The following is a 115,343-nucleotide window of genomic DNA, read 5'->3' as shown; positions in this document are numbered from 1 at the left end:
CCTTACTCAAAGCCTATACCCGTGGTGTGAATCAGGGCATAAATAATTTAAGCTCACCTCCCTTTGAATATCTATTACTTCAACAGGCTCCTGTTTCTTGGCAAGAAGAAGACACCATATTAACTGTATTAAGTATGTACATGGACTTGCAATATGCGGCAGGTGACCGTGAAAGAACGTTAGGAAATATAAAAAAAACCTTAGGTGAAGATGTCTTTAAATTTCTTAATCCTAAAGGCAGCATCTGGGATGCTGCCATTGATGGTAGTCAGTATCCATCAAGTAAAATGCCAACACGTGCATGGCCTTCAGCCTCATCGGAACAAGATGCTTTAGCTGCTAATGCGGTGCTAAATTTAGTAACAGATACACCTGAGCAAAAATATCAAGGTGAGGAGTTCCCTGGTTCAAACAACTGGGCGGTATCGGGGAAAATAAGTAAAACAGGAAGTGCCATTGTCGCTAACGATATGCATTTAGGAATACGCGTACCAAACACTTGGTTTCGGGCAACCTTTGAATATCAAAGCGATAACAATAAAGCCATCAAAGTAACAGGACTGACCCTCCCGGGAACACCTAATATCATTGCTGGCAGTAACGGTAATATTGCATGGGGGTTTACTAATAGTTACGGCGATTGGAGCGATATAATTATTTTAGATACCAATGTAGATAAGAGCCAATACTTGACACCTGCTGGCTATCAAGACTTTACTGAGCATAAACATGTTATTGCGGTAAAAGGTCAAGACGCACAGGAAATCATAGTCAAAGAAACAATTTGGGGGCCCGTTATAGGAGTGAACAACAGCCAACAGTTATTAGCTTATCGCTGGGTTGCACATGATGTAGAAGCCGTAAATCTGCACCAAACTCAACTCGAATTAGCCACTAGCGTTGACGAGGCATTTAACATTGCTAACCAAGCAGGTATTCCGGCACAAAATCTAGTTGTCGGAGATAAAGCGGGAAATATTGGCTGGACAATCATGGGGCCTATTCCAAAAAAATCCTCCTCGTTTGGCGAAACACCTACACATTGGGGTGACGGTATCAATCATTGGCAAGGATATTTAAAAGCGGATCTGTATCCTAAAGTTAAAAATCCGCAAAATAACCGTTTATGGACCGCAAATGCTCGTGTGGTTGGCGGTAAAATGTTAGAAAAATTAGGCAACGGCGGTTATGCACTTGGTGCAAGGGCACAACAAATCAGAGAAGGATTACTTGCAAAAGAGGTGTTTTCGGAACAAAACTTACTTGATATTGCGCTGGACGACCGCGCCATTTTTTTAAAACGCTGGCAGAAATTTTTAATTGATAAAGTACTAACACCCGACGCTATTATCAGTCATCCGCGTTGGCAAGCAGTGAAAGAAACCCTTAATACTGATAATTTATGTGCATGCACAGACTCAGTCGCTTATCGCCTTGTTAATAATTTTCGCTTGAATGTGCGTAATGATGTTTTTAGTCTACTCAACGAAAACTTAACTCACTTAGATAATGGCTACTCTTTTCACACCATTCGCCACCAAGTAGAAACACCGCTTTGGCAAATGATTAATGAACAACCAAGCAACTTTTTATGGTTGCCCGAAGATAACTGGCAAAAAGTTTTTGAGCGAGCACTCTCTACCACCTTAACGGATATGACCCAAGACCAACCATTAGCTAAAGCGACTTGGGGGCAACAGAACACCAGTAAAATACAACACCCACTTAGTAACGCTATACCCTTTATTGGTCGTTGGTTAGATATGCTGCCAATACCTCTTGCTGGCGATAGCTATATGCCTCGTGTACAAGGAAAGTCTTTTGGTGCCTCTCAACGTATGGTGGTTTCACCGGGTCATGAGGCATCAGGAATATTACATATGCCAACCAGCCAGTCTGGCCACCCGTGGAGCCCTTATTATGGTTTAGGTCATGATGATTGGGTACAAGGAAAGCCCTCACCTTTCTTACCGGGTGAGACAAAATACACACTGACATTACTGAGCTATTAAGTTAAATTTTCAACACTAAAATTACTATCTACAATATAAAAAGAGGAAAAGTATGACGATTCTTATCTGGTGTTTATTTACAGCCACTCTATTGCCTTATTTAGCTAAAGCCCCTGTTGCAATTGCTATGAGTAAACTCGATGGCTATGACAATAACCATCCGCGTGCGCAACAAGCAAAACTAACTGGCTTTGGGGCCCGAGCACTCGCGGCTCACCAAAATGCATTTGAATCACTGATTATTTTTGTCCCAGCGGTTTTGCTCGCAATAACCACGAATACAATAACCGACAGTGTAACTTTCTTAGCAATTACCCACGTTATCGCTCGAGTGGCTTACAACTTATTATATTTATTCAATATTGGACTACTGCGTTCAATTGTCTGGGGAGTAGCAACCGTGTCTTCTTTTACCATTATTTGGCAATGTTTTCCACAAAGCTAAAAATCTATTTCTATTATAGATTTTTTTAATACAAGCCTTTAGCAATAAAGGCTTGAACAATTTCTTCGCCCTCGCTACAGTAATGCTATATATCCTAGCTAATAGCTTGTTTTAGTCGCCTTCATTACTTTCCTTTACTAAAACATCAGGATTCTTTCTTTTTAACCATTTTCGAAAATAATATATAGGGTGGAAGTACTGTGAGTGAAGATTTAGATCTGAATAAAATTCGTGAGAAAATAACCAAACTTGACCAGCAATTATTAGAGTTATTTGCTCAACGCCGTTCTCTCACTCTCAGTGTTGCAAAAAGTAAAGCGCATCAGATACGCCCCGTTCGCGATCAACAACGTGAGCAAGAATTATTAATACGTTTAATTAACCAAGGTAAAGTGCTCGGTTTAGATGCTCATTACGTTACCAGCGTTTATCAAACAATTATTGAAGATTCAGTCTTAAATCAGCAAGCCTATTTACAAACATTGGCCAACCCCAATATCCAAGTGCCTACGGTTAGCGTCGCTTTTCTAGGTAATAAGGGCTCTTATAGCTATTTAGCTAGTCATCGATATTTCTCACGCCGTGCAGCAAAAATCAATGAATACGGCTGCCAAAGTTTCAAAGAAATTATGCAACAAGTCGAATCTGGTCATGTAGATTACGGTATGCTGCCCATTGAAAATACCAGTTCAGGTAGTATTAACGAAGTTTATGATGCCCTGCAACACACTAACTTGTCAATTGTTGGCGAGATAACTCAGCCGATTGAGCATTGCTTATTAACAGCAGTAAATACCCAACTCAGCAAAATAAAAACGATTTACGCGCACGGACAACCTTTTACTCAGTGTAGTAATTTTCTCGACAAACAAAAAAATATTCGCATCGAATATTGTGACAGTACCGCTGATGCTATGGCTCAAGCGTATGAGTTGCAAGACCCTACAGTCGCCGTTATTGGCAGTGAAGAAGGTGGTCATCTCTATAAGCTTCATGCTTTAGAAAAGTCGATTGCTAACCAAGCAGAAAATCATAGTCGTTTTATTTTAGTCGCTCGTAAACCTATTGATGTCGCTGAACAAATCCCTGCTAAAACAGCATTGATTTTAGCAACAGGACAAAAAGCAGGTGCCTTAGTTGACTGTCTTATTATTTTAAAAGCAAAAGGTATTAACATGTGTAAACTTGAATCTAGACCTATTCAAGGGCGACCATGGGAAGAAATGTTTTATATTGATGTTGAAGCCAATTTGAAGAGTGCTGTACTACAAGAAGCAATTAATGAAATAACCTCAATTACTAATTTCATTAAAATATTAGGCTGTTATCCTATTGAGCATATTAGTCCGACTAGTGTGCCAAGTAGCGCGATAAACACTTAGCCGTTGTCGCTTAATTTTTAAGTTAATGGCTTTGATAAAGTCTCTACGCCAGCAAAATTGACCTTACTCGACCTCGTGAAAAATACAGGTCGGTAAGGTTTTATTTTTAGTTTTAAGCGCTAATCAACAACGCTTTAAGAGCTGCACGATAACATCGAACAACCCGCCTTATTTCTCGCCCATTCAGGACGTTTCTCACTGTAATGATGATATTCAACTTGTTCATCATAAGGGTTTTCCAGAACCTTTTGTAATTCATGTAATTTACTAAAATCACCTTGCTCTGCAAGCTCAATCGCTTGTTGTGCTAAATAATTACGCAATACATATTTAGGGTTCACCTTATTCATCGCCGCTTTTCTTTGTGCTGCTGTTTTTTCGTCGTGCTGAATTCGATTAGCGTAGCTTTCTAGCCAAGAAGAAAAACGTGCTTGATGCTGTGGCGTTAACTGCTCGTCTAGATAGAAGCAATCGGCAAAATGATTGACGTTATTTGCTTTAACTTTTTCGTCGTAACTAAAATCAGCCAGTAAACGATAAAAAATAGTCATGTCTGTTTCTATATCACCCAACAAGGTTTCGAGTGCTAAAAACAATGTTGTGTCCGCTTTATGGTTTTTATCTTCAGCCGTAATACCCAGTTTATTGGACATCATTTCATGCCACTGTTGTTGATACGTTTTACTGTAATTATTTAATATCACTTCTAGTGGTTTAGATTCTTCTATCAATGGATAGATAGCGTTTGCTAATTGAAATAAGTTCCATTGTGAAATTTCACCCTGTTTGCCGAAGCTGTAACGCTTACCTTGAGCATCTGTGGTATTTGGTGTCCAAGACAAATCAAAATTATCAATCCAACCATAAGGACCATAATCAATTGTTTCACCAATTAATGACATATTGTCGGTATTCATTACGCCATGAACAAAACCAACCCGCATCCAATGCACCATCAATCGACAAGTGCGTTGGGCAATTTCATCAAACCAAGCTAAATAACCTTGTACCGAGTCACTTTCGTGGTCATTTAATAAATGCGGAAAATCTCGTTTAATCGAATAATCAACGAGCTGCTTTAACAAAGCTTTATCTTTACGGTAAGCCGGTAGCTCAATACTTCCAAAACGCATAAATGACGAAGACACTCGACAGACAACAGCGCCTAATTCAGCTTTCGCATTACCGTTATAAAACATATCTCGAACGACACTATCACCCGTTAACGATAAACTCAGTGCTCGGGTGGTAGGAATACCTAAATGAAACATCGCTTCTGAACATAAGAACTCTCGTACCGATGAACGTAATACCGCTAAGCCATCAGCTGTTCGTGAAAACGGAGTGGGTCCTGCGCCTTTTAGCTGGAGAACTTTATGGCCATCTAAAGGGGTGTTTACTTCAGCTAAGTTAATAGCGCGGCCATCACCTAATTGTCCAGCCCAATGGCCAAACTGGTGTCCACCATAACACATCGCATAAGGGGCGAATTCTTTGGGCACGACATTCCCCGTGAACAACTGTAAAAATTCATCACTTTTAAGCTGCTCTTCGCTTAACCCTAATATTGAGGCAACATCACGACTAGTCGTAACCAACTGTGGATTTGACGTTCTTTTAGGTGATACCCAAGAAAAAGCAGCGGCATGAACCTGGTGCGGAAAAATAGACTCTTCTAAATCTTCAGGTAACTGTGAAGAAAAGCTATTCTCAATATTGAAATCTAAGTAAGACAAAATAAGCGACTAATTGAAAAATAGAATTGAAAGGGAATTATTGACTGTCAGTTTCTATATTGCAATATTCATTTCAAACAAAAAGCTGATTTGGCTATACCCTTGTCAGCTTTTGCTTAATTAGTTATATATTCACTTATAAATATCATTAAAAAATAATATCTACTCAAGTAGAAGCTAGTACTAACTATTTCAAAGCTATCGTCAGTTCAGCTTTAAACGTGCTATGGCAAGATTGACAAGCCAGTATTAATTATTGATATTCAGCGACAATAACAACCATATTTTTTTCTTTGGCCGCTTGCTTAATTTTGATAGCGCCACCATGAACAACTTCGTCAAAACCTTTAAATGTAGCGACTTTTAATCCTAAGGCTTTCATCAATTTTTTCCGTTACGACATTGCTGGTTTTGGGTGATTAATAATCCCCTGTGCTGCACTTTCAACAAGGCTAAAGTCTTCTAAAATAATTCCTTGTGTGAACATCTTGGTGTCAGATAACAATGCCTGCATGACCTTTTTAAACGTTACGATACTACTTTTATCAATACCTTGTTGATAATGCTGTGCGTTCGATGAAACAGCAACAAAAAAAGCTATCACAACACTGGTAATAATGATTTTTTTTGTATTTTATACATAGTGACTCTTATTTTATCAGTGAGGTAAATGAATAAACTAAGGTTAATAAAGTGGTTAAGTTATGATGACATTAATCGTTTTAAGGTTAACCAAACAGGAAGCAATCATTAATAATCGCATAAGAATAGCCAATTTACGCCAAAAATATTAAAGCACTTTAGCTTAGTTCAGTTTAACGGTAAAATAGCAGCAAATTTTAGCGCCCTATTAGGCTTTATCTTGCAAACATTAGCCCAGCTCAATTCAGGTAAATATTCAGACATAACACATTTAACCCTCAGTGAGAATTTAACTGAATTTCCACAAAAAATTTTTTCATTAGCAAACTCTCTTGAAGTATTAGACTTAGCGAATAACAAATTAACGGCTTTGCCCTGTGAATTTTCTTCATTGAAGAAGTTAAAGATATTATTTTTAACTAATAATAACTTTAAAAGTATTCCTGAAGTTTTAGCGGCTTGCCCACAGCTAGAAATGATCAGTTTCAAAGGTAATCAATTAAGCCGAGTAGATGAAAACGTGCTGCCAACAGGAACACGTTGGTTGATATTAACCGATAATAAAATATCAGTACTACCCCATTCAATGGGCAAGCTAAGCCGTTTACAAAAATTAGCATTTGCTGGCAATCAATTACAGCAACTGCCCGATAGTATGCAGAACTGTAAAAATTTAGAATTAATACGTCTTTCGGCTAATCAATTAGTCACACTTCCCGATTGGCTCTTTCAACTACCTAAATTGGCGTGGCTAGCTTTTTCGGGTAATAAGTTAACGCGTAGTGTTCAACCAGTCATTGAACACATACCAAGTATTTCACCACAAGACTTTCAACTAAAACAAAAATTAGGTGAAGGCGCATCAGGGATAATTCATCAAGCAACATGGTTAACTAAACCTATAACCATTGATTCAGATGACGATATAGCGGTAAAGATTTTTAAAGGTGAAATAACCAGTGATGGTTACCCTATTGATGAACTAAATAATTACTTGCAAGCCGGTGAACATAAAAACTTAATCAAAGTCATTGCTAAAATCATGTCGAAAGAGCAACTTGCTTTAATCATGGAGTTAATTCCTCAGCGTTTTTATAACTTAGGTTTACCCCCTTCGTTAACAAGCTGTACTCGTGATACTTTTCCTACGTCTGCCACATTAACAACAAGTCAGATAATAAAAATAGTCCTTAGCATGGCTGACACTTTACGTCATTTACATGAAAATAAAGTCAGCCATGGTGATATCTATGCTCACAATACTATGGTCGATGAAAACGCAAATATGCTGTTTGGTGATTTTGGTGCCGCTTCTAACTTAAAGGTTTTGCCTGAAACACAACAAAAAGCAATGCAAGCGATAGAAGTAAGAGCTTTAGGCTGTTTATTAGATGATTTATTGCTTTTGTCTCTTCATCTAGAAAACACTGCGCAATACCAAGCGCTATTGATAATAAAATGCTGTTGTATGCAAGCCGATACATTTAAAAGACCCACCTTTATCGCTATCGTTGAGCAATTAAAAGTACATCTTTAACCTGGTTTTTTAATTCATATTATTAGGCATATAACCGGTGAGATCGAATAACTGGTTTTAGAAGCTCTCTTTTAAAACCAGTTATTATCTACAAACCGCTTTTTTTTAAACACCAGCGCTAAAACGATTCAAACACATTTGCTTGCCTAGCCCCTTTAACCTAAAATATCGACAAGTTACTTTTTCCTTCAAATAATAAGGTTTTTCATGGCACAACCATTACCAGATAAATTTATCATGTCGATGAACCGCGTATCAAAAGTGGTTCCACCTAAAAGAACAATACTTAAAGATATTAGTCTTTCATTTTTCCCTGGCGTTAAAATTGGTGTTTTAGGTTTAAACGGTTCAGGTAAATCAACGCTGCTTCGAATTATGGCAGGTGTTGATAAAGATTTTGAAGGTGAAGCAACGTCTTTAGCCGGTACAAAAATTGGTTACTTACCGCAAGAGCCTCAACTTGATGAAAGCCAAACAGTGCGTGAAGCTGTTGAAGAAGGGGTTGCTGAAGTTAAAAATGCTATGGCTCGTTTAGACCAAGTCTATAACGAATATGCAGAAGAAGGCGCTGATTTTGATGCCTTAGCCAAAGAACAAGGCGATTTAGAAGATATTATTAATGCGCAAGATGGTCATAATCTTGATAACGTTTTAGAGCGTGCGGCTGATGCTTTACGCTTACCTGAGTGGGATCAAAAAATTGCGGTACTAAGTGGTGGTGAACGCCGTCGTGTCGCGCTTTGCCGTTTATTGCTCGAAAAACCAGACATGTTATTACTTGATGAACCAACTAACCATTTAGATGCTGAATCTGTTGCTTGGTTAGAGCGATTCTTACACGATTACCCCGGCACTGTGGTAGCAATTACCCATGATAGATACTTCCTTGATAATGTAGCGGGTTGGATTCTAGAGCTTGATAGAGGGCATGGTATTCCTTATGAAGGTAACTATTCTTCATGGTTAGAACAAAAAGATGCACGTCTTGCACAAGAAAGTAAAGGTGAAAGTGCACTACAAAAAACCATCAAGCAAGAACTTGAATGGGTGCGTTCAAATCCGAAAGCTCGTCAATCAAAAAGTAAAGCCCGTATGGCGCGCTTTGAAGAGCTTAATAGTCAAGATCATCAAAAACGTAATGAAACCAACGAACTTTACATTCCACCTGGACCTCGTCTAGGGGATAAGGTTTTAGATGTTAATAACTTAACCAAATCTTTTGGTGACAGAGTACTTATTGATGACTTAAGTTTTAGTGTGCCCAAAGGTGCTATCGTTGGTATTATCGGACCAAACGGCGCAGGTAAATCAACGTTGTTTAAAATAATGTCGGGTGCTGAAAAACCAGACTCAGGTAATGTAGAGCTAGGTGATACAGTTAAACTTGCCAGTGTTGATCAGTTCCGTGATGACATGGACAATAGTAAAACTGTCTACCAAGAAATATCTCAAGGCCATGAGATATTACAAATTGGTAATTTTGAAATTCCAAGCCGTGCTTATGTTAGCCGTTTTAACTTTAAAGGTAACGATCAACAAAAGATCATCGGTGAGTTGTCTGGTGGTGAACGTAACCGAGTTCATTTAGCTAAGCTAGTACAAACCGGTGGTAACGTATTACTGCTTGATGAACCAACCAACGATCTTGATGTTGAAACCTTACGTGCGCTTGAAGAAGCGTTGTTAGAGTTCCCTGGTTGTGCCATGGTTATCTCACATGACCGTTGGTTCCTTGACCGCATTGCAACTCACATTTTAGATTACCGTGATGAAGGTAAGATTAACTTCTATGAAGGTAATTTTACTGACTATGAAGCTTGGTTAAAGAAAACACTGGGCCCTGCAGCGACTGAGCCTCACAGAATTAGATACAAAAAAATTGGCTAAGCTAAAACTAATAGATAATTTTTAAATTATCTATTAGTTATTAAATAGTTATCGGCACTTTATTTTTGTGGTTTTATAAAAATCCACACGAATAAAGTGCCTTTTTGCTAAAAGGGAGCTATGCTGAAGATACCCATTTATAATTTGAACTTAAGCAATGGAAAATAGACGTCAATTCACGCGAGTTTTGTTTTCAATCAATGCAATATTAGAGGTTGAACAGCAGAATTATCCAGTTACTATCCACGACATTTCACTTAATGGCGCTTTGGTTACTATGCCTAAAGCTGAAAAGTCATTAAAAGGTAAGTTAGGCTTATTACATTTTGACTTAGTTAATGGCGAATCAATCGTTGAAATGCATATTGCTGTCGTTCATGAAGAAAATGACAAGCTAGGTTTACAGTGCGAAGTAGGCTTGCAATGTAATGCTATCGATATTGACAGTGTGACCCATTTAAGACGGTTGGTTGAATTAAATTTAGGTGATGAAAGCCAGTTGCATAAAGAACTTTCGCAATTATCACGCCTTGCTTAATATGATGACATTCGCCTTGCTTTATAGAGGAACATTATGAATCACTTAGTTATTTCATTTATTACCATAGACCGTCCTGGTTTAGTCGAAACTTTATCCAAAGTCATTAAACAACACCAAGGTAACTGGCAAACCAGTAGTTTACATCATTTGTCGGGCTGTTTTGCTGGTGTACTCGAAATAGCGGTAGAGCAAGGTCAATGTGAAGCACTAACTCGTGCAATTACAACACTGGACGGTTTTAAAGTCATTATCGAAAAAACTACCCCTAGCCAAATAAGCGATGAGTCACCGGTAGTTTTAGAGCTAACAGCAAACGATCGAGAAGGTATTGTAGAAGAAATATCTGCGGTTATTCACCATCAAGGGGGTAACATGATAAAGCTTGTCAGCGAGCAAGATAATGCGCCACATACTGGCCAGCCACTATTTAAAGCGAAAATAACCTTAGCGGTTAATAAAGAACAAACACCAAGCTTAATAAATGCATTAGAAGATCTTGCTGACGATTTAATGATTGATATTTCTCGTTAATCTGTTGAATTGTAACTTAATCTACACGGTTTTATTAGCCCACTTATCAATACTTCTTTGAGCTTGATAATCCCGTGATATTTTATTCATAGACTTGCTTAACCCTGATGTTAAAAAGGATTTAGTAAACAAGATCATCCCTCTCTCCCCTTCAATAATACTCTCGTAAAATTACTGTTAACTCCTGGCTACTAAACTAAAATTCAGTATTAACTGAAAACAGCCTCAATCCTCTAATGATTTTCATCAACCTTTAGGTTTTTACGAGTGCCATAGAAAACAAAAAGGCCTGACATAAGCCAGGCCTTTTCAAAGTGGTACTGGTGCTTTTACTTAAAGCTTAATACCTAATTTTTTCAATTCTTTTTGAACAACTGAGTTCGGTAATGGAATATAACCATCTTTCTCAACAATCTTTTGACCTGACTTAGAAAGTACCATAGTTAAAAATTCAGCATCCATTGGCGCTAATGGCTTGTTTGGATGCTTATTTACATAAACGTATAGGAAACGAGATAATGGGTATTTTTTCGATATAGCATTCGCCATATTAGCTTCAACATAGTTGTCACCTTTTTTAGACAAAGGTAAAGCACGAACACCTGAAGTTGTATAACCGATACCAGAATATCCAATACCGTTTAGTGAAGAGGATACTGATTGAACGACTGAAGCTGAGCCTGGTTGTTCATTAACTGTGTTTTTAAAATCACCCTTACAAAGGGCTTTCTTTTTAAAGTAACCGTAAGTACCAGAAACTGAGTTACGACCATAAAGTTGAATGTCTTTTGCTTCCCAGTCACCTGTTAAACCTAAGTCGCCCCAACGGTCTGCATCTTTATCAGCACCACATTTGCGGTTATTTGAGAAAATAGCATCGACTTGTTCAATACGTAATCCTTTAATAGGATTATCTTTATGAACAAATACTGCTAATGCGTCAATAGCAACACGAACCGCCATTGGCTTATAGCCGTAACGTTTTTCGAATGCTTCTATTTCACGCGACTTCATCTTACGGCTCATAGGGCCTAAGTTTGAAGTGGCTTCTGTTAATGCTGGTGGCGCAGTAGATGAACCAGCGGCTTGAATTTGTATATTCACATTTGGGTAAGTGCGTTTAAACTCTTCAGCCCAGAATGTCATCATGTTTGCTAAGGTATCTGAACCCACTGAAGATAAGTTACCTGAAATACCACTGACTTTTTTATATTCAGGTAAATCTTTATCCATTGCTAATGATGAGAAACTCACCAAGCTTGCTAAACCTATAACGCCTAAAGCACGTTTAAAACCCATGTTATTCTCCACTGAGAGTGTTTTCCCCATTAAATTATTATTAATTTATTTGGGGCTAATTAATTTATGAACACTATATAAAGTTTATGTGACACTTATATTACAGGTATAGATATAAGCTATATTATCCTTAATATTTGCCTACATTAACAAATGGAAATTATTCGTTACACTATAATGACAACTTTATAACAAAAAAGTTTTCTGTAATTAATTGGCATTGCTAAAATAAAACTAAATCGTTAATTATTATCATTAAATCAAGAACAATGTTTTAACCTTTGTTCGAGATTATTAGGCAGATTACATTATTTATAAAAGGAATTATGATGAATTTAAAGAATAAATTACTGATCACATTTTTATCTATCGCATTATTACCGACGATGGCTGTTGGTTTAATTTCCAGCTACATATCAAGTTCTGCTCTCGAAAAACAAGTCTTTTCTCAATTAACTGCCGTACGTGAAATAAAAAAAACTCAAATTGAAGACTATTTTAATGAACGTAAAAGTGACATAAAGATACTGTCAGAAACTGTTGGAAATATGTTGAATTTCTCTTCTGCTAAATCACTTAAATCAAGCGCTAATAATAACCATAATTTTTTTGAAAGTTTTATTCATACTTATGGATATTATGACTTTTTTCTTATAGATAAAAAGGGTGATATTTTCTACACCGTAACTAAAGAAGCTGATTACCAAACAAATCTTTTAACCGGCGCCTATAATCAATCAGGTTTAGGAAAACTATATAAGAAAGTTAGTAATAACAAAAACTTTGCAATGTCTGATTTTAGCCGTTATGCACCTAGCAATAATGAACCCGCTGGCTTTATAGCTTTGCCTTATACCAATAGCAGTGGCGTAGAAATAGTTATTGCCTTACAACTTTCAATCGACAAGATTAATCATTTGATGCAGCAGCGTTCTGGAATGGGCGTAAGTGGTGAAAGTTACTTAGTAGGCAGTGATTTACTGATGCGTTCAGACTCATTCCTTGACCCTAAAGCACACTCAGTCAAAGCGTCTTTTGCTGGAAATGTAAAGCAAAACGGTGTTGATACAGAGGCTGTAAAGTTAGCTCTAAGTGGCGAAACAGGAAATAAAATTATAGATGATTATAACAGCAACCCTGTACTATCTTCATATACCCCTATTAATATTAATGGTATTAAGTGGGTGTTATTGGCTGAGATTGATGTGGCAGAAGCTTTTTTACCTGTTTATAAAATGTATAAGAATATATTCTACATTATAGTTTTATGTGTTTTATGCATTATTATCATTGCACTTTTAACAGCGAAGTCTATTTTAAAACCGCTCGGTGGAGAGCCTACTGAAATGCAAAAAATATCAGAAACTATTGCAGATGGCGATCTGATGATTTCTTTTATAGAGCATAGTAATCATTCCAGTGTTTATGCAGCTATGCAGCGTATGACGACTCACCTGCGTAATGTCATTAGCGAAATTATTCATGATAGTAATAACCTTACTCATGTAGCAATGGAAACTAGTGCACTAAGTTTACAGTCTTCGACCAGCTTACAAAATCAAAAATCGAATATTGCACAAATCGCCACAGCAGTTGAACAAATGTCTGTAAGTATCAATGAAGTTTCACATAATGCAGCAAATGTAGCTTACTCAGCACAAAAAGCCAGCTCATCATCTGGGCAAGCAAATACAAAAATTAGCCAAGCTATTGATGATTTAAATAATTTAGGTGTTGAAATATATCAAGCTAATAATATCATTCAAGATTTAGAAAAAGATTCTAATGATATTGGCTCGGTGCTAGAAGTTATCAGAGGAATTGCAGAACAAACTAATTTACTTGCACTTAATGCAGCTATTGAAGCAGCAAGAGCAGGAGAGCAAGGTCGTGGTTTTGCCGTGGTTGCAGATGAGGTTCGTACATTAGCCTCAAAAACACAAGAATCCACAAAGAACATTGAGCTAATGATAGAAAAACTCCAAAAAGCATCTACGGATGCCGTAAAAGCAATGGAGGTTAGCCAAGATGTTTGTCGACAAACAATTGAAAAGACACAAGATGTTGCTGACGTTATTGCTTCAATGAATGGCGAGATAGAGAGTATCACTCAAATGACAGACCTCATTGCTACCGCGGTAGAGGAACAGTCATGTGTCTCAAATGAAATTAGTAAAAATGTTACCGCAATTAGTGATGTCGCGAATGAAAACTCAACCAGTGCTGAGCAAGTATCAGCTTCTAGTAAAGATATCAGTAATATTGCTGCTGCACTCAACCAATTAACACTGCACTTTAAAGTCTCTTAATGCCAGTAAATAATGGCTTCTAAGGGAGCTTATCAATGAGAGAATAGAGAACTCTAAAACTTTATCCTCTCATTAAATAAGCATAAATAATAACCTTAGCTTTTATCTAGTACCTCGAAATAAATGATAAATTCACTGCCCTCTCCCCACTGACTTTCAATCGCTAATTCAGCGTTATGGTGGTGCAATACATGCTTAACAATTGATAAACCAAGGCCTGAACCTCCAGTATCACGAGAACGTGACTTGTCTACTCTAAAGAATCGTTCTGTGATCCGGTTAACGTGTTCAGGGCGAATACCAGGACCATTATCTTTAACAGAAAACTTAGCCTTATTACCACTTCGTTGCCATAAAATGTGTACAGAACCATGAGCAGGCGTATAAGCAATAGCATTAGATATTAAGTTAACACAAGCACTTTTCAATTCAGTATCTATGCCTTCAATCCATAAGTCTTCACTAAGATCAGCAGTAATTTTGTGTTGTTTATCTTGGTTGAGCCAAGTGGCATCATCGACCAATGTTTTAATTAGTTTAGGCATATCAACAAGTTGTTTATTTTCTTCATCGGCATGATTTTCTACACGTGATAAAACTAATAACTGTTCTACTAAGCGGTCCATACGTGATACTTGAGTTTCAATAGTGCTAAAAGCTTTTTGCCAATGAGGTTCGAGCGCATGTTCAGTGGTCAGTATCATTTCCACATAACCACGCACCACGGTAAGGGGTGTTTTGAGTTCATGAGAAACATTGGCAACAAAGTCACGCCGCATTTCTTCTAATCTTTTAATTTTACTGACGTCTCGGGCAAGAAAGAGTACTTGGTCACTGCCATAAGCCATTAAGCGCAGCTCTAACTGTAATTCGCTGTTAATAGGTGAAATAATATGACAGGGCTGTTCAAAATTACCGAGTTCTAGATATTTAGAGAATTCAGGAAAACGAATGAGGTTATCAATACGTTGACCAACATCACTCGGCCAACGAATACCTAAAATGCGCTGAGCTTTTTTATTGCCCCACAAAATAGTTAATTCATCAGATAAAACTAAGGCAGCATCAGGTAATGCTTCAGCACCATCCCTGAATTTTCTAATTCTTTCGTTTAGCTGTTTTTGTTTGTGGCGATGCTGTCTGATTTGTCGGTACAGGCCATCATATATTTTTCCCCAGATACCTTCAGATTGAGGAGGAGAGAGTGACTTACTGCGCCACAGCCACTTAATCAGTTTAAGTAAATGGTGATAATGCCAACATAAAATAACCAAGGTACTGATACAGAGTACGAGGAGAGTTTGGCCAATAAAAAAACCAAATAACGCGCTTACTGACAATATAGTCAGTAAACGCGTGATAATACTTTTTACGGATAAACGAAAATACATAGTGAGTCGTTTTTACCTATAAATAATAATAAAATGCATACTTATGTATTACGCACTCGTTTTAAGCTTTCCGGAGAATCGGTAGCCAGAGCCTCGAACGGTTTGAATAAAATTTTCATGCCCTTCGCCAGTAATCGCTTTGCGTAATCGTCTAATATGAACATCTACCGTTCGGTCTTCCACATAAACATTGGTTCCCCAAACATTATCAAGTAATTGTTCACGGCTATAAACACGCTCGGTATGAGTCATAAAAAAGTGTAATAAACGAAACTCCGTAGGTCCAAGTTCGAGTGAGCGGTCATTAATTGAAACACGGTGGGCGATGGGGTCAAGTTTCATACCATGAAATTCAATGGCTTCTTCGAGCGCCGTAGGAGAAACTCTGCGAATAACAGCTTTGATACGCGCTATAAGCTCTTTCGGCGAAAATGGCTTAGTAACATAGTCATCAACACCCGCATCAAAACCTTTAACCTTGTCGTCTTCATCGGCACGAGCAGTTAACATTATAATAGGAATAGCTCGCGTATATTCATTCTGTTTTAATGATTTAGCAAGCTTAACACCTGTGCCTCCTGGCAGCATCCAATCCAATAAAATCAAATCAGGATAAGGCTCAATAATCTTTGCTTTTGCCTGTTCGTAATCTTCAGCTTCAATAGCATTAAAACCATTTTGCTCTAATACAAAAGTAATCATTTCCCTGATCGGCGCTTCATCTTCAACAACCAATATTTGTCTATTCATGTAAACTTCCCGTTGTCTAACTACACTTTACTTATTGACCATTGTGATAACTTTTTATGACATTTATATTACACACAACAAGTTTAATTCATTTATCTTCATGCCAAAAGCTTAATTTATTAATCTTCATCTAAAGCACTAGTTATAAAAAAAGCGACCAAAAGTCGCTTTTTTTATCTTTACTATACGGTGATTAATTAAAACTTGTATTCTATGCCTGTCGCTAAGTAATCTTGGTCAGCTTCATTGTCGAGATCAAAACTCGTGTAAAAAGCAAAAAGTTTAGTACTTTTCGCTAATGCGTAATCCACGCCAACAGTCATACCTGAACGGTGATCGCCGCCATCATAATTAGCCGTTTGTACTTGTCCTTTAACTGTAATTTTATCAAAGCCATATTTTGCTGAAAACAAGAAACCTTCGACATCACTGCCATCAGAAACTTTTTCTTGTCTGTGAACAATAGCACCTAACGTGAAACCAGCAAGTTTACCCTGCACAGTTAAACGGGCCGCATCATAACCTTTTACTTCTGAGTCTACCGCGATAGCAGCATAAATCTTAGATTTTTTAAGCGCTTTATCACCATAAAAAAGGGCCATTGAGGTGCCATTTTGTCCATCAACCTCATCTTCTGCAATATAAGTAACACCCAGTTGAAAACCGTTAACCTTAGGTGATTTATAAGTAACCGTGTCGCTCATGCGGTTCTCACCTTTCCAGAGCTGTTTAATATCTGCGTTTAAATCACTGAATAAGTCAACCTTGCCTTGTGACTGTTTTAGTACGGTATCGTTAATACCTAACAATACTTCACCAAAATTACCTTTCAAGCCAATATATTGATTACGGTCAGTAATGCTATCACCCTTGTCACTATCACCATCAAGGTCAACTTGAAACTCGGCTTTAAAAATAACTTCAAGGCCATTACCTAAATCTTGTCCACCTTTAAAACCTATACGTGAAGCGTTACTTTTAACTTCAGAGTAAGTACCAGTGCCGTCATCTGATGACTGAACTGTAACATTGGCTTTACCATAGATATCAACATCACCAGCAAACGCTGATACAGAAAGAGTTAATAATAGTGCTGCTGCAAGATTGCTGTAAGAAAATTTCATATATATACCTTATTGGGTGACAGAGTCTTTTATATTAAGAACGATTTAAATTAACTAATTATATTCCACATATTCTGCCTAATTTATATGACAATTTTGTGACATTATGAATTATTTTTTAAAATTTTATGACAATTTGATAAATTTAGCTAAGAAAGACTTCGCATAAGTCACAGCAATTTAAAATAAAAAATTATTTCGTTTAAAAAGAGATAAAACACCTTACATTGAATAAAAATCATTCTTATAGCAGAAAATACTTTTAACCTACCGTAAAATGTCTAGAATTAAGCTAGGTATCACAATAAAGAAGATAAAATGAAGGTAACAAGCATTTCTCGAAAACTATTGACCCGAGTGCTCTCGGTTTATTTTGTTTTAACCTTTATTGTCACCTGCGTGCAAATTGGTGCTGAGTACATTAACACTAAGAGCCACATAAACAGTGAATTACTAACCTTAGAAAAAACATTTAGCAGCAGTTTAACTCGTGCTGTTTGGGAGCTAAATACACAGCAAGCTGTTGATATTGCGGTGGGATTAGTCGCTATTCCTATGATAAAAGGAATTGTGGTTACCGATGAATATGATCAAATCATTGCGCAATTAGGTGAGTTTTCCGAGGGTGAATTTTTTAATCAAGCAGATAAAGCCACCTTAAATAGTGAATCTACTGCCATTAGTTCTTTTTCTGAAGGATTATTCGGCCATTCATTTCAACTCATCTTTGAGTTTTCTGGTCGAACAACAAAAGTGGGGACCGTCGTTCTCTTATCAAGTAATGAAGTGATTTTCGATCGTATTGAAGTGGGTATATATTTTTTAATCGGTAATGCTATGGTAAAGACAGCCGCGTTAGTTTTTTTATTTTCCCTCGCCTTTTCTAGCTTATTAACAAATCCGCTTAATGAACTTACTGAACAAATCAACCATTTTGATATAGACGATCCCGAAGCTTCAAAGCTTCATACCATGAGTTATGAAAATAACGAGCTGAACATTTTACAAAGAGCCTACAACAATCTGCTCGATGAGCTGGTGCAATATCAAAATCGACTGAGTACCGCAAAGCAAGAAATATTAATGGCAAATCATAAACTTGACGATCAAAATTTAGTATTAGAACAAGAAGTCGCTAAAAAAACATCATCACTAAGTACCACCATGCTTGAGATGAATAAACAACAGCGTGAACTTATCGAGCAACAAAAACAGTTAAAAGCTGAAAATATTCGCCGCAGCCAAACAGAACAAACCTTAACAAAGACCAACCAAGAATTAAAAAACTCGATTCTAGAACTCAAAAAAGCGCAAGAACGTTTACTTGATGCAGAAAAAATGGCTATTTTAGGTAAATTATCCGCGGAAATATCCCATGAAATTAATACCCCCATTGGTGTCAGTATTACCTCAACCAGTTATTTATCAGATTTGTTAAATTCGTTAAAAAGTGATGTCTACGACCAAAAGCTAACCAAACGATCATTAGATGACTTCACTAAAAATGCTGACCAAAGTTTACATTTACTCTTTAACAATCTTAATCGCGCATCTGATTTGATCACCAGTTATAAACAAGTCGCTGTTGATCAAACCAGCAATAAAACACGCAAGATTAATGTTGCACAATACCTGCATGAAATCATTCAATCTTTGCAGCCAAAATTAAAGAAAACTAAACATACAATTAACGTAAACTGTGTTGATAATATTGATATTTATTGCCATGCGGGGGCAATATCACAAATATTTACTAACCTAATAATTAATTCAATTATCCATGGATTTGATGGTATAGAGAATGGCACGATTACCATAGGTGCAAAACTAAAAGGTGAACGTTTATATCTGCATTACCAAGATAATGGTGTTGGTGTTCCTCAAAATAAATTACCACAAATATTTGACCCTTTTTATACCACCAAAAGTGGTACTGGAGGCACAGGCTTAGGCACTCATATCATTAACGAATTAGTTACTGACACATTGAATGGCACAATAGTCGCACATTCTGAGGTTGGACAAGGTCTTAGCTATGATATTGAATTTAATGATATGCGTTAAAATATTCTCTATCACGATATCTTAACGGTAAGACTCTGCAAGTGAGTGCTAATAGCTGACATTTAAGTTACTATATTGCTCTTTTAAAATTTATCAGCCGGTGCACTTAGTGTTCCAGCGGCGCAGGAAACTTCTATGTGGTTCAAAAACCTATACTTTTTCACATTTACTCGCCCTTTTGCATTATCAGAAGATCAATTAGAAAAACACTTAGCTGAACATTTATTCACCCCTTGTGGATCAACAGAACAATCGCATTTTGGTTGGGTAAATGCTTTAGGTAAACATGGCCATTCAACGGTTCATGCCGCTAACGGCAACCTTTTGGTTTGCGCAAGAAAAGAAGAGAAAATTCTTCCTGCTCCCGTCGTAAAAGATATGATTGAAGCAAAAGTTGCTCAACTTGAAGTTGAGCAAGCACGCAGCGCAACTAAAAAAGAAAGAGAACAGTTTAAAGAAGACATTATTTTTGAACTACTACCTAGGGCGTTTTCTCGCGTTACCGATACCCATGCTTATATTAATGCTGAGCATAACCTTATTGTTGTAAACTCAGGTAGCCGCGGTAAAGCTGAAGATTTATTAGCCTTGTTGCGCAAAGTTATTGGTACTTTACCTGTAACAAGTGTTTCACCAGAAAAAGCGCCTGATGAATTGATGACTGACTGGTTAAACGAGAAAAGCATTGGCGACAACTTTACTTTAGGTATGGAAGCAGAGTTTCATGCCTTAGGCGATGATGGCGCAGTAGTACGCGTTAAAAATCAAGATCTTGATAGCGATGAAATTAAAACCCATTTAGACGCTGATAAATACGTAGTGAAATTAGCACTTGAATGGGATGAAGCGATGTCGTTTATTCTTTGTGACGATCTAGCGATTAAACGTTTAAAGTTTTTTGATGTCTTACAAGAACAAAATGACGATATCGATAGTGACGACGTTATAGCAAAACTTGATGCAGACTTTGCCTTAATGGCTGGAGAGATTAATCGTTTGATTAATGACTTACTGGCTGAATTCAATGTTAAAGCGACAGATTACTTAGAGAGCTAACACGCTTTAGCTTACTGATGTTTCTAAAGAAAAAAGCAGCTAATATAGCTGCTTTTTCATTGCTTCGCTTTATTACTTCAGTATTAATCGAGTTAATAATATCGGTAAAATAGGTAGACTACTTCAAACGAATAGAATTGATGATATCGGTTGTGGAAATACCTTCTTCAAAGTTAAGTACTTTAACTGTGCCACCATTGGCCATCACTTCTTTACCGCCAGCAATATCTTCAACTTTATAATCCCCCCCTTTAACTAATATATCAGGGAGAATGTTACTTATGATACGTTGAGGGGTGTCTTCTGAAAAACTGACTACCCAGTCAACAGCGCCTAAACCAGCTAAAACTGCCATTCGTCTGTCGGTAGGGTTAACCGGTCGTCCACTGCCTTTTAATCTTTTTACAGAAGCATCGTCATTAACAGCAACAATCAAACGAGTACCTAAAGTACCAGCATGGGCTAAATACGAAACATGACCCGCATGTAAAATATCAAAGCAGCCATTGGTCATAACAATATTCTCACCACGAGCTTTTGCTAATTTAACCGCTATTTTTAATTGCTCTTCGCTAACAACTCCAAAACCACTTTCTTGTCCTGTCGATATTTCAGCTAATAATTCGGTCTCGCTAACGGTTGATGTCCCCAATTTGCCAACAACAATACCGGCAGCAATATTGGCTAAAGCACTCGCTTGGGTATATTCAGCTTTCGCTGCAATAGCCAAAGCAAGGGTCGCGATAACCGTATCACCTGCGCCGGTTACATCATAAACCTCACGCGCTCGAGTCGGTAAATGGAATTCGTCATGATCTCGACGAAGCAAGGTCATTCCTTGTTCACTGCGCGTCACTAACATTGCTTCTAAATCAAGATGTACTAACAGTGCCTGACCTTTAGTGACAATATCATTTTCTGTTTTACATGCGCCAACCACAGCTTCAAATTCGGATAGGTTGGGAGTTAATAATGTTGCGCCACGATAGCGTTCAAAATCGGTACCTTTGGGATCAACTAACACAGCTTTCCCTTGCTTTTTAGCTATAGCAATTAAATTTTGAACGTCAGATAACGTACCTTTACTGTAATCAGACAACAAGAGTAAGTCATGATTAACCAATTGGGCAGCCACTTTTTCTTCAAGTACATTTTTATTTACTTCGCTAAGAGACTCTTCAAAATCTAAGCGGATCAACTGCTGATTTCGGCTCATTACACGTAATTTAGTGATAGTGGGAATATTAGCTTGTTGATCAAATTCACAATGAATATTTAATGCAGATAGCTTTTTTTTCAAATGCTGAGCAGCTTCATCATCACCAGTAATGCCAACAAGAGTGGCTCTTCCACCAATAGAAGCTATGTTTAATGCAACATTTGCCGCACCGCCGGGGCGATGTTCATCTTGATTAATTTTAACTACAGGAACGGGGGCTTCTGGAGATATACGATGTGTTGGACCGTACCAATATCGATCTAACATAATATCACCAACAACCAACACACTTGCTTGCTCAAAAGCGGGAATGTCTACTTTCATCCTATGCCTCTTAACTCTTTATGGATATACAGATATAATGGTTAATATTGTATCACATGAATTTCAATGAGTTGACATCATCCCGTGAGTAAAAATAAAGTTTTACAACCTGATTTTAAAATATCCTTCCTATTACCTAAGTATTGGTTAACTTGGTTTGGAGTAATTATTCTCTATACCATTTCATGGTTGCCTTATAAATTACAATTAATGCTCGGCAGGATGCTCGGGCGTTTACTGTATAAAATAGGCTCAAGTCGCAAAACGGTAGCGATGAAAAACTTGCAACTGTGTTTTCCAGAAATGTCGGCACAAGAACGTACCCATATTTTAAAGAAGAACTTTGAAAACACCGGCATTGCCTTATTTGAAACCGGCATGGGCTGGTGGTGGCCAGATTGGCGTGTTAGACGAAAAACAAAGGTTGTTGGCCTTGAGCACCTAGAAAAAGCCCATCGAGAAGGTAAAGGTGTTTTACTCTTAACTATGCACTACTTAAGTGTAGAAATTAACTGTCGTGGCATAGGTACTGGCCACCCTACAGTGGTTTTTTATCGCCCCCACAATAATCAACTGATGGAATTTTTTCAATTTAGAGGTCGTGGCCGCTCCAATAAATATATGTTGGGTAAACGCGACGTTAAGGGTTTAATGAAGGCACTACGTGATAAAGAAGTTTGTGTTTATTTGCCCGATCAAGATTATGGTCGAAACCGTAGTTTATTCGTGCCTTTTTTTGCTGTACCTGATGCTGCAACAACCACAGGTACATTAATTTTTGCTCGCCAGAAAAACGTACAAAATCACATACTCATACCGACCAGAAATGATGATGGCAGCGGATACACTTTAGAAATAAAGCCGATGATGGAGAATTTCCCTACCGATAATGATGAGGCTGATGTTATTCGCATCAACCAAGAGCTAGAGAAAGCGATTATGTTTAAACCTGAACAATATATGTGGTTACATCGACGTTTTAAAACAAGACCTAATAAAAATGCCCCTTCACTCTACAAATAAATCATCGTTGAAATCATCAGCGTTGTATAAATAACAACTTTTCAGTATGGTAGTATTTAATATAGGTACACCATACTGGAATTTTCCATATGGCCTCATAACTAAGAAAGCCTTATATGAACTTTTGGTTACGCAACATTATTTTTGGCTCAATTCTAATTGCTTTAGCTTTTTTATTATTTGAAAACCAAGAAGATCTATTTTCTTCTTTGTCGGATGATACACAGGCAAAAGCAGAATTTACGCCGATTAGACCAGCAGATAAAGCCGTTATGGCAACAAAGTCTTCGACTTCAAAAATAAAAAGTAATAATGCGGCAGCAGATGGTCTATCTCGCTTTTACGCAAACTTACATGGTGACGATGGCAGTTCAGGTCCAAAAATTCGCAATAATATAGTTTACTTACAAGAGCCAAAGGGTGACATTGTCAACCTACTAGAAGCTCGTCGTATGGTCACACGTCCCTTACGAAAAAATTGGCGTGGCACCAATGAAAACCACCCATTTCGCTTAGGTGAAACACTGTTTCAAAAACTTTCAGAATATGCAAATAGTGAGGGTTTAGAAGTTATTTGGTGGTTAAATAGAGATTTTTTGGTCAAAGATCCTTTTCGCATTAATAAAGAAATCATCAAAACAGCTTACCAAGTTGGTAAAGCGGTTGAAGGACATTTTCGCGAAGGTATTAAGGTCTATTTTTGTCATCAACAACGAGCCATAGTACTGATTGATTTAGATATACCCTACCTCGATGAAGAGTGTATTTTATTGCCGCAAAAGTCTCAAAGACGCTAAATAATAACGTCTTTGTAGTTATCAGGCATATCTATAAAGATTCTTCATACAATGACAAGCAAATAGCAGCAACGTTTTCAGCTATTGCCTCAAAGTCGACCTTAGTCAATAATTGCTGTTCATTTTTCAAGGTCGCGTGGTGACCGAAATCACGTAACGTGCAATAACTAGTCGTTAGCTGCTTTTGTTGCTCTGAGCTTATTACTCCGCAGCGTTGTAGCCCTTTAAGTAAATGTAAGTTATCGGAATATTTGCAAAGCTCTGGGTGCTTTGCACTTTCGCTAAGCACAAGAAATTGGACTAAAAATTCGATATCAACTAACCCACCTTCGCCTTGCTTTATGTCAGTGTCAGCCGATGTTGATTTATCTAAATGCGCACGCATTTTTGCACGCATTTTTAAGACATCGGCACTAACAATTGCTCGTTCACGGACGCAGGTCAGTATTTCTTGCCTAATAGCTGAAAACTTATTCGCTAATTCAAGGTTACCATATACAGTGCGAGCCCTGACTAACGCTTGATGTTCCCATGTCCATGCTTCTTCTCGCTGATACTGTGCAAAAGCATTAACATGGACGACCAACAAACCAGAGTTACCAGAAGGACGCAGTCGCATATCTAATTCATATAAAATACCACTGGCCATACGTGTATTAAAAATATGCATGATGCGCTGTGCTAGTTTCATGTAAAATTGCGAAGCGGGGATCTGCTTTAAACCGTTAGTAACCTCATTACTGTGACTATTATGAACAAAAACCAAATCTAAATCGGAACTATAACTTAATTCTATACCGCCCATTTTTCCATAGCCGATCGCAGAAAAGCCTTTGTGGTTTTCGCCAACTGTCGACGTGGGCACGCCAAAACGCTGAGCCATTTGTTGCCAAGCTAAATGAATAACTTCTTCGATAATAGCTTCGGCAAGAGCGGTTAAATGATCGCTAACTTTAGTTACGGGTAAAATCCCACAAATATCACCAGTCGCAATTCGCAATTGTTGGGCTTGCTTAAATTGCCTTAACATGTCCATTTGTGCCTCCTGATCATCCTCAGGTATCCGCAACATTGCTTGTCTTAAGTCAGCAGAATAACTACTCAGTTCTGGTGGATTGTGTAACAATTTAGGATCGATTAATTCATCTAATAATATCGGATACTTGGCAATATGCTCTGCGATCCAACTACTTTGATGGCACAGTTTAATTAAGTGCTTCAATGCACCTTCATTTTCAAATAATAATTCAATATAGGCGGTACGCGTTGATATCTTATTAAAAATAATTAAGACTCGTTCTAGCGTAAAGTGACCACTATGCTCTTGCTGTATGTGCCACATTAAAACGGGTACTAATTTATCAAGCACCCCGCGCCCTCGATTTCCGATACTGCGCTTTTCCATCTCAGCTCTAAATTCAGCGAGCAAACTCCATATTTTTTTAGCATCAACGAAGACACTGATCTGTTCGATCCAAGCAACACTCTCCTCATTTGACCATTTACTGTCCCACAATGCTGTCCAATGCTGATCTTTCGCTTGATGATTAGGACTCTCTTCGCCAATAAGTGCACAAAATTCCTGATGAACGCTATTCATTTTCAACGCTAAGAATTCAAGAAAATCTGGCCATATTTGACATTGTTTATGATGAAGTGCCCATAATAACCGTGTTTGATCCAAGGCATTATCTGGCAAGGTCTGAGTTTGTTGATCATTTAACGCTTGAATAATATTTTCTACTCGTCGTAAAAAACAATAAGCATCGGTCAGCACGGCTTCATTCTCAGCGGTGATAACTTCTTTCTCGACCAAAATAGGTAACACCGTTAATAAGCGGCGGTGTTGCAGTTCTTTTATCCGCCCACCACGAATAAGTTGAAACACTTGCACTATAAATTCAACTTCTCTAATACCACCTGCACCCAGTTTTATGTTGTTATTTAATTGTTTACGACGCACTTCTTGGGCGATCATCATTTTCATGCGGCGTAAGCTATCGATAACACTAAAATCGATATAGCGACGATAAACAAAAGGTCTGAGTATGGTTGAAAGCTGGTCATGATATTTACCTTGGCCAATAAGACGCGCTTTGAGCATCGCATAGCGCTCCCAGTCACGCCCTTGCTCTTGATAATAATCTTCCATGGCATTAAAGGTTAAAACAAGCGGACCACTTTCACCAAAAGGACGTAAACGCATATCAACGCGGTAAACAAAACCATCGGCCGTTTTTTGATGTAAGGCAGTAATTAATTTTTGTGCCAAACGAATAAAAAACTGCTGATTATCGAGACTACGCCTAGCACCTCGTGTTTCCCCCATTTCTGGGTAGGTAAAAATAAGGTCGATATCAGAAGAAAAATTTAATTCACGCCCACCTAGCTTGCCCATCCCATAAACTAACAGTTGTTGCACCTCACCATTTTTACTCTTGGGTATACCCCACTTTTCTTGGCAAAGTGATGTTAACCAGTTTAATGCAGCTAAAATAAGCTGATCAGCGAGTTCGGATAAACGCTCTAACGACAAGGTTAATTCAAGCTCAAATAACAAGTCAGCAACGGCAATATTAACCATCTCTTGTAAACGAAACTGCCGTAATATTTTATGTAATTGTTCTTCACTTTCACAAGGGGTAATCAGCTCGGTAAGCATTTGCTGATAATTGGGACAGTCAGTTTGGTAAACACGTTCGCTTGAAAATAAAGACACTACAATATCTGGGCACTGCAACGCACTGTTTAATATAAAGTCACTTGCCATTAATGCTTGATGAAAGTCAGCGAGTTGTTGCTCGGACAAATTGGCGGTTGCTTGCGGGTATTGATGATTAAACAATTGTGTGCTTTTTTGCTGTTGCAGGGAGAGTATATTTGGTAGCTGAGTTAATTTATTCATTTAATGACTCATTTGTTAACTATGCAAAAGATAAGGAAGAAGAATTTCAAATGAAATCACGAATTAATAGACATATTATGTCTATGATGCTATTAATAATGTGTTATATATTACATATACAGATAGTAAATTCGTACTCAAATAACCTGAGTATATTTTAACAATAGCATTTTTGAGGACACTATGGCAGGAATGCAACACATCAAATACGCTTTTTTAAGCTTGATTATTTTCTTAGTCGGTTGCTCTGATCCCTTCGAAGAAAAAATTAGACAACAAACGCCAATCACTGAGCTTCGTATTCAACAATTAGCTGACGCCTTAACTGATGGTCAGGTACGTAATGCCAGTTTAATTCATCAATATGCTGAAAAACTTAAACAGCAAAAACCTCATCTTACACAATTAATTAACGAATTTGACAAAGATGCGACGACTAAAGGTCCGATGTATTTGTCGCTACTTGACCGTTTAGGAACCATTAAAAATCAACCGAGTATGTTTGCCAGTAAAGAAGATATTTTCAATGAACTGGTCAACATTTATCTTGCCGCTGACCCCGTACTTTACTCTGACGCATTAAGCGATCCACTTAATGTGCTTGCTGACATGTCTGATGGGGTTTTGCCGCGTGTTAACTCGTTATCAAAAGCACAAAGTAAACAAGCCAATAATGCTCAGGACTTTGGTACCGGAGAACAGTTAATTGGCAACCCAAGTTATGGTAGTTGGACGCAAGGTAGCAATGGTATGTCTTTTTGGGCATGGTATGGCATGTATTCAATGATGGGTGATGTATTTGGCTCACGTCGAACTTCGTATAATGATTGGGGACGTTCAAGAAATTACAGTTATTATAACGATTACGGCCGAACTCGTTATAGTTCACCAAGCCAATTAAAAAAACAAAATGATTTAGATACCCGTACAAAAAAATCATTTCAAAGCCGCGGTCAAAAATATAACAGTACTTACAGTAAAAGTAGAACGGGGTCATCTAGCCTTTCTAAACAAAGTAGTACGGCACAAACCAGTGCAAAACGATTTAGTACCAATAGTTCATACGCAAAGAAGTCTAGCTACTCAAAAAGCTCCAGCTTTAGAAACAGCAAAAGCACCACATCTCGCAGCTTTAGACGCGGCAAATAACGAGTAGGATATAGGAATTAACATGAATACATTTTTTGAAATTACTGCCCTAAATCAAGATCTATTAATTTACTTAGTTATTGATATTTCTATTGCGATTGTTTTATTAGGTGCAATGCGTTTTATTTCGGGTTTATCGGCTAAAGTTAACTCTACGCAAGAGTTAGCCCAAAAAGATAACTTTGCTTTTGGTATCAGTGTCGCTGGGAGTGTTGCCGCCTTAGGTATTGTCCTTACTGGTGCAATCAGTGGGGAAAATGCGCCAAGCTACTGGATGGAATTTGTTGGCATGTTCGCTTATGGTACATTAGGCTTGATACTGATAAAAATTGGACGTGTTATCCATGATAAATTATCACTGCAACGCCTCAATAAAACACAAGAAATTCTAAATGAGAATTTAACCGTAGGTATTGTTGATGCTGCAGGTGCCATTGCGACCGCTATCATCATTCGAGCGGTTTTACTTTGGGTTCATGGTTTAAACGTTGATACCTTTATTGCCATCATTGCCGGCTTTATTATCTCTCAAGCTATTTTATTATTAGTTACCCGCTTAAAAGAGCGCCAATACGCAAAAAATAATCAAGGCGATTGCTTACAAGAAGCATTTACACGTGGACAAACCGCAATTGCTATACGTTATACTGGCCAATTAATTAGTACTGCTTTAGCTGTTACCGCTGCGAGTCATTTTCTTACCTACTCACCTGAAACTTTATTTTATAATTTAATCTCTTGGTTTGTATTTGCTGTTGTGGTGACTCTCTTAGTCGCAATATTAACAGCCATTGCCAAACGTATTGTACTGTGGGGAATTAACTTAGTTGAAGAAGTTGATCAACAACAAAATATAGGCGTTGCTTGTGTTGAAATGGCAACGAGTATTTCAATTGCTCTCATTTTAACCGCATTGATGGCATAACCTTCCCCTCTTTTACCAAAAAAGCTTTAAGGGCATAAGCGCTTAAAGCTTTTTTATCTTCAGGAAGAACAGTATTAGCCATTGACCTTATTTAATGGTGCTAGGTACTTTATAACTATGAATAAAAAACAATTATTTTGGAACGATACTCTGCTTATTTTAACCATGGCCGTTTTAGCTGGTTGTGGTTTAATCTATGAATACCTTTTATCCCATTATGCTGGTCGTGTCTTAGGCGCGATGGAAAGTACTATTTATGCCATGATAGGCTTGATGATTGTCGCCATGGGTCTAGGTGCTTTTGCCGCAAGAAAGATCACCTGTGCATTCAAAGGTTTTGTTTGGTTAGAGCTTACCATAGCGTTTTTAGGTTGCAGCTCAATTTTAATTATTGGTGGCTTAATAGCAATCACTCAAACGTTCCCGCAAGTATTAGCAGACACCTTTAATTTGCCACCCGACTCTATGCCCCAGGGTGGGTTTTTAAAACAACTATCGCAGCTTGCTTTTAATAGTCCCTATTTTTTTGGTTTCATCTTAGGTTTTTTCATTGGTATGGAAATTCCCCTTATCGCACGTATTAGAGAATCAATTCACCAAAAACATTTAAAAAATAACCTAGGCACTATTTACGGTGCCGATTATGTTGGGGCCGGTATCGGTGCTGCAATTTGGGTTATTTTTTTATTATCTATTGATATCAGTAAAGCCAGTGCGTTAACGGCTGCCTTAAACCTCATTGTCGGTGGTATTTTTATCTTTCATTTTTGGGATAAACTCTCCTGGCGAAAAACCTTAGTTTCACTTCATATTTTATTATTGATCGCCATTGGCGTTATTTATCAGTCAGGTAATAGCTGGTTAAATCAAATGAGTAACTTGCTCTACTTAGATAAAGTTGTTTATACCGATAAAACCCGCTATCAACAATTAAACTTTACCCAACGACATATGGGAGCAGAACAGCCAAGTGTGATTAACTTTTATCTTAATGGCCGTTTACAATTTTCGTCTGCTGATGAGTTTATTTATCACAGTTATTTAGTCAGTCCTGTTATGGCTGGTTCTGCTAGGCATGACAATATATTAATCATTGGCGGTGGTGATGGATTAGCATTGCGTGATGTCTTGCAGTGGTCACCCAAAAAAGTCACCTTAATTGATTTAGACGCCGAATTAATGCAAATATTTTTGGATCCTACCGAAAAGTTATCACCATCGTTGGCTACTCAACTTAATCAGCTAACGCAGAAAAGCTTACAAGACCCTAGGGTAAAGATTATTAATGAAGATGCCTTTTTAGCAATTGATACCTTGTTAAAACAACAACAAACCTTTGATAGCATCATTGTTGACCTACCTGATCCTAGCCACCCTGATTTAAATAAACTTTATTCTGTTAATTTTTATGCGCGCTTACATCAGTTACTCGCGGGTGATGGCTTAATTGGCATACAATCGGCAAGTCCATATCATGCAAAAGATGCTTTTATTGCGATTGGAAAAACAGTAAAAGCGGCTAAATTCGCTCACGTTCAGCAATATCACGATAATGTGCCAAGCTTTGGCGAATGGGGTTGGACGATAGCGTCAAAACGGGGTGCTAGCCCACTTAACCGTTTACAGTCTTTAGAAAAATTACCAATTGAACATCATTGGCTAACATTACCTATGGTGATTAATTCATTCGAATTTTCGAAAAGCTTTTATAAGAACCAAGCAGATGTTCCTATTAACTATTTAGGTAGCCATAATATTTATCAATTACACCAAAAAGCATGGCGTGATCAACAAGGTTTGAATAATGCTTATTTACAAGAATGACAAATAAATAGCAAATAATGCAAATCGGCTCTTGACATATTATGTCAAAGTGCTAAATTTACCTCAACGACATAATATGTCTGAGAGATATTCACTTTTAGATTTATTAACGAAAAATACAGACTAAGGAATCACATGAACATTCATAAAATTGCTGATCACTTAAATAGCTTAGCGGACAATTCTGAAACCGGGATGGTTTTTGATTGTCAGCCTATTTCAGGCGAAGTGGACGTTTTACAAATTACTGTTATCGACCGTGAAGAATTACCAATTTTTGTTTCTGTAACCGATGATCAAATACTATGTATCACCTATTTATGGGGTGTAGAAGAAGTAAAACCTGAATACCTACAAGACATGCACGTAAGCATGTTAGAAATGAATATTCCGATGCCTTTATCATCATTTTCAAAAATTGGTGATAAATACGTAATTTTTGGTGCCCTATCTATTAATTCATCTTTTCATGACATTGAACACGAATTAGGCGTTTTAAGTAATAACGCGATGGAAATTATAGATGATATGGGCGAGTACCTAATTTAATTAACCACCCTAAGGAAAAAACTATGAGTATTTTTAAAAAGATAATGACCGCAATTCGAGGTGGCGCTTCAGAAGTTGGAGAATCAATTGTTGATTCAAACGCTACCCGCATTTTTGAACAAGAGATTCGTGATTCAGAAAATCACTTAACTAAAGCTAAACGTGACCTTACTGGTGTTATGGCTCAACAAATGTCATCAAGCCGTGAAGTTGACCGTTTGAAGCGTGAAGTAACTGAACATGAAGGCTATGCAGTACAAGCCCTTGAAAAAGGTGATGAAACGTTAGCATTAGCTGTTGCTGAAAAAATTTCTCACTTGGAAAATGATCTAGCATCTCAACAACAAGCACTTGATAGTTTTTCAGGTAGTGCTAATCGTTTAAAAGAACTAGTGAAGAAAAGTGAGCGCCAAGTAGGTGAATATAAACGTCAACTTTCTATGGTTAAAACAACAGAAAGTGTTCAAAAAGCAACATCGGCAATCACAGATAACTTTTCATCAAGTAATTCTAAGCTGTTAAATGCTAAAGATTCTTTAGAACGTATTAAAGCTAAACAGCAGAAGTTTGATGATCAAATGAAAGCTGCAGAAGTGTTAGAATCTGAAAACTCAGATAATTCATTAGCTGCTCAACTTAAGCAAGCCGGTATTGGAGGCACAGATAATAGTGCAAATTCAGTATTAGACCGTTTAAAAGCTAAACAAAAGTAACACACATGCTCGTTAGCCATTATTGACTAACGAATACCGTTTTAACCGCCTAGCTGTTTTCCTCCCAACAACTAGGCGGATTTTTGGGATCTGAATATGAGTTTTCTAAAGCGACTATTTAAAAAGAAAGAAGACGAACGCCAAGTTAACTCAGCTGAAGAGTTAAAGATTAAAGATATTATTGTGCTGACCGACAGTTTCGCCTTACCTGAGTCCTTACGTAAACAACAGTTTCAAGTATCAGCCATTAACTGCTATGAATTTGAAAATAACACACAAACTGAATGGGTTTTACAAGGTGCGAACAACCTTGAGCTTTACTTAACCATCGAAAGTGATGATAAAACTTACCTTAAATTTGCCCTTAAAATTCAGCACCAAGATATCGAATCACTGTTCGATTTAGATGAGTTTGCCACAATATTTGATGAACCTGGCGAAGCCTTTCTAGAGAGAAAGTCAGATTCTTTATTAACGTCAGGCTGGAGCAGTCCACAATACCAGCAACAAGTTTTTGCAAAAGTAGGTTATTTTCACCGCAGAGATAATCGTAGTGAAAGTTTAAGCGCCTATGAAGGAAATGAAGCAGGCGAGCAATTTGAACTTTACAGCTTACTTGATGAAGAGCAATCGCGCGGTATTGATATTGAAGTATGGCAAGATGGTGATACCGACTTATTTATTACGTTATACCGTCCAACTTCTGATATTATCGACATTTTCCCGGGGAGCTAATTTGTGAGCAGAAAATTACCTGAAAAATGGCAATCTTCAATTCAAGCAGTCAAAGCGGTGCAAGTAGCTTTTGATATGGATGAAAAAATTCAATTAGCAATTCGTACTCAAGCATTACATGCCGGTCTGAGTCCATCAGACCAAATTCGTGATATTCTAGGCCTACCAACAAATAAAAGACCTAAACGACCTCGTTTAACCGTAAGTTTAGGACAAGATGATTACCAAATTTTAGCATTAAAATACGGTCTGTATCCTGAACAACAACTTGAAATAAAGCGTAAATTAATGGATGATTTAATTCTACATGTTACGCAAAGCAATAATAGTTAACTGCAAAAATGAAATTATAAACATTATGATAATGAGCCATAGACTTAAACATTACACTATCGATGAATTTGGTGTTAAGAATTATAAATCTCGATATATATTAATCTTAACAATATTGACACTCTATTTGATTATGGCTGGTGCAGCGAAACTGTTACTGCATTTCGAATTACCAGCACCAACGGCCAATATTAAAACATATAATGATGCTTTCTGGGCGCTACAAGTGAGCTCTAGTACCATAGGTTACGGTGATTACTATCCTGTAACTACAGGTGGCAGGGTCGTTGTTATGTGTATGTTCTATATTGGTGTTGGATTAATGAGCTTTATTGGCGCGCAGTTTATTAATCGTTTTTTTGGATTTTCTAACACAGACGTTAAAAATAGAGAGTTGCGCCGACAAAATAAAGAAATACTTGATCATAATAAGCAACTCGAAGTGAAAATTGATTTATTAGCCAATAAAATTGAAGAAGTTATTCAAAAATCAGCCAAGTAAATATTAATAAATAATGTGCTATAAATTTATTATATTATGCCATACTTATCTTTAAAATATAATAAAAGGGAAAACACTATGTTAATTAAAACTATTGCTCTAGCCGCACTTATCATGACAGCAACGGGCTGTGCTAACACTGACGCTTTAGAAGCAAGTGTAAGTAGCCTAAACCAAAAGGTTGATTCACTAACTAATAAAGTTAATGCCTTAACGGATGAAGTTGCCGATGTAAAAAGTCAGCAAACAATGAATACAAAAACAATAGAAGGTGTTAAAAAATCTGTTGCTAATGCTAATGAACGCATGGATAACATTGCTTCTAGCTACAAAAAATAACGGTTAGACCATAGGTCTATTAAATAAAGCACGAGATTGATTATATCAGCCTCGTGTTTTTTTATGCCTGTTATTTAGTATCAACAAACTATGACTATTGGAATGTAAGGATGTAAAAATGCCTTGGAAGTAGGATGTCTGAGAAAGACCATCCTAAACATAAAAAGCCCGTTACTTTTCAGTAGCTGGCTTTTAATTTTTGCTGATTAATCAACATATAGCGGTACTTAGCTAGCTACTTTTTCTTTTACCCAAAAGCTTGGGCAAGTTCAACTAATTTCAAAGCTAAATGGGGATCTATCCCTAGTTCTTTAATCAAGAAGCAGTATGAAGGGGCTTATTGAGTTTTTCTGCCATATAGGCAATGAAACGCGTTTTACCACAACCTGTTGGCACTTTAATTAATACGGGTAATTGATGGTGATAGGCATATTCAAATAAGGAGACTTCATTCTTTTGTTCTTGATAATATAAAGAATCGTCAGTTTTGGTCAAAGGTGAAGATTAACGGTGTTGATAAAAACTCAAAGGCGTAATTTAACTTAACGTGAAAATACGCCCTAAATTAGTTAGCTGCAAATTTGAATGGACCTAAGTCGATTCCAATCAATTGAGCATAAAAATAGCGATTAATTAGCCAAAAATTGCGCGCATTAAACCGATAGCTTGTTCAACACTTTTACCATTTTTAACCTGAATAATAATTGAGTCACGTTTGCCCTGTAAGTACGCAGGAAGATCTTCTGAGGTAAGCGCTTTGTCCACTAATATTTCAGCTGACTCTTTACTACGTTTTTTAGGCGTCGCCTTTGACTTCGACTTCGCTTTATTAAGCATTTTTTCACGTAACTTAATGTAGTTTGAATTTGGTGCTAAGTCAGCATCAGCAAATAAAAACAAATCAATTAATACCGCACGATTTTTCCAAAGGTTAAGTTCACGATTTTCTTTGTTGCCAGTAGCTTCATCTTGAGAGCTTTCTTCGCCCTCATTTGCAACACTGTTTGTTTCAACTATCTCTGGTTCTGCTTGATGCCACCATGCGAAAGTACGCATAGTACCAATCATGTCATGCCAGTAAGATGAAAAATCTGTATTTTTTAATTTAGCAATCGATAAGCCTTGGCAAAGAATATCAATTTTATTGTTATTTAATGCAATAAATTGATCCGGTCTGCGCATCGCTAACAGACGGGTAGCTACCGCTAAAGGTGCTTTTTCGCCTTGGGCTTTTGTTTGGGTATATTCTTTAAAAATTTGTTGGAAGTCATTCACAAAGCTTTGGTAGTTTGCATGACTTACTTCTCCAGTTAAAGGAATGTGCGCTAATGCCGTATCAAATTTTTCAGGTGACTGCTCAAGCAAGGTATGAAAAACTTTTGCACCTTTAGTGCCAGCAAACCATTCAACATCAAAATTATAAATGCTGTAGTCATGCTGAGTTGTGTGCTTACCAGAAAAAGCTAAACGGTCTTCAATAATTAAGTCTGCTAAAGGTTGTTGACGAATTTCGTCAAGATAATTCAATAAACGTAAGCGTTCATCTAAAGCATGAATCGTGCTTTGTTGTTCAATAAAACTGGCAAATATAGGCCAAGGGGCAATTCTAGCCATTTTAAACTGACTAAGCGTAAAGCCAGCTTCAAGAATATCTTGTAGCTTCTTAAGCGGTAAAAGTTGCTCATCTTCTAAAAGATCCTTATTAAGTTCTTCACGACATAGTCGGGCCAACTCGCCACACCAGCCCAGAAAATCATCTGGACGATGTGTCACTTTAACCGCCATTAAATTTAGGCTCAATGGCGTGACATATTTAAGGGCATTTTGATAAACCTGATTTTCAGCATCAGACAAGGGCATATTAACAGGTGAAGATAACAACTTTCTCATGAAACTATATAAACTCCGTATAAGGAATTATCACTAATAATACGGTTAAGCATAGATTAGAAATAATATAAAAAAAGCGTGAAAAATCCACGTTTTTATTGGGTATTGCAATTAAGTGTATCGATTATAGCAAATGAGGAGTGTTTTGTTGATTTAATCTGCGAAAAAAAACGCTAGCCAACTTTAATCTTTATGCATCTACACCACCCAACTTATAATTAGCATCGATAAAGCATAGCGTGTAGTTAAACTGAACGTTAAAAGTGACGTGTCATGATTAGTTTTCAACAACACTTTATTATAAGTTATTATTCTGTTAATTTAAGTACAAAGCTCTTCGTAGTTAAGTTACCCGTGGCAAGACGAGATAAATATACCCGAATGTTAAGGATGACAAATGCATCGCATAAAAATAATTTTACTTTTGATATTATCTTTTGTTTTTTCAGCCTGTTCAACTACATCTATAGATGGCTCAAAATCTGATATTAAACAACACATCAATATTCCTATTAATTACAATTTATTTGAACAAACAAAAATAGCGCCATTAAATGAGCAAGAGCTGTTTTACCTAACGCAAGACCAACAGAAAAAAGTAAAAATAGATTTTGAGAAAAAAGTAGCTAGGGCTATGAACCTCACCAAGCACTCTATCAGATACTTAACGAGAACATGGCCAATTTTACCTATTATGGTGAAACATATAATGCCACTACCGTAATGCGTCTTAATAAAGGTAACTGTATGAGTTTGGCCATTTTAACAACTGCTTATGCTAAGCTTTTGGGGTTGGATTTCTCATATCGTAATGTGTATACCTTACCGATTTTTTCTAAAAAAGAAGATGTTATTTTGTCATCTTCGCATGTACAAACAGTAATTTATGATCCCTCTTTTGTTGCTGATGATAACTTTTTCTATTTTTCTCCCTCCGGTATAACCATTGATTACTTACCAAATAAAAATAATCGTAGAGGAGGAACGTTTTCTTATAATGCCTTTGTAGCTATGTATTATAAGAATATAGCTGCTGACGCTTTAGCTGATAAAGATTTAGCGAAATCCTTTATGTATGCTAGTACCACCTATAAATATGACACTAAAAATATCGAAACAATTAATTTATTAGCCGTTATTCATCGTAGGGCTGGCGATGTAAAAACGGCAGAAGCAATCTACAAAATAGGTATAGATAGAGGAAAACCAAACATAGCACTATTAAGTAATTATATTATGCTACTTAAGTCTCAACAGCGAATGGAAGAAGTGAGTTTTCTGCAAAGTAAGATGGAAGAACTAGACGACCCTAGCCCCTATAAATCGTTAACTCAGGCTTATGTCGCAACACAAAACAATGATATTAAACAAGCAGAAAGACACTTTAAAAAAGCATTGAAGAAAGCGCCCTATTTAAACCAAGCCTATATGGGGCTATACCGTATTTATATAAAGCAACAAAAAATGGAGATGGCTCAAGCTATGTTAGTTAAAGCACTAGAGTGGACCTATGAGCTTGATGAAAAAAAGCTCTATAAGCAGAAACTCTATAATATTAACCAAAGCATTGCTGGAAATATCTAAACGGTAATATTGGTATATATCGAGTGTAGCTGATAATTTATCGTATCAACCTTTAGGAAGCGATATGACAGCTTCAACCCCGGCGACATTCTCTCTGTTTTTTAACGATAAAAGTCCATCATGGTTAAATAATATTTGTTTGCATAACGTTAAGCCAATACCACTGCCTTGTGGTTTTGTCGTATAAAAAGGAACAAATAAGTTATTTTTGTTAGCTATCCCGCTACCTGAATCACAGACGTGAATGTGAAAATATTTATCATCCTCATGACAAAACACTTAAATAATTTTGTCTGTGCTACGAATTCTCTGCATGGCTTCTTTGGCGTTTTTAAAGACATTGATAAAGACTTGCTCAAGCTGAGCTTTATCTGCGTAAATATTTACCTGTTCTAAATCAATAGAATTATCTGGAAATAGAATACGACAATCACTAAAGAGCGCAATACAATGGCTAATAAAGCCTTGCGGGGTCGTTAACTAAAGCACGAGCTACAGCGACTCGCTGTTGTTGACCACCAGAAAGCTGTGATGGGAAATGATCTTTTCGGTGGGACATTTCAACTTTTTCTAATACCTGCTGTACTTTGCCCTCTATTTCACTTTTTGATAAACCTTTTTGATACGTTAACGGTAGCATCACATTTTCAAAAACCGTCAAATCGGAAATTAAGTTAAATGACTGAAAGACAAAACCAATTTGTTCACTGCGAATTTTTGCTCGTTGATCTCTTGATAATGATGAAACATCAACACCATCTAGTTCATAAGTGCCATGGGTTGGAGAATCAAGTAAACCTAAAAGTGATAATAATGTAGATTTACCACAGCCAGACTGTCCACTTAATGAAATATACTCACCCTTTTTAATCGTTAAATTAACAGTATCAATAGCGCATGTTTCGATTTCTTCAGTCAAAAACCTTTTACTGATTTCTTTCAATTCGATTAATGTGCTCATTTTTATTTCCTTTAATTTGTCTGTTACTCTTATCTTCATAAATAATTATTATTAGTTAATCATCACTTCTTGATGCTCTTGCCAACTCGTTGTATCGGAAATAATAATTTCATCTCCAACGGCTAAACCAGAAAGTATTTGGATTTGGTTGACTGAACTCTGCCCTAACTTCACCTTTTTTTTTTGAGCAAATTTTTTATCATTAATCAATTTATATAAACCTGCATCACTATAACGAGGGGCAAATACCGGACGTTTAACATAGAGTGTATCCGCAATATCACTTACCTCAATTAAGCCATCTACCGTTAAATCAGGTCGGGCATCATTGGGTAATTCACTATTTAGCTGCACATCAATTTGAACCATGCCAGTATTTACTGCAGGGTCAATGCGAATAACTTTACCAAAAATTTTATTACTTCTCGTATCAACAATAACGGCTTGACCTAATGCAATATCACTCACTTTATTTTCTTGCACTTGAAGCTCAGCAAACAACGAACGTTGATCCGCAATCAAAGCGACACTACCACCGACTTGATCTTTAATACGCTGATAGTTATTTTCAACTAAGCCCGATCGTGCTTGTTGAGCAGTTTTAGAGGCAAGTAAACTCGCTTTCATTTTTTCAACTTTTTGCTTTTGTGATAGCCAGTATTGATTTTGTTGCTTAACGGTCAGTTGGCTATGCTGATAATCAAGCGCTAATACGGTGGCATTTTTTTGCGCGATTAATTGTGTTTCAGCATCAAGTTTTAACTTGCTGATTTGGTAACTATAGTCAGCTTCAACGACTGAATTTTCTAAGTCAAGCAATTGAGATTCAAGCGCAATATAAGCAGCATGATTTTCTGCTTTTTTTGCCTCGAATTCCCAACGGGCTTTTTCTAATTCACGGTGTAATTCAGGGTTAGAAAGTTGCATCAGCATCTGCCCTTTAATGACATGAGCGCCTGCTTTAACAAAGGCTTGTTCAACACGACCAGAAACTTGTGCTGAAACCCAACGAATATAGACAGGCTTTAAAACCCCTGTTGCGCGAACATTCACTTGAAAACGACCTTGTTCAACAACAGCGGTCACTAATTCATTTTGTTTAACAATAAAAGAAGCATCGCCCATCACACTTTTTAATTTATACGTTGCAAAAGCTAACATCAGTACAACGGGTACATACCAGTACTTACGCCACAAAGGTATTATTTTTTTTTCTCGTTGGATATCCATACTCGAATGACTTCATTTTAGTAAGTAATAATTAAGTAAGGTAATACAAGGGACATGCCAACTTCAAATAAGATGTAAGAAACTGTTATTTAACAATAAAAAAGTTAGAGTGATTGTTTTAGCATTTAACTGTGTCGAAAACGACACAAAGTAAAAATTAAGATGTGGCATTTATGGAACAAGCTAAAACGTGACACCATCAAAAAATAAATCCTACTGTGAATAGGTCTTCAATTTTTGGTATATTTACTCTTTTATATAGATTTTTAATATTAACTCAAGCTGTTATCATAGAGTAAATTTCAATTTATTAAGATAAGTAAAATAGATGTCAATAAAACCCTTAGCGCGCGTTACGGTAGAACCAAAATCAACAGCCACATCATGTGTTATTTGGCTACATGGACTTGGCGATTCAGGCGATGGCTTTGCGCCGATTGTTCCGGTATTAAATTTACCAAAAAATCATGGTATTCGTTTTATTTTTCCGCATGCTCCTGAGCAAGCGGTAACAATTAACCAAGGCTATGTGATGCGTTCTTGGTACGATATAAAAAGTATGGACTTGCATAATCGAGCTGATATGGCTGGCGTACTAGAATCGGAACAAGCCATTCATGCGCTTATTCAGCAGCAGATAGATTCAGGTATTGCTGCCAATAAAATAGTACTAGCAGGTTTTAGTCAAGGTGGCGTTATTAGCTTATTTACCGGTCTTAGGTACCCAAGAGCCTTAGCGGGCATTATGGCTTTGTCATGTTACCTACCAACCGCAGATAAATTGCCCGACAACTGTCACATCGCCAATAAGCAAACGCCTATTTTGCAAAACCATGGTGAGCAAGATGACGTAGTACCAATGAGCTCGGGAAAACTGGCCAATCAACTATTAATTGATGCTGGATATAATACAAAATGGCAATCTTATCGTATGCCTCACAGCGTATTACCGGAACAACTTAGCGATATTTCAGCTTGGTTAGTGAATACCCTATTAAAGTAATCAACCTTATTAAGCTATAAATTAACTCAATAAAAATAAAACCGGCATATTGTCGGTTTTATTCATTTAAACGACAAAAGAAAAATTATGTTAAAGACATTACTGAGCATAGACAGACTCAGTAATATCAACCTACTTAACACTTCCCTTTTCTTCGGCGCCATCTTTTCAATTGGCGCATATAAGCATCTTTATAGGACTTAACCAGAAAGTACTCACTCAATTATATAACTATAAATATCTTATCTAAGAGATAAAAAGAGTTATCCTTGAATACCTGCTTTTATTAATACCGCACTATTGGGGAAACCGTCGGCGATTAAATCATGTTGTAATTGATATAAACGAATAGCTTTACGACTTTTTGGTCCCCAAATACCATCAGGTTTTCCAACGTCAAAACCTAACATATTAAGCTTTTCCTGAAGGGCTTGTAGTTCAGCAGGCTTGTATAATACCTCCTTATCATGAGCACTGACCTTTAAGCCGCTAGCCCCTTGAATACGGTTAGCTAACAAGCCAACAGAAAGCGCATAATTCTCAGACAAATTCCACTTCATAATAACGTTAAAATTAGGGTAAACTAAAAATGCAGGTCCACCAGCGCCAGCAGGTAAGACTAATTCAGCATCTATTTTATAATCAGATAAAGCAGTACCATTAGCACGTGTTACGCCTAAAGCTTTAAAGGTTGCTAAGGGATAGAACTGATCAAACTCGACTTGTTGAAAAGCAAAGTTTTTTGGCAGCTGTACTTGACGACCCCAACGCTCTTTTTCTAACCAGCCAATGTTATTTAAGTAATTAGCCGCACTCGTTAACGCATCGGCTTCACTTTGCCAAACATCTACTTTACCGTCATCATCGCCGTCTAATGCATACTTTCTCAATGCTGAGGGCATAAACTGCATATGCCCCATGGCTCCAGCCCAAGAACCAGCGAGTTGCTTGGTGGTGACCGTTTTATTATCGATCAAATGAAACAGATCAAATAATTCAGCGGTAAAGTATTCACTCCGTCGCTCATCACAGGCCAATGTGGCTAAAGAGTTTAACACCGACATTTTTCCTTTGTTTCTACCAAAGTTAGTTTCTAAGCCCCAAAAAGACACCAAGTACTGTGCAGGAATGCCGTATTTTTTAGACAATTTATCAAACAGCTCTTTATGCTCCGCTAATTTCTTTCTACCGATTTGGATATGATAATTAGTTAAGCGTAATTTTAAATAATCAGCAAAGCTTTGACTAAATTCAGGTTGGTGTTGATCGAGTTCAATCACGCGTTTGATCGGCGCAAGCGCTGGAATAATGTCATTAACAATATAACCTGAATAACCAGCAGATTCGGCCTTAACCTGCAAATTATTGATACATTGTGTAAAATTGTTATCACCCGTAGCATTCACGACTAAGGGCAATGTTGTTAACGAAGCAAAAACTAACTGGGAGAAACGTTTAATAACGGATGACATAACAGAAAAACCTTATAAAAAATTGAATAAAACATCGAAAAATATAACCAAGTTCACATTAGCAAATACTAACTGTCGCACCCAAGGAAAAATTAACGTAAAATGCAAATCAAATGTAACAAATTCTCTTAACAATATCATTTAGGAACGTCATGAAAAAAACATTCAACATCACTCACCCAAAAATTAAAGTTGCTCGCTTATTTGAAGGTGTAAAACATGATGTGAAAAAATACATAAAAAGAGAAAGAAACAAAAAGCTGCCTGCTGGCGTTGATTTTTGGGATTTTGACTCTAAATACGGTATCACCGAAGCAGACGCAGAAGTTGTACATTTATCTGCACTCAATAAACATATCGACGAAGCTGAAAAGCTTGGCTTAACTTCATTCTATGTAGAGATCGTCGTAAAAGAAGGTTTCCGTTCAGTAAAACCGCTTGGTGATGACGAAGACTTCGACGAACTTGACGAAGAATAACTTCAAAGCCGATTTAATTAAATAATGAAAATACCTAAAAGACTACAACCCCTGGTTGACGATGGACTGGTTGACGAAGTAATCAGTCAATTAATGAGTGGCAAAGAAGCAACTGTATATATGGTACGTTGTGGCGATGATATTCGCTGCGCCAAAGTATATAAAGAAGCCAATAAACGCAGTTTCAAAAAAGCCGCTCAATACCAAGAAGGGCGAAAAAGCCGTAATAGCCGTCGCGCACGCGCGATGGAAAAAGGCTCAAAGTATGGCAGAAAACAACAAGAAGATGCTTGGCAGAATGCCGAAGTTGAAGCCCTTTATACGTTAGCTGCTGCTGGTGTTCGAGTGCCTCAGCCATTTGGTTGTTTTGAAAGTGTGTTGTTAATGGAACTGATCACCGACGGTGAAGGCGATGTTGCGCCGCGCTTAAATGACATAATATTGCCACGTGAACACGCCATTGAAGACCACCTTATCATGATGAATTATGTAAAGATCATGCTTTGCGAGGGTATCATTCATGGTGATTTATCAGAATTTAATGTCCTAGTTGACGAATATGGTCCTGTTATTATTGACTTACCACAGGCAGTAGATGCCTCAGCCAACAATAATGCCAAAAGCATGTTACTGCGCGATGTTGAAAATATTACTGATTATTATGCTCAATTTGCCCCAGAATTAGCAAAAAGTAAATATGCTCAAGAAATGTGGGCCTTATATGAAAAAGCAGAATTAACACCAGAAACCGAGTTAACAGGCCTATTTAAGGAAAACACAAAATCGGCTAATGTTGATACAATATTAGAAGAAATAAAAGCAGCATTTGCTGAAGAACAGGAACGATTAGAGCGTATTAGTGATGCAGATGAGTTAGATTAATCTATTCTTATCAGTTAGTCACAGTCGTTGTAAAAATACCAAGTACTTCATCATCCGTTAGAAATCGACTTTGACCTATAGGTAGATTTTCATCCAAGAACAAGTTTCCGATGGCTTGTCGATGCAAGCCTATAACGGGATTACGAAACCGACCAAACATCCGCTTAATTTGGTGATAACGCCCTTCAGTTAATTTAACTTCAGCAATATATTGATTAGTCTGTTGGGCAGCAGTATTACTCATAATTGTTAATTTTGCTGGCTTAGTAGTGATATTTTCAAATTCAAAATACATCCCTTGTGCAAAAGCTGACTGATAGTCATCTGTTAACGGGTTTTGTAAAGTGACTTGATAGCACTTTTCTACTTTATGCTCTGGGGACATAAGTCGTTCTGACCAACGACTGTCGTTGGTCAGTAACAGTAACCCGGAAGTATTTAAATCGAGTCGACCAACAATATGTAAGTTGTCTTTTTCTTCGTTACCACTGTTACTAAATAAGTTTTGCTCGACAAGTAGGTCTATGACTGTTTTGTGTTGTTTATCTATCGTTGCACTGACTACACCAATAGGTTTATTAAGCATTATATAGAGCGCACGATTATCTTGTAAAATGTGACCATCTAGAGTTATTTTTGAAAACTTATCAATTCGTTGGCCAATATCATCTGCAATAATAGTATCTACCGCTATACGCTTTTTCGCTAACATTAAGCGCACAGCTCTGCGACTAACGTTGCAATGTTGACTAATGAAACGGTCGAGACGAGCAGTACTTAATGACATAAATAGGCATTCATTTTATCTGGGGATTAAGAATTATTGGTATTTTAGCGGCTTTTGATTCGAAAGATAGCGCAAACCTGCAGATTAGGTTAACGAACCAGTTTAAGTATTGTTGTCTGCTTAACCGCTTCAACTTTAGCTTCAACTTTAGCTTCAAATTTAATCGGTTTAATATCAGCACGTTCAGCACTGAGTTTGTTATTCTTAAAGCGGTCGAAATGAGCTTGTTTAACTTTCATTTGCTGACAAAATTGATGAAAAGCTGCGTAATCTTTTCGATTAAATTTTTCATTCTCTCGTGTTAACAAACCATCTATGTAAGCGTTATCTCCATTTACTGTTAAATTAGCGATCGCCGTGTAGGGTTTACCATATTCATCAACACGTATAGCTCGTACCGTTTTTACTTCAAAAATCCAATCATCAACTTGCACAAATCGAGGCATTGACTTTATAGGGACACCGTCAGTAGGTTTATTGCTCATAATATTTTTCGACTGCGTATTAACTAATAAAAAAGTCCAACTGTTTATTGTTAACAGTTGGAAATTTGCGACTATAATCCTAGAGAGGCGCGGCTTATTTCTCAACCATTAATTGTTGACTTTTAGAGCCACAAGGTAGGTTTTTAGCTCGCTGGCACTGATTTCAGTGTCGGAATTTTTATCGATGTCTTTAAAATGCTTAACTAATTTTTCATCTTTGCTCGCAATAACTTCTGCTTCATTAAGCAAACCATTTTTATCTTCATCAAACTGAGTCAGTATGGCCGGTGTACTTTTTGCTACATTGTCTACCGACAACATTTTAGTTGCCACAGGTTTAATTCCTGCTTGTTCAGCAATAGGAATATCCAGGCTTGCAACTTTATCTCCTGCGTTGACAAAATACGAAGCTAAGGCACAAGTACCAACAAGTAGAGTCACTTTTGTTAAGCTAATAGAATTCATTTTAATTCCTTTATTTATAGAGTTCATCGGGTTATTTTAATGATTGTAATAATATCATCAACGATAATGCAGGAATCGAACCAAAAACATAAAGCACTGATTTAATTAAATTAATGATAAAGCCAAAATAACTAAGCTGCCTAAAGTGTCGCCATTAAGCAACAGATAAAACAGCCAGAAAAAAAGTTAAAAAACAAAATCGTTAATAATTCAGAAAATAACCGATGTAAAACAGTGACTAACTTATAAAAGTAATAACAAAAAACATTCTAGTATCATCTAAAGTACTGTCTCAAATAAGCGACATGCTTGTTTTTTATCTTAATAAAACTAAAATACACTCCTGATCAATACTTGTGATATCTATGAAAAAATTTAGCTTGTCCGAACTTTTTGCAATAAATTTGTATTCGATTAGAAAACTAAGCATTTTAGGTTTTACTTTTGTTGCGTTTCCGCTAGTCATAGCGTTAATTTATAGCGCAAATCAAGTCACTGAGCTTTCTCAACAAAGTACATCGGCTATCTTTAATGTTGCTGAACTCGTTAAAACAAACCGTCAAATTAACTTTACCTTAGCTAAAATGGAACGCAGTGCTGGGCAATTTATTATTCTAAAAGATCAAGATTTATTGAGTGCTTATTTAAAAGACGAAGAAGTTATCTTAAAAACCATGGCGAGTAATAACCTCTTTAAAAGCAACCCAAGCTTACGCTTGCTCAACATAAGCTTTTCTCAAGCGATTGAGTACCTGCATAGCTACTTAACGCGGCACCCTCTAGAAGAATCGTCATTAACATCGTTACAAGAACAATTTACCCAACTAGTTTCGATACGAAAAATAATAGCCGAACAAAGTAATAACTTACTCATTTTACAAGTAGAACAGGTTAAGGATTCAGCCAACGGTGTTAGACACGATATGCTGAAAAGCTTACTTATCATTCCCTTTACTTTACTTATCGCCGCAATTTTTATCTATTTAATCACTAAACCGCTCAAGCAATTACTCAGTAAAATACATCATTTAGCATTAGGAGAGTTTGAAAAAAAGGTCACTTTACATGGCTCGCCTGAGATGACAGAAATTGCTGACGCCTTGGAAGTGATGCGCAAGCGCTTACATGCTCTGGAATTACAAAAATCGAGTTTTATTCGTCATATTTCCCATGAACTAAAAACGCCACTTGCCGCCATTAGAGAGGGAACAGAATTACTGTACGATAACAGTGTCGGTGAGTTAAACGCTGAGCAGCAAGAAATATCTAACATTATCCGTAGCAGTGTTACCCGCTTGCAACGTTTAATTGAAGACTTGCTTGACTTTAATATTGTGCTCGACTCGACCAGTTTGCAAGATACTGAAATTGTTGATTTATCATTTTTAGTTGATCAGGTATTACAGCAAAGAACTTTAGATATTAAACAGAAAAACTTAACCATTGACTATAAAAACTACGCAATACAACTCAAGGTCAATGCCAAACAATTAAGTGTTATTTTAGATAACCTATTATCCAATGCGATAAAATACTCGCACGAAAATAATGTTATTAACATTAACTGTTCACTTGATAATAGTCTGTTGTCGATAACCGTTATTGACCAAGGTCGCGGAATAGCCAGTAGCCAAAAAGAAAAAATATTTGATGCTTTTTATCAAGGAACACCGGCAAAAAATGCCAAAATAAAAGGTAGTGGTTTAGGTTTAACCATAGTAAAAGAATTACTGATGCGCTTAAATGGCACAATTAACATAACCAGTAGTACAGGTAAAAATAGTGGCACTGCGATGACAATAACGTTGCCTAATGCTTTTCTAACAAAAACAACGAGTGGAGTATCAGTGTAATGTTATGTTCATTTTATAGAATACTCAGTGTTAGTTTTTTACTGTTATTACTGCCCGCATTAACGGGTTGTCAGTTACTGAATACCGACAATAAAAGCCATCATATTAAGAGTGTCCCCCCTGATTATACAAAATATTATTTGTCTTTAGTCGAGTTAAACAAAGCACAAATTGCCGATAAAATACATCAACATCAATTAGTCTCGTTAGCCGAGAGCGTTTTAATCAAACAAGATGAAAGTAACAGTGCTGAAACTATTGAATGGCAGTTAAAATCAGCACTGTTTTTTGCTCTACCTCATTCACCGGTTCACAATCCGTTCACCGCGAAAAGTAAATTAAATCAGCTGTCGTTTATTACCCTGAGTAAAAATAATCTAAGCCAAAGTGACTTTGCCTTTTTTAGTATGTTAAAAACACAACTCAATCAGCAGATATTACAACTTAATGAACTATCGCAAGAAAAAAAGGCGCGACAGCTCATTAAGCAAGCCTATCAATTTCAACAGCAACAATTAGAAGTGTTACAGCAGCAAATAAATCAGCTGAGAAAAATAGAACATAATATTAATGAGCATGGGCAGTAAAGATGACGGTTTCAACAAATAGCAAAAAATTCGATCAGCAAAAAAGTGAAAAAATACTACTTGTTGATGACGATCCCAGTTTATTAAGATTGCTTGATATTCGCCTATCCGCTGCCGGTTATCAAATAGAGTCAGCAAACAGTGCTAAAATGGCTTTAGGTATTTTAGAAACATTTCATCCGCAATTAGTGATCAGCGATTTACGTATGGAAGGTATGGATGGAATGGCATTATTTGAAAAAATCCGTCAGCAACAGCCTAATTTACCCGTTATCATTATGACCGCACACGGCACGATACCCGATGCTATTAGTGCGACTAAGCAAGGCGTATTTAGTTTTTTAACCAAACCTTTTGAAAGCCAAGAATTACTCTCTACCGTGCAAGAAGCCATTCGCTTACAACCACAAAATAGCGCTCATAATACCGACAAAAAAGCCGATATTTGGCGCAAGAAAATAATTAGCCGAAGTGCCGTTATGTCTTCGTTGTTAAAGCAAACTTATCAAGTTGCTCAAAGTGACTTTAGTTTATTGATCCATAGTCCCAGTGGTACAGGTAAAGAACTCCTGGCAAAAGCCGTGCATTTAGCAAGTAAGCGTCATGATAAAAAATTTACGGCGATTAATTGTGCCGCAATACCTGAACAATTACTCGAGTCGGAGTTATTTGGACACTGTAAAGGTGCTTTTACCGGCGCAGATAAAAATCATCAAGGGCTTTTCCAATCAACCCATGGTGGTACGTTATTTCTTGATGAAGTTGGCGACATGCCGATGAGTTTTCAAGTTAAATTATTACGGGCCTTACAAGAAAAAGAGGTGCGCCCAGTCGGCAGTGCCCAGTCAGTAAAAGTTGATGTGCGTATTATTGCCGCTACCCATAAAAACTTACAACAAGCGATCATAGATAAAAGCTTTCGTGAAGATCTTTACTACCGCTTAAATGTTGTGGAACTCACTTTACCTGCTCTGTCTGAACGACGTGAAGATATTCCTTTGCTCGCCCAGCACTTTTTAACTGTAGCGATTGAAAGTACCAGCCATAGAATAAACGGCTTTAGCCAAGCCGCGATGGAGATTTTAATTAGGGCTGAGTGGCCCGGTAATATTAGACAATTACAAAATGTTGTTGAGCAATGTGTCGCTTTATCTACCGAGCCGTTAATTAGTGAGAGTTTAATTAATAATGCTTTACGTAATGAAAGTGCACAACTGCCTTCTTTTCAAGAAGCGAGAGAGCAATTCGAGCGTGAATACTTAGCAACATTACTAAAAACCACTGAAGGTAATGTTTCACAAGCCGCAAAAATAGCGCAGCGAAACCGAACAGAATTCTATAAACTATTGAAAAAGCATCACTTAAATGCCGAATCATTTCGAGTGGATAACAACATGATTTCACAAGCATAGCCGAGCATAACTAAACAATGAAAAGTTTACACTTAAGCAACTTTTTTCCTTATCAGCTAACGCAACTACAAGTAAAAGTGAGTGATAACATTGCTGACATTTACACAGGAAGATTTCAGCTTTCTCGTCAAGAATGGCGAGTGCTAGCCAGCTTGGGCAACGGAGAGTTATTATCTGCAAAGCAAATAGGCGAACAAACTAACTTAGAAAAAATGCCGGCGAGTCGTGCAATAACAAGCATGCAAACTCAAGGGTTATTGGTTAAAAACACAGATAAATCCGATAAACGCTCTTCGCTATTAAAACTAACCACGCAAGGTTTGGCTATATATCAACAGTTAATACCTATGGTGCTAGCTCGTGAGCAAGAGCTATTATCGGTATTAAGTGCTGAAGAAAAAAATCAGCTAGCTAATATTATTGAAAAATTAACCTTAAAATCAGTAGATATAGCGAATAAATAATAATGACTATTGTCGCTGATAATGACTAGCCAAACTCACCATTAAACAGCCTAGGTGAAATTAGCAGACAATAAATGCCTACCGTAGAGCTTAGGTTTTATTGGCTGTTATTGAACGACTCGAGATTAATTAAAAAGAATAAATTGCCGTCACTAAAGTGTCAGTAACGTCAAAGAATGCCTCACCAGATCATCGTTAATACCATCAGATAAAATAGTCTGGCAACAAAGTTTTTCTGATGATAGGTCATGGTTTACCTCTTAACTCAAAGGGCCAGATCAAAATAAAGCGTAAATGACGTTGCTTTAAACACGTCGAACGATTAAAGCTAACTAGCCATGAACTATAGATTTAATGCCCTAACTGTTGACAAGCTATATTAATAGTCTCAAAATAACGACCATAATTGATTAGGTGCTCAATATTTATACTTTAACAAGGTATGAATTAGAGATAATCGGGAAGTTAGTACATGCTATGCATAATTCTGACGCTGCCCCCGCAACGGTAATACTTTACGCGATGTAAAGTTAAGCCCGGAGACCGGCCTAAATAATATCGAATGACTTGCAGTGCGGTGGGCGCTACGGAATTTAATGACATTAGCAATGGCTAGTTGTCACGATCCTTCCGTACCTCCCTCAAAATTTTTTGAGGTTATTATTTTTTCTTATTTACGAAGTATCTTTGTTCTTTTACTCATAGCGATGCCTGTATTTGCGCAATTAGAAGACGTGTCAACTGATGATATAGAAGTCATTGAAATTGTTAATGACCAGTCATTTAATACACCCAATTATCAAGTATTACATCGCGAAAGCTTTATATACTCATCGCAAACTCTCGCCGATATTTTACAGTCGATAAATGGCATTCAAATTCGCCAAATAAGTGGCATTGGTAATCCTGTCTCTGTTTCAATTAGAGGGTCGAGTAGTAAACAGGTACAACTTTATATTGATGGTCAACTTATTAACGATAGCCAGTTTGGTGGTTTTGATTTAAACCAGATACCCACTGAACAAATTGAAAGTATTGAAATCAGTAAAAATCAAGCGATTGGTACCGGCGCTACCCCTATAGGTGGTGTTATTCGCATTAACACTTACAACCCCACCGAAGACTCGAGTAAATTAACCTTGGCCACAGGCTCATTTGGCTATCAAGAAGTTAATGCGCTTTATAATAAAGCATTTAAAACTCATAGCTTGTCTTTTGGTGGTCATTATATTAACAGTGACAACGATTACGATTTTATAGTTCCAGCGGGCTTTAGTCGTAGTGATACGTCTGATAGACAAGCATTAAGAAATAATGAATTTACAAAAAAGTCTTTTTTTATAAACGACATATTCCAATTTAATCAACATCAGATCAGAGTCAATGTACAATATAACGATCAAGAAAAAGCACTGCCGAATTACCAAAACAACTCCCCTGAAAACAATTCAACGTTAAACTCTGACAACTTACGCTATAGCTATCAACATCAATGGTTAAGCAAATCACCTTGGTTAAATTCGATTGAATTTGAAGCCTACGCTGAAAATAAAGATGAGCGTTATATTTCAAGTCCCGACTCGATAAAACTTGATATTAATGATTATGAAACAACAAAAAAACATATCGGCTTTAAACCTTACCTTACATGGAACGAGTTTAATCTAGTGCCATTTGTCAGTTTTAATAAACAGAATTTCAGCTCTGTTAGCGAACACAACGGAAAACCAACACAATGTAATGGTATAGCGTCATGTGATATTTCAGCAAAACAAGAACAACTCAACATAGGCTCTCGCATTGAGTGGCAACCCGAGGCACTCCCTATAGAAGCGTATGCATTGTTGAGTAACCTACAAGAGAAAAACTCAAACATAGCGATTAATCAATCCAGTGCAGCTAAGTTTGTAGCCAATGATAATTATCAGACAACTGAAGTCGGGTTAAGCTTTAAGCAAGGTAATTTAAAAGTTACTAGTAACTTAAGTAATGGTGTGAGAACGCCGACATTGTACGAATTATTTGGTGATAGAGGCTCCTTTAAGGGTAATGATAATTTATTGCCAGAAGAAGCAAAAACACTCTCAATAGGTGGACAGTACCTTTACAAAAGTCTGTCTGTATCTTCATCTATTTACCAACAAAAATTAGAAAATTCAATTGTCGCCATTTTTAACTCAAGTAATGTCGGTAGCTATAGAAATGTCAGCAATGCAGACTTGTTAGGCATTGAAATTCAAACAAATTATCAATTGTTAACGCAATTATCCTTCGCGCTACAAGCCAATATTATAGACAGTGAAACCACATCAAAATTTGTCGCATTTAATAATAAGAAACTACCTGGTATATATCATCAGCAGTACAGCATAGCGTTGAAATACAAGGTGAATTCTGCATGGAACATGTCATTTAAAGTAAGTAAAGATAAAGACTTGTACTTCAATCTCATTAACAGAATTGAAAATAATAACGGTCATGTAGGTAATGGTAATCCAGCCAATCGCACCGTATCAGATTTTTCAGTCAACTGGAAAAAAGGCAAACATAGAATATCTTTTGCCGCCAATAATTTATTTAACGATAAATACCAAGATCTTGCGAATAGAACATCGCAAGGTCGCAGCTTAAAAATAAAATACACAATTAAAGGATTTTAAATGTTAACTCGCTTTAAAAAACACATATTACCATTAAGTTTAGTACTCGGCACAGTTGCTCTTGCTGGCTGTGGCGGAAGTTCAAAAAGTAATGTCGCACCCATAGTTACTGGCGCAAGTAGCCCAACGATAGAAGAAAACACAACGTCTGTTGGCACCTATAGTGCTACTGATGCCGATGGAGACGCTATAGTACTTTCACTTACAGGTGATTCAGGTGCTTTATTTAGCATCACACAAAGTGGTGAATTAAGCTTTATAGATGCTCCTGATTTTGACAACGGTGAAGTCGGTCCTTTTGCCGTCACAATTGTTGCAACGGATGACAGTAAAAAGAACTTAACGGGTGAATTGGCTATTCAAGTGAGTGTCGGTGATGTGAAAGACACACCATCATTCGCGGTTGTTCAAACAGTTGCACCTGATTTTTCAGGCTCTGAAGTTGTGACCTTAGACCCAATTACAGAGCAAGTCACTAAAGGCTATTATATTAAAGATGCCTCTGACTATACTGTTCGTAGCTATAATAAAGACGTTTTTCACATTGGCCGTTATAACATTGATTCTATCTCAAAATATAATGCTGATGCCCTTGATACAGAAGTTTGGTCATATACAACCCAAGATACCGGTGATTCAAATACTCGTAATCCCTATGACTTAGTGTCAGTCAATGAAAGCAAAGCTTATCTTTTACGTTACGGTTCAGACAAAGTTTGGATTGTTAATCCTCAGGCAACACAATTTGAAGATTTCAAATTGGGTCAATTAGATCTATCTAGCTACATCGCTGATAACAATAGTAATGGCACACCAAACCCTGCCTCAGCAACAATTGCTGATGGTAAGCTGTTCATTGCTATGCAACGTTTATCTGACTCTTTTTCACCAAACAAAGCTTATGTAGCCGTTTTTGATACCGCGACAGACCAAGAGATTGAAACAAATGCTGATGCAAATGATAATCTTAAAGGTATTCCGCTTCAAGGCTTAAACCCACTGAATCATAGTATAGTGAGTCAAGGAGATACAGTTTATGTCACAACACGTAACTCATATAGCAGTGCTGATTTAACCTCTAGTCGCATCGAAGCGATAGCGACAAGTGATTATAACTTGAGTAGTGTTTTGTCTGCTGCAGATATTGAAAATAATACCGGTGCTTTTATTGGTTCAAGCGTAGTTGTATCCGAAACAAAAGGCTATTTTGTTGCCAGTGAAACATTTTTTACGCCAAGTTATTATGAACTTTCAACAGTATATACCTTCAACCCAACAACGGGTGTTATTGCTAATGAAAAGATAGCCGCTACGGGTACTGAACAAATTAGCTATATTGCTTTAGATGCTGCAAACTTTCTTTGGCTTAGCGTAAGCAATCCAGAGAAGCCAGGCGTTGATGTTATAAATACTGAAACTAACCTTAAAGCATTTCCAAGACTTGCAACAGAATTAAACCCATCTGCCATTGCCTTTATTGAATAAGATTCGCTTAAAGGTAAGACATTAAGAAGTAATTTGATTTAGGGCACATATTTATGTGCCCTTTTTGTATTTTTACTCTGTGCTATATTAAGTGTGGGTTAACGCGCAATATTAACGGATTTAATTGCATTCACCCACTACTACGAGAACGACCTTATTTAACGTTATATCAAGTGTCTCTTGCTGTTAGCCTGCCAATAACCTGTTGAACCTTATAATACAGTCATAAAAATTACGTCTACAGCACTAATGCAGTAGCTAAACTCAGCAGGTATTTTTTGTTGTATTACTGTGACATTTAAGATGAATAACCCGCGGTGATATTACTCAGTAGCTCGATGTATTATGAAAAGTGTAATTCATCAGACCTAGTCGTGTAATGACAGCATAGTGGACTTAAATTAAGGTCAGTAATAAGCATGACTTTCCCTGCTAATTACCATTGCTGGGGCTGCGCAAAATTATCATTGGCTTAGCCTTTAATTTACTGAGCTGATAGATAAATTATTAATCAGCTCAGTAAATTGAACCACTATCTTTGCTGATCAATTTTTTCACACATATCTGCAACACCACTTAACATTCGGGTACTGAATCTATGCAATAAATCTGCATCAACGTGAATAAACTTATTGTTTTTCACCGCGGGTATTTCTGGCCATTTTTGCCAGTCAATAATGGGTTGTGGTTTATCTGAATTTTCATCCGGTAAAATCATTAAGTGCGGCTGGGCTACAATAACGTTTTCCGTGCTTATCTTTGGGTAAGGCGTCGGGTTGTCTTTAAAAACATTCACCCCCTGACACACTTCAATTAATTGATTTATCCAGGTTGTGCCATTAATGGTCATCATTGGCTCTGACCACAGTTGATAAAAAACGGGGATAGCTTGCTTAGTTTTATTATCGAGCCGTAATTTTTTTAAACGTTGTTCATAAGCTAACGCGACACTTTCTGCTTGCTGTTGATGCCCAGTTAAACCGCCAAAATAACGTAATTCAGTGGCAACATCAGCAATATCTAGCGGATTACTAAAAACAATTTTTAGTCCTAAACGTTTCATTTTATCAATGTCACTTTGCGAGTTGCCTGACTTCCAAACAATAACTAAATCAGGATTCAATGCCAGTAATTTTTCTATTTGCATGCCGTGATAGCTGCCAACACGTGGAATATCTAGCGCCGCTTTAGGATAATCGGAATAGGCAACCGCACCGACTATTTTATCGCCAGCACCAATATCAAATAACATTTCAACAATATGTGGTGCTAAGGCAACGATGCGCTTTGCCGATTGCTCAGCAAAACTTTTACTGGGTATGACTATCAGTAATAAGCTTATTACGGCGAAGGATATAAATTTTTTTGTCATTCTATTAAGCCTTTTACTTTTTAAGAGGCGCTTTTCAAGCACTAGGGTGTGGTCGTTTTGCTGTTGTTAATAATATCTTCAATCGCTGATATTTTTAAGTATTGCTGGCAAACATTAGCCAAACGTTCAAGCTGTTGCTCTCGGTGTTCATCAAGATTAATCGTCTGCTGGATATCATTGTTACTGTCTAACCAGTCAACTAATAATTGTGTCGCAGCCCCTTCATCAAAAATACCATGTAGATAAGTGCCCGCTATTTGATTATCATTTGAAACACAACCATCGCTGGTCTGATTGTCACTTTTATTGAGCAACAGAGGCACAGGGGTTTTATTATCAATAGCCGTCATGGTAGAAACACCACAATGAATTTCATAACCTTTGACCTGACAACTTTTACTGCCCAAGGTCATAGTGGCAGAGACTTGAGCTAATTTTTTTTCTGCGGTTAATTCAGTGGTAAGTTCGAGTAAACCTAAGCCGGTTATCGTCTCAATCGTTGACTCAACACCTTCAGGATCGTTGATAGTTTGCCCAAGCATTTGATAGCCACCACAAATACCAAACACTTTACCGCCGTAGCGCAAATGACGTTCTATATCGCTTTGCCAATCTTGGTCTTTAAGAAATTGCAGATCAAAAATAACATTTTTACTGCCGGGTAAAATCACTAAGTCACAATTGTTTATCCGCTCGCCCATTTTAACATAGCGTAAATTTATTTCCGGGTTCAAGCGTAACGTATCAAAGTCGGTATGGTTACTTATGTGCGGTAATAACGGTACAACAATATTTATTTTGGCTTGTTCAACCTTATTTTCAATCGCAACGGCATCTTCGGCGTCAAGCGCTAAGTCGTGTAAATAAGGTAATACCCCCAATACTGGCTTACCCGTTTTCTCTTCTAACCAATCAAGTCCAGACGTTAACAAGTTAATGTCTCCACGAAAGCGATTAATAATAAAACCTTCCACGCGGTTTTGCTCTGAAGGTGATAATAGCTCGAGTGTTCCCACTAAGTGAGCAAAAACACCCCCCCGATCGATATCAGCAACGAGGATCACTGGACAATCAACGGCTTCGGCATAGCCCATATTAGCAATATCATTAGCGCGTAAATTTATCTCTGCGGGGCTACCAGCCCCTTCAACCATTAGCAGCTGAAACTCTTTCGCTAAACGGTGATGTGATTCAAGGACAGCGTCCATCGCTACTTTTTTATAGTCGTGGTAGCTGGTCGCCTCCATATTTGATATGGCTCGACCATGAACAATCACTTGTGCACCTGTATCGCTATTAGGTTTAAGTAATATCGGATTAAAATCAACACGTGGGGCAATCTTTGCGGCAACCGCTTGCAGTGCTTGCGCCCGACCAATTTCACCACCATCACTAGTAACAGCACTATTTAAAGCCATATTTTGTGGCTTAAACGGTGCAACTTTATAACCTAAATTTACAAATACTCGGCATAAACCAGCAACCAAAGTACTCTTTCCAGCGTCAGAGGTGGTGCCTTGCACCATTAATGTTTTCATTAGTTTTGTTGTTCCGATATTTGACTAATCAACGCGTCACTTTTTAATGTCAGTGGTAATCCAGCAATGACAAAATCGACTTGCTTAGCTAATGTCGCCAGTTTTTGATGCAGCCAACCCGCTTGGTCGACAAATTGTCGCGACAGCTCGCCCATAGGCACAATGCCATGCCCAACCTCATTACTAACAAAAATAAGTTTTTTTGATTGATAAGTGCTGGTATCACTAATAAAAAGCGTTATAAATTCGATAAACAGTGACTTTTGTTGGCGATAAAACTCGCTATCTTGATGGCACAAACAATTACTGAGCCACAGTGTTAAGCAATCAACCAGCACACAATCACTGCTTTGTAATGCTTGTTGAAGTGCCTCAGCTAAATACAAAGGCGACTCAAGCAGTTGCCAATGTTGAGGACGCTCGTCTTGGTGCTGTAAAATACGTGCGCTCATTTCTTCATCATGGGCTTGTGCTGTAGCGAGATAACATATCGTTAGCCCGGCTAACTCAGCCTGTTTGGCAATACTTTCGGCGAGGCTCGACTTTCCTGAGCGTGCGCCGCCTAAAATTAAATGAAGTGTATTGGCATCACTAATTTTCATAGGCCTGCCTCCGTCAAAAATGTTGTCGCAGGAGATGCCAAGACCAGTAAAATAATATAAACCGCCACTTCTAAAATTTGTTGCGCCGCTCCTAAACAATCACCAGTAAAACCGCCTAGTTGACGATTAAACCAAAATATTAATAAAAGACGCATTACCCATAAGCCCCCTATTAGTGCTAAACAATGCAATGCTGGTAATAAGCTAAATATCACCAACGCTGCGGTGATTAATAAGATTAACAAGCCTTTTAGAGATAAATGCTGCGCTAAAGGTTTAACTTTTGATTGTGCATCTTCGCTGACATAAGCCATGCTAAAGATTAAACTGGTACTGACGGCCCTGCTTAAGGTATGCGCTATAATCAATGCCACAGAAAGTGCTAATAAAGGATTGCTGCTATGGCTACTTAATAACACTAAACTCTGATATTTGATCATTAAAATGAAAAACAAGCTGGCTGCGCCATAAGTCCCTAAACGGCTATCTTTCATAATGTTTAGCTTTTGTTCAACAGTCCAACCACCACCGAAGCCATCCCAAACATCAGCCCAACCATCTTCGTGAAAAGCGCCGGTAAGCAATAAGCTCACTGCCATAGAAATGAGTACCGCTAAAGAAATGGGTAAAAAGCTCGCCAACAATACTAAAGTAGAGGCGGTGATCACACCAATAAATAAACCAATTAAGGCAAAATATCGGCTCGCTTGATGGAGCATTTCAGGTTTTACCACCTCAGGTAAACGCACCGGTATACGAGTAAAAAAACTTAAAGCAAGTAACAACAAATAGTATTGTTGTTGGCATTGTTGCCAGCGTGTTTGCTTAGTCATTTAATCTTCAGCTTTGTTAGTGTTAGCACCCGTAACATCAGTCACTTGCGCCTGAGTAAAGCTTGCCATATCATTATAAAAAGCCGCAGCTGCCTGAATTAATGGCAGTGCTAATGCAGCGCCTGTGCCTTCCCCTAAGCGTAAGCCTAAATTTAATAGCGGCTTAACCTGCAAATGGCTAAGCATCTTTTGATGACCTTGCTCACCCGAGCAATGAGCAAAAATCATATAATCTTTAACGTTTTTATTAATGCTGATAGCGAGCATAGCGGCGGCAGTACAAATAAAACCGTCAACAACAACAAGCATTTCTTGTTCGGCCGCTGCTAACATAGCGGCGGTAATTTGTACGATTTCAAAACCGCCTAAAGACGCTAAAATTTCTTTAGGGCTGTTTAGATTTCCTTGATGAAGCACTAATGCTTGCTCAATGACCTGTTGTTTTATTTTTACTATTTCATCACTAACGCCAGTACCTCGACCAACACATTCACTGGCTGGAATAGCCATAACAGCCGCCATAATAGCTGCGGCAGAAGTGGTGTTACCAATACCCATTTCACCAAAAGCAATTAAGTTACAGCCTTTTTCATGAACTGATTTGACCAAAGCAGTCGCTTTTTCAAAACCAAGTTCAACTTGCGCTAGACTCATCGCTGATGCGATATTTAACGGTGCCGTGATATTACCTAAACGTTGATTGATAACGCCTGAACAATTATCAATTGGCGATAAAATCCCCGTATCTACCACACTTAGCTGCCAACCAAGCTGCTTACAAAAGACATTGATCGCCGCGCCACCGCTGGCAAAATTAGCAACCATTTGTGAGGTCACTTCACTCGGTGCAATAGACACACCTTGCGCTGCAACACCGTGATCACCAGCAAATATAAATAAACTAGGATGTTTAATACTCAATGATTGTTGGTCAGTATTTACTGTTGATAACTGCACCGCGGCAATAATTTTAGCGGTATCTTCTAGTTGGCCTAATGCGCCGAGTGGTTTAGTTTTTCCATCGATAGTCGACTGGATCTGTTGATTAAACACATCAGTTACTTTTTTAATAGCAAAGTTCATCAATAGCTCCTTTAAGCTTTATTTTTGCGAAAGTACAACAAGGATAAAAAGAATAAGCTCCCCAAAGCAGAAGTGATAACACCTACGGGTAGCTCTTGGTTTTCTAATACAACTCTCGATAATACATCCACCCAAATCATAAAAACACCCCCGACTAAAGCCGTTAACATAATGCCAAAAACAGTACCTTGAGAAACAAAAAATCGTACAATATGGGGTATCATCAAGCCAACAAAGCCTATACCGCCGCACAAAGAGACTAACGTTGCGGTGATCAGTGAACTCAGTACCAACATCACTAAGCGAAAGCGATTAACATTAATACCTAAGGTTGTCGCACTTTCATCGCCTAACAACATTGCATTCAGCTGGCGTCGATACGCTAACATCATAATGACACAGCTAATAATAACGACCGCGGGAAACCATAAGATTGACCATTGCGCACGCGAAAAACTGCCCATAGTCCAAAATAATATCGCAGTAACCGCTTGTGGATCGGTATGATAAAGTAACAAGCTAGTAAACGAGCTAAACAAAAACGATAATGCTACGCCAGCCAATAGCATAGATTCAACTTGTTGACTTTGCCGACGACCAGAGATCATTAGCAACATTAGCATCGCCACTAAACTGCCCGCAAAAGCCGCAACAGGTGTTACAACAGAAATAGTGCTGCCCAGTAAAACAATAGATATAACGACTCCTAAAGAAGCCCCTGAAGAAATACCAAAAAGATAAGGGTCGGCTAAGGGGTTTCGCGTTACCGTTTGTAAAATCAGCCCAGAAACCGCTAAGCCACACCCCGCTAAAAACGCTAAAATAGCGCGTGGCATGCGTAATTCCCAAATAATACGCTCATAAAAAATCACCTCACTAGCGTCTTTATCTGCGGATAAACTAGCCAGTAGACTCGTAGTAACATCGCTAAAACTGATATCTGCCGCACCTAAAGATAACGACGCAATAAAGCTGATAACACCAAAAGCTAAGGTCAGAAAAATAATCCCCGAATGATTGACCTTAAACATGAGGTAACGCTCTACTTTCTGCCGTTTTGTCTTGAGTATCGTAGCCATAAAAATAAGAAATATGAGGAACCTTATGTTGTGGATGAAGAGAGACTTGCGCGCAAACACCAAATACATTTGATAACATCTCAGAGGTGATCACAGCTTGTGGTGACCCTTGCTCAACCAGTTTGCCTTTATCTAACACCAGCAGTTGATCGCACATCGCACTGGCAAGGTTTAAGTCATGAAAAGACGCAATAACCGTGATGCCTAGCGATTTAGCTAATTCAATAACCTGAATTTGGTAGCGAACATCAAGATGACTGGTTGGCTCGTCCATAATAAGTAAGCTGGGCGTTTGTACGATAGCACGAGCTATAAGTGCGCGTTGTTTTTCTCCACCAGATAAATGTTCAAAATTTTGTAAATTTTTATCCACTAAGCCAACCTGCTTAATAGCACGGTCTATCTTGAGTCGGTCGCTGGCTTGTTCACGGGTAAATAGACCTTTGTGTGGCAATAAACCGAGCGCAACAACGTCATGAACAGTTAAGTTAAAATGGGTGGGTGTTTCTTGTAAAACTACAGCGATATCTTGCGCATATTGATAGGCGTCGTACTTTTGCCAAATATCTTTTTGATTAAATTTTACCAAACCAGAATCGGGTTTTACATAACGATATAAGCAGCGAAGTAAGCTAGACTTTCCTGCTCCATTAGGCCCTAAAATACCAGTAAAACTGCCTTTTTCAATGGTGAAAGAAATATCATCTAAAATAAGCTGGCTGTCGGCATGCCAAGAAAGGTGCTGCACTGAAAGCAATGCGGTATTAGCGGTATTTATTGATGAGGATTGATCCTTGCGACTATTCAAAAATTGCTACTCACATACTGTTGACACTTAAGGAGCGGCAAACAGAGCACAATCAATCTCTTAGTTTATTAAAAATGCAAGAGTCGATAATACAATGTTCGAGTAAACCCGCTCGACTTTGTTGGTTATGCCTGTCATTTTGATAGGCAAATGACTCTAAATTAATGGGTATCCTGACTTAAGCTTTATGGTTATTAACTACCACTAAAAGGCTTTTACAGTTGCGGGTACAGTTGCGGTTTTTCACCACATTCCCACATTAAAAATGAGTTATATAATTTTGTGTGGAGATTATCGTCTGCTCACTAAAAATAGCAAGTTTTAATTGCCAATAACACCGAACTCATTGACTTATCAAGGTAACTTATCACCACACTATTTTTGGCCAATCAACGCCACTATCATCAGTATAAATATTAACTTTAACTAGCCCCGCATAAGGAATATCAATATGACTCATATGAACCGTGCCTGGCATAGGCAAATTAAGTACGCGCGCAATTAAGTGTTTGATAACACCGCCATGCGCAACCACTAAGGTATTCCCCTCGGGTGCGTCTGCGAGCCATTCTTGCCACCAAGTATCGACACGCTTGGCAAAATCAGCCATAGCTTCACCATTAGGCACAGCATGCTGCCAAGGATTTTGCCAAAAATCACCCAGTGAAGGCTGCACAGCACTGGCTTTTATCTGCCACAAGGCTTGATAGGTTTGCCCATCCCAATCACCAAAATTCATTTCTTTAAGGTTATCGCTTAATTGAAGATTAATGCTGTATTTTAATGAGTATGCTTTGGCAAACACCTGACAACGTTGCAGAGGCGAACTGATACAAAAGGATATCTCAGGTAATTTTTGGCTAACGTCCCACAGCTGTTGCAAGCCATTTTCAGAAAGTGCGACATCTGTTTTACCGGCTAAAATACCCGGTGTAGCAATTTCACCATGGCGCAATAAATATAAAGTCCGCTGTAGCAAAGCATTACCTCTTAATATATATAGTGTAAAAAAGCATAGCGTAACCTTAAATTCAATATTGCGTAAGTACTATGACAAATAGCCGTGCACTTATAAGCGACAGCATGCGCGTCAATGTTGTTCACTTTAGCAAAATGAGCACTTAACTACCTCCCCATTTAGCCTCACGTTTACCAAAAAAACGCACGTTTTAATCCCTCATTTCCATCATAATGGGACCCTAGATTTAAAGGTGAAATACCTGCTAATTCGTTTTGTTCTTTTGATACTGTTGAAAACCAAGGCGGTCCGGGGCTTCTCCCTTAATGCTTTAATGTAATAGCAAAAAATGGCTAAACTCACCTATAAAAAAGCCGCTCAGTTTACCTGAACGGCTTGGCTAATTTAAGTATGTTTAACTTTACTATTTAATTAGAAACTATAACGAGCAGTCAATGTAATTCTACGTGGAGCTTGGTAGTTTACCGGTGTCGTATAGTTAGGGTTAGGCAGTCTCGATGAAGCCGAGCCTACGTCACCTGTTTTATTGTATTCAGTGACTTCTTGAAAGTTAAAGGCATTTCTAACATTGACTTTCACGGTTAAGCCATCAACATATTCCGGCTTATACGTTAAACCTAGGTCAACATTTTTAACCCATGGAGTACGGCCTTGATCGCCACGACTACCTAATACACCACCACAGTAAAACGATGAAGCACCGTAATTAGCTAAACCGCCAGCATCAACACCTAACTCATCTCTAAGTTCGTCAAGTGAAATAAAACCAACACAGTTTCTTGGACGACCAGATTGTAAACTGAAATTAACAGATACTGAAGTCTCATCATTAACTTGGTATGCACCAAAAGCTTTAAAAGTGTGACGACGATCATTGGGTAAAGCACCATAGGCACCATCTTGAAATAATGCATTATCAATGCCTTGTGTTAAACCTGCATCATCTTGCTCTAGAGTTGAGTTAACATAACCTTCTGAGTTACCTTCACTTTTAGCTAAAGTATAAGAGCCCTGCAAGAACCAACCGTCAGCAAAAGGCTTCTCGAAAGTGAATTCTAAAGCTTTATAAGTACGTTTGTATTTTTCTAGGCCAAAGTATTCTTTAGGAACACTTTCTACCTCGTAATTACCGTCATTGTTAAGATCCAGCGCAATAGAAAAATCATTACCTGGGTTCATCATCATACAGCCAGCCATTGATTTATAATCAAAATCATTATAACCATTGTCTGTTGCATAATCGATAAATGGCTGATGAGAACAGTAATCATCCATGCCATCTTTAACTTCACGGTAAATAGCCTTCGCACCTAAAATCCAGTCATCAACCTGCTGTTGATAGCCAAGAATAAATTCATCTTGATGCATAGGTTTTAAGTTTGTTGCCGCTACGGTTCTTGAATCAGGCGCTTTCTCATCACCGTTAGAGTTTCTTGTACCAATAGCGTCGCCCACTTTATCAGGAGCAGCAGTGATTGGATTTTCATCAGCACTGTCTACATAAAAGTACTCTTCATAGCTCCATTCAGTGCCTGCAGCACGAATATTTGTATTAGCCGCGATTGGCATAAAGTAACGTCCGGCCGTACCGAAAAGTTTTTTGTTACCATCGCCATCCATATCCCAAGAGAAGCCCAAACGCGGCGCCAATTCACTGTCAGATTTAACAAATGAATCGCCATCACCGTTGCGGTTTTCAAAGCCTTCTGAACGCAAACCTAAGTATACCATCCACTCATCAGTAACTTGCCAAGTGTCTTCTATATAAAATGCTGTGTTTTCAACTTCATAAGAAGCAGAACCCGTATTACTTTCTCTATGGCGAATATATTCGTCACCTGCTGTCACAAATGCGCCATTGACACTTTGTCCGCCTGCTCCGTCAACATCTTGAGCTACATGCCAGCGCCAGTATTCGCCACCTGTAAAAGTAGTGCCTCGTTTAGTCGAGGTAAATTTCTCTTGGTCATAACCGACACGAAGTGTATGTTCACCTAGAATCCATTCTGCGCCTAAACGTAAAGAGTCGCGTTCATCAGTATCAGAAGCGATCCCAGCTTCAGGCACAGTACTTTGGCCTTGAGCAATACCCCAACAACCAATGCTTTGTGAACTTGAAGGTGTTTCACGGCAATCGAATACTAACTCACATTCAGCGCCAGGGCCGATATCAGGGTTACGCGTTTCTAGTTCATTGGTCATGTTGCCCCAAAGAACACTTACTGAGAAATCATCAGTTAAAAATCTGGTATAGTTAATGATAGTAACATCGCCACCTTTGGTGATCTCATAAGGGTCAGCAGCTTCACCATGAGTTCCAGTGTAATACATATCTTCAGGGTTACTGTATGAGGTAAATTCTTGTGTTTCTTCATTATCGATGTAAGTCATCTCTAATAAATGGTCGTCTGAGATATTCCAATCAAGCTTTAACAAGTACATTGGTGAGTCGTCTTTCATTGTCCCACTTGTTTGTTTACCAAAGGTATTGCTTTCATCATCTTGGCCTTCAAATAAGCCAAAAAAGAATAGTTTATCTTCTACAATAGCGCCTGATGCATAGGCATTATAGGATAAAGAGTCAAATTCATTAGCTGAGCGGAATGAAGAATAACGGTTAGAGTATTCTAAATCAGGATCGCGAGAAGTAACATCTTTGCCATCTTCTCTAAAACTTGCTGGCGTAGATTCAATTGAGCCACCAAATTTCCATTCATTTGAACCACGTTTAGTTACTAAACTAACAACGCCACCTAATGAACGACCGTATTCTGCGCCATAACCACCGGTGCGAACTTGTTGCTGTGAAACAGCATCATAAAGAAGGTCAGCAAAAGAGGTAAAGTTACGAATATTAGTAACATCGAAACCATTAATAAAATAACCATTTTCAGCAATTGACGAACCACCAAAAGAGGCCGTATTACCATTTCCTAAACCAGAATCACCTGCTGTTGCTCCAGGGGCTAACAAAGCAACTGATGTCAAATCTCTTGCTACCGGTAATAAGTCTATTTGCTCAGCAGTAAAGACTGAAGTCGATTCTACCGATGTGGTATCGATACTAACTAAAGAATTACCCACAATAGAGATAATTTCAGAAACTTCTGTAAAATCAACATTACTGCCCTTACCAATAGCGACTAAGATGTTTCGAGTATCTACACCATTGTCAGCAGTATACTTGCCTGTCGGCAACTTAGAAAAGTTAAAACGACCATCTTCACCAACAATAACAACACGTTTAAACCTGTCGCTGGGTTCTTAATTGTTACACTTTTACCCTAAATTGCTTTACCGTAAATAGAGCCACTAACATTATCGGCAAAGGTCATCGGAGACGCAGCTAAACATGCCCCAACTGTAATAGCAGCTAACGAACGATTAAAGCTTCGCTTTATATTTGAATTTTTCATTATTATTTTAATCTCCATTGTTTATGTATTTATTTATTTATTTTAAATAAATAAAATTTCCGTAAATTGTTACAAAAAGGTAACAACTAAAAACATTCTCACCTGAAATAGTTTATCTAACAAGATGAATACGAAGGATGCTCTATTATAACAATTGAGTATAGGGTGATGATAAAAATGCTATAAATTGGCATACTTAAAGCAGCTATTACTTTTTATTGGTTTTGTTAAGTAAAAACCAAATAAATAAAAATCAATTAAAACAATACAATAAAAAACAAAATATTGTTTATTTATATATTTAATCTAATAACAGTTGAAAAAATCATTATATTTAATATGAAATTCCTCTCTTATAAAAGTGGATAAGAAAGTAACAATTACTTTTTTTGTATCATTATCTTTGCATTAAAATTAAGATATTCGTACTTATAGCCAGATAAATGGCTGCAACAAAAATAAAACAAAAAAATAACAAAATGTGTGTATAAATAGTATTTGTAACTATATTTGATGACAAAAAATGGCTTTAGCATTAAATATTATTAATAGGTATAAACTGAAAAATGAATTGATCTAATTAATGAGTGCTTTAATTGTTAGTTTAGATAAACGGGCATTTTGCATCACTTGCTGGGGTAGGTAAGTTATTATTGCTTTCGCTATTTAGGTGTTCAAAAATCCAGAAGTTATAGACACTCATTCGCTAATTATTGACTAAGAATATGATTTAGCTTAGCATCCGCCAGACTCCGTTTGTAAATTGAAGAATGCAGTAAAAATGAAAAACATTTGGCTTGGCTTTTTAATAGTACTATCGATTGCCTTGCAATCGTTTGTTGCTGTGGCTAATTCAGACAACAATCATCAGCTTGACGCTCAACATTTGCAAACTGAACATTCTCATGAAGTTGACAATCAAGCGCGACTTAATGCAACCTCAGGTACTGAGCATAACGTCAAAGACTGTCATCATTGTGGGCACTGTCAAGGTTCACACAGCCAATGGTTTTTAACAAAAAAATCAACTTCGACTGTCACTAAGCTATTAATTCCCAATCAATATTTTTATCTTATCGATATCAATATCAACTTTATAGAACAACTTATACGCCCCCCAATCGCTTAATTTAATTTTATAACAATTTTTCGCAACAAGTTTACTTAACACTAAATATTGAATTTAGTGTTGTTGCAACGTTTACCTTTAAATTAAGAGATAACAATGATCAACACCAATAAAAAACCAAAGCCACTAAAGCTACTGAATGTTTTATTTTATGGTTTAACCACCTTAACTATTCCTGCTCTTGCTGTCGAAATCACCGAAGACACGCACAAAGCAGGGGTTAGCTTTACCACAGCACAATTAACACTCGCAAATATTAAAGTATCGATGCTAACACCCAAGATTTTCGCACGACGTGTTTATGCCCCAGGAGAAATAAAAGCGAATGGTTACATCAGTTATATCGTCTCACCACGCACAGAGTCAGTGGTCATAAGTCGTCATGCGACCTTAGGTGAACATATTGAAAAAGACCAACCATTAGTCACGTTATTTAGTGAATCTGTTGCTGCAGCACAAGCTAATTATCGGGTAACGTATACTGAATGGCAACGGGCAAAAAAATTAACTAAGGGTACCTTAAGCGAGAGCCTTTTACTAAAAAGTGAGACTGATTACATCGCCGCTTTTAGCCGTTTGACCGCATTTGGGCTAACAAAAAACGCTATTGAAGATATTGTTAAAAACAATTCATCAACCCTAGGTGAATATACCTTAGTAGCGCAGCGCGGAGGAGCGGTATTAAGTGATGATTTTTCACAAGGACAGCGAGTCACCCCCGGTGAAAAAATTATGATTTTGGCTAACGAAGAAAGCTTATGGGTAGAGGCGCGTGTTTCACCCAACAAAAAACTAAACTTACCCGCGGGGACAAGGGCTGAAATAGAGTTTGCTGGCCAAACTTATCATGCCTTGGTTATTCAAGAAGCTCATACAATCGACCCAACAACCCGTACGAGAATTGTTAGGTTGTCTGTCGAAAATAAAGATGATTCATTACACTCAGGGATGTTTGTAGATGTTAATTTTCAATTTGACACGCAAACTGCCGTAATCGCAGTACCCGAAACAGCGTTAATGCGCGGGGCTGATGGCGACTGGACTGTCTTTGTTGAAGACCATCCGGGTGAATTTGTGGCTGTAGAAGTTGAATTAGGCCAGCCTTTAGGCAATTACCGTCAAATCATCGGTATTGCCGCCAACACAAGAGTGGTTACCCAAGGTGCCTTTTTTGTGGCTTCAGAAATAGCGAAAAGTGGATTTGATCCACACAGCCACTAAAGAGGAATAACACGATGTTAAATAAAATGATTGATTGGTCGGTAGATAATCGGCTACTGGTGGTTATTGCACTCATCACCACCATGGCAGCCGCTATTATTGCCATTCCAAATTTGAATCTAGATGCATTTCCTGATGTCACTAATGTTCAAGTAGCGATAAATACCGAAGCACCTGGCTTAGCCGCTGAAGAAGTAGAGCAACTCATCACCTACCCAATTGAAGCGGTGATGTATGCTTTGCCTGATGTTGAACAAGTACGGTCAATATCAAAAACGGGGCTATCTGGCGTTACGGTGGTTTTCAAAGAAGGCACTGATATATATTTTGCTCGTCAATTAGTATTTGAGCGGCTACAAGCGGCAAAAGTACTAATCCCTCAAGGCATTGGTTCACCTGCAATGGGACCTAATACCTCAGGTTTAGGTCAGGTCTTTCAGTACTTACTTATTGGTGACAAAGAGGCGGGTTATAACTCAATGACTTTAAGAAGTTTAAATGATTGGCTAGTGAAATTATTGGTTATGCCGGTTGATGGTGTAACTGATGTTTTATCTTTTGGCGGTAGTGTTCGCCAATATCAAGTCAACATTGAACCCAGTAAATTGCTTTCTTATCAGTTAAGCCAAGATGACATAGTTACCGCGCTTGAAAACAACAATGCCAATGTAGGTGGTTGGTATATGAACAGAGGACAAGAGCAATTAGTTATACGAGGCACAGGTTGGTTTAATAGTGGTGAAGCGGGATTAGCCGACATTAAACAGGTGCCAGTGAAAACGGTGTCTGGCACGGTAGTCACTATCGCAGATCTCGCCAAAGTAACTTTGGGGAGTGAAATTCGCCAAGGCGCGGCGACCATGACACGCAGAAACAAAAATGGCGAAGTTGAACGCTTGGGTGAAGTCGTTTCAGGTATCGTATTAAAGCGTATTGGCGCAAATACCAAAGCCACCATTGACGGAATTAACACTCGAATACCCATGATTAATCAAGCCCTACCCAAAGGTGTGCGCTTTGAGCCTTTCTATGACCAAGCCGATTTAATTACCCAAGCGGTTAATACTGTTGTTGAAGCACTTGCCTTAGCTTTTATATTTATTGCGGTGATACTCGCCTTATTTTTAATGAATTTAACCGCAACATTTTTGGTGTTAATTTCGATTCCTATCTCGGTCGCTATTGCGCTAATGGTGACTTCTTGGCTAGGGTTGTCAGCTAATTTAATGTCATTAGGCGGGATTGCGGTCGCAATAGGTATGTTAGTTGATGGTTCGGTGGTGATGGTTGAAAACATCTTTAAACATTTACACCACTCTAGCGATCCCAACCATAAAAATAGCCAGCAACAAGATATTTCACGACAGCTAAAGGCAGCAGGAAAAGAAGTTGCTCGCCCGGTATTTTTTGCCTCAGCTATTATTTTGGTGGTCTTTACGCCGCTATTTAGTTTTGAAGGGGTCGAAGCTAAACTTTTTCAACCTATGGCTATTAGCATTATTTTAGCCGTAATATCTGCCACCCTAGTGGCACTTTTTGTAGTGCCGGCATTAGCAACGTTTATGTTTAACAAAGGCGTAAAAGAAAGGGAAAGTTTTATATTAACGCCTTTAGATAAACTCTATCGAACAAGTCTTAAAGCCGCGATGAAACGCCCTAAGGTTGTGGTGTTTACCTGCATATCATTACTGGTTGCAGCTATATCATTGGTCCCCCAAATAGGCACAGAGTTTGTACCCGAACTTGAAGAAGGCACCATTAACTTAAGGGTCACTTTAGCCCCATCATCGAGTTTGGAAACAGCGTTAGCAGTAGCGCCTATTCTTGAAGAAAAGTTAATGGCGTTTCCTGAGGTAACCTACGCACTTAGTCGCATTGGCCGGGCTGAAATCGGTGGCGATCCTGAGCCCGTTAATAACATTGAAATATACCTAGGATTAAAGCCAGTATCACAATGGCGTAGCGCTAAAAGTCGCATCGAGTTGCAAACGTTAATGGCAGAGGACCTTGAACAATTTCCTGGCTTACTGCTTAATTTTTCACAGCCAATTGCGACCCGTGTTGATGAATTACTGTCTGGGGTCAAAGCACAACTGGCTATTAAATTATTCGGTCCAGAGTTGTCGGTACTCGCCAGTAAAGGCGAAGAAATTGCAGCGGCGATAAAAGAGGTGAAAGGCGCGCGCGATGTCGCATTAGAGCAAATAGCAGGAGAAGCACAATTAGTCATAGAGCCCAAAAGACAACAACTGTCTCGTTTTGGTTTGTCGGTTGGCGATGTTATGGATGTCATTAAAGATGGCATTGGCGGGGTGAGTGCTGGGCAGATAATTAACGGTAACGAGCGCTATGATATTTATGTCAGATTGGAAGAAAAGTATCGCAACAGTCCTGAAGCCATTGCAGACCTTCGCTTACAATCGCCAACAGGTGCTTGGGTCCGTTTAGGAGATATCGCCACCATCACCTTTGAGTCAGGCCCACCACAGGTACGTAGAGATAATGTTCAACGCCGAGTCGTTATTCAAGCAAATGTACAAGATAGAGATATGGGCAGTGTTGTTGCTGATATTCGTGAAATTATTGCCAGCACAGTAGACTTACCGACAGGTTATTCTGTGGTTATTGGTGGTCAATTTGAGAATCAACAACGTGCGCAACAGAGGCTATTACTGGTGGTGCCACTCTCATTGGCATTAATTGCTTTGCTACTTTATTTTGCTTTTGGCTCGTTGGGTCAAGCGATGTTAATTTTGGTTAATGTCCCCTTAGCGATTATTGGCGGTGTATTCTCACTTTATCTTAGCGAACAATATTTATCTGTACCTAGCTCTATTGGTTTTATTACGTTGTTTGGTGTTGCTGTGCTCAATGGCGTTGTTATGGTTGAGCGGATAAACCAGCATATTAGAGAAGGCTTATCAACGTCACAAGCAGTTTTCGACGGTGCTACATCGCGACTACGTCCAGTATTAATGACCGCGATGACTTCCGCATTGGGGCTGATGCCGATGATGATGTCTAATGGCGTGGGTGCAGAAATACAACGCCCCCTCGCGAGTGTTATTGTTGGCGGATTAGTCACCGCAACTTTTTTAACCTTATTTGTCTTACCTGTTTTATATAATTTCTTCTCTGCGGCGAAAATTAAACAACGGATAAAAGATTAATGTTATAAAACCCCTGAACAAAAATTGTTGAGGGGTTTTATTTAAATTAACAGCCAATATACTTAATCAATAAGACTATAAATTACCAGTTATAAAACCAAGAATCACCTACGTTTACTGATCAAATTTGTAGTCACTATTATTGATCAAATAATGTTTAAATTCTTCTAATGGTAAAGCTTTTGAGTAATACCAACCTTGACCAAATTTAATATCCATTTTCAGTAATTCGTCTACTTGTAATCTATTTTCAATACCTTCGGCAATAATACTCGCCCCTAACTTATCCGCTATTGAAACAATATTTGGTATTAGAGTTGATCTAATGGAGCCTGTCTCAACTTCATCAATAAATGACTTATCAACCTTTAAAGTATCAATATCTAACAGCTTTAATTGAGATAAATTAGAGTAACCGGTGCCAAAATCATCAATAGAAATTTTAATACGACTTTTTGACAGTACTTCTAAGGTATTGCCCACTTTACTATAGTGTAACTCTTCATCTTCTGTGACCTCAAAGCAAACATCAAGATTCGGTGTTATATTGTTAAACAGTTCGACTCCTTTGAGGATATTACCGTTATTGATATCTTTAGGATAAACATTAATAGAAAGATAAAAGGGTTTATTGGTAATCTTAATATCTTTAAAATCGTCGATAGCTTGCAAGATGAGGTCTTCCGTCATCAACCAAGACATATCTAATTCACCCACCACTGAAATAAATTGATCAGGATAAAGAGGACCAATATGGTCTTCAAATCGTGCCAGTAATTCACAGCCAATAACTTTATCCGTTTTTAACTCAACAATAGCCTGATAATGTGGCTTAATACCTTTAAAAGATAAGGCTAATTTTATTCTTCTCTTGGTACTGTAAATGTAACCATAAATCGATTGATAAGCGTGTAAAGTTGCCACACCTGAAATTAAAGAAATAAACATTAAAATTAAAAAAACAGGTCCAAGTTGGAATTCTGAAAAGTTTGGTTGCACGATAGCCACACAGATTAATTCTTTAGGGCCACAAGATTCAAAAGAGTGCGATAGTAATCCTGAGCTAAAATAAGGGTGACTACTGGTTGATTTTTTTTGATATATTCCAGGTGCTCCAAAAAGATGAATAATCTTTTCACCTTTGAGTGCTATCACTTCATAGCTTTTAAATTTTCTGTGTTCAGACAAAATGCCTTGAAATGATGCAACTAAATTATAATTGTCCTTACGAATAATAATGCCTTGTACCGTTCTGTCAAAAGTGATCAGCTTATGGTTAAACCAGAATTCATGTCCGTCCAGCATAAAGTCATAGCTAGATTTATTGATTGGTGCTTTTAAGATGCCAATTCCTGTGGTACAGGTTAATACGCCATTTTCAAGGAAGCCAATGTCCCTAATGTCATTTGATTCAAATTGAGATTTTCGCATTGCTAATAAATTTTCATCTGAGCAATAAGTAAAGTTCTGGTTATTTAATGATTCAATAACATCATATCCATAAACCGTGGCATCCATTAAATCGCTAAGTATATTTTTTCCTTGCTCTAAAAGCTGACTTTTTAAGATGTAGGAATAGCTATAAAATATCACCGTTAAACTAATAATAATCCCACTTAAAAACGCCAAACACTTGTTAATCGAACCCATTTTTTGCATATACGCAGCCCCAACTAAATTTATAACGTAATGATTTTTGATATTTAGTTATAGATCATTTCATATGATAATACTAGCCTTCAGTGATTGGTCATCACTATGATTACCCTCTTCGCAAGTCCATAGGTATTTTTAATCAATTGAGTTTTTTTGGTGGCGAGCACTTCATTAAGATATTTTTATATTAATAAAATATTACTGGTTAGTCGCATAAAATTAAAGTGCTTAAGTGATATTAGTTAACGGTATTGCTAAACAACCCGACAAAATAATGCCTGTTGTGGTGGTGTTCAACTGTGCTAATAACAGAGTTCTACACGTTAGCAATCATGTTAAGTTTAGGATTTGAAGTGAGCTGAAAATCAAGTGATTGCTCGGCTGGTTTTGGTTGGCTAAAATATTATCCTTGCACTAAATCACAATCTAACTCTGCTAGTAAAGCAAGCTGTGGCTGAGTTTCAACACCTTCAGCAACAACAGTCATACCTAAGCTATGGGCCATGACAATAATAGTTTTAACTAACTGACAATCGGCCTTACTTATTGTGATCCCTTGAATAAAACTTTTATCTATTTTAAGCACATCAAAGTCATATTCTCTTAAATAACTTAATGATGAATACCCGGTACCAAAGTCATCCATTGATAGTTTTATACCCAGTTTTTCAACTTCAATCATGTATGCTGCTAAAAATTCAGGTAGAAATAACGTTAACTACTATAGCCCCATTTTAAGTAAAAAATGTTAGAAAAGTCTGAAATTCGCAATTCCTCAACACCAGAGTAACTTGAACCTTGTTATTGCTATAGTAGTGAATTAATTGTGTTGCATCTTAATTTTCATACTTATTAGACTGATCTTCTTAGCGGTATTCTAGAATAAATGATTATTAATATAACCTCTAGCCTCAGCGCCGGTTATGTAACCTGCTAAGCCGGTTTTGTCGCCAAGAACATTCCAGATAATGGTGCTTTTATCGGTTACACCTTCCAATATCACTGTTGAGTTTGCAGAGAAGGTTAGATAGTTGGCGATATTAAAAATCCAAGAACCATCGATACCTTTACCATCAAGCGTTAAGGTTTTACCTATCGCTATGGTTAAATAATTTATTGTGCTGTAAATACCCCCTTCAAGTGTTTCGTCGTTGGTACCAAAAGTGGTTGATACGAGTTCTGTTCCTGTACCCATGTCTTTTATATCTTGTTGCACAGACTTAATAAGCGCTTCCTGATTGTTAATGATGGGCGTCAGCTCAACAACTAGCGCCCAGCCAGTTCACTTATTCAGCCATTCACCTCTGATATTGTTACTATTCATTTATCAAAGATAATACAGTGCTGAGCTAACTCACTAAAGTCATCAAAGCTAGCACTGTATTTACAAAGAACAGGCGAATATCAGTCGGCTTTTATTTGTTATCATTCGCAGGTAGATGTAACTTTTTTACTGGAATTAAATGTCACAATAAAATATTCTAATCCAGATTTTTCCTTCTCGGTTAAATGTAGGCTAAGTTTGCTTCTGCGCCAAATAATATCTTCAAGATCAACAGCCCATTCTTGTTGAATTAAGTACTCTACCTCGCGTTGATAAAGACCGGCACCAAAATACTCTCCCATGCCTTCTAGTGAGTTAATACCAGCCAAAATTTTATGACTTAACGTACCGTAAGAGCGAACGTAACGATTAATTATTTTATGAGGTAACCAGCTATATTGCTGTTCCAAGCTGGTTTGTAAATTGTGTTGATTGTCAAAATCGCCCCCTGGTAAAGCCGTATGTGCTGTTATACATTTATCCGCATCAGGGAAATGATTAATAATCCCATTAACTGCAGCTTCAGATAATTTACGATAAGTGGTAATTTTACCACCAAATACCGATAACAAAGGCGCTTTGCCATAAGGTGCATCTACTTCGAAAGTATAATCACGGGTTACCGCTGCAGGCGAATCTGATTCGTCATCGAGTAAGGGTCTAACACCTGAATAAGTCGCAATGATATCTTTGTTTGATATTTGGTGTTTAAAATGGCCATTAACTACCGAGATTAAATAGTCAGTTTCTTCTTTTGAAATACAAGCTGTCGCAGGATCGCCGATATGCTCTATATCCGTTGTTCCAATCAAAGAAAAGTCATCTTCATAAGGAATAACAAAGACAATACGTTTATCTTCATTCTGTAAAATATAAGCCTGCGACTCGTTATGAATACGCGGCACTATAATGTGGCTGCCTTTAATTAAACGAATTTTTTTAGGTGATGGCTTTTTTAATGCTTCATCGAAAATACTTGTTACCCATGGACCGGCAGCATTCACTAACGCTTTAGTTTTAACAAGCTGTTTTTCCCCAGTGATATTATCATTGAGTGTTACTTCCCAAATATCACCAACTCTTTTTGCATCTGAGCAACGAGTACGCGTCATAATATTCGCGCCTTTATCTCTAGCGGCAATGGCATTGAGGACCACCATCCGAGCATCATCAACCCATGCATCAGAGTATTCAAATCCCTTAGTGATTGTATCTACAACGGGACTATTTTTATCAAATTTAATTCCCTTTGAGCCCTTTAGTGTTGATCGTTTAGCTAAGTTATCATACATAAACAAGCCAATTCTTATCATCCAAGAAGGGCGTAGATGACTACGATGAGGTAAACGAAAACGTAAAGGCCATATGATATGGGGCGCATTTTTTAATAAGATCTCACGTTCAGCAAGCCCTTCTCGAACTAAGCGAAACTCATAGTACTCGAGATAACGTAAACCGCCATGAATAAGTTTACTGCTATTTGATGATGTTGAGGAGGCAAGATCATTCATTTCACAAAGTAAAACATTTAACCCTCTACCTGTTGCATCGGCAGCAATGCCTGTACCGTTGATCCCCCCACCAATAACGAGTAAGTCATAAATAACGCTTTGATCTTTCATATTGTTCCTTAGTTGCGACCAGAGGAAATTACTTTAACCCTCACTATTTTGTCGCTTGCCTTTAATTAACGTTGATATTATTTGCTGAACAATACAACCAATGTGAAAACAAAGCAACAAAAACGAACATAAACGAACATAAATTTATACTTTTATTGATAATTAAAGAATTGTTGATTAGAAAAAATTTATTTAGCAAGTAGGGTTTAAACTAAACCTTAAGATAAGGCGCTATATATTGCTAACAGTTAGTGCTAATAAATAATGATTATAAATTAAACTAAATGTAAAGTGACGTTATGATCTGAAAGGATTTTCTGTATTTCATCAGGAGGAGGAGCATCGGTAAAAAAGTGATCTGCTTGATTAATATTACCTAAGCGTACCATAGCGTTACGACCAAATTTTGAGTGATCGGCCGCTAAAATCACTTGCCGTGAATTGGCAATAATAGCTTGAGCTACTCTAACTTCTCGGTAATCAAAATCTAAAAGTGAACCTTCGATATCAATACCACTTATGCCAATAATACCAAAGTCCATACGGAAATTTTTAATGAAGTCTTCTGTTGTTTCACCTATGACGCCGCCATCTCTATGGCGAACTTCGCCACCAGCAATAACAACAGAGAAATCTTCCTTGGCACCCAGTATAGAAGCAACATTTAAGTTATTTGTCACAATTTGAAGACCTTTATGGCCCAATAAGGCACGCGCAATGGTTTCTGTGGTTGTACCGATATTGATAAAAAGCGATGCTCCATTGGGGATCATGCGCACTAACTCAGCAGCAATTTTTTCCTTGGCCTGAAGATCCATAATTTTTCGTGTTTGATAGTCAGTATTGACAGTACTTGACTCAATGCCGGCACCACCATGATGACGTGAAATTTTTTGTACTTTAGCTAACTGATTAAGATCTCGGCGAACCGTTTGTGGTGTCACTTTAAAGTGTTCAACAAGTTCATCAATGCTGACAAAACCGCTTTTTTTAATCATCTCTAAAATTAACGCTTGTCGTTGCTGTTGTGTCATTAAACTTATACTTTATGAGTTAGATGTCGCTATTTTGCCACCTGCATCGACATAAGCAAACAAATTAACGAATAATATTTTTTATAATCGTTTAATCGTCATATAGAAAGCACAAAATGAACATAAGTGAACTTTAATGAAAATTTAACAACGCATTTTAATTCTTCAGCACTGACGTCTATTTAGAAGCGCCCCCTGGGTAGAAATAACATTATTTATTATGTTTTATTTAGATAACAAAAATTTTTTAAGTAGCGTTAATAGCGAATATTGTCAAAACAAACCTGTGATGAAGACATTACACCGTGGCAAACAGTACATCAGATAGTGTGTTATTAATATTCACCCACAAGAACAGAATAAAAATCACTTACCATTTCAAACATTACCCATGCTTTAATACTAGCAGTTATAGAGAAGCTTCTACTATCGTTGTTGTTACCATTAAAACATTATAGATATCGAAAGAGTCATAGTAGATATAGACTATATCGCGTGACCTAGGGCTGGGTTATATAATTCTTTTGAGGGGTTAGAAGATATGCAGCAAAGAGAAAGGCATTTCGACCCCAATGAGATAAAACAACTCATGATAATTTATATGGCAGCTGGAAAATTCCGTACACTCATACAAAGTAAGTAAAAAGCATTATCGAAATAAAAACCTATCAGCAGAATCAGTAAGATAGGTTACTGTATCCGAATATACACTAAAACAAAAAAAACCTGAATAACGAATTATTCAGGCTTTTTTTATGCGTATTGCTAAAGCAAAACGGGCTTAAAAAGAGATTATCTTTTTGCCAATTTTTCTTTAATACGTGCTTTACGGCCAGATAGCTCGCGCAAGTAGTAAAGTTTAGCTTGACGTACATCACCGCGACGTTTGACTTCAATAGAGTCAACAATAGGGCTATGTGTCTGGAATACACGTTCTACACCAACACCGTTCGAGATTTTACGAACAGTGAATGCAGAATTGATGCCACGGCTTTTTATTGCAATAACTACACCTTCAAATGCTTGAAGACGTGATTTATCACCTTCTGTAACTTTTACTTGTACAACAACAGTGTCGCCTGGTGCGAATGCTGGTAAATCTGTTTTCATCTGCTCTTTTTCGAGCATATCAATAATGTTACTCATAATACCTTCTTCCTAGGGTTCACAGGCATCAACAAAATCATTTATTATCTTCTTTAATAGAAGCTAGCATTTTCTTTTGTTCTGCTGTCAGAGCTAGGTTAGTTAATAGTTCTGGTCTTCTGGTCCATGTTCTTTCTAGTGACTTAAACATACGCCATTGCTTTATGTGTTCGTGATTACCACTTAATAGCACTTTAGGTACCGACATAGCTTCTATTGAAGTGTCGAGTACTTCTGGCCTTGTGTAATGAGGACAATCTAATAAACCCTCTGAGAAAGAATCTTGCTCAGCTGACTGATTATGTCCTAAAACACCGGGCACAAAACGTGCTATAGCATCAATCATGTTCATTGCGGGGAGTTCTCCACCACTCAAAACATAATCACCAACTGACCATTCTTCGTCGATTTCCGACTCAATTAATCGTTCGTCTATGCCTTCATAACGCCCTGCTATAAATAGCAGCTTATTATGTTGTGCTAATTCGCGTACACCAGCTTGGTCAAGTTTACGTCCCTGCGGCGACAAATATATAACCTTAACTTGTTCTTTATCAGAACTACTATTATCAACTATCGCAGAATCTGCAGCGAAATTCGCAGCAGCTTTTGCAGCTTTAATAGCATCACGTAGCGGTTGCACCATCATTAACATGCCCGGACCACCGCCATAAGGACGGTCATCAACGGTTCTATGTTTATCGTGCGTAAAGTCTCTTGGATTCCACTTATGAAATTCAATCAACCCGTTACGGATCGCTCGGCCTGTCACCCCATACTCTGTAATGGCGTCAAACATTTCAGGAAAAAGGCTTATCACCCCATACCATCGTTTGTTTGTTGAAACACTATTACTCAAGTTAGAAACCTGGGTCCCAGTCAACACAAATTTGTTTATTTTCAGCACTAATTGATTTTACAACTTGTTCAAAAAGATACGGAATTAAACGCTCTTTTTGACCAAAGCCGTCATTACGATTAGCTTTAACAACCAGTACATCGTTAGCGCCAGTTTCTAAAATTTCAGAAACATGACCAAGGTCGTAACCTTTGTCAGTAACAACAGACATGCCGATCAAATCGCGCCAATAAAACTCCCCGTCGGGCAATTCTGCTAGTGCGCTTTCGTTGACAAATATTTCTGATCCGACAAGCTTTTGGGCTATATCACGATCATCAATACCAGCAACATGAACAACGAGTCCGTTATTATGTTTGCGCCAATCAGATATATCGACTGATTGTATTTTATTCCCTAATTTTAGAGACCAAGGAAAATAGTCTAATATAGCTTCGGTTTCATCAGTGAACGAATGAATTTTCAACCAACCTTTGATACCGTAAACTGCGCCTACTTTACCTAAGATGACTTCTTTATTTATTTCTTCCACAACAACTCCTAAACCTACTAAATTAATTAAGCTGCTACTTGAGCGTCTTTAACTAACTTAGCCACACGATCAGATAAACCAGCACCTTGACCAACCCAATGGTTGATACGGTCTAGGTCTAAGCGTAATTTCTCAGCTTGACCTTCTGCTGTTGGGTTAAAAAAGCCAACTTTCTCGATGAAACGACCATCGCGAGAGTTACGGCTATCTGCAACAACAACCTGATAGAATGGACGCTTTTTGGCGCCGCCACGAGCTAAACGAATGGTTACCATATCGCCCTCTATTATTTAAAGTGTTAAAACGAATTTTCCAGACATTTCCTGACACCCTAGGTGACAGAAAAGCTCGCGTATTTTACGCTTCCTAGGATAAATAGCAAGTATAAAGATCGTCCAGTGCTAATGATAAACCTGAAACGACTAAAGACTAAAAGCAAAAAAGGTAGCGAACGCTACCTTTTGAAATTAAATATTGTTTATCTTAACGACCGAACATTCCGCCACCTGGGCCACCACCTGCACCGCCTGGGGGCATCATGCCTTTCATTGAACGCATCATTTTCTGCATGCCACCTTTACCTGACATTTTTTTCATCATTTTCTGCATTTGCATAAATTGTTTTAATAAACGATTCACATCTTGGATTTGAGTACCTGAACCTGCAGCAATTCTACGTTTTCTAGAACCTTTAATAATATCAGGACGCTCACGTTCACCTTTAGTCATAGAGCTAATAATAGCTTCCATTCGTAAGGTTAATTTATCATCCATTTGATCTTTAATTTTATCTGACATACTGCCCATACCAGGCAATTTGTCCATCATGCTAGTCATGCCACCCATGTTTTTCATTTGCACAAGTTGCTCACGAAAATCTTCTAAATCAAAACTTTTACCACTTTTAAATTTTTTGGCTAATTGCTCAGCTTTCTTCTTATCAACCTTTTGTTCAACTTCTTCGATTAAAGAAAGTACATCGCCCATGCCTAAAATACGTGAGGCAATACGGTCAGGATGGAAAGGTTCTAATGCTTCAATTTTTTCGCCAACACCCATAAACTTAATCGGCTTGCCGGTAATATGGCGAATAGAAAGCGCAGCACCGCCTCGAGCGTCACCGTCAGTTTTAGTCAGTATGATACCAGTTAACGGTAAAGCGTCGCCAAAGGCTTTCGCTGTGTTAGCCGCATCTTGTCCCGTCATTGCATCAACGGTGAATAATGTTTCTATTGGATTAATAGCCGCGTGTAGGTCTTGAATCTCAGTCATCATGTCTTTATCGACATGTAAACGACCCGCAGTATCAACAATTAATACATCAAATAAAAACTTTTTAGCATGCTCAATAGCTGCATTAGCAATATCGATTGGTTTTTGCGAAATATCACTTGGGAAAAATTCAATATTAATTTCGTTTGCTAATGTTTCTAGCTGTTTAATAGCAGCCGGACGATAAACATCGACACTGACGACTAATACCTTCTTCTTTTCACGCTCTGTTAAGTATTTTGATAACTTTGCCACAGAGGTTGTTTTACCCGCCCCTTGCAAACCTGCCATTAATACAATAGCTGGTGGAGCCGCTTTTAAATTAAGGGTCTCGTTGACTTCACCCATAGCATGTTCAAGTTCTTTTTGAACAATTTTTACGAAGACTTGTCCTGGAGTAAGACTTTTAGAGACATCTTGACCAACCGCGCTCTCTTTTACTTTAGCGATAAAATCACGAATAACCGGTAAGGCAACATCCGCTTCAAGAAGTGCCATACGCACTTCACGTAATGTTTCTTTAATGTTGTCTTCTGTTAATCGGCCACGGCCACTGATATTTTTTAACGTTTTAGTTAAACGATCGGAAAGATTCTCAAACATGTATGACTCTATATTGTGCTGAATATAAAAATTATTGCATATTATACCCGCCAATAAAATAAGCGAAAGGGTTAATAGCAAATCCTCTCAGTTTCTTCATCCTCATTAGGGTTAGATTTATCAAATAGCTGCAAGAGTAAATAACAGCAGATCAGATAAATAAATCGTGGTTATTTGATAACGACTAATGCACCTTAATATAAGTATGGTAAGCTGTAGGTTGGTTTAACTTTTATATAATTAATATAGTGACTGTCTTGGAATATTTATCTGAATTACTGACAAACTTTTTAGCCCTAAGCGCTGAAGCAAGTCCTTGGTTATTATTAGGTTTACTCATCGCTGGTTTAATGAAGTCTTGGGTACCCACTAAAATTTTAAGTCAACATTTAGGCGAAGGGAAACTCGCTATTGTTAAAGCCGCACTCATTGGCGCACCTTTACCTTTGTGCTCATGTGGTGTTATCCCTGTTGCAACAGAATTGCGTCGCAGTGGCGCTTCCGCTTCTGCAACCTCATCCTTCTTAGTTGCGACCCCAGAAACAGGCGTTGACTCTGTTTCTGTTTCATATGCTTTATTAGGGCCAGTGTTTGCTATTTATCGGCCAATAACTGCGATATTTTCTGCTATTATTACTGGTCTATTGGTTTCAACGATAAAAAAAGAAGATATTACTCTGCCCAAATCAGCAGCAGAAGATGCACCTAGTTGTTGTCCAAGTAAGAAAAAAGTAGTTACTGAACCTGTACTTGCGACAGAAAATGTAAAATCTTCATGTTGTGCCAGTGAAAAAACATCTGAACCACCAAAAAAATCAGCAAGTTTTATCAGTAAAACCACCTCAGGTATTCATTACGCGGCAACGCAATTGATTGACGATATCATTATTTGGTTATTAGTCGGTTTAGTTTTTGCCACGTTAATAAAAACATTTTTACCCGCCTCTTTTTTACTTAGCTACGGAAGTGGTTTAGGCGCAATGTTAGTGATGATTGTTATATCAATCCCTATGTATATTTGTGCCACTGCATCAACCCCTGTCGCCGCGGGCTTTATTTTAGCCGGTATATCTCCTGGCACAGCGTTGGTCTTTATGATGGCTGGCCCTGCAACCAATATCTCAACATTGGGCGTCATTAAAAATGAAATGGGCAGCAGTGTTTTAATCCGGTACTTATTAGGTATTTCGTTATGTGCAATTGGCTTTGGCTTATTACTTGATTGGGGCTTGGTATTTTTTGATATGAATATTACCCAACAAATGCAACATAGCCATGAATTACTGCCCTTTTGGTTTGGTTTAACTTGCGCAGGTTTAATTGCCTTTTTATCAATAAAACCTTTAAGAAAATTAGTTTTATAGTTTTAATATAGGGTGTATTACCCGCATTCTGATAGAATCGTTTGCAGGTATAAATACCTAACTTTTAAGTTCTTGTGTGGGAGCACGTTGTGAGTTTTTCGGATATTTGTTCTTTAATTGCATTTTTTGCTTATACTGTAGCAACTTCTGCAATGTTATTACGTTTATTTCATCCTAAAGGGCCTAATTTAGTTTTCGTATTATTTTTTGGCTGTTTAGCTATGGTGCTTCACACCTTAAGTAATGCACAGTTTTTAGTTGCTCAAGCAGATATTAACTTTGCATTACCTAACGTTATTTCTTTAGTCAGTTTAATTATTTGTTTATCAGTCTCTGCATTTGCCTTGCGCTTTAAAGTGAATCTACTCTTGCCAGTTATTTATGGTTTTGCGGGTATTTGGCAATTTTTGATGGTCTTCATACCGAGTGTAGAACAAGCCCCGTTAATTAATCATCAATTAAGTGTAATAAGCCATGTGACGCTTGCACTGCTCTCTTATTGTACGCTGGTCATTGCAACACTTTATGCGTTTCAAGTGGCTTATATCCATTTAAAATTAAAAACAAAAAATTTGGTGGCGGTCAGTCATTTACCGCCATTGATGCAAGTTGAAGGTCAGCTTTTTATTATATTAAGTATTGGCACGAGTTTTTTATTACTCAGCCAAGTGATTGGCTTCTTATTTTTAGATGGGATGATCTCACACGAAAACTTACATAAAACGATATTGTCTGTATTAGCCCTGTTGGTCTATTCAACGATACTCTGGGGTCATTACAATAGGGGGTGGCGTGGACATCGAGTATTAATATTAATGGTTACCGGTAGTGCTTTATTAACATTGGCATATTTCGGTAGTCGATTTGTTAAAGAATTTATTTTACTGTAAATTATCGAAACAATTGTCATTAAATAAGTATATAACGTACTTAATGACTATATATAACACAACATAGGGTTCCTTTTTTGGACAACATATCAACGGAAATGCTCTTTGCCATTCTTGGCATTCTAATTATTCTATCAGCCTATTTTTCAGGATCTGAAACTGGCATTATGTCGCTTAATCGCTATCGACTTCGCCATTTAGAGAAACAAAATCATCAAGGTGCTAAACGCGTCAGTAAATTATTAGAGCGTCCAGACCGTTTAATTGGTTTAATACTCATTGGCAATAATCTTGTTAATATTGCGGCCTCTGCGATAGCCACTATTATCGGCTTACGTTTGTTTGGTGACATGGGGGTTTTAGTTGCAACCATTGCATTAACACTTGTTGTACTTATATTTTCTGAAGTAACCCCAAAAACATTAGCGGCGTTATACCCTGAAAAAATCGCTTTTCCAAGCTCAATTGTTTTATCTTTTTTATTGAAGCTGTTGTTCCCTTTTGTTGTTGCTGTAAATTGGATCACTAACGGTTTATTGCTATTAATCGGTGTTAGTTCTGAACAACGTGTACATCACAGTTTAAGCTCAGAAGAACTGAGAACCGTTGTTAATGACTCTGGGGCTATGTTACCCGAGCGCGATCAAAATATGTTGGTCGGTATTCTTGATCTAGAGAAAGTGACCGTTGAAGATATTATGATCCCACGTAATGAGTTAGTGGGCATTGATATTAATGATGACTGGAAAAAGATTCAAAAACAACTGGCACAATCAAACCATACCCGTGTGTTATTGTATCGAGACAATATGGATGATGTTGTCGGTTATATTCATCTACGTGATGCATTGAAACTCTTATTCAAAAATCAATTTACTAAAACCACCTTAATCAGAGCAATAAAAGAATTATATTTTATTCCCGAAGGCACCACCCTGAATGTGCAACTATTAAAGTTTCAGCATGCCAAAGAACGATTAGGCTTAGTCGTCGATGAATATGGTGACATTCAAGGCTTAGTAACCCTAGAAGATATTTTGGAAGAAGTCGTTGGTGACTTTACAACAACGATGACGCCGACGACAAGTGAAGAGGTTAATGCACAACCTGATGGTAGTTATTTAGTCGATGGAAGTGCTACGGTGAGGGATATTAATAAAGAAATGACATGGAATTTCCCTACCGATGGCCCTAAAACATTAAACGGCTTAATTATCGAATATTTAGAAGATATACCAGAAGCTAATTTAAGTGTACGTATAGCAGGTTACCCTTTAGAAATTGTTGATGTCTCAGATAATATGATCAAAACAGTTAGGATCCTTCCTGAACTTTATCTCGATAATGATAAAGAAAAGTAGCAAGTTTGGTTACACCACAGATATAACACAAGGCCTTAAATCATCATTTCAAGGCCTTTTTTTATGAAATCCTTATCATAGTAAAAATTACTTTTAGATGCTCTTATTTCTTCTTTTGTGGATAATAGCAGCAAGCCACAAAGTTATTCACAGAGTTATTCACACCACTTAATCTAATAATGATTTTTCCACAATTTCTGTGGATAACAAAACGCAGCCCAATAAGAGCCAGCCCTCAAATAATGCAATGCCTTTCTTTAATATTTATGAAGTTTTTTTTACAATAATTTTTATGATAAGAAACGTAAGCCATTGCGAGCATTTTTACTGCAAAGAGATTGTATAAGTACTATTTATGCTACATGTTATCACTACTTATGTTATGTAACTCGGTGAACAATCATCGGCTTTAATTTAGCCCTAAAACTAAAAAGCATGACCTTTTTATAAAAGACCATGCTCACAAAGCTAATTACAGTTATATCGACAAATAAACTTTATGCAAAAAATAATCGCCATAACCAACCATGATTTAAATCTGCTTCACAGCTTTTTAATTGGCTACTGTAGCGCCGTGCTCGGTTATCGACTTTGCGGGCGACCTTTGCCAGCCAAGGCTTCTGTTTATAAGAGCGACGCTTAAAGCCTCCCCAACCTTCGTGATAATTTAAATATTGGTTGTAAGCATCCCATTTAGAGACCTTATTAATTTTCTGTGTTTTAAATATAAACCAACCCATAAAATCAATAGCGTCGTCAAAGTCATCACGGTCGGCGCCAGAATTGTCTGTTTCTTTAATATAATCATCCCAAGTCATCGTTTTTGCTTGAGAGTAACCGTAAGCAGTACTTACCCGACCCCAAGGGATAAAACCCAGTAAATAGTCTCTAGGAGGCAAAGCATCGGCTCTAAATGAACTTTCTTGGAACATCATACTCATGGGCACATGGATAGGCACCCCCCAACGCTCACGCACTTCTTTGGCAGCAAAATACCAATCACGGTGTTCACGAAAAATTTCACAGATATTTTCAGGATTTTTTGGCGGTGATGTAGCACAACTTGAGAGGAGTATGATGCTGAACAATGAAATAAGAAAAGGTTTAATAAACGACATAACATCAGTACGTTATTGGATTGGATATTGTTATCATGCCAGAAAGATGACCTTATACCAACTAGATAATAGTGAGAGTAGTGTTGTAAAAAATATTTTCATTTTAAATGAAACATTATTGAACTAAAACTAGAACTGCCACTCTTACTTAGCAGTGTTTATGTTTCTCCTTTAGTAGTTATGTTTTTATTGCGCATTCTTTTTTAAGTAATGCGTTTTTTTTTGCCTAAATACCAGTAAACTTTTATCAGCACTTTATCTGCATTTTATATGTAATAAGCGACTTAATCACCAACGACTCTGCCGATAAAACAATGAATAAAAATAGCTAAATTAATTGAACTAAAACCACAACTAACACTCTTACTTTATAAGTGTATATGTTTCCCTTAGTTGTTATGTTTTTATTGCGCATTCTTTTTTAAGTAATGCGTTTTTTTTGCCTAAATTCCAGCAAACTTTTATCAGCACTTTATCTGCATTTCATCTGTAATAAGCGATTTAATCACCAACGACTCTGCCAATAAAACAATGAATAAAAATAGCTAAATAAATGGAACTAAAACCACAACTAACACTCTTAGTTTATAAGTGTTTATGTTTCCCTTAGTAGTTATGAGTTGTTATGTTTTTATTGCGCATTCTTTTTTAAGTAATGCGTTTTTTTTTGCCTATTATTTAGCAAAATGAAATGAATAAAGTCAACACGACAAAGAAGTGGGGGCTTACAAGAGCAGTTATACATGAACAAGAGTTTTACTGTCAGGAGTGAAAGATGAAATAGCACGTAAACTAACGCGCTATTTTGACGAGTAATTATTAAAGACTATTTACCAAAATAGTCAGCTAAAAAAGTATCAAAATCTACTTGGTCAGCGTTTTCAATATCCATTTGTCCTTGATGTGACTTTGTTGCCGCGTCAATAAAATACTGCTCATTAAACACCTGATAATCTGCCGCTAGTAACTGTTGACGATAGTCTTGTGCTTTTTGTAAAGCGATGCCTGTTAAGCTTTGATTTTGATTTACCACACAATCGAGTAATTGAGCGGAAGGTGTTAAATTAGGATCAAGTAATTTTTGTTGTTCATTGGCCACCGCTTGACTATATTTTTCACTGCCATAAGCACTATCTAATAAGATTGCAACTTTCTGCATTTGTTGGAAGATTTCACTGCCCCAGGCTTTCACTGATTTATCACAACCATTATCATTGAGTAGTAAAAGTGGATCTCTACCTCGAACAACAACCTCGTCCATATTGGCATCGCAGCTTTCTTGTTGTTGATAAGTAAATAGAGGACTCTCAGCTAAAGCACAATAGGTAATAAAAACATCAAGGAAATAAACTTGCTCAATGCTGATCCCCGTATCAGAGAATGGATTAACATCAAGGGCGCGTACTTCAATGTATTCAACCCCTCTATTTCTTAATGCTTCTGAAGGTTTTTCTCCAGATTTAGCAACTTGCTTAGGCCGAATAGGCGCATAAAGTTCATTCTCAATCTGTAAAATATTACTGTTAAGTTGCTGGTATTTTCCGTTAACCTTTAAACCGAAGGCAGCAAATTTTTCTGAAGGTAGATTAATCGCATTTTGTACACCATCTAAATAACCATTTAAATCGTTATAACAAATTTTCAACGATGCTTGTTCGCTGTTGGTGTAACCTAAATCACTCATTCTCAACGATGTAGCGTACTCAAGGTACATATAACCACTCGCTGACTTTTTGAAAGGTAGCGTAGTGGTTTTATTTTTCAAAAATGAACCACAAATAGTTGGCGAGCTACCGTAAAGATAAGGTATCAACCAGCAATATCGTTTGTAGTTACGTAATAATGAAAAGTACTTTTCTGATATAAAATCATTTATTGGTGCCTTATTTTCTGAAATTTTTTGCATACTTTGCCAAAAACCTTGAGAAAATGAGAAATTAAAATGAATACCAGAAATAACCTGCATCATACTACCGTAGCGATTTTTTAGTCCTTGACGATAGGCTGTTTTCATTTGACCTACGTTTGATGAACCATACTTTGCTAGCGGTATGGCATCATCATTGTCAACAAAACATGGCATACTCATTGGCCACAGCAGTTCGCCATCAATTTTACTTAAGGTATATTTTTGAATATCTTGTAATTGCGCGATAGTTGTTTTGGGATCAAAACTCACCGGTGTAATAAACTCTAATAACGTTTCTGCGTAGTCCGTAGTGATATTAGGATGTGTTAACGCAGCGCCTAAGCTTTTATGGTGGGGGGCTAATGACAAACGTCCTTCAGGTAAAACGCGTAAACCTTCTCGTTCTATGCCTCGCCCAATGCCTGTTAAGGAAGATAAATGTTCATCTTGGCTAAATGCCATTACATAGTCATCAAAAGAAAGTTTCAAAAATAATCCCTAATACATTAAGCGTAGCTGCTATTGACTATTTGAGGGTAATAATTAACTTTTCAATACTTTATCGTATTAAAAATCAATCTTAGGTGACATCCTCAAAATAAACATTCATTTTCTAAAAGCACTAGACCGTAAAACACTAATTTTATTTTCAAAATAAAACTAATCAAATTTGTATGAATCTCTTACAAAGCAGTTTCTAAACATTAGCGCTTACGGTAAAGTGCATTATAAGATAATAATAAGAAAATAGTTAAAATCATGCAAGACAGTCCTTTTTCATTACTTCCTCCACTTGTTGCTATACTTATTGCCATTTGGCGAAAAAACGCTCTATTAGCTTTATTCTGCGGTTTAATTTTAGCAAGTATCATGTCGACAAACTGGCAAATAATAACGGGCTTAACCGATGGTTTTTTGGCGATTGGTGGTGTATTCACTTCTACCAGCAACCTTTATATCGTTAGTTTTAGTTTATTAATTGGCGCATTAGTGACCCTAATGAATAAATCAGGTGCGGTTAATGGCTTTATCGAAAAGCTGTCCTCATTAAATTTAGTCAAAAACGCTCGACAAGCAAGTCTGCTGCCGACAATTATTGGTACCAGTATTTTTACCGATACTAATTTAAGTATGTTTACCGCGGGTATGGCTAGTCAGAAACTCTTTGATAAATACAAAATTAGCCGCGCAAAGTTAGCCTACCTAATTGACTCAACTTGCGCACCAGTAAGCATTTTATTATTAATAAATGGCTGGGGTGCTTATGTATTAGGGTTACTTGATGATTATCAACTTGCCGACTCAGTGGGTGTTTTAATCGGTACGGTTAGTTATAACTTTTACGCAATAATCGCTATTTTATTGGCTTTTTTTACCGCCTACAGCGGAAAAATTTATGGTCCAATGAAAAGTGCAGAGTCTTTGGTAACCGAGCAGCAACAAGATACTGTAAAACAAATAGCGCCAGCCTATATCATGTGGTTGCCTTTATTAACGTTATTAGCATTGACCCTAATTTTATTATGGATAACAGGTGATGGCGACATACGCCGTGGCTCAGGCTCATTTGCTGTGTTTTGGTCAATCATCAGCGCTTTTATTTTATTAATGCTATTAATTACCTTGAATAAACTCCTTAGTGTTAAAGAAATAACCCTCAGCTCCGCTGCAGGCATTAAACATATGTTTCCTGCTGTTGCCATTTTAGTCTTGTCATTTGCTTTTGGTGACGCAATAAAAGGTTTGGGCACAGGTATTTATGTCAGTGAATTATTTAATGTTGAACTGCCGTTATTTTTAATGGCACCCGTTATTTTTATTGCCGCGGCGTTAATGGCTTTTGCAACAGGAACCTCTTGGGGGACTTTTGCTATATTGGTACCTATTGCTGTACCTATCGCTCAACAAAGTGGGTTACCCATAGAATTTTTAGTCGCTGCTGTGTTAGGTGGTGGCGTATTTGGCGACCACGCCTCTCCTATTTCTGATACAACCGTGGTTGCATCAATCGCCAGTGGTTGTGATCATTTCGAGCATGTTAAGACACAATTACCATATGCATTATTTGGTGCTGTGCTCACGATTATTCTTTATATTTTCGTAGGATTAGGGCTTTCATAAGTGCAATCAATTAATATAATTTTTGAACACAATAATTTTATTATTGTAGAGAAACCGGCCGATGTTAACTTCCATGATGAAGGCGACCTTGAGCAAGGTTTTTTCAACCAAATTAAAAAACAGGGAAAAGCGCAAGGTAAATTTGATGATTTATTCCCGGTGCATCGTCTTGACAAAATGACTTCAGGTTTAATGATTTTTGCAAAAAACTTAGCGACTACGCAAGAGTTTCAAACGTTATTTGAACAACATAAGATTGAAAAATATTACTTGGCGATCAGTGATAAAAAGCCTAAGAAAAAACAAGGTTTGATTAAAGGCGATATGGAAAAAAGTCGCCGAGGTATGTGGAAATTACTGCGAACACAAGTCAACCCCGCTATTACACAGTTCTTGTCGTATTCACTTAGCGATGGTCAGCGTTTGTATTTATTAAAACCGCGAAGTGGTAAAACCCACCAACTACGTGTTGCCTTATCGAGTATTGGCTCTCCAATACTCGGTGATCCACTTTATGCAACGCAAGATGCTTATCAAGAACAACGTGGTTATTTACATGCATACGCGCTGAGTTTCACTTTAGATGGGGAAAATTATCAATATGTACTTTGCCCATCTTCTGGAGAAAGATATTTAAGTGAATCTTGCCAACAACAATTAGCGGCCATTAAGACCCCTTGGTCACTTACTTGGCCAAATATAAGCTAACAACAGCCCCTATTGAATTCATCATCTAGGCCAAGACTCCGTCATCCTGATACTGAAATAAATTCAGCATGACGACAAGGGTGAAAGGCAAACGCCATTCTACTAACTAACGCATTGTCATCCTAACCAATTCACTGAGACTGTGAACATAAAAAAAGCGAGCTAAGCTCGCTTTTTTTTATGTTCATTTTTAAATTCTACTGTTTTAGAAAAGATTTAATGAATGAATAAACACGACACCTATCGCTGTTGGACAAACAAACTTGGTATACCAAGGCCAAATTTTCCAAAACACACTATGCTCTGCACTATCATGACCTTGCTTAAGCTCCATAAGCACATCATTTCTATGCCAAATCCAGCCAACAAAAACACAACATAGCATCGCTATAATCGGTTGCCCATATTGCGTAGCAGCAATGGCAACAAAATCGAGCATAGTTTCAATATTTAAAACGATAACCACGCTCAATAAGAAAATACCAATACCAATTAAGCTGGTCGCTTTTTCTCTTGGAAGGTCATGACGCTCGACCACGTAAGACACCGGTCCTTCAAGCATTGAAATAGAAGATGTTAAGGCGGCAATAGACATTAATAAGAAGAAAGCAAAAGCGACAAAGCTGCCCATATTACCCATGCTTTCAAATAAACTAGGTAAAACAGTAAAGACCAGACTTGAACCATTGATTAAACTGCCATCATCAGCAAATATCGCTACGCCTTGCGCTTGGGCAACATACATCGCAGGAATAATTAATAAGCCGGCTAGGAATGCGATAGACACATCAATAAGCGTAACTTGTGCACCTAGGGTAATTAAATTCTCTTTTTTAGAAATATATGAACCATAAATAATCATCACACTGGTGCCTAGTGACAAAGAGAAGAAGGCTTGCCCTAATGCGCTAATTAATAAATCAGCTTCAAATACACGGGAAAAATCAGGGTTCAAATAAGCATTTAATCCCTCGGCTGCACCATCTAAGGTAACAACATAAATAATTAACAGTATTAATAAACCGATCAACATTGGCATTAAACGTGTTGACCATTTTTCAATACCATCTTCAACGCCATGGCGAATAATAAAAACGGTCAAGATCATAAATAAAGCGGTAAAGCCTAAATTACGCCACAAAGATTGTGAAATAACCCATTGCGCTGCATCACTTAAGCCAACAAAGGTTAAAACGGGTTCAACGGCATAAGACATCATCCAGCCCGCTAAAATCCCATAAAAACTAAGAATAAGTGCTGCACAAACTATGCCTCCAAAACCAACAAAGAAGGCGGATTTTTTCTGCCAAAGACTGCGTGACATTTTTTCTAGCGAGCTAACGGCATTCGCTTGCCCGTATCGACCTATTAATAATTCGGCCATAAATGCAGGGTAAGCTAAGCAAAAGGCTAAAACTAAATAAACTAAAACAAAAGCAGCACCACCATTACTTGCTGTTTGTGTTGGGAATCCCCAAATATTGCCTAAACCAACAGCGGAACCTGCCGCTGCCATGATAAAACCAATCCTAGAACTAAACCCACCTCTTGAAACACTCATTAAACATAATCTTTATTATTATTAGAATGCGGTTAATCTACTTAATGTGTCATCAAAACAACAGCGTTAATTGTCTAAAAGTCAGCAATTTGTCACTAAAATCATCGTGTACTTGTAAAGATAAGATTACTTACCGAGTAAAACAAAAAATAAACGTATAAAAAAAAAGCACCGATAGTGCTGTTTTTTAGTATTGAGATATTTACCCTTCAAAGGCTTAACATATTAAAGAAAGCGCTGTATTAGTCGCGAAAGTTGTTAAACTGAAAAGATTGCTCTAAATCGCCTTCACGAATTAATTGCATGACCGCTTGTAAATCATCACGTTTTTTACCAGTCACTCGTACTTGATCGCCTTGAATACCCGCTTGTACTTTTAACTTACTGTCTTTAATTAACTTAATGACTTTTTTAGCGATAGGTTGCTCAATACCTTCTTTAAAGGAAAGATTTTGAGTGAAGGTTCTACCTGTATGCTCGGTATTAGAAAGGGTTAGGGCTTTAGCATCGATATTACGCTTTGCCAACTGCACGCGCACCATATCTACCAGTTGTTTTATTTGAAAGTCACCTTCAGCTTTTACTACCACGTTGGGCTTTTTCCATTCAATGCTCGCTTCAACACCACGAAAATCAAAACGCGTTTCTAATTCTCTCTTGCAGTTTTCAGTTGCATTTCTTACTTCTTCCAAATTAATTTCGGAAACGATATCCATAGAGGGCATGATCTTGACCTTTCGATAATTCAATAATTTAAGTGTTGGTAATCTTAGCAAGATTACCACTAACGGGTAAAGGTGATCGCAACGGCTATTTTCACATGTTATGATGAATAATTACAAACTAATGACTTCATGAATTACCCCTTAATGAAACGTTACATGCAACGACTAACTATATTAGTTTTTTTACTGGTATTAGCACTGATTTTTTTAGTCCCTAATGATTTAAAAACCACCGTTATTAATAAAATACAAATAGATACTATTGGCCATATCATTGGTTTTTTTGGTCTGACTTGGATTTTAGTCGGTTTGATGAAACTACCTTTAATCAATACGGTTATTTGTTTATTTTTTTATAGTGCATTTACTGAATTAAATCAATATTACTTAGGTTTTCGCAGTGGGGAATTTTTTGACTTTGTCGCTGATGTTGTCGGCATATCTTTCTTTGCTGTTCTTCAGTGGATCTTTGTACTTTATCAACAGCCCAAAGGTATAAAAAGATAAGATGAATATTGTTATTGTTGGCCAAGGTGCAATAGGTTTACTTTGTTATCATCGGCTTTCTCAAGCGATAATTAACCAACAAGGTGATAACTTAGTATCATTATGGCCCTCAACGCCAACAACATTATCTGATTACTTTTTTAGTGAAATAAATGATGTTGCAAAAAGCTTTCCACTTACAATGGCTAATAATCAATTAATTGCCAGTGCTGACGTTATAATTTTTTGTGTAAAGTCTTATCAAGTCACCGCAGCAATGAAAGCTGTTGATCATTTAATCAGTGACAATGCTGTTATTATTCTTACCCACAATGGTTTAGGAACTCTCGAAGAAATTAACTCTCGACTTAAACCGTCACAATGTTTATTGGCTTTGTTACTTACGCAAGGCGCTAAAAAAGTCGCTCCTTATCATATTAAACATACCGGCATGGGCCATAGCGATCTGGGTATTATTTATGGGACACTGCACTCAATAAAGCAAAAGCAATTATTAGAACTCCTTAATAAAAGCCTGAAACAGCTTAGCTGGCAAGAAAACATTCAACAAGCGCAGTGGAAAAAGTTAGCCATTAACTGTGTGATCAACCCTATTTCAGCACTAAACGATATTGAAAATGGTGAAGTGAATCAAAAAGCTTACCAGAGAATGACCGAAGATATTATCAGTGAGGTCGTTGCTGTAGCGACGAAGGAAGGCGAAATATTAAGTGAGATTTTATTACGACAGTTAATCCATAATGTTGCTAAAAGCACTAATAAAAACACCTCTTCGATGCGTGCTGATGTGCTTAATAAACGTCGTACCGAAATAGAGTATATCAACGGTTACATTCACCGTTTAGGGGAGAAACATCAACTAACCACAGCGATAAATACTCAACTATGGTTAGCTGTTAAAGCACTTGAGGATAAATACTTACCCGAGTAAACGTGTCATATTAAGGACGATAAACTTTAACGTTCTTATAACCTTCACCAATTAAGTATAGTGTTTGTAGCTTACTCATTACACCTTGGTCACAATACAGTAAATATTCTTTATCTTGCTCTAACTCACTAAACTTATTAGGTAGCTTATAAAAAGGAATATGAATAACGTTGACGTTTTCAAGTTCGAGAGGATTTTCGTCTTCTTCATCAGGGCTTCTAATGTCAATAACGATTGAATCGCTAGGAAGATCGTCTACTGTATCAACCGCATGAATTTCTTCTTCACTTTCTTTGCCTATATCGCGTATATCATAAACACGGGTTTCTTCAACAACCTTGTCTAAAATATCAAAATCAAACTTTTCTTCTTCTGCTTCGATCTTTGGTAAAATAGCTTTTATTGTTGGTCGTTTAGAGATAACACCACAGTATTCAGGTATGGTTTTAGAAAAATCTTCCGTGCCAATTTTACGAGCAATATCAATAATATCTTGTTTATCGTAAGCAATTAATGGACGAATAATTAACGTATCCGTTACTCTGTCAATTATGTTTAAATTAGTTAATGTTTGACTCGATACTTGACCTAATGCTTCGCCGGTAACCAATGCTTTAATTTTAGCGCGTTTAGCGATTTGAGCAGCAGCACGCATCATCATACGTTTAAGAATAACGCCCATTTGTCCGTTATCTACTTTTTCTAAAATTTCAGCAACAACCGGTTCAAAATCAACGCAAAAGAATTTAACTTTGTGTGAGGCACCGAATTTATTCCACAAATAGTAGCTCATCTGCTTCACGCCAACTTCGTGAGCAGCGCCACCTAAATTAAAGAAACAATAGTGAGTACGAGTACCTTTTCTTATCATTTGAAAACTAGAGACACCAGAATCAAAACCGCCTGACATTAACGATAAAACATCTTCTTGTGTTGCGATTGGGAATCCGCCTAAGCCTTCGTGACGCTCAGCGACAATAAATAAATATTGTTCCTTAATTTCTAATAAGATAGTTACGTCAGGTTTTTTCAGTTTAACCTTCGATGACTCAACATGTTTTTTTAAACCACTACCAACATATTGTTCAACTTCTAATGAACTAAAATCATGTGTTCCTTTACGTTTTACTCTAACGCAGAAAGTTTTGTTCTCAATAGTTTTTTGGTGTGCTACTAAAGTTTTTTCAAAAATGCTATGAACATCAGTGTATAACACTTGTTGGACTTCAAGAAAATGAGCAACACCAGGAACACACTTTAAGGTTTCAATTACTGCCAAACGATTTTTAGGACAGTTATTTTTAGTATTAACCTCTATATTATCCCAGTTTGCCTGAGTGGTAATTTGCTCATCAACACGTCGTAAAACATTTTTAATGCTGGATTCTAAAATTTTAGTAAAGCGCTTACGAACCGGACGACTCTTTACAGCAATTTCAGATTGGAGTTTTACGATGAATTTCATGAACAAGCGACCCTAAATATCAAACTAGACTAAAGGCCATAATCGGCCGACAAAAATGATGGCGCGAATTATACACGAAATTGAAATGAAGAGTAAGTTGAAAAGAAGAGTAAGTTGAAAAATGTACGCTAAGCAATAAACGGGGGTTTATCACTTAACTCCATCACGACAGTTGAATTTCTCAGCTTAATTTATTATTTAATAATAGAAACAGGTTCGGTTTCCTTAGCTTTACCTTGGTTAATTGAAATCTCAACACGTCGGTTTCTTCTACGATTTAGCGCGTTAGTATTAGGCACTACCGGTCTTGTATCGGCATGACCAACAACCAGTAAACGCGACTGGTCAAACTCAGGGACTTTAATTAATTCATGAGCAATAGCGACAGCTCGTTTACTTGATAAATCCCAATTTGAAGAAAATAACTCTGAACTAATACCGCGATCATCTGTGTGTGCAGAAACCATAATTTCACCCGGAACCGTGTTGAGTAGTTCACCTATTTCTCTAATGATAGGGCGAAACTGTGGTTGTAAAAAAGCAGAACCCGAAGGAAAAGAACCATTTTCACGAATACGAATAATTACTTGTTGTCCGAGAGATTCAAGCTCTATGGCACCATCTTGAATTTGTTGTTCTAATTGATCAGCAATTTTTTTAACTAATTCATTTACTTGCTCTTGCGAAGCCTGCTCTAATTCGTCTTGAGCCTTTTGCATTGCCTGGGCTGACATTTCATCTGCAGTACTTTGTGATTGTCCACCACGTTCTGTACCTCGTTGTTCTTGTCGACCACCTGCAGAGGTTTCATCACCTGCTTGGAACTCCAACATCTGTTGTGTCATTTCCATGGTTTGTTGCTGGATTACCTGAATAGGTGTTGGCTCTGGTTTACCTGGGCGGAACTCTTGCGCGATAATACTGGTGCCTTTGGGAATATCTTTTACTTCAATCTTATTTTGAACACCAAAGGCGAATTTCATTGAACCCGCGATTTGTTTAAATTTCAAAACATCCATTTCAGAAAAAGATAAAAGTAAAACGAAAAAGCACATTAATAGTGCCATTAAGTCAGCAAAAGTACCCATCCAAGCCGGGAGTCCGGGAGGTGGACATTTACATTTTTCAGCCATAAATTACTCCCGTTATTCTTCTTCTGTGGTATTTACAACACGCTTACCTTCAGCAAGATAGTTTTTAAGCAACCCCTCGATAACACGTGGATTTTGACCATCTTGAATACCTAAAATAGCATCTAGAATGAGTTCTTGATTCATTTTCTCTTCAGCTAACCTAAGCTTTAATTTTGAAGCAATAGGACTAGCAATAACGTTAGCAAGGAACGCACCATAAAGCGTTGTTAATAGAGCAACAGCCATGGCCGGACCAATAGATTTTGGATCATCCATATTTGATAGCATCGCCACCAAACCAATTAAAGTCCCTATCATGCCCATTGCAGGCGCAACATCAGCAAGCGCCATCATCATGCCAACGCCAGTTTCATGTCGCTCTGAGGTTAATTGAATATCTTTTTGTAAAGTACCTCTAACTACATCAGCGTCGTGACCATCGACCAACATATCCACACCTTTTTGCATAAAACCATTGGTGATCTCGGCTTCTTCTAATGCCAAGAAACCACCTTTTCGGGCCGCATCTGCCATCTCAACTGATTTTTCAATAAGGTCGTCAGGTTGTTCCATTTTGAACATAAAAGCTTTAACTATAATTTTCCCAATTCCAAAAAACTGACTGAGATTATATTGAGATAACACAACAAATATTGAACCACCAAAAACAATAATAACTGACTGAACGTCAATAAACATACCGATATCACCAGACAACATCATTGCCATAATGAGTAAACCTATTGCGCCTACTACACCTAATATTGTTGCTATATCCACAAAAAAGTCTCCACAAAAAAATGATACGGATAGTCGTATTATTTGATAATACATTAAGGTATTACGATACGCGAATACTTATATTCTTATCCACGCTCGTGATTTACCCGTAACCATCCAAAGCGCAGAGTTAAAACGGCATATGAACGGGTTACGGCTCTATAAGTTTATTATCGTCTATATTGTCAATAACTTAAGTAATTAGTCCCTATTTTTAAGGTTAACTTGACTGAACAAAATAATTGTTCTGTATCTTTAACAACGTACAGTCCAGAAACAGTTAATACTGCCAACTAAATTCGCTATATTTATGCTAAGCCAATTTATATTTATCTAGTTATCGTTAAGCGCAACGCGTTAATGATAAATATAAGCGCTATTCTAGTCGTAAAATGACCCACAATAGAAAGTATATGATAGTCATTAAGGGGCAAAAGCATTTGAAGTTTATTGATTAATTAAGGCGTTTGGTATAAATTTGCGCATAGATATTTAATCACTGAACCCTCGATGATGGCTAAGAAAAAAATAGAAAACTTAAGCTTTGAAGAATCACTCTTAGAACTTGAAACTATTGTTCAGAATTTAGAACAAGGAGCGTTGAGTTTAGAAGATTCAATGACCCTTTTTGAGCGCGGCTTAAATCTCAGCCAAGCCAGTCAAGAAAAGTTAAAAAATGCTGAACAAAAGATTCAAATCTTACTGACAAAAAATGGTAAAGCTCAACTTGAAGATTTTGAAAACGAAGTTGACTCAGAAAGTTTGGGTAGTAATTAGTGACCCAATTATATCAACTCGACTTTTATCAAACGCGCATTAATGAATACCTTGCCAACAAATTAGCCGCTTATGAAATAAATGATCAAAAATTGCTATCGGCAATGCAATATGGCTTATTAATTGGTGGTAAACGCATGCGTCCTTATTTAAGTTATATTACCGGTGATGCACTGGGACTTAACTTATCTGACGTTGACGGTATTGCGGCAGCATTAGAATGTATTCATGCTTTTTCATTAATTCATGATGACTTACCTGCGATGGATGATGATGATTTACGTCGTGGGCAACCAACTTGTCATAAAGCGTTTGATGAAGCGACTGCTATTTTAGCGGGTGATAGTTTACAGACGCTTGCCTTTGATATTTTAGTTAATCATAACTTTAGCGCCGCGGTTGAATCAAAACGTATTAGCTTAATCCGTCAATTAGTCAATGCTTCAGGTTACCAAGGCATGTGCGGTGGACAAGCACTTGATATTTCTGCGACCGATAAAGTGATCACTTTAGTTGAACTAGAAAAACTACATTCACTAAAAACAGGTGCGTTGTTAAAAGCCTCTGTGACCATGGTTACAGAGTTAAGTAACGATATTTCTGCCGATGAAAAGCACCAACTCGCCGTTTATGCTGATCATATTGGTTTAGCCTATCAAGTGCGCGATGATATAATTGATATTATTTCTAGTGTGGAAGAGCTAGGAAAACCAGCAGGTTCAGACGTTTCCTCTAATAAAAGTACCTACCCTGCGCTATTAGGTTTACAGGGCGCTCAGCAAAAAGCTGACAACTTATATCAACAAGCACTTCAAGCTTTAGCAACTTTACCCTACAATACAGATAACTTAGCTCAATTTGCGACGTTTATTATCAAACGCGCTCATTGATCTTGATCTTGCAATTTAAAGAATAAACAAAATAAATATGACTATAAATCTTGCTGACTACCCTTTATTGGCCAATATAAATTCTCCTGACGATCTGCGCATGTTAGATAAGAGCCAGCTAATTCAGGCCAGTACAGAACTGCGTAGTTACTTATTAAGTTCTGTAAGTAAAAGTAGTGGCCATTTTGCTTCTGGATTAGGCACAATAGAATTAACGGTCGCATTACATTATGTTTATAAAACGCCCTTTGATCACTTGATATGGGATGTTGGCCATCAAGCTTATCCACATAAAATCCTAACAGGTCGACGCGATCAACTGCATACTATTCGTCAAAAAGATGGTTTGCACCCTTTCCCTTGGCGTGAAGAAAGTGAATATGATGTATTAAGTGTTGGTCACTCAAGCACATCTATCTCTGCGGCACTCGGTATGGCCGTTGCTGCAGAACAAGAAGCCAAAAATCGTAAAGTTGTTGCTGTTATTGGTGATGGCGCAATGACAGCAGGTATGGCTTTTGAAGCGTTAAATCATGCTGGTGATATTAAAAGCGATATGCTGGTTATTTTAAATGACAATGAAATGTCAATTTCAGAAAATGTTGGTGCATTAAATAATCACTTTGCTAGATTGTTATCTGGCAGTATATATACAGGGATACGCGAAGGCGGTAAGCGCATACTTAAGGGTATTCCACCTATTAAAGAATTAGCAAGTCGTGCCGAAGAACATTTAAAAGGCATGGTTGTACCCAGTACCTTTTTTGAAGAGTTAGGCTTTAATTACATTGGCCCTATCGACGGTCATGATGTCAATGGTTTGGTTGATACCATTACTAATATGCGTAACTTAAAAGGACCTCAAATCCTTCATATTGCCACTAAAAAAGGCAAAGGTTATCACGCAGCAGAGCAAGACCCAATAAAATATCATGCTGTCCCTAAATTTGATCCCGCACAAACGAGTTTGCCAAAGAGTAAGCCAAGTTTACCCACTTATTCAAAAATATTTGGCGATTGGCTCTGCAGAACAGCAGAAAATAATGATTCACTAATAGCCATTACACCTGCCATGGGTGAAGGCTCCGGCATGGTTGAATTTAGTCAGCGCTTTCCTAATCAGTACTTTGATGTCGCGATTGCAGAACAACACGCGGTAACTTTTGCTGCGGGTCTCGCAATTGGCGGTAAAAAACCGGTAGTCGCTATTTATTCAAGCTTTTTACAGCGTGGTTACGATCAATTCATTCATGATGTGGCGATCCAAAACTTACCCGTTTTGTTCGCAATTGACCGAGCCGGCATTGTTGGCGCAGACGGGCCAACTCATCAAGGCTCATTTGATTTAAGCTTTATGCGTTGTGTTCCAAATATTGTTATTATGGCACCATCGGATGAACGAGAATGTCAATTGATGCTTAGCACGGGGTTTAAGCATAATGGTCCTGCGGCTGTTCGTTATCCAAGAGGGTCAGGCAACGGTGCGCCTTTACCTGACATCGGCGAAACAATTGAAATAGGTAAAGCAAAAACTATTTTAGAAACAACCACTGACAGTGCTGAGCCAAAGGTTGCCATTTTAAACTTTGGTAGTACCTTTGATGAAGCAAAGATAGCGGCTCAACAATTAAATACGACGCTCATTGATATGCGTTTTATAAAACCGCTTGATGAAACACTTATTGACCACATTGTAAAAAGCCATAGTGTTATTGTGACCGTTGAAGATAATGCAATTGCGGGTGGCGCAGGTTCAGCAGTCAATGAATATATATTAAGCCAAGGTGTTGCGATTAAAATATTAAATATTGGCTTACCTGATACCTTTATTAAGCATGGCACCCAACAAGAGATTCATCAGGAACTTGGCTTAGATAGCAAAGGTATTATTGATAAAATAACCTATTTTGTTGAACGCTAAACATTGTTAAAACTCCAACCCAAAGTCACTAATAATAGTTAAATATTAGTGACTTAATCTTTATCTCCCCTATCTTTTACTCTAATTACCCTCTTATTTTTACCACTAATTATTGTTTTTTTCTTTAAAAATTTGTCTTTATCTGCTTAAATAATATACGCGATATATTTCTCATACATGAATAAGGATTATTTAATAGAATTCAATCGAAGTATTATTTCTCTTGCGCTAATTTCAGCCCTCACCGCTTGTGGTGGCTCAAGTAGCTCTAGCACTAAAACCCCCACAATAGCACCACCACCTGCTCCGGTACTCATACAAACCGTTATCAAAGGTAAAGCGATAAAAGGCACAATAGCAAACGCTGTGGTTACTGTTTATAAATACGTTGACAGAAAAGCAGTTAAACTTGAAGATGCCGAGTTAGCTGCGTCTTCAATTATTACTGAAGATGATGGTAGCTATACCATTACCCTTTTAGATTATGACGGCGCTATCAAAGTAGAGTTATCGGTTGGTGAAAATACCACGATGATATGTCATGCTCCTGCAGGTTGTGGTGAATTAGCCCACGGCGCCACAATAGCACTAGCTACTGTTGATCCAACCTTAGTATTATCAGCGATTTCAACCGTAGGGAGTGATAATGCAGGGACCGCAAATGTAAATATTTCAGCTGTCACCCATTTAGCCGCAGCACTTATAGAAGCCGATGAAAGCGGAGTTAGTGAAACGACAATACAAGCGCACTCTTCTATTATTGCCAATGCTTTTAATATTATGAGCAGTTTAAAGGCACTTGAGCCAACGGCTGTTGAAAATGCAACCAGTGTTGCAGGTGAGGATAATGTTAATGAGTTACGCTACGGCTTGATCAATGCTGGCATCATGTCTGTTTTGTTTGCCGGTCAAGAAAATACTACGGGTGTTTTATCGGATAGATTAGCCGATGTTATTGAAGATATAGTCGAACACAATGGCGCATTATTGGTACACCAAGATGATAACGATGAAGGTTTTGAACTGTCTTTAGTTGAAGTTCTTGATAGTGCTGGCGATGTTGCCGCTGCTGCAGCTCAAGCGATAGCTGCAGATAAGATATTATCAACCCAAGATAACAGTGAAATACTGAGCGAGCTTGACCAGTAAGAAATTACCTTAGAAAACTAATCAGAATATGAAGAGGCTAATGAAGATGAAGATGGCCGCATTGAGCCTGAAACGGAAATACCAACAACAGGTGATGCTATTGCTAAAGCAAAAGCTATGGTTGCTGATGTGCGTCTCTTTAGTCATTTATTTGAAGTGGGTAAAGAAGCCAATACCGGTATAACCACCGAAGGCGACAAGTACATCGAGCTCATTGATAGTGCTGGTTTAATGGTCGAGGCTGAAGCAGCGAGCTTTTTATTACTAGCAGACGTTACCAACGCCTTATCAGAAATGGGTATAAGGTATGAAGCAGGCACCATTACGGAGGGAACCTTCCCAATAGGCCCATTTTTGAGTATTGATGGTGCGGTAGGTTCTATAACGCTTGATGAAGAAACGGCTAATGGCGGCATATTATTTAAAATCAGTGCCACTTCAGGTAGTGAAAAAATCAGCTTGAATGCTTCAGCCTTTTTTGCTGAAGACGGCTTAAGCATTGTTTTAAACCTTGATGGTTCAATTGAATCAGCGGGTGCCATGCTATCGTTGACTCAAGATAGCTTCGCAAAAGTTAACCTTGATAGTGCGATTAGTCGAACCTCACTTGAAGATGATACCTACGCAGGAGAAATAAGCTCTGGGGAGTTATCGCTTGAAGTTATCTTAGAACAAAAAGCAAGTGATACGGTAATAGACCCAGTCGCTTTTACCGGTATGATAAAGACAAAGCTTGTACCCGTTACGGTTCATACTTTAGATGAAAAAACTATTTGGGCCAGAGACGAAAACGGAGATCTATATACAAACGAAGATGGCTCTCTTGTTAGAGACGACAATGGTAATATCATCAGAGAACTTGACCGATATGGCAAAAGCACTGATATACAAATTCTTCCTGAAATGTTGACTTTAAGTGGTGGCTTTAGCTCACAAGAAGGTAACTTAATTAAAGCAACTATTACTGTTAACATCCAAGACTTAGAAAGCTATGAAGCACCTGAGTTTAAATATATTGGTGCGCCTATTGCAGATATACTTTCTGTTGTTGTTTCTGGTGACAAAACACAGTAAACGCTTCATCTTCAGAGATAATTACTGATGGGTTTTCGCTAACTTATACTTTTCTACCTGGTGCTATTTCAGGTGAATGGTCTTCAACAACAACCGTTACACTAGACGATGAAGTTAACGTAAATAATTCATTACCTACCAAACAAAAGTTAACAAAATCATTAAGTCAGACTGGCAGTATGGCAGTATGGCAGTATGGCAACCTACACTTATACATCTGATTACGACAATGGTGCTTATTTAGAAGCTGTAGTTCCTACTGATGAAAATAATGATGGTATTCCTGACTTTTATACTTATTACTACTGGGATGGTACATCAATAAATGATAACGGCGAATTAATTAATTATAATGATGAAGTTGTCATTTTAAGTCCTGACACCTCATTTTTCACACGTACCAATGAAGATCTTGATGAATTACTTGAAGAATCAAGAATTCATGCCAATTCAGTGAAAGATGCCGCTACAGCATATGCATGGGAAATAGAAAATTGGCATAGAGAATACCAATTAAAATTATCCTCTGGAGCAAGAGTCTAAATTTTTCCTCATGAAAATGAAGAGGAAATTGCTGCTATAGCTGCCGGCACTTCAAGAGAGCTTTCAGGGAATATTACTTCGAGTTTGCCAATTGAAGATGTATTTACAATAACGGTGAGTGATGACAGCAACACAGTTACTGTAAAAGACGATACTTATACTCGAGTCTACGGTGTTGATTATACGAAAACGGCTAACTTTACCTTTACTCGCCATGTAACAAGTAATATGGGAGGCCAGGTTACAGATATAAGAACTTTTTCAACGAATGATGTAGATTTAGATGTAGAAGAAGTCTTAATAAACCGACACGCTTCTTTTGGTATAGATCATGAGTTTTATCTATTAGTTCGAATCACTCCTATTGATGAAAATAATGATGGTTTAGCTGATTACTTTACGCAATCATACACATATAGCGATTACATGAATGAAGAAGGCGTATTAGTTGATGAAGATGGCATCGCTTTAATAGAGAATCCTTTTTATGCATTTGATACTTGGGAGAGTGCTGAGCTTCATTGTCAGATACCTTTTAATCCTTTTTCAACAACAAATGCTTTAGAAGCTTATAAGCAGTTTATAGTGAATGGAAGAGGATCTTACTTAACAACATATATCGACGGTGTAGGTTCAGTGGAAGCAGAACTATCTGCCGAAGATATTGCTTCAATAGTTATAGGGAGTAGAACCTTTTCTGGTGTTAACACGCATCCAGATAGTGATGAATCATTAGAAAACGAAGATGTTTTCTTAGATTTAAGTGCTGCGCTCTCGTTGGAAGCAACTTTAGGTCATTACCAAGTAAACTTAATGCTATCAGGTCAACGTACCGCTTTTGATGACGGTAAGTTCGATCTTGAAATGAGTTACAAATTGCCTGGCGATCAGAATATGCGTAAGTTTGTTGCCCATATGAAGACTGATGAAGAAGGCGCTTTTAGTGTAAATAACAGCGAAGGTGTATTACTCATAATGAATGATGTGGAAGATTCAACATCCGATGTTATTGGTAGTATTGTAGTAAGTTCTTCAGCAACTAAAATTGCAGATATAGAAGATCGTGATGGTGTTATTTGGTTTATATTTACCGATGAAACAACCGAAACACTGTAACCTCCATTATTAGCTAAACAAAGAGTAGAGATAAAATACCAGTCATGTGTGTGACTGGTATTTTTTTACTTATAAGTTAAGTTGTTTTATTAAACTTAACCTTTGTTTAGCTACAATAAATATCATGGAAAACGCCGCTAGAACTTAAGGGAATTAATGAACGTTAATTATTTATTTTTATTACTATTGATATTTTTATCTACTTTTTCTCAAGCTTCAACAAAAATTGAAGTATTTACCACAAGCCAATCATTTAGTAATATTTTACCCGTTAAGCAACTGACAACTGGCAACAATCACCAAAAAAAAATGCTAGTGACGGTTTTACACCAAATGAAGTGGGTACGAGCAGTTATTGGCAACACTTGTCGTTGAGTGTTGCACAACGCTATGATTATTTTGTTTATTCAAATCGCGATACAGCAAAAGTATTCTATTTAGACAGAAACGATTTATCACTCGACACACAAGAAAAATATCATATCGCATTAAAGTTATTCCATCAGCGTAGTAATGGTTTACGTATCGGCTATAAATATGAATGTGAAAACTTTAGTAGTGAAATACGTGTCGGTTATTGGGACTTAAATGTCACGAGGGAGTCTAACTTAACGGGTACCCTTGCAAGTGACCTTAATGGCAATATATCTGCCATTGCACAATTAGATGAGTTTTATACTGCCAATAATTTTTTAAAACGCCGCAATAGTAACGATTGGGATGCCGATGGCACAGGTATAACGATTGATATTCATTTACGTTGGCAGCTAAGCCAATACTTCTCTATTAACGCTGATTTAAAAGATATCTATAACCATTTTACCGTAGACGAATCTGGCTTTAGTGCGGGTAACATAGATACCGATGGTACTTTTATTAATAGTGTTGGCGGCGTCGCCTACTTACCTGTTTATCGTGGTAAAGAAACGACCAGTAAACATCAGTTTGAGTTACCTGAACACTTAAGCTTTATCGGTTTATATCATCACAGCGAGCAAATAAGTTATCTAGCACGTTATAAAAGACAAGGTGAGCAAAATTTTTATTATTTAGGATTCGATATCGCACACGAAAATTCATCAACACGGATTTCATTTGATATTGAAAATACCGCCCCAGAAATCCAATATAAAAATGACCGGTTTTCAGTTACCTTTGCGATTGACAGTCTTAAAATAGAACAGGCAATGTTACTAAATTTAGGCTTTAATCTCTACTATCGCTTCTAAAACTAGCCAGTGGCTAAAGCCATATAACTTTTAGCTTACTTTGAAAAAACAGCTCAAGAGGTCCAATATAAAAGTGACTGGTTTTCAGTTACCTTTGCGATTGATAGTCTTAAAATAGAACGGGCAATGTTGCTAAATTTAGGCTTTAATCTCTACTATCGCTTCTAAAACTAGCCGGTGACTGAAGTGATGTCAATTTTTGCTTGCATTGCACGGTAGAACCAACTAATTTAATAACAAAGCTATTAATTTTTAATTTATATGAGAATTTTCGTTTGGATTATTAGCTGTCTTTTCATTGTTCCCCTTAATAGTAGTTTTGCTGCTGTCGCTGAAAAAGACATCTTTGATCTCAGCATAAAGGAGCTAATGCAAGTACGTATTAGTTTAGCCACAAAAACTGAAGAAACGGTCCTAACAGTACCTTCAACAATCACGGTCTTTGAACGCACTGATATTGAATCATTAGGGGTCAAAAATGCCTATGATGTGATGAATTTTGTTCCTGGCTTTCAAATGACTCGTGGTGATTGGGTAGGAGCGGTCCCAAAAGAACATGCCCGAGGCGTTTATTTAGATAATGGTTATATTCTTGTTATGGTCAATGGCGAGCGACTTAATGAAGTTTCCTTTGGTAAAGCTTCCGTTTACACCCCCCATATTCCCATTGGTATTATTGAACGTATTGAAGTTATTCGAGGTCCTGGTTCAGCGCTTTATGGCAGCAATGCTTTTTTAGGTGTTTTAAATATAATTACTCAACAGTCATTTAAGCAGCTTAAGGTAAGTATAGGTGAAAAAGGTTATCAGCAACTTTCTTCTAGTTGGCAAAAAAACTTATCTAAAGACTTACGTTTACACAGTAATATTTCGATAGAGAAGTCTAATGGCCATCAATATACCTCACCATTGAATCGCCAAGTTAAAGACCCCTATAGTAATACCTATTTAGAACTCGGTGCACACTATAAAAATAATAAACTTAACATCCGCTATAGCGAAAATGAACTCGATGAATTTATTAATCTTGGTGGCTATTCTGTAGATAATATCCACACCAGTGAAAGCTTTTCAATATCGGGTAAAAGTAAGATATGGCACAATGACAAGCATCAGCTAGAGATTAAGGCGTCTTATAGCCTCTTTGAAATCAAGTCTGCTGGGATGGCCTTAGCAAAAGAGTCTGGCCTTATCGAAAATGATTTTTTGGTGGGGCCCTTTTGGCAGACCCAATCAAGCGATGTAAACCTAGATCACAGTTGGATAGTTAATCCACGTATTCATCTCAATTCGGGGGTTGAATATCGCCGCGCTGATCAATTTCAATCGGGTAACGCCGTCACTTACTATGATTATCAGCAAGAGCGGATTATCGTTAGTGATGAAAATTATCTCGACAAAATTGTCGCTATCGCTGTGATGCCTGAAACAAAAGCGTTAAATCAAGCCCAAGAAATGCATGGAATTTACAGTCAACTCAAGTGGCAAGTCGCCAATAATATTAGTTTATTTTTAGGGGCTAGGTATGACAAGGTGATAGATATTGATCATAAACTGTCACCGCGTGCCGCAGCAGTTTGGCAAGCCAATAAACACCATAGCTTAAAATTACAATATGGTGAGTCATTTCGTACACCGGTGAATAACGAACTTTATTCAAATGACAGTGTAACTAACGGCAACCCTAATTTATCCTCAGAGTTTGTCAAAACAACAGAGCTCGTTTGGATATATCAACGTAAAGATTTTTCCAGTGAACTGGTCTTTTTTCATAATGATTTACGAGACTTTATAAATAAGGTTCCTGACGATGGCGACGCACAATTTACTTTTGCTAACCATGTTGATATGGAAATCAGTGGCTTGGAAAGCAGTGCCAGTGTTGAATTAACGCGAAAATTACGTTTGTCACTCAACTACACCCATCTCTTTGATGATCCCATTAATGAGAGTTTTAAACACTTTGGTAGTGCCAATTTAAGCTATAAATCAGGACAATGGAAATTTAATGTTAATGGTATTTGGCGAGATGAAGTAATACTACCTCCAATTAATGATGTGCGTTTTATACAAAAACAGTATTTTTTAATTTCAGGTAAAGTCACTTATGAGCTTGATAAAAAACAGCAACTTTCATTCATTGCGCAAAATTTACTGGATAAAGATTATGTTGTCTTCGACCCAAGAGTATTTAACGGTGAAGTACCTGGAAAAGGCAGAGAAATATCAGTGAGTTATCGTTATCAATTTTAACGTAATCACAAGCTTAAATGTTCATCTATAAAAAATATTTCTATAGATGAACAAACTTGGACTAAGGTTAATTATTCCGCTATATATTCAACAACTTCAAGACCAAATCCTGATAACGAATGATACTTAGTTTGTGAACTTAACAAGCGCATTTTACTGACACCTAAGTTAGAAAGGATTTGTGAGCCTACGCCAACATTACGAGAGCCAACATGACGCTTTATTTCATTAACAACTTCACCCGCATCAATTTTTGCATATTTTTCAACTTGAGAAATTAACTCCGCAGTAGATTCATGCTTACCTAAAAGTACTAAAACACCACCTTCTTTGGCAATTTTTTCTAAAGCATGTGCCATTGGCCATTGAGCAACACTCTCACGTTGGCTAAATAATAAATCTCTAAAGGTATTTTCTAGATGAACACGAACTAATGTTGGTTCGTCAGCTTTAATCTCACCTTTAGTTAGGGCAAAGTGCGCCTGTCCATCAATGGTGTCTTTAAATACCGTTAAATCGAACTCTCCAAAGGCTGTTGGTAACTTACATTGAGAGACACGTTCAATAGTGGTCTCATTAGCATTTCTGTATTCAATTAAGTCGGCAATAGTGCCCATTTTTAAATCATGCTTTTCAGCAATAATTTCTAAGTCTGGTCGGCGCGCCATAGTACCGTCTTCATTGAGTATTTCAACAATAACGGCGGCAGGCTCTAAACCGGCTAAACGCGCTAAATCGGTTCCGGCTTCTGTATGGCCTGCGCGATTTAATACACCTCCATCTTTGGCTATTAATGGAAAAATATGCCCCGGCTGAACAATACTTAAATGATTGGCATCTTTGGCAACAGCAGCTAAAACAGTCGTTGCACGATCGCCAGCAGAAATCCCGGTAGTCACTCCTTGAGCGGCCTCAATTGACACAGTAAAATTTGTGCTAAATTGAGCGTCATTTTTTTCAACCATCAAAGGTAACTTGAGCTGCTGGCACTTTTCAACAGTCATCGGCATACAAATTAAACCACGACCGTGAGTCGCCATAAAATTAATGGCTTCAGGTGTTACTTTTTCAGCAGCCATAATGAAGTCACCTTCATTTTCTCTGTCTTCATCGTCCATCAAAATGACCATTTTACCTTGAGCAATATCGTCAATAATTTCTTGTGGGGTATTTAAATTCATGATCATCTCTTTTATTTAATTTTTTTTCATAATTTTGAGGAATACAATAGTGCGCTTGAACACAAACGCCACCTTGTTTGTTTACTTCATAAAACCATTACGTGCTAATAGTTCATGAGTCACACCTGAACTATGGTGCTCGGCCGTGCTAGCGGCTTTTTTTGTTAATAGCCTTTCGATATAACGGGCAATTAAGTCAACTTCTAAATTTACTTTAGTGCCCGCTTTATATTGAGCAATAATGGTTTGCGCGTTAGTGTGAGGAACGATCGTTAAACGAAATTTATCATCGGTGACACTGTTAACCGTTAAGCTCGTGCCGTCAATCGTAATAGAGCCTTTTTCGGCTATGTATGGCGCTAAATCACTTGGCATTTCAAGCCAGTATTCTAGGCTATTTCCATTATGTTCAATCGAGGTTATAACAACCACAGCATCGATATGACCAGACACCATATGTCCGCCAAAACGAGTGGTGGGTAACATAGCTTTTTCTAAATTAACAGCCTGCCCAGTTTGATAGTCAACAAAGCCGGTACGCTGTAAGGTTTCATTAGAAACATCAGCACTATAAGTTGATGAGTCGAAAGCGACAACGGTTAAACAAATGCCATTGGTCGCTATTGAATCACCTAATTTAACATCACTCATATCTAATAAACCGGTGGAAATAACAATTCTTGCACCCTGTCCAGTAATGTTTATCGCTTGAATGCTACCAACTGCTTCAATTATTCCTGTGAACATAATCACTCTTTAAGTCATTTTTAGGTCAAGTAAAACTCAACACCATACTAAAATTTTACGATAAAAGTTTAGCAGTAATACGGATATCTTTGCCGATCATACGTAAATCAATTATATTTAGTTCTTTTGCTTGGCTCAAGCTTTCAATACTTGTCATATTCACTAAGCTTTTACTGTCTGCACCCATTAATTTAGGGGCTTGGTATAAAATCAATTCATCAACTAAATTTTGTTCAATAAAAGCACCCGCTAATCGAGCGCCTGACTCAATGAGTACATCATTCAAATTTAGTTTAGCTAAATATTGAAGTAATGCAGGTAAGTCAATCTGCTGTTCATTAGCTAATGTATTGACGACAGGTAAAGCCACCTGCTTTACAAAATGAGGCCACTGATGAATGTTTTCAATGGTACGACGAATTAATATTATTGGGCTGGGCTCATTAAATAAAGCTAAGTTAGGCGTTAAGCGATTTTTTGTATCTATAATCACTCTTATTGGTTGCCTGACGTCTTCCTCTTGATAACTATCTTTTAATTCCCCTAGCTCAGACCAACGTACCGTCATTTTTGCATTATCGGTTAATATACTGTCAGCACCACTAATAATCGCACAACTTTGCGCACGTAAACGCTGAACATCTTGTCGAGCTTGAGGGGAAGTAATCCATTTACTTTCACCGTTTTTCATCGCGGTTTTTCCATCTAAACTCGCCGCTAATTTACAACGGACGTAGGGGAAACCTGTGGTCATTTGTTTGATAAAACCAACATTTAAATCTTCAGCCACTTCTCTTAACAAGCCATGCTGCGAAGATATTCCCGCTTGTGCTAACATTTTCAAACCATCACCAGCCACTTTAGGATTTGGATCAACCATCGCCGCTATGACATGTTTAATACCGGCAAGAATAAGTCCTTTGGCACAGGGTGGCGTTAATCCGTAATGACTACAAGGCTCAAGTGTTACATAAGCGGTTGCACCTTGCGCATTTTTACCCGCCATTGCTAACGCGTTAACTTCAGCATGGCCTTCACCTGCTTTTTGATGAAAACCTTCTCCGACAATTTCACCACCTTTTACCAAAACACAACCAACGCGCGGATTAGGAGAAGTGGTAAAATGTCCTTGTTTGGCAAGCATTATAGCCCGTTGCATAAAACGGTAATCTTCGGCTGAGAATTCTTTCATCTATTTTTCATTACCTAAGCGCGCAATTTCTTCACTAAATTCGCGAATATCTTCAAAAGAGCGATAAACCGAGGCAAAACGCACATAAGCGACTTTATCTAATTCTTTTAATTGTTCCATAATGATATTACCAAGCAACTCACTCGATACTTCTCGCTCACCCGTGGCACGTAGCTTTGATTTGACTTTATTAATGGATAGTTCGACTTGTTCGACACTTACCGGACGTTTTTCGAGAGCTCGCACTAAACCATTACGCATTTTATCTTCATTGAAAGGCTCACGTGAACCATCATTTTTAATAATACGTGGCATAACTAACTCAGCAGTTTCAAAAGTAGTGTAGCGCTCATGACAGGCTAGACATTCGCGGCGACGGCGAACTTGATGACCGTCAGAGACCAAACGAGAGTCAATGACTTTCGTATCTAAGGCTCGACAAAAAGGACAATACATGGAAAGCTCCAAAAAAGGTGATACCGATTCCAAGAAGTATATTTTTATCTTAATGGACTCGGTACTTTCGACACATAGCTCTGTTTAATTGACAGAAACAATAATGGCCGCTAATGCGGCCATTTTAGTCTAATTAAGCTATTGTTACATTAACTTATTTATAGCTATTCCCATTAGACTATAAGTGCCACAGCTATATCGCTTAAGACACTAAAGTCGTTCGCTTAATTTACGCGTATACAGGGAAGCGTGAACAAAGTTCTTTAACACTGGCTTTAACATCAGTAACTGTCTGTTCATTGTTGATATCGTCTAAAATATCACAAATCCAACCGGTTAATGCTTGTGTTTCAACAATACCAAAACCACGACGCGTAATAGCCGGAGTTCCTAAACGTAAACCGGAAGTTACAAACGGAGAACGTGGATCGTTAGGTACTGAGTTTTTGTTTACCGTGATATGGGCACGGCCTAATGCAGCATCAGCATCTTTACCTGTGATATCTTTATCAATTAAGTCAAGTAACAACAAGTGGTTTTCAGTGCCGTTAGAAACAACTTTATAACCGCGTTCCTGAAGAACAGCAACCATAGCTTTAGCATTGTCTAAAACATTCTGTTGATAAACTTTAAACTCAGGTTCTAATGCTTCTTTAAATGCAACGGCTTTAGCAGCAATAATGTGCATTAATGGGCCACCTTGGCCACCAGGGAAAACAGCAGAGTTTAATTTTTTATAGATAGCTTCGTCATCACAACCCGAAATAATTAAACCGCCACGAGGGCCCGCTAATGTTTTATGAGTGGTTGTAGTAACCACATGCGCATGTGGTACTGGATTTGGATATAAACCGGCGGCAATTAAACCAGCAACATGAGCCATATCAACTAAAAAGTATGCGCCAACGCCGTCTGCGATTTTACGCATACGTGCCCAATCAACAACACCAGAGAAAGCAGAGAAGCCACCAATGATCATTTCTGGTTTATGCTCTTGTGCTAAACGTTCCATTTCTTCGTAATCAATATCACCTGTTTCTGGGTGAAGACCGTATTGAAATGCTTCGTAAGACTTGCCAGAAAAACTAACATGAGAACCATGCGTTAAATGTCCACCGTGCGCTAAGCTCATTCCTAACACTTTACCACCTGGAGTAACAAGCGCTTGAAAGACTGCAGCATTAGCTTGAGAACCGGCATGAGGTTGCACGTTCGCGTAAGTTGCGCCAAATAATTCTTTTGCACGGTCTATGGCTAATTGCTCAGCGATATCTACGAATTCACAACCACCGTAGTAACGTTTGCCTGGGTAACCTTCAGCATACTTATTCGTTAATTGAGAACCTTGTGCTTCAAGAACACGCGGGCTACAGTAATTTTCTGAAGCAATAAGTTCGATGTGCTCTTCTTGGCGAACTTTCTCATTGCTCATCGCTTGATAAAGTTCCGGGTCAAAATCAGCAATATTCATATCACGTGTAAACATGGTTTTTCCTCAATTATTCAGCCTTAGCTGTTACAGACAATTGTCTAATGGATAGCAAAATTTATGCGGCGTATATTGCCTGAAATCAGCTCGGTTGTACACGGATAAAGGTACAAGCTTTAGCTCATTTAGTAATCTAATATGCCAAGAGTGTTGCTGTTATTATCGATAAAAACTTTTACAGCTTTGATCAACGTTAACAGTCAATAGAATATAACGAAGAAAAAAAGCAATAACAAGAAATTTAAAACAGAAATAGAGTAGAAAAACAAAATATAATATACCTTACTAAGGAATAACCAATATTTATTTTATTAAAATATCATTTAGTTGTTTTAGCTCTGCTTGCCTTTTTATATAAAAATACTGACTGACAAGCCAAATACTCACCAGAAATATATTCAAAATAGCCAGACCAACAATCGGTGATTTTTCTGATTGCTCGGTGACAGCAAAAACATACCAATTGGCAAAGGGCCCAATAATGAGACAAGAGAACTTTATTAACTGAATGTAGCTAATAGACGACTGACAACCGACAATGGCATGTTCAATTGCTTTATCTGGACTGCCACAATTTATTTTCCATGCGGATAAACGGACTTTAATGGCAAATATTACAAAAATAATAGAAAGAATACCGCCACCACCTAAGTAAATAATGGTTGCTTGATCTTTCGAGCCACTGAGCCACATATAGCTAGCAGCAAACAACATAGCCAGCGTAGCCATAATATCTATGGCTAATAAAGATTTAGCCCACACAGTTCTTTGCTTTGTTTGCTTAAGTAAACGGTTGATATCGGTTTTAATAATAGGTTGGCTTTGCCAGTCTTGGCTCATCTGCGCCCATTGCTCATCAATTACCGAACTATCAAGTGGTTTAGTCGCTTTATTCTTGGGCAAAGTTGCAACATCAAGTATCGCCTCAGCTTGACTTTGCGTAGATAAAATCACTTTACTTTTTTTATGTAACAGGGAATCTTCTTCGTTCATACCGCCTCCATTAACTTACTCAAAGCGATTTTTGCGCGTTGTAAACGCACACCAACAAGATTAACAGATATCACTAAAATATCGGCAATTTCTTGATAACTCATGCCTTCGAGCGCTAAGGTGATCACTTGCTGTTGTTCAAGTTTAAGTTGCCTAATAGATTGAGCTAAACGTTGTTGTCTACGTTGTTTTTCTAAGCTTTGAGGAGGTGTTGGTTGAATTTTATCTTGCTCTGTCTCTTGGCTAATATCATCAATACTTTGCTCTACCTTGACACTTTTTACTGCTTTGGCAACATGCGTCGCTAAAACATTATGAGCAATACGAGCAACAAAAGTTTTTACCGTACAATCATTTCTAAAGCTAGGTAGTGACCGCCAAAGATTGAGGGCTATTTCTTGAAAAAGCTCATCTTGAATTGACGGTTTTGCTTCAAATCCGGTAATGATATGACGGAGTAATTTTTCATACTCTGTCATCCATTGGGTGAATGTTTGCTGATAATTTGCAGTACGTTTCAAAGAATAACTCAATATATGTTGATACGCCGTTTGAAAGCGGTCTTGTTGCTGTAATGTTAATTCTATCGAGTTATTCATCTTAATACCAACTCAGCGTATTGTCATAAAGATTAACTTAATGACATCACCACTTTTTCTGATTTTAATTTTTGTGCGAGTGCCAGCACTAATGCCACGGTCATCGCCACTGTAATTGCGGTGGTACTTGCAAGCACAGTC

At 37.6% G+C, this 115,343-nt stretch carries 103 protein-coding genes, 2 pseudogenes and 2 riboswitches (2 of these 107 cut by a window edge); of the genes and pseudogenes, 52 read left to right on the top strand and 53 right to left on the bottom strand.

Annotated elements, in window-relative coordinates; genetic code table 11:
• From H4J67_RS04815 to H4J67_RS04805, 3 genes are all read left to right on the top strand, one after another.
• Positions 1–2,012, top strand: partial view of a penicillin acylase family protein gene (locus H4J67_RS04815; protein WP_182203041.1) — the 3' portion only. 400 nt of this gene lie to the left of the window's left edge; the window shows 2,012 of its 2,412 coding nt (coding positions 401–2,412); its start codon lies beyond the left edge, outside the window; it ends in the stop codon at positions 2,010–2,012.
• Between the two features lie 52 nt (positions 2,013–2,064).
• A complete protein-coding gene (locus H4J67_RS04810) occupies positions 2,065–2,457 on the top strand; it encodes an MAPEG family protein (RefSeq protein WP_182203040.1) in 393 nt (130 codons plus the stop codon).
• A gap of 200 nt (positions 2,458–2,657) precedes the next feature.
• Positions 2,658–3,839: a chorismate mutase gene (locus H4J67_RS04805; RefSeq protein WP_070375941.1), complete on the top strand. Its 1,182-nt coding sequence runs from the start codon at positions 2,658–2,660 to the stop codon at positions 3,837–3,839.
• Between the two features lie 134 nt (positions 3,840–3,973).
• On the opposite strand, the gene H4J67_RS04800 is transcribed toward H4J67_RS04805, so the two are convergent.
• The 3 genes from H4J67_RS04800 to H4J67_RS04795 form a co-directional block, all read right to left on the bottom strand.
• Positions 3,974–5,575, bottom strand: a complete 1,602-nt coding sequence (locus H4J67_RS04800) for a YdiU family protein (protein ID WP_182203038.1) — start codon at positions 5,573–5,575, stop codon at positions 3,974–3,976.
• Positions 5,576–5,828: 253 nt separating this feature from the next.
• Complete coding sequence (locus H4J67_RS20485) at positions 5,829–5,957, bottom strand: hypothetical protein (protein WP_259368495.1); 129 nt, start codon at positions 5,955–5,957, stop codon at positions 5,829–5,831.
• A gap of 12 nt (positions 5,958–5,969) precedes the next feature.
• Positions 5,970–6,179 (bottom strand): hypothetical protein, encoded by a 210-nt coding sequence (locus H4J67_RS04795; RefSeq protein ID WP_182203036.1) that lies wholly within the window; start codon positions 6,177–6,179, stop codon positions 5,970–5,972.
• A gap of 258 nt (positions 6,180–6,437) precedes the next feature.
• Here H4J67_RS04795 and H4J67_RS04790 point away from each other — a divergent pair, with 258 nt between their 5' ends.
• From H4J67_RS04790 to H4J67_RS04775, 4 genes are all read left to right on the top strand, one after another.
• The gene (locus tag H4J67_RS04790; RefSeq protein WP_182203034.1) at positions 6,438–7,754 is read left to right on the top strand and encodes a leucine-rich repeat domain-containing protein; all 1,317 of its coding nucleotides are present in this window, start codon (positions 6,438–6,440) and stop codon (positions 7,752–7,754) included.
• 207 nt (positions 7,755–7,961) lie between these two features.
• Positions 7,962–9,641 carry an energy-dependent translational throttle protein EttA gene (gene ettA, locus H4J67_RS04785; RefSeq protein ID WP_070375937.1) on the top strand — a complete coding sequence of 560 codons (1,680 nt, stop codon included), beginning with the start codon at positions 7,962–7,964 and terminating at the stop codon, positions 9,639–9,641.
• 157 nt (positions 9,642–9,798) lie between these two features.
• Positions 9,799–10,179 carry a PilZ domain-containing protein gene (locus H4J67_RS04780; RefSeq protein WP_070375936.1) on the top strand — a complete coding sequence of 127 codons (381 nt, stop codon included), beginning with the start codon at positions 9,799–9,801 and terminating at the stop codon, positions 10,177–10,179.
• A gap of 36 nt (positions 10,180–10,215) precedes the next feature.
• Positions 10,216–10,713 carry a glycine cleavage system protein R gene (locus H4J67_RS04775; protein WP_182203032.1) on the top strand — a complete coding sequence of 166 codons (498 nt, stop codon included), beginning with the start codon at positions 10,216–10,218 and terminating at the stop codon, positions 10,711–10,713.
• A gap of 333 nt (positions 10,714–11,046) precedes the next feature.
• On the opposite strand, the gene H4J67_RS04770 is transcribed toward H4J67_RS04775, so the two are convergent.
• Positions 11,047–12,012: a PstS family phosphate ABC transporter substrate-binding protein gene (locus H4J67_RS04770; RefSeq protein ID WP_182175833.1), complete on the bottom strand. Its 966-nt coding sequence runs from the start codon at positions 12,010–12,012 to the stop codon at positions 11,047–11,049.
• 329 nt (positions 12,013–12,341) lie between these two features.
• Between H4J67_RS04770 and H4J67_RS04765 the strand changes: the two genes are divergently transcribed.
• Positions 12,342–14,321 carry a methyl-accepting chemotaxis protein gene (locus tag H4J67_RS04765; protein ID WP_182203031.1) on the top strand — a complete coding sequence of 660 codons (1,980 nt, stop codon included), beginning with the start codon at positions 12,342–12,344 and terminating at the stop codon, positions 14,319–14,321.
• A gap of 95 nt (positions 14,322–14,416) precedes the next feature.
• Here H4J67_RS04765 and phoR read toward each other — a convergent pair whose 3' ends face one another.
• The 3 genes from phoR to H4J67_RS04750 form a co-directional block, all read right to left on the bottom strand.
• Complete coding sequence (gene phoR / locus H4J67_RS04760; protein WP_182203029.1) at positions 14,417–15,712, bottom strand: phosphate regulon sensor histidine kinase PhoR; 1,296 nt, start codon at positions 15,710–15,712, stop codon at positions 14,417–14,419.
• 48 nt (positions 15,713–15,760) lie between these two features.
• A complete protein-coding gene (gene phoB, locus H4J67_RS04755; RefSeq protein ID WP_182175836.1) occupies positions 15,761–16,462 on the bottom strand; it encodes a phosphate regulon transcriptional regulator PhoB in 702 nt (233 codons plus the stop codon).
• Between the two features lie 197 nt (positions 16,463–16,659).
• Complete coding sequence (locus tag H4J67_RS04750; protein WP_182203028.1) at positions 16,660–17,586, bottom strand: porin; 927 nt, start codon at positions 17,584–17,586, stop codon at positions 16,660–16,662.
• Positions 17,587–17,904: 318 nt separating this feature from the next.
• On the opposite strand from H4J67_RS04750, the gene H4J67_RS04745 reads away from it, so the two are divergent.
• On the top strand, positions 17,905–19,650 hold the full coding sequence (locus H4J67_RS04745; RefSeq protein ID WP_182203026.1) for an ATP-binding protein: 1,746 nt from the start codon (positions 17,905–17,907) through the stop codon (positions 19,648–19,650).
• Between the two features lie 135 nt (positions 19,651–19,785).
• The gene (gene rdgC, locus H4J67_RS04740) at positions 19,786–20,706 is read left to right on the top strand and encodes a recombination-associated protein RdgC (protein WP_070375929.1); all 921 of its coding nucleotides are present in this window, start codon (positions 19,786–19,788) and stop codon (positions 20,704–20,706) included.
• A 118-nt stretch (positions 20,707–20,824) separates the two neighbouring features.
• Here the strand turns inward: rdgC and hldE are convergent, their stop codons facing one another.
• Positions 20,825–22,249: a bifunctional D-glycero-beta-D-manno-heptose-7-phosphate kinase/D-glycero-beta-D-manno-heptose 1-phosphate adenylyltransferase HldE gene (gene hldE, locus H4J67_RS04735; RefSeq protein WP_182203025.1), complete on the bottom strand. Its 1,425-nt coding sequence runs from the start codon at positions 22,247–22,249 to the stop codon at positions 20,825–20,827.
• An 84-nt stretch (positions 22,250–22,333) separates the two neighbouring features.
• Between hldE and lpxL the strand changes: the two genes are divergently transcribed.
• Positions 22,334–23,272 carry an LpxL/LpxP family Kdo(2)-lipid IV(A) lauroyl/palmitoleoyl acyltransferase gene (gene lpxL, locus H4J67_RS04730; RefSeq protein ID WP_182175841.1) on the top strand — a complete coding sequence of 313 codons (939 nt, stop codon included), beginning with the start codon at positions 22,334–22,336 and terminating at the stop codon, positions 23,270–23,272.
• A gap of 116 nt (positions 23,273–23,388) precedes the next feature.
• Positions 23,389–24,069: a TcpQ domain-containing protein gene (locus H4J67_RS04725; protein ID WP_182175842.1), complete on the top strand. Its 681-nt coding sequence runs from the start codon at positions 23,389–23,391 to the stop codon at positions 24,067–24,069.
• A gap of 31 nt (positions 24,070–24,100) precedes the next feature.
• Here the strand turns inward: H4J67_RS04725 and glnE are convergent, their stop codons facing one another.
• Positions 24,101–26,974, bottom strand: a complete 2,874-nt coding sequence (gene glnE / locus H4J67_RS04720) for a bifunctional [glutamate--ammonia ligase]-adenylyl-L-tyrosine phosphorylase/[glutamate--ammonia-ligase] adenylyltransferase (RefSeq protein ID WP_182203023.1) — start codon at positions 26,972–26,974, stop codon at positions 24,101–24,103.
• Positions 26,975–27,157: 183 nt separating this feature from the next.
• Here glnE and H4J67_RS04715 point away from each other — a divergent pair, with 183 nt between their 5' ends.
• From H4J67_RS04715 to H4J67_RS04675, 9 genes are all read left to right on the top strand, one after another.
• Entirely contained in the window at positions 27,158–28,123 is a 966-nt protein-coding gene (locus H4J67_RS04715; RefSeq protein ID WP_182175844.1) for a hypothetical protein, read from the top strand.
• Positions 28,124–28,145: 22 nt separating this feature from the next.
• Positions 28,146–29,048 carry a DUF350 domain-containing protein gene (locus H4J67_RS04710; RefSeq protein WP_182203021.1) on the top strand — a complete coding sequence of 301 codons (903 nt, stop codon included), beginning with the start codon at positions 28,146–28,148 and terminating at the stop codon, positions 29,046–29,048.
• 117 nt (positions 29,049–29,165) lie between these two features.
• Entirely contained in the window at positions 29,166–30,872 is a 1,707-nt protein-coding gene (locus H4J67_RS04705; protein ID WP_182175846.1) for a polyamine aminopropyltransferase, read from the top strand.
• A gap of 135 nt (positions 30,873–31,007) precedes the next feature.
• On the top strand, positions 31,008–31,421 hold the full coding sequence (locus H4J67_RS04700; RefSeq protein ID WP_070375922.1) for a YjfI family protein: 414 nt from the start codon (positions 31,008–31,010) through the stop codon (positions 31,419–31,421).
• Between the two features lie 23 nt (positions 31,422–31,444).
• Positions 31,445–32,134, top strand: a complete 690-nt coding sequence (locus tag H4J67_RS04695) for a PspA/IM30 family protein (protein ID WP_182175847.1) — start codon at positions 31,445–31,447, stop codon at positions 32,132–32,134.
• A 96-nt stretch (positions 32,135–32,230) separates the two neighbouring features.
• The gene (locus tag H4J67_RS04690; protein WP_182203020.1) at positions 32,231–32,869 is read left to right on the top strand and encodes a hypothetical protein; all 639 of its coding nucleotides are present in this window, start codon (positions 32,231–32,233) and stop codon (positions 32,867–32,869) included.
• A gap of 3 nt (positions 32,870–32,872) precedes the next feature.
• On the top strand, positions 32,873–33,202 hold the full coding sequence (locus H4J67_RS04685) for a hypothetical protein (RefSeq protein ID WP_182175849.1): 330 nt from the start codon (positions 32,873–32,875) through the stop codon (positions 33,200–33,202).
• A 31-nt stretch (positions 33,203–33,233) separates the two neighbouring features.
• A complete protein-coding gene (locus H4J67_RS04680; RefSeq protein WP_182175850.1) occupies positions 33,234–33,704 on the top strand; it encodes a potassium channel family protein in 471 nt (156 codons plus the stop codon).
• Positions 33,705–33,782: 78 nt separating this feature from the next.
• Complete coding sequence (locus H4J67_RS04675; RefSeq protein ID WP_182175851.1) at positions 33,783–34,043, top strand: LPP leucine zipper domain-containing protein; 261 nt, start codon at positions 33,783–33,785, stop codon at positions 34,041–34,043.
• 315 nt (positions 34,044–34,358) lie between these two features.
• Here the strand turns inward: H4J67_RS04675 and H4J67_RS04670 are convergent, their stop codons facing one another.
• Entirely contained in the window at positions 34,359–34,538 is a 180-nt protein-coding gene (locus tag H4J67_RS04670) for a hypothetical protein (RefSeq protein ID WP_220463316.1), read from the bottom strand.
• Positions 34,539–34,676: 138 nt separating this feature from the next.
• Positions 34,677–35,933 (bottom strand): hypothetical protein, encoded by a 1,257-nt coding sequence (locus H4J67_RS04665; protein ID WP_182175852.1) that lies wholly within the window; start codon positions 35,931–35,933, stop codon positions 34,677–34,679.
• Positions 35,934–36,330: 397 nt separating this feature from the next.
• Between H4J67_RS04665 and H4J67_RS04660 the strand changes: the two genes are divergently transcribed.
• Both H4J67_RS04660 and H4J67_RS04655 read left to right on the top strand, forming a co-directional pair.
• Positions 36,331–36,657 (top strand): hypothetical protein, encoded by a 327-nt coding sequence (locus H4J67_RS04660; RefSeq protein WP_182175853.1) that lies wholly within the window; start codon positions 36,331–36,333, stop codon positions 36,655–36,657.
• 23 nt (positions 36,658–36,680) lie between these two features.
• Positions 36,681–37,517, top strand: coding sequence for a lipopolysaccharide assembly protein LapB (locus tag H4J67_RS04655; RefSeq protein ID WP_182175854.1), 837 nt, complete (start codon positions 36,681–36,683; stop codon positions 37,515–37,517).
• 45 nt (positions 37,518–37,562) lie between these two features.
• Here the strand turns inward: H4J67_RS04655 and H4J67_RS21170 are convergent, their stop codons facing one another.
• The 3 genes and pseudogenes from H4J67_RS21170 to H4J67_RS04640 all read right to left on the bottom strand — a co-directional run bounded on the left by H4J67_RS21170 (position 37,563) and on the right by H4J67_RS04640 (position 39,708).
• Complete coding sequence (locus H4J67_RS21170) at positions 37,563–37,796, bottom strand: ATP-binding protein (RefSeq protein WP_182203018.1); 234 nt, start codon at positions 37,794–37,796, stop codon at positions 37,563–37,565.
• A gap of 187 nt (positions 37,797–37,983) precedes the next feature.
• Positions 37,984–38,478: pseudogene (locus tag H4J67_RS04645) on the bottom strand (ABC transporter ATP-binding protein); the annotation flags it as partial.
• A gap of 51 nt (positions 38,479–38,529) precedes the next feature.
• Complete coding sequence (locus tag H4J67_RS04640) at positions 38,530–39,708, bottom strand: efflux RND transporter periplasmic adaptor subunit (protein ID WP_182203016.1); 1,179 nt, start codon at positions 39,706–39,708, stop codon at positions 38,530–38,532.
• Between the two features lie 328 nt (positions 39,709–40,036).
• Here H4J67_RS04640 and H4J67_RS04635 point away from each other — a divergent pair, with 328 nt between their 5' ends.
• Complete coding sequence (locus tag H4J67_RS04635; protein WP_182175856.1) at positions 40,037–40,711, top strand: alpha/beta hydrolase; 675 nt, start codon at positions 40,037–40,039, stop codon at positions 40,709–40,711.
• Between the two features lie 263 nt (positions 40,712–40,974).
• Here H4J67_RS04635 and H4J67_RS04630 read toward each other — a convergent pair whose 3' ends face one another.
• The gene (locus tag H4J67_RS04630) at positions 40,975–42,183 is read right to left on the bottom strand and encodes a lytic murein transglycosylase (protein WP_182203015.1); all 1,209 of its coding nucleotides are present in this window, start codon (positions 42,181–42,183) and stop codon (positions 40,975–40,977) included.
• Between the two features lie 152 nt (positions 42,184–42,335).
• On the opposite strand from H4J67_RS04630, the gene H4J67_RS04625 reads away from it, so the two are divergent.
• Positions 42,336–42,662, top strand: coding sequence for a DUF6172 family protein (locus H4J67_RS04625; RefSeq protein ID WP_182175858.1), 327 nt, complete (start codon positions 42,336–42,338; stop codon positions 42,660–42,662).
• A 24-nt stretch (positions 42,663–42,686) separates the two neighbouring features.
• Positions 42,687–43,544: a PA4780 family RIO1-like protein kinase gene (locus H4J67_RS04620; RefSeq protein ID WP_182203013.1), complete on the top strand. Its 858-nt coding sequence runs from the start codon at positions 42,687–42,689 to the stop codon at positions 43,542–43,544.
• Positions 43,545–43,554: 10 nt separating this feature from the next.
• Here the strand turns inward: H4J67_RS04620 and H4J67_RS04615 are convergent, their stop codons facing one another.
• The 3 genes from H4J67_RS04615 to H4J67_RS04605 form a co-directional block, all read right to left on the bottom strand.
• On the bottom strand, positions 43,555–44,331 hold the full coding sequence (locus tag H4J67_RS04615) for a pseudouridine synthase (protein WP_182175860.1): 777 nt from the start codon (positions 44,329–44,331) through the stop codon (positions 43,555–43,557).
• An 89-nt stretch (positions 44,332–44,420) separates the two neighbouring features.
• A complete protein-coding gene (locus H4J67_RS04610) occupies positions 44,421–44,816 on the bottom strand; it encodes a hypothetical protein (protein WP_182175861.1) in 396 nt (131 codons plus the stop codon).
• A gap of 108 nt (positions 44,817–44,924) precedes the next feature.
• A complete protein-coding gene (locus tag H4J67_RS04605; RefSeq protein WP_182175862.1) occupies positions 44,925–45,281 on the bottom strand; it encodes a hypothetical protein in 357 nt (118 codons plus the stop codon).
• Positions 45,282–45,646: 365 nt separating this feature from the next.
• Between H4J67_RS04605 and H4J67_RS04600 the strand changes: the two genes are divergently transcribed.
• The 6 genes from H4J67_RS04600 to H4J67_RS04575 all read left to right on the top strand — a co-directional run bounded on the left by H4J67_RS04600 (position 45,647) and on the right by H4J67_RS04575 (position 53,742).
• Positions 45,647–47,134: a cell wall metabolism sensor histidine kinase WalK gene (locus tag H4J67_RS04600; RefSeq protein WP_182175863.1), complete on the top strand. Its 1,488-nt coding sequence runs from the start codon at positions 45,647–45,649 to the stop codon at positions 47,132–47,134.
• Positions 47,134–47,721: a hypothetical protein gene (locus H4J67_RS04595; RefSeq protein ID WP_182203011.1), complete on the top strand. Its 588-nt coding sequence runs from the start codon at positions 47,134–47,136 to the stop codon at positions 47,719–47,721. Before H4J67_RS04600 ends, H4J67_RS04595 begins: the two co-directional genes overlap by 1 nt.
• 2 nt (positions 47,722–47,723) lie before the next feature.
• Positions 47,724–49,133, top strand: a complete 1,410-nt coding sequence (locus H4J67_RS04590; protein ID WP_182175865.1) for a sigma 54-interacting transcriptional regulator — start codon at positions 47,724–47,726, stop codon at positions 49,131–49,133.
• Between the two features lie 17 nt (positions 49,134–49,150).
• Positions 49,151–49,597 carry a MarR family winged helix-turn-helix transcriptional regulator gene (locus H4J67_RS04585; protein ID WP_182175866.1) on the top strand — a complete coding sequence of 149 codons (447 nt, stop codon included), beginning with the start codon at positions 49,151–49,153 and terminating at the stop codon, positions 49,595–49,597.
• 395 nt (positions 49,598–49,992) lie between these two features.
• A riboswitch (cobalamin riboswitch) is annotated at positions 49,993–50,164 on the top strand.
• Between the two features lie 29 nt (positions 50,165–50,193).
• Complete coding sequence (locus H4J67_RS04580) at positions 50,194–52,257, top strand: TonB-dependent receptor (RefSeq protein ID WP_259368493.1); 2,064 nt, start codon at positions 50,194–50,196, stop codon at positions 52,255–52,257.
• Positions 52,258–53,742 carry a cadherin repeat domain-containing protein gene (locus tag H4J67_RS04575; protein WP_182203010.1) on the top strand — a complete coding sequence of 495 codons (1,485 nt, stop codon included), beginning with the start codon at positions 52,258–52,260 and terminating at the stop codon, positions 53,740–53,742.
• Positions 53,743–54,274: 532 nt separating this feature from the next.
• On the opposite strand, the gene H4J67_RS04570 is transcribed toward H4J67_RS04575, so the two are convergent.
• From H4J67_RS04570 to H4J67_RS20475, 10 genes are all read right to left on the bottom strand, one after another.
• Positions 54,275–55,114, bottom strand: coding sequence for a cobalamin-binding protein (locus H4J67_RS04570; protein ID WP_182175868.1), 840 nt, complete (start codon positions 55,112–55,114; stop codon positions 54,275–54,277).
• A gap of 41 nt (positions 55,115–55,155) precedes the next feature.
• Positions 55,156–56,652 carry a cobyric acid synthase gene (locus H4J67_RS04565; RefSeq protein ID WP_182203008.1) on the bottom strand — a complete coding sequence of 499 codons (1,497 nt, stop codon included), beginning with the start codon at positions 56,650–56,652 and terminating at the stop codon, positions 55,156–55,158.
• Positions 56,652–57,254 carry a bifunctional adenosylcobinamide kinase/adenosylcobinamide-phosphate guanylyltransferase gene (cobU, locus tag H4J67_RS04560; RefSeq protein WP_182203006.1) on the bottom strand — a complete coding sequence of 201 codons (603 nt, stop codon included), beginning with the start codon at positions 57,252–57,254 and terminating at the stop codon, positions 56,652–56,654. The genes H4J67_RS04565 and cobU overlap by 1 nt, the downstream gene beginning before the upstream one ends.
• Positions 57,251–58,087 (bottom strand): adenosylcobinamide-GDP ribazoletransferase, encoded by an 837-nt coding sequence (locus H4J67_RS04555; RefSeq protein WP_182175871.1) that lies wholly within the window; start codon positions 58,085–58,087, stop codon positions 57,251–57,253. The genes cobU and H4J67_RS04555 overlap by 4 nt, the downstream gene beginning before the upstream one ends.
• Positions 58,088–59,170 (bottom strand): nicotinate-nucleotide--dimethylbenzimidazole phosphoribosyltransferase, encoded by a 1,083-nt coding sequence (gene cobT, locus H4J67_RS04550; RefSeq protein ID WP_182203004.1) that lies wholly within the window; start codon positions 59,168–59,170, stop codon positions 58,088–58,090.
• An 11-nt stretch (positions 59,171–59,181) separates the two neighbouring features.
• Positions 59,182–60,201, bottom strand: a complete 1,020-nt coding sequence (locus tag H4J67_RS04545) for an iron ABC transporter permease (RefSeq protein WP_182203002.1) — start codon at positions 60,199–60,201, stop codon at positions 59,182–59,184.
• The gene (locus tag H4J67_RS04540; protein ID WP_220463317.1) at positions 60,194–61,057 is read right to left on the bottom strand and encodes an ABC transporter ATP-binding protein; all 864 of its coding nucleotides are present in this window, start codon (positions 61,055–61,057) and stop codon (positions 60,194–60,196) included. The genes H4J67_RS04545 and H4J67_RS04540 overlap by 8 nt, the downstream gene beginning before the upstream one ends.
• A gap of 145 nt (positions 61,058–61,202) precedes the next feature.
• Positions 61,203–61,352, bottom strand: a riboswitch (cobalamin riboswitch).
• A 72-nt stretch (positions 61,353–61,424) separates the two neighbouring features.
• Positions 61,425–62,036, bottom strand: a complete 612-nt coding sequence (locus tag H4J67_RS04535) for a histidine phosphatase family protein (RefSeq protein ID WP_182175874.1) — start codon at positions 62,034–62,036, stop codon at positions 61,425–61,427.
• A 411-nt stretch (positions 62,037–62,447) separates the two neighbouring features.
• Positions 62,448–65,234, bottom strand: a complete 2,787-nt coding sequence (locus H4J67_RS04530) for a TonB-dependent siderophore receptor (protein WP_182203000.1) — start codon at positions 65,232–65,234, stop codon at positions 62,448–62,450.
• Between the two features lie 86 nt (positions 65,235–65,320).
• Complete coding sequence (locus tag H4J67_RS20475; protein ID WP_259368492.1) at positions 65,321–65,452, bottom strand: hypothetical protein; 132 nt, start codon at positions 65,450–65,452, stop codon at positions 65,321–65,323.
• Positions 65,453–66,233: 781 nt separating this feature from the next.
• Here H4J67_RS20475 and H4J67_RS04525 point away from each other — a divergent pair.
• The 3 genes from H4J67_RS04525 (at position 66,234) to H4J67_RS04515 (ending at position 70,972) form a co-directional block, all read left to right on the top strand.
• The gene (locus H4J67_RS04525; RefSeq protein ID WP_182202998.1) at positions 66,234–66,581 is read left to right on the top strand and encodes a DUF2946 domain-containing protein; all 348 of its coding nucleotides are present in this window, start codon (positions 66,234–66,236) and stop codon (positions 66,579–66,581) included.
• Positions 66,582–66,677: 96 nt separating this feature from the next.
• The gene (locus H4J67_RS04520; RefSeq protein ID WP_182202996.1) at positions 66,678–67,802 is read left to right on the top strand and encodes an efflux RND transporter periplasmic adaptor subunit; all 1,125 of its coding nucleotides are present in this window, start codon (positions 66,678–66,680) and stop codon (positions 67,800–67,802) included.
• A gap of 14 nt (positions 67,803–67,816) precedes the next feature.
• Positions 67,817–70,972 (top strand): efflux RND transporter permease subunit, encoded by a 3,156-nt coding sequence (locus H4J67_RS04515; RefSeq protein ID WP_182202994.1) that lies wholly within the window; start codon positions 67,817–67,819, stop codon positions 70,970–70,972.
• 114 nt (positions 70,973–71,086) lie between these two features.
• Here the strand turns inward: H4J67_RS04515 and H4J67_RS04510 are convergent, their stop codons facing one another.
• From H4J67_RS04510 to ffh, 10 genes and pseudogenes are all read right to left on the bottom strand, one after another.
• Positions 71,087–72,631 carry an EAL domain-containing protein gene (locus H4J67_RS04510; protein ID WP_182173592.1) on the bottom strand — a complete coding sequence of 515 codons (1,545 nt, stop codon included), beginning with the start codon at positions 72,629–72,631 and terminating at the stop codon, positions 71,087–71,089.
• 313 nt (positions 72,632–72,944) lie between these two features.
• A pseudogene (locus tag H4J67_RS04505) lies at positions 72,945–73,304 on the bottom strand (EAL domain-containing protein); the annotation flags it as partial.
• A gap of 201 nt (positions 73,305–73,505) precedes the next feature.
• Positions 73,506–73,844: an ice-binding family protein gene (locus H4J67_RS04500; protein WP_310650646.1), complete on the bottom strand. Its 339-nt coding sequence runs from the start codon at positions 73,842–73,844 to the stop codon at positions 73,506–73,508.
• A 209-nt stretch (positions 73,845–74,053) separates the two neighbouring features.
• Positions 74,054–75,574 (bottom strand): glycerol-3-phosphate dehydrogenase, encoded by a 1,521-nt coding sequence (gene glpD / locus H4J67_RS04495; protein WP_182202992.1) that lies wholly within the window; start codon positions 75,572–75,574, stop codon positions 74,054–74,056.
• A 275-nt stretch (positions 75,575–75,849) separates the two neighbouring features.
• Complete coding sequence (locus tag H4J67_RS04490; RefSeq protein ID WP_182173600.1) at positions 75,850–76,608, bottom strand: DeoR/GlpR family transcriptional regulator; 759 nt, start codon at positions 76,606–76,608, stop codon at positions 75,850–75,852.
• A gap of 792 nt (positions 76,609–77,400) precedes the next feature.
• The gene (rplS, locus tag H4J67_RS04485) at positions 77,401–77,754 is read right to left on the bottom strand and encodes a 50S ribosomal protein L19 (RefSeq protein WP_070375882.1); all 354 of its coding nucleotides are present in this window, start codon (positions 77,752–77,754) and stop codon (positions 77,401–77,403) included.
• Between the two features lie 37 nt (positions 77,755–77,791).
• Entirely contained in the window at positions 77,792–78,613 is an 822-nt protein-coding gene (gene trmD / locus H4J67_RS04480) for a tRNA (guanosine(37)-N1)-methyltransferase TrmD (RefSeq protein ID WP_259368491.1), read from the bottom strand.
• Position 78,614: 1 nt separating this feature from the next.
• On the bottom strand, positions 78,615–79,145 hold the full coding sequence (rimM, locus tag H4J67_RS04475) for a ribosome maturation factor RimM (RefSeq protein WP_070375881.1): 531 nt from the start codon (positions 79,143–79,145) through the stop codon (positions 78,615–78,617).
• A 26-nt stretch (positions 79,146–79,171) separates the two neighbouring features.
• Positions 79,172–79,420 (bottom strand): 30S ribosomal protein S16, encoded by a 249-nt coding sequence (gene rpsP, locus H4J67_RS04470; protein WP_070375880.1) that lies wholly within the window; start codon positions 79,418–79,420, stop codon positions 79,172–79,174.
• A gap of 208 nt (positions 79,421–79,628) precedes the next feature.
• Positions 79,629–81,020: a signal recognition particle protein gene (gene ffh / locus H4J67_RS04465; protein ID WP_182173603.1), complete on the bottom strand. Its 1,392-nt coding sequence runs from the start codon at positions 81,018–81,020 to the stop codon at positions 79,629–79,631.
• A gap of 257 nt (positions 81,021–81,277) precedes the next feature.
• On the opposite strand from ffh, the gene H4J67_RS04460 reads away from it, so the two are divergent.
• The 3 genes from H4J67_RS04460 to H4J67_RS04450 all read left to right on the top strand — a co-directional run bounded on the left by H4J67_RS04460 (position 81,278) and on the right by H4J67_RS04450 (position 84,635).
• Positions 81,278–82,384 (top strand): SO_0444 family Cu/Zn efflux transporter, encoded by a 1,107-nt coding sequence (locus H4J67_RS04460; protein ID WP_182173606.1) that lies wholly within the window; start codon positions 81,278–81,280, stop codon positions 82,382–82,384.
• A gap of 89 nt (positions 82,385–82,473) precedes the next feature.
• Complete coding sequence (locus tag H4J67_RS04455; protein WP_182173609.1) at positions 82,474–83,274, top strand: cytochrome c biogenesis protein CcsA; 801 nt, start codon at positions 82,474–82,476, stop codon at positions 83,272–83,274.
• A 77-nt stretch (positions 83,275–83,351) separates the two neighbouring features.
• The gene (locus H4J67_RS04450; RefSeq protein WP_182173612.1) at positions 83,352–84,635 is read left to right on the top strand and encodes an HlyC/CorC family transporter; all 1,284 of its coding nucleotides are present in this window, start codon (positions 83,352–83,354) and stop codon (positions 84,633–84,635) included.
• 497 nt (positions 84,636–85,132) lie between these two features.
• On the opposite strand, the gene H4J67_RS04445 is transcribed toward H4J67_RS04450, so the two are convergent.
• Positions 85,133–85,753 carry a hypothetical protein gene (locus tag H4J67_RS04445; protein WP_182173615.1) on the bottom strand — a complete coding sequence of 207 codons (621 nt, stop codon included), beginning with the start codon at positions 85,751–85,753 and terminating at the stop codon, positions 85,133–85,135.
• Between the two features lie 826 nt (positions 85,754–86,579).
• Entirely contained in the window at positions 86,580–88,151 is a 1,572-nt protein-coding gene (gene gshA / locus H4J67_RS04440; protein ID WP_310650647.1) for a glutamate--cysteine ligase, read from the bottom strand.
• A 270-nt stretch (positions 88,152–88,421) separates the two neighbouring features.
• On the opposite strand from gshA, the gene H4J67_RS04435 reads away from it, so the two are divergent.
• Entirely contained in the window at positions 88,422–89,783 is a 1,362-nt protein-coding gene (locus H4J67_RS04435) for a Na+/H+ antiporter NhaC family protein (RefSeq protein ID WP_182202991.1), read from the top strand.
• Entirely contained in the window at positions 89,784–90,491 is a 708-nt protein-coding gene (locus H4J67_RS04430) for a TIGR01621 family pseudouridine synthase (protein ID WP_182173621.1), read from the top strand.
• A gap of 205 nt (positions 90,492–90,696) precedes the next feature.
• Here H4J67_RS04430 and H4J67_RS04425 read toward each other — a convergent pair whose 3' ends face one another.
• Positions 90,697–92,052 (bottom strand): sodium-dependent transporter, encoded by a 1,356-nt coding sequence (locus H4J67_RS04425; protein ID WP_182173624.1) that lies wholly within the window; start codon positions 92,050–92,052, stop codon positions 90,697–90,699.
• 242 nt (positions 92,053–92,294) lie between these two features.
• Complete coding sequence (locus H4J67_RS04420; protein ID WP_070375873.1) at positions 92,295–92,777, bottom strand: YajQ family cyclic di-GMP-binding protein; 483 nt, start codon at positions 92,775–92,777, stop codon at positions 92,295–92,297.
• Positions 92,778–92,933: 156 nt separating this feature from the next.
• Here H4J67_RS04420 and H4J67_RS04415 point away from each other — a divergent pair, with 156 nt between their 5' ends.
• Together H4J67_RS04415 and H4J67_RS04410 are read left to right on the top strand one after the other, a co-directional pair.
• Positions 92,934–93,284: a VanZ family protein gene (locus H4J67_RS04415; RefSeq protein ID WP_182173627.1), complete on the top strand. Its 351-nt coding sequence runs from the start codon at positions 92,934–92,936 to the stop codon at positions 93,282–93,284.
• 1 nt (position 93,285) lies between these two features.
• Positions 93,286–94,215: a ketopantoate reductase family protein gene (locus H4J67_RS04410; protein WP_182173630.1), complete on the top strand. Its 930-nt coding sequence runs from the start codon at positions 93,286–93,288 to the stop codon at positions 94,213–94,215.
• 10 nt (positions 94,216–94,225) lie between these two features.
• Here the strand turns inward: H4J67_RS04410 and thiI are convergent, their stop codons facing one another.
• The 3 genes from thiI to pomA form a co-directional block, all read right to left on the bottom strand.
• Positions 94,226–95,680 (bottom strand): tRNA uracil 4-sulfurtransferase ThiI, encoded by a 1,455-nt coding sequence (thiI, locus tag H4J67_RS04405; protein WP_182173634.1) that lies wholly within the window; start codon positions 95,678–95,680, stop codon positions 94,226–94,228.
• A gap of 194 nt (positions 95,681–95,874) precedes the next feature.
• Entirely contained in the window at positions 95,875–96,813 is a 939-nt protein-coding gene (locus tag H4J67_RS04400) for a flagellar motor protein MotB (RefSeq protein WP_182173637.1), read from the bottom strand.
• 12 nt (positions 96,814–96,825) lie between these two features.
• Positions 96,826–97,593, bottom strand: a complete 768-nt coding sequence (pomA, locus tag H4J67_RS04395; protein WP_182173640.1) for a flagellar motor protein PomA — start codon at positions 97,591–97,593, stop codon at positions 96,826–96,828.
• 513 nt (positions 97,594–98,106) lie between these two features.
• On the opposite strand from pomA, the gene H4J67_RS04390 reads away from it, so the two are divergent.
• The 10 genes from H4J67_RS04390 to H4J67_RS04345 all read left to right on the top strand — a co-directional run bounded on the left by H4J67_RS04390 (position 98,107) and on the right by H4J67_RS04345 (position 108,545).
• Positions 98,107–98,370, top strand: a complete 264-nt coding sequence (locus H4J67_RS04390; protein ID WP_070375867.1) for an exodeoxyribonuclease VII small subunit — start codon at positions 98,107–98,109, stop codon at positions 98,368–98,370.
• A complete protein-coding gene (ispA, locus tag H4J67_RS04385) occupies positions 98,370–99,260 on the top strand; it encodes a (2E,6E)-farnesyl diphosphate synthase (RefSeq protein ID WP_182202989.1) in 891 nt (296 codons plus the stop codon). The genes H4J67_RS04390 and ispA overlap by 1 nt, the downstream gene beginning before the upstream one ends.
• Before the next feature lie 37 nt (positions 99,261–99,297).
• Complete coding sequence (gene dxs / locus H4J67_RS04380) at positions 99,298–101,181, top strand: 1-deoxy-D-xylulose-5-phosphate synthase (RefSeq protein ID WP_182173646.1); 1,884 nt, start codon at positions 99,298–99,300, stop codon at positions 101,179–101,181.
• A gap of 177 nt (positions 101,182–101,358) precedes the next feature.
• A complete protein-coding gene (locus tag H4J67_RS04375) occupies positions 101,359–102,330 on the top strand; it encodes a hypothetical protein (protein WP_182202987.1) in 972 nt (323 codons plus the stop codon).
• Between the two features lie 117 nt (positions 102,331–102,447).
• Positions 102,448–103,404, top strand: a complete 957-nt coding sequence (locus H4J67_RS04370) for a hypothetical protein (RefSeq protein ID WP_182202985.1) — start codon at positions 102,448–102,450, stop codon at positions 103,402–103,404.
• A gap of 195 nt (positions 103,405–103,599) precedes the next feature.
• The gene (locus H4J67_RS04365) at positions 103,600–103,947 is read left to right on the top strand and encodes a hypothetical protein (protein WP_182202984.1); all 348 of its coding nucleotides are present in this window, start codon (positions 103,600–103,602) and stop codon (positions 103,945–103,947) included.
• A gap of 114 nt (positions 103,948–104,061) precedes the next feature.
• On the top strand, positions 104,062–105,063 hold the full coding sequence (locus tag H4J67_RS04360) for a hypothetical protein (RefSeq protein ID WP_182202982.1): 1,002 nt from the start codon (positions 104,062–104,064) through the stop codon (positions 105,061–105,063).
• Between the two features lie 156 nt (positions 105,064–105,219).
• Positions 105,220–105,438, top strand: a complete 219-nt coding sequence (locus H4J67_RS04355) for a hypothetical protein (protein ID WP_182202981.1) — start codon at positions 105,220–105,222, stop codon at positions 105,436–105,438.
• A complete protein-coding gene (locus tag H4J67_RS04350) occupies positions 105,402–106,292 on the top strand; it encodes a hypothetical protein (protein ID WP_182202979.1) in 891 nt (296 codons plus the stop codon). The genes H4J67_RS04355 and H4J67_RS04350 overlap by 37 nt, the downstream gene beginning before the upstream one ends.
• 369 nt (positions 106,293–106,661) lie before the next feature.
• Positions 106,662–108,545, top strand: a complete 1,884-nt coding sequence (locus H4J67_RS04345) for a TonB-dependent siderophore receptor (protein ID WP_182202977.1) — start codon at positions 106,662–106,664, stop codon at positions 108,543–108,545.
• A gap of 71 nt (positions 108,546–108,616) precedes the next feature.
• Here H4J67_RS04345 and ribBA read toward each other — a convergent pair whose 3' ends face one another.
• The 8 genes from ribBA to H4J67_RS04305 form a co-directional block, all read right to left on the bottom strand.
• On the bottom strand, positions 108,617–109,726 hold the full coding sequence (gene ribBA / locus H4J67_RS04340; protein ID WP_182173670.1) for a bifunctional 3,4-dihydroxy-2-butanone-4-phosphate synthase/GTP cyclohydrolase II: 1,110 nt from the start codon (positions 109,724–109,726) through the stop codon (positions 108,617–108,619).
• 81 nt (positions 109,727–109,807) lie between these two features.
• Positions 109,808–110,473, bottom strand: a complete 666-nt coding sequence (locus H4J67_RS04335; RefSeq protein ID WP_182202976.1) for a riboflavin synthase — start codon at positions 110,471–110,473, stop codon at positions 109,808–109,810.
• A 55-nt stretch (positions 110,474–110,528) separates the two neighbouring features.
• Positions 110,529–111,665, bottom strand: coding sequence for a bifunctional diaminohydroxyphosphoribosylaminopyrimidine deaminase/5-amino-6-(5-phosphoribosylamino)uracil reductase RibD (gene ribD / locus H4J67_RS04330; protein ID WP_182202974.1), 1,137 nt, complete (start codon positions 111,663–111,665; stop codon positions 110,529–110,531).
• Positions 111,666–112,121, bottom strand: a complete 456-nt coding sequence (nrdR, locus tag H4J67_RS04325; RefSeq protein WP_070375859.1) for a transcriptional regulator NrdR — start codon at positions 112,119–112,121, stop codon at positions 111,666–111,668. It lies immediately after the preceding gene.
• A gap of 229 nt (positions 112,122–112,350) precedes the next feature.
• Positions 112,351–113,607 carry a serine hydroxymethyltransferase gene (glyA, locus tag H4J67_RS04320; RefSeq protein ID WP_182173679.1) on the bottom strand — a complete coding sequence of 419 codons (1,257 nt, stop codon included), beginning with the start codon at positions 113,605–113,607 and terminating at the stop codon, positions 112,351–112,353.
• A 306-nt stretch (positions 113,608–113,913) separates the two neighbouring features.
• Positions 113,914–114,603, bottom strand: coding sequence for a hypothetical protein (locus tag H4J67_RS04315; RefSeq protein WP_182173682.1), 690 nt, complete (start codon positions 114,601–114,603; stop codon positions 113,914–113,916).
• Positions 114,600–115,202: an RNA polymerase sigma factor gene (locus tag H4J67_RS04310; RefSeq protein ID WP_182173685.1), complete on the bottom strand. Its 603-nt coding sequence runs from the start codon at positions 115,200–115,202 to the stop codon at positions 114,600–114,602. The genes H4J67_RS04315 and H4J67_RS04310 overlap by 4 nt, the downstream gene beginning before the upstream one ends.
• Positions 115,203–115,234: 32 nt before the next feature.
• Positions 115,235–115,343, bottom strand: partial view of an ABC transporter permease gene (locus H4J67_RS04305; protein WP_182173688.1) — the end only. Its footprint extends 1,055 nt past the window's final position; only the last 109 of its 1,164 coding nucleotides appear in the window; its start codon lies beyond the right edge, outside the window; its stop codon occupies positions 115,235–115,237.

The organism is Colwellia sp. BRX10-4 (assembly GCF_014077465.1).
Lineage (GTDB): Bacteria > Pseudomonadota > Gammaproteobacteria > Enterobacterales > Alteromonadaceae > Colwellia_A.
The sequence above is the reverse complement of the archived record's forward strand: the minus strand, read 5'-3'. Positions and strand labels throughout refer to the sequence as shown.

What these genes read in the sequence shown, in the direction of transcription:
- H4J67_RS04810 (WP_182203040.1), top strand. Translation starts at nt 2,065, where the DNA reads ATGACGATTCTTATCTGGTGTTTATTTACAGCCACTCTATTGCCTTAT.
- H4J67_RS20485 (WP_259368495.1), bottom strand. Translation starts at nt 5,957, where the DNA reads ATGAAAGCCTTAGGATTAAAAGTCGCTACATTTAAAGGTTTTGACGAA.
- ettA (WP_070375937.1), top strand. Translation starts at nt 7,962, where the DNA reads ATGGCACAACCATTACCAGATAAATTTATCATGTCGATGAACCGCGTA.
- H4J67_RS04780 (WP_070375936.1), top strand. Translation starts at nt 9,799, where the DNA reads ATGGAAAATAGACGTCAATTCACGCGAGTTTTGTTTTCAATCAATGCA.
- H4J67_RS04775 (WP_182203032.1), top strand. Translation starts at nt 10,216, where the DNA reads ATGAATCACTTAGTTATTTCATTTATTACCATAGACCGTCCTGGTTTA.
- H4J67_RS04770 (WP_182175833.1), bottom strand. Translation starts at nt 12,012, where the DNA reads ATGGGTTTTAAACGTGCTTTAGGCGTTATAGGTTTAGCAAGCTTGGTG.
- H4J67_RS04765 (WP_182203031.1), top strand. Translation starts at nt 12,342, where the DNA reads ATGAATTTAAAGAATAAATTACTGATCACATTTTTATCTATCGCATTA.
- phoR (WP_182203029.1), bottom strand. Translation starts at nt 15,712, where the DNA reads ATGTATTTTCGTTTATCCGTAAAAAGTATTATCACGCGTTTACTGACT.
- phoB (WP_182175836.1), bottom strand. Translation starts at nt 16,462, where the DNA reads ATGAATAGACAAATATTGGTTGTTGAAGATGAAGCGCCGATCAGGGAA.
- H4J67_RS04750 (WP_182203028.1), bottom strand. Translation starts at nt 17,586, where the DNA reads ATGAAATTTTCTTACAGCAATCTTGCAGCAGCACTATTATTAACTCTT.
- H4J67_RS04745 (WP_182203026.1), top strand. Translation starts at nt 17,905, where the DNA reads ATGAAGGTAACAAGCATTTCTCGAAAACTATTGACCCGAGTGCTCTCG.
- rdgC (WP_070375929.1), top strand. Translation starts at nt 19,786, where the DNA reads ATGTGGTTCAAAAACCTATACTTTTTCACATTTACTCGCCCTTTTGCA.
- hldE (WP_182203025.1), bottom strand. Translation starts at nt 22,249, where the DNA reads ATGAAAGTAGACATTCCCGCTTTTGAGCAAGCAAGTGTGTTGGTTGTT.
- H4J67_RS04725 (WP_182175842.1), top strand. Translation starts at nt 23,389, where the DNA reads ATGAACTTTTGGTTACGCAACATTATTTTTGGCTCAATTCTAATTGCT.
- glnE (WP_182203023.1), bottom strand. Translation starts at nt 26,974, where the DNA reads ATGAATAAATTAACTCAGCTACCAAATATACTCTCCCTGCAACAGCAA.
- H4J67_RS04715 (WP_182175844.1), top strand. Translation starts at nt 27,158, where the DNA reads ATGGCAGGAATGCAACACATCAAATACGCTTTTTTAAGCTTGATTATT.
- H4J67_RS04710 (WP_182203021.1), top strand. Translation starts at nt 28,146, where the DNA reads ATGAATACATTTTTTGAAATTACTGCCCTAAATCAAGATCTATTAATT.
- H4J67_RS04705 (WP_182175846.1), top strand. Translation starts at nt 29,166, where the DNA reads ATGAATAAAAAACAATTATTTTGGAACGATACTCTGCTTATTTTAACC.
- H4J67_RS04700 (WP_070375922.1), top strand. Translation starts at nt 31,008, where the DNA reads ATGAACATTCATAAAATTGCTGATCACTTAAATAGCTTAGCGGACAAT.
- H4J67_RS04695 (WP_182175847.1), top strand. Translation starts at nt 31,445, where the DNA reads ATGAGTATTTTTAAAAAGATAATGACCGCAATTCGAGGTGGCGCTTCA.
- H4J67_RS04690 (WP_182203020.1), top strand. Translation starts at nt 32,231, where the DNA reads ATGAGTTTTCTAAAGCGACTATTTAAAAAGAAAGAAGACGAACGCCAA.
- H4J67_RS04680 (WP_182175850.1), top strand. Translation starts at nt 33,234, where the DNA reads ATGAGCCATAGACTTAAACATTACACTATCGATGAATTTGGTGTTAAG.
- H4J67_RS04675 (WP_182175851.1), top strand. Translation starts at nt 33,783, where the DNA reads ATGTTAATTAAAACTATTGCTCTAGCCGCACTTATCATGACAGCAACG.
- H4J67_RS04665 (WP_182175852.1), bottom strand. Translation starts at nt 35,933, where the DNA reads ATGAGAAAGTTGTTATCTTCACCTGTTAATATGCCCTTGTCTGATGCT.
- H4J67_RS04660 (WP_182175853.1), top strand. Translation starts at nt 36,331, where the DNA reads ATGCATCGCATAAAAATAATTTTACTTTTGATATTATCTTTTGTTTTT.
- H4J67_RS04655 (WP_182175854.1), top strand. Translation starts at nt 36,681, where the DNA reads ATGAGTTTGGCCATTTTAACAACTGCTTATGCTAAGCTTTTGGGGTTG.
- H4J67_RS04640 (WP_182203016.1), bottom strand. Translation starts at nt 39,708, where the DNA reads ATGGATATCCAACGAGAAAAAAAAATAATACCTTTGTGGCGTAAGTAC.
- H4J67_RS04635 (WP_182175856.1), top strand. Translation starts at nt 40,037, where the DNA reads ATGTCAATAAAACCCTTAGCGCGCGTTACGGTAGAACCAAAATCAACA.
- H4J67_RS04630 (WP_182203015.1), bottom strand. Translation starts at nt 42,183, where the DNA reads ATGTCATCCGTTATTAAACGTTTCTCCCAGTTAGTTTTTGCTTCGTTA.
- H4J67_RS04625 (WP_182175858.1), top strand. Translation starts at nt 42,336, where the DNA reads ATGAAAAAAACATTCAACATCACTCACCCAAAAATTAAAGTTGCTCGC.
- H4J67_RS04620 (WP_182203013.1), top strand. Translation starts at nt 42,687, where the DNA reads ATGAAAATACCTAAAAGACTACAACCCCTGGTTGACGATGGACTGGTT.
- H4J67_RS04615 (WP_182175860.1), bottom strand. Translation starts at nt 44,331, where the DNA reads ATGTCATTAAGTACTGCTCGTCTCGACCGTTTCATTAGTCAACATTGC.
- H4J67_RS04610 (WP_182175861.1), bottom strand. Translation starts at nt 44,816, where the DNA reads ATGAGCAATAAACCTACTGACGGTGTCCCTATAAAGTCAATGCCTCGA.
- H4J67_RS04605 (WP_182175862.1), bottom strand. Translation starts at nt 45,281, where the DNA reads ATGAATTCTATTAGCTTAACAAAAGTGACTCTACTTGTTGGTACTTGT.
- H4J67_RS04600 (WP_182175863.1), top strand. Translation starts at nt 45,647, where the DNA reads ATGAAAAAATTTAGCTTGTCCGAACTTTTTGCAATAAATTTGTATTCG.
- H4J67_RS04595 (WP_182203011.1), top strand. Translation starts at nt 47,134, where the DNA reads ATGTTATGTTCATTTTATAGAATACTCAGTGTTAGTTTTTTACTGTTA.
- H4J67_RS04590 (WP_182175865.1), top strand. Translation starts at nt 47,724, where the DNA reads ATGACGGTTTCAACAAATAGCAAAAAATTCGATCAGCAAAAAAGTGAA.
- H4J67_RS04585 (WP_182175866.1), top strand. Translation starts at nt 49,151, where the DNA reads ATGAAAAGTTTACACTTAAGCAACTTTTTTCCTTATCAGCTAACGCAA.
- H4J67_RS04580 (WP_259368493.1), top strand. Translation starts at nt 50,194, where the DNA reads ATGACATTAGCAATGGCTAGTTGTCACGATCCTTCCGTACCTCCCTCA.
- H4J67_RS04575 (WP_182203010.1), top strand. Translation starts at nt 52,258, where the DNA reads ATGTTAACTCGCTTTAAAAAACACATATTACCATTAAGTTTAGTACTC.
- H4J67_RS04570 (WP_182175868.1), bottom strand. Translation starts at nt 55,114, where the DNA reads ATGACAAAAAAATTTATATCCTTCGCCGTAATAAGCTTATTACTGATA.
- H4J67_RS04565 (WP_182203008.1), bottom strand. Translation starts at nt 56,652, where the DNA reads ATGAAAACATTAATGGTGCAAGGCACCACCTCTGACGCTGGAAAGAGT.
- cobU (WP_182203006.1), bottom strand. Translation starts at nt 57,254, where the DNA reads ATGAAAATTAGTGATGCCAATACACTTCATTTAATTTTAGGCGGCGCA.
- H4J67_RS04555 (WP_182175871.1), bottom strand. Translation starts at nt 58,087, where the DNA reads ATGACTAAGCAAACACGCTGGCAACAATGCCAACAACAATACTATTTG.
- cobT (WP_182203004.1), bottom strand. Translation starts at nt 59,170, where the DNA reads ATGAACTTTGCTATTAAAAAAGTAACTGATGTGTTTAATCAACAGATC.
- H4J67_RS04545 (WP_182203002.1), bottom strand. Translation starts at nt 60,201, where the DNA reads ATGTTTAAGGTCAATCATTCGGGGATTATTTTTCTGACCTTAGCTTTT.
- H4J67_RS20475 (WP_259368492.1), bottom strand. Translation starts at nt 65,452, where the DNA reads ATGAAAAATTCAAATATAAAGCGAAGCTTTAATCGTTCGTTAGCTGCT.
- H4J67_RS04525 (WP_182202998.1), top strand. Translation starts at nt 66,234, where the DNA reads ATGAAAAACATTTGGCTTGGCTTTTTAATAGTACTATCGATTGCCTTG.
- H4J67_RS04520 (WP_182202996.1), top strand. Translation starts at nt 66,678, where the DNA reads ATGATCAACACCAATAAAAAACCAAAGCCACTAAAGCTACTGAATGTT.
- H4J67_RS04515 (WP_182202994.1), top strand. Translation starts at nt 67,817, where the DNA reads ATGTTAAATAAAATGATTGATTGGTCGGTAGATAATCGGCTACTGGTG.
- H4J67_RS04510 (WP_182173592.1), bottom strand. Translation starts at nt 72,631, where the DNA reads ATGCAAAAAATGGGTTCGATTAACAAGTGTTTGGCGTTTTTAAGTGGG.
- glpD (WP_182202992.1), bottom strand. Translation starts at nt 75,574, where the DNA reads ATGAAAGATCAAAGCGTTATTTATGACTTACTCGTTATTGGTGGGGGG.
- H4J67_RS04490 (WP_182173600.1), bottom strand. Translation starts at nt 76,608, where the DNA reads ATGACACAACAGCAACGACAAGCGTTAATTTTAGAGATGATTAAAAAA.
- rplS (WP_070375882.1), bottom strand. Translation starts at nt 77,754, where the DNA reads ATGAGTAACATTATTGATATGCTCGAAAAAGAGCAGATGAAAACAGAT.
- rpsP (WP_070375880.1), bottom strand. Translation starts at nt 79,420, where the DNA reads ATGGTAACCATTCGTTTAGCTCGTGGCGGCGCCAAAAAGCGTCCATTC.
- ffh (WP_182173603.1), bottom strand. Translation starts at nt 81,020, where the DNA reads ATGTTTGAGAATCTTTCCGATCGTTTAACTAAAACGTTAAAAAATATC.
- H4J67_RS04445 (WP_182173615.1), bottom strand. Translation starts at nt 85,753, where the DNA reads ATGTCGTTTATTAAACCTTTTCTTATTTCATTGTTCAGCATCATACTC.
- H4J67_RS04435 (WP_182202991.1), top strand. Translation starts at nt 88,422, where the DNA reads ATGCAAGACAGTCCTTTTTCATTACTTCCTCCACTTGTTGCTATACTT.
- H4J67_RS04425 (WP_182173624.1), bottom strand. Translation starts at nt 92,052, where the DNA reads ATGAGTGTTTCAAGAGGTGGGTTTAGTTCTAGGATTGGTTTTATCATG.
- H4J67_RS04420 (WP_070375873.1), bottom strand. Translation starts at nt 92,777, where the DNA reads ATGCCCTCTATGGATATCGTTTCCGAAATTAATTTGGAAGAAGTAAGA.
- H4J67_RS04415 (WP_182173627.1), top strand. Translation starts at nt 92,934, where the DNA reads ATGCAACGACTAACTATATTAGTTTTTTTACTGGTATTAGCACTGATT.
- H4J67_RS04410 (WP_182173630.1), top strand. Translation starts at nt 93,286, where the DNA reads ATGAATATTGTTATTGTTGGCCAAGGTGCAATAGGTTTACTTTGTTAT.
- thiI (WP_182173634.1), bottom strand. Translation starts at nt 95,680, where the DNA reads ATGAAATTCATCGTAAAACTCCAATCTGAAATTGCTGTAAAGAGTCGT.
- H4J67_RS04400 (WP_182173637.1), bottom strand. Translation starts at nt 96,813, where the DNA reads ATGGCTGAAAAATGTAAATGTCCACCTCCCGGACTCCCGGCTTGGATG.
- H4J67_RS04390 (WP_070375867.1), top strand. Translation starts at nt 98,107, where the DNA reads ATGGCTAAGAAAAAAATAGAAAACTTAAGCTTTGAAGAATCACTCTTA.
- dxs (WP_182173646.1), top strand. Translation starts at nt 99,298, where the DNA reads ATGACTATAAATCTTGCTGACTACCCTTTATTGGCCAATATAAATTCT.
- H4J67_RS04375 (WP_182202987.1), top strand. Translation starts at nt 101,359, where the DNA reads ATGAATAAGGATTATTTAATAGAATTCAATCGAAGTATTATTTCTCTT.
- H4J67_RS04370 (WP_182202985.1), top strand. Translation starts at nt 102,448, where the DNA reads ATGGTTGCTGATGTGCGTCTCTTTAGTCATTTATTTGAAGTGGGTAAA.
- H4J67_RS04365 (WP_182202984.1), top strand. Translation starts at nt 103,600, where the DNA reads ATGGCAACCTACACTTATACATCTGATTACGACAATGGTGCTTATTTA.
- H4J67_RS04355 (WP_182202981.1), top strand. Translation starts at nt 105,220, where the DNA reads ATGAACGTTAATTATTTATTTTTATTACTATTGATATTTTTATCTACT.
- H4J67_RS04345 (WP_182202977.1), top strand. Translation starts at nt 106,662, where the DNA reads ATGCAAGTACGTATTAGTTTAGCCACAAAAACTGAAGAAACGGTCCTA.
- ribBA (WP_182173670.1), bottom strand. Translation starts at nt 109,726, where the DNA reads ATGAATTTAAATACCCCACAAGAAATTATTGACGATATTGCTCAAGGT.
- H4J67_RS04335 (WP_182202976.1), bottom strand. Translation starts at nt 110,473, where the DNA reads ATGTTCACAGGAATAATTGAAGCAGTTGGTAGCATTCAAGCGATAAAC.
- ribD (WP_182202974.1), bottom strand. Translation starts at nt 111,665, where the DNA reads ATGAAAGAATTCTCAGCCGAAGATTACCGTTTTATGCAACGGGCTATA.
- nrdR (WP_070375859.1), bottom strand. Translation starts at nt 112,121, where the DNA reads ATGTATTGTCCTTTTTGTCGAGCCTTAGATACGAAAGTCATTGACTCT.
- glyA (WP_182173679.1), bottom strand. Translation starts at nt 113,607, where the DNA reads ATGTTTACACGTGATATGAATATTGCTGATTTTGACCCGGAACTTTAT.
- H4J67_RS04315 (WP_182173682.1), bottom strand. Translation starts at nt 114,603, where the DNA reads ATGAACGAAGAAGATTCCCTGTTACATAAAAAAAGTAAAGTGATTTTA.
- H4J67_RS04310 (WP_182173685.1), bottom strand. Translation starts at nt 115,202, where the DNA reads ATGAATAACTCGATAGAATTAACATTACAGCAACAAGACCGCTTTCAA.